Genomic DNA, 89,826 nt, shown 5'->3' on the forward strand with positions numbered 1-89,826 from the left:
CCCCCCGCCGCATTCCTGTCAGCATTGCGCTGTACGCGCCCGCGCTAAGCTATACACCTATTTCACACTCCACCCACGCTTTCAGCCCGCACCTCAAGGAGAACCATGAGCGCCCCCATCTTCTACATCAGCACGGAAGAATACGACGCACTCACCCCCGGCGCCACCTGTGCGCTCGGCGGCTCCGAAGGCAAGCACGCCCTCGTCAAGCGCCTTGAGCTCGGCGAACGCATCGACCTGGGCGACGGCACCGGCCGCCGCGCACTCGGTACGGTCGCCTCCATCAATGCGGACGGCGTGAGCGTGCAGGTGCAGGAGCTGCGCGAGGAACGTAGCGTGCCCTCCATCTACCTGGTGCAGGCGCTCGCGAAGGACGGCCGCGACCTGCTCGCCATCGAAACCGCGACCGAGCTGGGCGTGTACGGTGTGCTTCCGTGGAGCGCGGACCGCTCCATCGTGCGCTGGAAGGGGGAGCGCGCCTCCAAGGCACACACCAAGTGGCAGAACACCGTCACCGCCGCGGCGAAGCAGTCGCGCCGCGCGCTCATTCCCGAAGTGTACGACCTGTACAGCACCGCCGACCTGGTGGAACTCATTGAAGAAGTTGCCGGTGAAGGCTCCGAGCAGTCCGCCGCCGTGTTCATCCTGCATGAGCAGGCGACCGAACGCCTCAGCGCCCTGGCACGCAAGCTGGTAGAGGCAGAGAACCTGCCCGAAGAGATCTACCTGCTCGTCGGCCCCGAAGGCGGCATCAGCGACCGCGAAGTGCAGCTCTTCACCGACGCCGGCGCGCAGCTGGCACTACTCGGCGACGAGGTGCTGCGTTCCTCCACCGCCGGTTCTGCCGCCATGTGCACCCTGAACGTGGTGCTGGGCCGCTGGTAGAGCGCCCGCTACTGGATTCCCTCCGGTGCGTGGTGCATCACGCGCATCTATACTTGTAAATACATCACTAGCCAAGGAGCCCATATGACTACCTCCCGACCTCTCTCGACCGCGCGCACCGTATCCTTCAAGAGCGCCGCAGAAATGATCGCCGTGCTCGGCCCGCAGGACGCGCACCTGGCGATTATCGAGGACTACTTCGAGCAGATTAGCCTGCGTCCCAAGGACCTGGACGTGCTCATCACCGGCCCCTCCGAGGCCGTGAACACCGCCGCAAAGCTGCTGAACGAGCTGCGCGTGCTCTCCAGCCACGACACGCAGATTACCGTGCAGGTCATTCACCGCCTCATGGGCATGCTCGGTGACGAGCTGAGCAACCCGGCGCACTCGCTGTCCGCCAGCATCCTCTCCACCCGCGGCACCACGATTCGCCCCAAGACTATTAACCAGAAGAAGTACGTGGACGCTATCGACGCGAACACCGTCATCTTCGGTATCGGCCCGGCGGGTACCGGTAAGACCTACCTCGCCATGGCGAAGGCTGTGCAGGCGCTGCAGAGCCACGAAGTGAACCGCATTATCCTCACCCGCCCCGCCGTGGAGGCTGGCGAGCGTCTGGGCTTCCTGCCCGGCACCCTCAACGAGAAGATCGACCCGTACCTGCGCCCGCTCTACGACGCACTGCACGACATGCTCGAACCCGAAACCATCCCCAAGCTCATGGAGGCGGGCACCATCGAGGTCGCACCGCTGGCGTACATGCGCGGCCGCACCCTCAATGACGCGTTCATCATCCTTGACGAGGCGCAGAACACCACCGCCGAGCAGATGAAGATGTTCCTGACCCGCCTGGGCTTCGGCTCGAAGATGGTCATTACCGGTGACATCACCCAGATTGACCTGCCTGGTGGCGCGGCCTCCGGTCTGAAGCAGGTGCGCAACATTCTGCAGGGCGTGGAGGATATTCACTTCAGCATCCTGGAATCCTCTGACGTGGTTCGCCACACCCTGGTGTCGAACATTGTGTCCGCCTACGACCAGTGGGGCGAAGACCAGAAGGCGATGGAACGCAAGCGCAACCGCAAGGTCAAGCGCGCTACCATCGAGGCCGCAGCCGAGAAGCTGCTGGACCGCGCCGGCATCAACGGCGGCTCCGAAAAGAACGCCGAGCAGAACCCCGACAACGCACAGACCACCCCGGAAGGACGCTAAACGGTGGCAGAGATCGAATTCGACTGTGAAGAACCCGCAACCGGTGCCGACCCGGCAACCGACGCCTTCATCCGCGAATCTTTCGAAGCGGTAGACACCGAGGTGCTCACCCGCCTCGTCGAGCACGCCTTCAAGCGCATGCACCTTGCCGATGACACCTACCTGTCCATCGCTATCGTGAACGAAGACGAAATGGAACGCGTGCACATCGAGTGGATGGACCTGCCCGGTGCAACCGACGTGATGAGCTTCCCCATGGACGAGCTGGAACCGGGAACCCCCGAAAACCCCTCCAGCGGCATGCTCGGCGACATCATCCTCTGCCCACCCGTCGCCGCACGTCAGGGCGCAGACGCGGGCCACAGCACCCTCGATGAGCTGTGCCTGCTCACCACCCACGGCATTCTGCACTGCCTCGGCTACGACCACGGCACCGCCGAAGAGGAAGCTGAAATGTTCGGCATTCAGCGCTCCATCCTCGAAGAGTTCCTGGGCCGCCCGGCACCGGTCGAAACCCGACACTAGGGGAGCGGCGTGGACATTCTACTCACAGCCCTCCTCGCCGTTCTCGCGCTCTGCCTGACCGTGGTCGCGGCAATCGCCGAAACCGCATTCACCTACCTGCCGCACAACGAGGCCGAGGAGGCAGTGGAGGCACACCCGGACACCCTCGGCGCCCGCGTCCTGCAACGCACCCTCGACGGTGACTCCGAGGCGTACACGCACCCGCTGCGCCTGACCCGCCTCATTGCGGCAGCCGCCGCAGTGCTCGCCACCATGACCTGCCTGCTGAACCTGGTCGAGGTGCACGCGCTCGCCGTCGTGCTGACCCTCGTGATTGTTGCGCTGGTGGGCTACCCGATTCTGCATGTGCTGGCGCGTGCTCTGGGCCGTAACCGCCCGGTCGCGTCTATTCGTATGCTGGCTCGCCCGGTGCACTACCTGTCGGTTCTGTTGAGCCCGGCGACCGGTCTGCTCGATAAGCTCAGCGTGCGCCTGGCGCCGGAACGTTCGGCTGAGGCCCCGGTGGGCGTGTTCGATGAGGAGGAGCTGCGCGAGTTCCTGGACCGCGCCTCCGACGCTGAAACCATTGAGGACGACGAGGCGCAGATGGTGCAGTCCGTCTTTGAGATGGACGATACCCGCATCCGTTCGCTCATGGTTCCGCGTACCGACATGCTCACCGCCAGCCGTGACACCCCTCTGCGTGAGGCGCTGAGCCTGTTCCTGCGTTCGGGTTATTCGCGCATGCCGGTGATTGGTGATTCGAGCGATGAGATTCTGGGCGTGCTCTACCTGAAGGACGCGATGCGCGCCTTCATCCTGCATTCGGAGTCTCCGGAGGGTACCGCCCTGCCGACCGTGGTTGAGCTGATGCGCCCGGCTCGTTTTGAGCCCGAGTCGAAGCGCGCCATGGACCTGCTGCGTGAGATGCAGCGCGAGTCCACGCACGTGGCGATCATTGTTGATGAGTACGGCGGCACCGCCGGTCTGATTACCCTTGAGGACCTGATTGAGGAGCTGGTCGGTGACATTTCTGATGAGTACGACCGTGAGCGCCCCGAGTACACGCTGAATGACGACGGCACGTTCCGTCTCTCTGCCCGTCTGGGTATTGATGAGCTGGGCGAAATTTTCGGTCGTGAACTCGACGATGAAGATGTTGATACGGTGGGCGGTCTGCTCGCTAAGCATCTGGGTATGGTGCCGATTGTCGGTTCTGAGATTGAGATTGACGGCATTCATATTCGTGCGATTGGTTCGTCGGGCCGCCGCCACCAGGTCGATATGTTGCAGGCGTGGTATGAGCCGCCTCGTGATGAGCAGCAGAACGCTGAAGGTTCCACGGCGTCTAATTCCCCGGCCTCTAATTCCCCGAAGTCTGAGGTTGCTGACATCCTCACCGTGGATACCGACCCGCCCGCTGTAGCTGAGCCGCATGCGCATCCGGATCTTCCGGGAGATATTGCAGAGGCTGAACCGGCAATCGATCAGCACGGCAACCGCTAGATATCGAATATAGACACCGCATTTTCCCTAACACACTTTGAGTCGGCCGCCCCGCCCCGGAAGGCGCAGGCAGATGAGGCTGGCATCCCATACCCCGCACGGGGTTTGACCCCGGGATTTAACAAGGAGAAACACATGGACCAGGAGTACACCCCGCTCGATTTGAGCACTCTGGACTTGAGCACCCCGCTACCGACCTACCCGGAGAATTTCCGTTCGGGCTTCGCGTCGCTGGTGGGCCGCCCGAATGCGGGTAAGTCTACTCTGACGAACGCTATGGTCGGTCAGAAGGTGGCTATCACCTCGAACCGTCCGCAGACGACCCGCCACACGATCCGCGGTATTGTGCACAAGGACGAGTACCAGCTGATTCTGGTGGACACCCCGGGTATTCACCGCCCCCGCACTCTGCTGGGTGAGCGTCTGAACGACCTGGTGGCGAGCACTCTTTCGCAGGTGGATGTGCTGGGCTTCTGCATTCCGGCGAATGAGAAGATCGGTCCGGGTGACCGTTACATTGCGTCGCAGCTGGTGGCGTCGAGCAATAAGCCGGTGGTTGCTATTGTGACCAAGGCCGATACCGTGAACTCCGACGAGCTGCGTGAGCAGCTGCTGGCTGTTGAGGCGCTCGGCGAGGAAGTCATGAGCGCTGAGCGTGCGGCTCGTGCTAAGCGCGCCGCGCATCGTGCGAAGCAGAAAGGTAAGGGCCCCAAGGGTAAGGGCGGCAAGAATGATGCTGTGCCTTTCGCGAAGGGTTCGGGCCCTGCGGCTAAGCGCCGTGCCGGTGAGGTCGCTGAGCCGATGCCGGTTGACGGTAAGGGCGGCTGGGCTGCGATTATCCCGGTGTCTGCTGTGAAGCATTTCCAGGTGGATGCGGTTGCTGACCTGCTGGCGCAGTACACTCCGCTGTCGCCGCCGCTGTACCCGGATGGTGAGCTGACCGATGAGCCGGAGGCAACCCTCATCGCGGAGCTGGTGCGTGAGGCGGCCCTGGAGGGTGCGCGTGAGGAGCTGCCCCACTCGATTGCTGTGACGGTTGAGGAGATGGAGTTCCGTGAGGGCCGCCCGGAGGATAACCCGCTGCTGGATGTGCACGTGAACCTGTATGTGGAGCGCGAGTCGCAGAAGTACATCATTATCGGTAAGGGCGGCTCGAACCTGCGCAAGATTGGTACGAAGGCTCGTGAGCAGATTGAGGCGCTGCTCGGTACCCGCGTTTATTTGAATATTCATGTGAAGGTTGCGAAGGAATGGCAGTCTGACGCGCGTGCGTTGAACCGTTTGGGATTCTAGTAGCTTTCCTGAGCGCATCGCCCAGAGAATTTGCGCTGAGAGGTCACCCCTGCGAGGTCACCCCGAAAGGTGGCCCTGAGAGGTTGTCTTCGGGGCGGTCGCGCATCCATAGTTTTCACCCGGTGGCTTGCAGAAATATGTGCATGCCTCCGGGTGAAACTTTTCACTCTCATTCGGCGCTCATAGGGAAGAGTGTTACTCTGAGAAAGCACTTGCTCACCGGCAGAAAGAGAAAAGGTATGCCCCAGGCACCTCGTTTACGAAGCACCGGTCGTCATATGCGCACGACGGTGATGACTTCAAACCGCAATAAGTGGATTGCTCTGCTTACTGCTTGCATGCTCGTCATTGTTGTTGGCTTTGGTGGCGTGTTGGCTCTGCGTATGCGCAATAATCTGCATACTCAGGAGCTGAACATCAGCAATTACAAGAACGGCCTGGAGAACGGCGCCTTGGACATTCTCGTGATTGGCTCCGACACCCGTAAGGGCAATAACGGCGCGTACGGCGATGAGGATGACCGCAATTCTGAGGCTCGCGCGGACGTGATGATGCTGCTGCAGATCAGCAAGGACCGTAAGAACGTGAGCGTGCTGTCGTTCCCGCGTGACCTGATGGTTGATGTGCCGCAGTGTACTGATCCTGAGAGCGGCACCGTGTACCCGGCTGAGGAGAACGTTCAGATTAACGAGTCTCTGTCTCGCGGTGGCCCCGGTTGTACTGTGGCAACCATTAGCAAGCTGACCGGTGTGAATATTGACCACTTCATGTTGGTGGACTTTAACGCTGTGAAGGAGCTGTCGAAGGTTGTTGGCGGCGTTCAGGTGTGTGTGGACGCTCCGATTGATGACGAGTACAGTGGCCTGAAGCTTCCTGCGGGTACTTCTACTGTTGAGGGTGAGCAGGCTCTTGCGTTCTTGCGTAGCCGCCACGGCTTCTCGGATGGTTCCGATATTGGTCGTATTCAGGCTCAGCAGGGCTTCTTGTCTTCGCTGCTGCGTAAGGTGAAGAGCGAGGGTACTCTGTCGAATCCGGGCCGTCTGATTAATATTGCTGAGGCGATTACTCAGAACGTGACGGTGGATAAGAACCTGGGTAATATCAGCACTCTGGTGGGTGTTGGTGCGGCTCTTGGTGGCGTGGACCTGTCGAATGTTGTGTTTGCGACGGTGCCGACTGAGCCGTGGAGCCAGGATGAGAACCGCCTGCAGGTTTCTGCGGATGCTGCGAACGTGTTCCAGCGTCTGCGTGACGATAAGTCGCTGAAGGAGGAGAAGGCTCCGGAGGCGCCGGCTACTTCTGCCGCTCCGGTTCAGCTGGATCGTACGGTTCCGGTGAACGTGTACAACGCGACCGGTCTGGATGGTCGCTCGGCTACGATCGCTTCGGTGATTGAGGGCCTAGGCTACACGAATGTTACTCCCGGTACTTCGGCTAACCCGACGAACTTCACCACGGTGTTCTACTCGACCGGTTACGAGGCGGAGGCGAAGGAAATCGCCGCGAAGCTGAACGTGACCCGCGTGGTGGCTACTGAAGAGGTTCTGGGCGTGTCGGTGACGATTGGTACTGACTTCCCGTCCGGTGAGGCGATGGAGAAGCAGGAGGCTGCGATTGCGGGTAACGCGACCGGTCAGACTGCTGATCAGCACAAGTGCCAGACTGCTTTCGCCTACTAGGTTGTAGCTAGTAGAACATAGCGCAGATACGTGAATATTGAGTGAAGGGGCGTAGCGCCAGAAATGGTGGCTGCGCCCCTTTGTCGTTGATTCTTTCCAGATGATGGACGGCTTCCCGGGTGCCCTGCCGCCGCCTCCGACCCCTGTGATAGCGTGGAGGCATGACTATTGACGGTGAGAGCATGCGCGGGGTTACTCGCCAGGCAGTGAACCTGCTGCTTATTCGCCGGAACGGGGCACACTAGAATCTGCCGCGACCGTTCCGGCTTTTTGACGCGGCATCTCACCTTTGCATCCTTTCTGATGCACCGCCTTGACCACGGCTGCCGGGGACCGATACCCGGCACGGTACGAGCCCCACAATTGGGGTAGAGCGAGACGGACCAACCAACAGGAAATTCATCATGAAAAACCACCAGAAGCCCAGCCCCATGCCGGTACACAAGTACCGCCCTTTCCACGAGCAGATTGTTGTTGACCTGCCGGACCGCACCTGGCCGGATAAGGTCATTGAGAAGGCTCCGCGCTGGTGCGCAGTGGATCTGCGTGACGGCAACCAGGCGCTGATTGACCCCATGGACACCGACCGTAAGCTTGCCATGTTCAAGTTGCTGGTGAAGATGGGTTACAAGGAAATTGAGGTTGGTTTCCCTTCGGCGTCGCAGACTGACTTTGATTTTGTGCGTACTCTCGTTGAGGACGGTCATATTCCTTCGGATGTGACCATTCAGGTTCTGGTGCAGGCGCGTGAGCACCTGATTGCCCGCACTTTTGAGGCGATTGAGGGCGCACCGCAGGCGATTGTGCACTTCTACAACTCGACCTCCGTTCTGCAGCGTCGCGTGGTGTTCAACCAGGATCAGGAGGGCGTGCTGGATATCGCCCTGCAGGGTGCGCGCCTGTGCCGCAAGTACGAAGAGCAGATGATCTCTGACACTAAGGTCATCTACGAGTACTCGCCCGAGTCTTTCACCGGCACTGAGCTGGAGTACGCGGCTCGCGTGGTGAACGCTGTGGCTGAGGAGCTGGAGGTCGGTCAGAACGGCCGCGAGCTGATTGTGAACCTGCCCGCTACCGTTGAGATGGCTACCCCGAACGTGTACGCCGACTCTGTCGAGTGGATGCACCGCAACCTGAACCACCGCGAGCACATTGTGCTGTCGCTGCACCCGCATAATGACCGCGGTACCGGCGTGGCTGCTGCTGAGCTGGGTTACCTGGCGGGCGCTGACCGTATTGAGGGTTGCCTTTTCGGTAATGGCGAGCGCACCGGTAACGTTGACCTGGTGACTTTGGGTCTGAACATGTACACCCAGGGTATTGATCCGCAGATTGATTTCTCTGATATTGACGGTATCCGTAAGACTGTTGAGTACTGCAACCAGTTGAAGGTGCACGAGCGTTCGCCGTATGGTGGCGATCTGGTGTTCACTGCGTTCTCTGGTTCTCACCAGGACGCTATTAAGAAGGGCTTTGAGGCTCTGGAGCGTACCGCTGCTGAGGCGGGTAAGACCGTGGACGAGGTGTACTGGGAGGTTCCGTACCTGCCGATTGATCCTCGCGATCTGGGTCGTACCTATGAGGCGATTATTCGTGTGAACTCGCAGTCCGGTAAGGGCGGTATGGCGTACCTGCTGAAGCAGGATCACGGCCTGGATCTGCCGCGTCGTGCTCAGGTTGAGTTCTCGAAGATTGTTCAGGCTCGTACTGACGCTGAGGGCGGCGAGATGACCAGCCAGAAGCTGTGGAACATCTTCGCGGATGAGTACCTGCCGGCTCCGGATCCGCAGAACCGTTGGGGTAAGTACCGTATTGAGTCGATTAATATTGATTCGGCTGATACCGGTGCGACTACTCTGCGTGTTGGTCTGAACATTGATGGTCACACGTACACTCGTACTGCTTCGGGTACCGGTCCGGTGGATGCTCTGCAGAACATCCTTTCGGGCGAGGGCGTGGATATTCGCGTGATGGATTATTCGGAGCACACCATGTCGTCTTCGTCGACTGCTAACGCTGCCTGCTACGTTGAGGCTGCTGTTGGTTCTCGCGTGCTGTGGGGTATTGGCGTGGACAGCTCGACGACTCGTGCGGCTTTGAAGGCGATGATTTCGGCTGTGAACCGTGCGCTGCGTGATGAGCGTCAGGCGTAGGCGATAGCCGTACATGCTTTGTGCAAGGTTTTCGGGTGACCGTTAGCCGCGCATGAAGCGGGGGCGGGACGCATACTGGGAGTATGTATCCCGCCCCTTAGGCGTTTAATGTGCGCAGGTGGTGTGCGCATTGGCGGGCTGTGGGGCGAATAATCTGCGGAGAGGAACTCTCATGAAAAGCTACGCGATGGTGTTTAGCCCCGTTGATGCGGCGGGCACCGATTCTTCTGCTCGTGCCTGGAATTATGAGCTGCGCGGTGGTGATGATACTGCTCTGCCTGCCGGTTACCCCGAGGTGTGGGAAGCTGGCTGGGTGGGCTCGACTGGTCCCGGTATTGAGCAGGATCAGTGGCCGCGCAGTACGTTTACTGGTTTGCCGATGCAGCATATTTTTACGGTGAGGTTGCCGGGGGAGTACCTGCCGGATGCGCAGAAGTATCCGGGCGTTGTGGCGTTCTCTTTCTTTGCCGGTGATGGCCAGTTCGCTGAGGATGAGGCGACTGAGGGTGTTGCTAATGCTGCTAGTGATGACCCGTTTGAGGTGCAGTATGCGCAGGCGCGGGTGCATCCGTATCAGTTGTTGTTGCGCGATATTTTGGATGCTGAGTTTGCGGTGCTGTACCTGAGTGAGGAGGAGTTCTCGTCCCGTACGGAGCCGCCGCAGGATGTGCGCCGGCCCGGTGAGCATCGCGGTGAGGAGGAGAGCTTCAGCGCCTGGGCTTTGGCGGATCGTCAGCAGCCGCTGGCTCGTAAGCCTGCTCTTGTGGGGTGGGTTCCGACGGATGATCCGAATGCCGGTAAGGTTCCCAGTGATGTGTTTGAGAATGTTGACCCGCAGACTGGTTATCTGAGTCCTTTCGATTGGGATGCTGAGGATTCGGCGTGGTTTGAGTGGGCGAAGCCGCTAATTGCGGTGGGTACTCACCTGGGTGGCACTCATTTTTATGCGCAGGCTCTGCCGGATAATCTGACGGCTCGTTATATTGAGTTCGATGAGTTTGATGTGCTGAATTTTGGGTGCGGTAGCGCTGTTTTTGATTTTGAGACTGGTGTTTTTGACTGGTCGTGCGGCTAGTACGCTTGCCCGTTGACGCACCTTCGACTCGCCGGAGAGCGCGCATTTGAGGTGTTTGCGCGGTCTCCTTGAACCGTGGATAAGCCCCGGTTGCACCGTGGTGTACCGCCGGAACCGGCACCCTGAGCGTTTCACAGTGTGGACGGGGCGGTTTGCGGAAGTTCCACATCACCTTCGGCGAACCGCCCCGGGCGGGTGCGCCTCCTGTATCCTTGAATGCGTGGAATGGATTCAAGCAATTATTTTGGGCTTCGTTCAGGGCCTTACCGAATTTCTGCCGATTTCATCATCGGCGCATCTGAACATTGTTGGTCAGATCCTGCCGGAGAGGGCTGACCCGGGCGCCGCGTTTACCGCAATCACCCAGCTGGGTACTGAGACTGCGGTTCTGATTTTCTTCTGGCGCGATATTGTGCGCATTGTGAAGGCGTGGTTTGGCGCTCTTACCGGTCGTGTACCGCGCAATGACCCGGATGCCCGCATGGGTTGGCTGATTATTATTGGCTCCCTGCCCATCGGCGTTCTGGGCCTGCTGCTGGAAGACTACATTGACACGCAGTTCCGTAGCCTGTGGATTGTGGCGACCATGCTGATTGTGTTTGCTGTGTTCCTGGGCCTTGCGGACCGTTTTGGTCGTGAGCAGCGTGAGCTGAAGGACCTGACTTTCCGTCACGGCCTGCTGTACGGTTGCGCACAGGCGCTGGCACTGATCCCGGGTGTTTCCCGTTCGGGCGGTACGATTACTGCGGGTCTGTTCATGGGGTACACCCGTGAGGCTGCGGCACGTTACTCGTTCCTGCTGGCCATGCCTGCCGTGTTCATGTCTGGCCTGTACAAGACCTTCAAGGTGGTCACCGGCGAGGAGGCGACCGGCTACTACGGTATTCCCTCGACTATCGTGGCTACTCTGGTTGCGTTTGTGGTGGGTTACCTGATGATTGGCTGGTTCTTGAAGTACGTGTCTTCGAAGTCCTACGGCATTTTCATCTGGTACCGCATTGCGCTCGGTATCCTGATTTTCGTTGGTCTGGGCACTGGCGTTCTGAACGCTACTTCTTCGGCGTTCTAAGGCTTTAGCCCTCAGCGTGATATGACATACCCGTCCGTGAGTTTCTCACGGGCGGGTATTCTTATTGGAGTAGATTTTTTGGCACCCGCATGCCTTGAGGTTGGGCGGCGGGTGTGGCGCGTCCACCGGTTGTGGGCGTTTTTACGGAAAGGAAACCCATGCGAGCTTGGGATGCCCCCGCCTCTGTAACTCTGCCCGGTCAGGCTGCTCTGCCCCGTATTTTTGATACTGCGGCTGGTGAGATTGTTCAGGTTCAGGAGGATAAGGCGGCGAGCCTGTACGTTTGCGGTATCACCCCGTACGACGCGACGCATATGGGTCACGCCTCCACCTATGTTGCTTTTGACCTGCTGCACCGCGCCTGGCTGGATGCGGGCGTGCCGGTCACCTATGTGCAGAACGTGACCGATGTGGACGACCCGCTGCTGGAGCGTGCGACCGCCACGAACGTTGATTGGCGTGAGCTGGCTGAGGATCAGACGGAGCTGTTCCGCACCGACATGAAGGCGCTGAACGTGATTCCGCCGGCGCACTATGTGGGTGTGGTGGAGTCCATTGAGTGGCTGTTCCCGCTGATTGAGGATTTGCTGCGCCGCGGCCTGGCGTACCGCGTGCCCGGTTTCACCGACGAGCAGGGTGTGGTGCATCCTGACGGTGACGTGTACCTGGATCTGAAGGCTGTGCGTGAGCTGCCCGCGAACGCTGAGGGCTACTCGTGGGCGCCGGGCGAGGTCTGCCACTTGACCCGTGATGAGATGCTGGAGATTTTCGCTGAGCGCGGCGGCGACCCGAACCGTGCCGGTAAGCGTGACGCACTGGATCCGCTGCTGTGGCGTGTGAAGCGTGAGGGCGAGCCGAGCTGGGACGCCGGCGAGCTGGGCGCGGGCCGCCCCGGCTGGCACATCGAGTGCACGATGATTGCCCGCCAGTTCGTGGATGGTTCGCTGACCGTTCAGGCTGGTGGTAACGACCTGACCTTCCCGCACCACGACCTGGGTGCTGGCCATTCGTGGGCTGTGTCTGCACGCCCGCACGCGAAGCATTACGCGCACACCGGCATGGTCGGTTTGGACGGCCACAAGATGAGCAAGTCCCGCGGCAACCTGGTGCTGGTTTCGCGTCTGCGCGCAGCCGGTGAGGATGCGAACGCAGTGCGCCTGGCGATTATGGGTCAGCATTACCGTTCGGATTGGTTCTGGACTGACGAGCTCCTGGAGCACGCGAAGGCTCGCCTGGACACTTACCGTCATGCGGTGTCGATGGCTGAGGGCCGTGAGGGTTCCGAAGGCGTTACCGATGAGGCGGCTGTTGAGCTGCTGGGCGATGTGCGTGAGGCGCTCGGCGAGGACCTGAACGCACCGGCGGCACTGGCGGCTGTGGATGCGTGGGCTGTGAAGGCTCTGGCGGACACCACCGTCGGCGGTGGCGCGCTGGTGCGTGACATCCTGGCGGCACGCCTGGGCGTGGTCCTCTAAGGAACAACACCCCACAAAACGTTGAAGCGCAGGAGCGGCGCTACGGTGTGAAAGCCGTGGCTGCCGCCCTGCGCTTTTTTGTGCCTCCATGTAATGCGCCAGCTTTCTACCGCGGTGTAATAAAACCGGGCGGGGGAGCCGCCGCCTCATTATCACGCTTGCGGGGTAACACGCCACAGCCGATTTGCAGTCTCCGCTAAAATAGAAAAGGACTTTTTCCGTCCACAGTTCGCCGCAAAGCGCGAACAGCACAGACTGACCCAAACCCGAGGAGAATCACCCCGTGAGCAGCGGCACCCCCACCCCCACCGGCGCAATCAACCGCCGCGGCCCCTTCCGCCCCGGCGAGCGCGTCCAGATCACTGACGAACGCGGCCGCATCACCACCATTACCCTCGCCGAAGGCGGCGAATACCACTCCCACAAGGGCTTCCTCAAGCACGATGACCTCATCGGCGCACCCGAAGGCACCGTCATCGCCAACACTCACGGCATCCTCTACCAGGCGCTGCGCCCCCTCTACAAGGACTTCGTGCTCTCCATGCCGCGCGGCGCAGCCGTCGTCTACCCCAAGGACGCCGCCCAGATTATCGTCAAGGCTGACATCTTCCCCGGCGCGCGCGTCGTCGAGGCAGGCGTCGGTTCCGGTGCGCTGTCCATCGCCCTGCTACGTGCGGTCGGCGACTACGGTTGCGTGCACTCCTTCGAACGTCGCGAAGAGTTCGCAGACGTCGCCCGCGGCAACATTGAGACTATGTTCGGTGGCCCGCACCCGGCGTGGAAGCTGAGCATCGGCGACCTGCAGGACACCCTGCCGCAGGTTGAAGAGCCCGGCAGCGTCGACCGCGTCGTCCTCGACATGCTCGCACCCTGGGAGTGCCTGGACGCTGTGGCGGAGGCGCTCGCACCCGGCGGCGTGCTCATCTGCTACGTTGCGACCGTGACCCAGATGTCCCGCCTGGTTGAGGGCATGCGCCTGGACGGCCGCTTCACCGAACCCGAATGTGACGAGACCATTGTTCGCGGCTGGCACGTGGAGGGTCTGGCGGTCCGCCCCGACCACCGCATGGTTGCGCACACCGCGTTCCTGGTGGTTGCCCGTCGCCTGGCTGACGGTGCGGTGCGCCTGGCACCGAAGCGTCGCGCGTCCAAGACTGACTTCTCTGAAGAAGATATGAACGCGTGGATTCCCATGAATGTGGGCGAGCGTGAGGTGACCGATAAGAAGATCCGCCGCGCAGCCCGCGATGCGAAGAACCTTGCCGCTCACGCCGCACGCGCGAACGAGATTGCGCTGGAACAGAACGGTACCGCGCAAAACGACGCAGCTGCTGAAACTGACTCTGCGGCGACTGAGTCCGCCGAATAATTTGAACCACTGACCTGCGGGGGCACGGGCGTTGCCTGGAGCCCCCGCAGTGCATCCACCAGGCTACTCGCCTTACCCGACCACCCGCATCGAGTAGCCGCCGATCAGGACGAACAGCTAAAGGAGCTACCGTGTCCACCCACGAATCTGCAGATCAGGCAGGAACCCCCCAGTACGGCACCGCCCACAGTGCAGCCAGCGCGGCACCGCACTACTCGGCTGCTTTCGGGTCGACCTCCCTGCCCGGCAGTCAGCCCGTCAGCGCGCAGGAGTATGACGCCGTGCTGCGTCGACTCTCCGCGGCGGAGGCAACCCGCGACAATATGAGCCGACAGATTCGTGGTGCGGGGGAGAAGAACCGCAAGCTCGTTGAGGCAATCACCAGCATGCGCTACCAGGTGGAGCGTCTGCGCGCGTCCCTGTCGCAGAATGTTATGCCGCCGCTGAATTCGGCGATTGTGCTGGCGGTGCATGAGGGTCAGACCATGACCTACGAGCAGGTCGCTGATGATAAGACCCCCGCCGAGATTGATACGTACCTGGATGTTCAGGTGAGCGGCCGCATGATGCGTATTCCCGTGTCCCCGCTCATTGACCTGTCGACGCTGACCCCCGGCATGACGGTGCTCCTCAACGACAAGTCCGAGGCCGTGGTCGCCCTGGACACCGAGCCCTTTGGCGACGTGGTGACCGTGCGCGAGGTGCTCGACGGCGAGCGCGTGCTGGTCGATACCTCCTCGGGTGCTCAGCAGGTGGCGCGCGTGGCCGGTTCCCTGGATGTTGAGCAGTTGCGCACCGGCGACGCGGTGACCCTCGATACGCGCACCCGCATGATTACCTCGCAGGTGCCCGCCTCCCGCTCGCAGGAGCTGGTCCTGGAAGAGATTCCGGACGTCACCTACGAGCAGATTGGTGGCCTGGGCGCGCAGATTGAGCAGATTCGCGACGCGGTGGAGCTGCCCTACCTGCACCCCGAGATTTTCGAGCGCTACCACCTGGCACCGCCCAAGGGTATTCTGCTCTACGGTCCTCCCGGTAACGGTAAGACCATGATTGCTAAGGCCGTGGCGAACTCCCTGGCCGCCCGTGCCGCAGCGCTGAACCCGGGTTCGAATACCCGCGGCTACTTCTTGAACATTAAGGGCCCCGAGCTGCTGGATAAGTTCGTCGGTGAGACCGAGCGTCAGATTCGCGATATTTTCGTTGCCGCCCGTGAAAAGGCGGAGGCTGGCCACCCGGTCGTCGTGTTCTTTGACGAGATGGAGTCGCTGTTCCGTATGCGCGGTTCGGGTCGTTCCTCCGATATTGAGACGACCATCGTGCCGCAGCTGCTTGCCGAAATTGACGGTGTGGAGTCGCTGCAGAACGTCATCGTCATTGGTGCGACCAACCGTGAAGACCTCATCGATGCCGCCGTGATGCGCCCGGGCCGACTCGACCTGAAGATCCGCATTAACCGCCCGGACGCCGCCGGTGCGGCAGAGATTTTCGGCCTGTACCTGACCGAGGACCTGCCCCTGGACGCTGCGGAGGTGGCAGCCGCCGGCTCGACCCGCGCCGCCCTGACCGCGATGATTGCGGCGGCGGCAGGTCAGCTGTACGCGCGCACCCCCTCCACGGCGTACGCTGTGGCGACCGTGGATTCTTCCATGGTCGTTGGTTCTGGTGCGAGCGCGAACCTGTCCACTCACACGCTGTACCGCGGCGATTTCGCGTCGGGCGCGGTGATTCGCAATATTGTGGACCGCGCGAAGAAGGCCGCGATTAAGGAGCAGCTGCAGGCGCTGACCGCCGGTGCGGACGCCTCGAGCGTTGGTATTGGTACCCGCCACCTGCTGGAGGCGGTACGCGCCGAGTTTGAGGATCAGGTGGACTTGCCGCCGCTGCCCGATATTGAGGATGCGCTCACCGTTGCCGGTGTGCGTGGCCGCTTGGTGTCGGTGGAGCCGCCGCGCTAAACCCGCGCCCACTCAACCGTGCGCTCAGCCCACACCCCGCGCTTATCCCGCATCAACCCAGCATTACCGCAGGTCCAAAGCCTTTGGATGGTATAGATTTTTCAGGAGAACCCCATGAACTCCACCCCCAGCTACGGCGTGCACCGCATTATGGGTGCCGAAACCGAGTACGGCGTCATCGCCCCCTCCGCGCCGGGCACCAACCCGACCGTGCTGTCCGCACTGGTGGTCAACACCTACGCCAAGCTCGCCTTCCGCCGCGGCGCCGCCTTCCGCGAGGAGCTACAGCGCCGCGCCCTGGCGGATGAGCTGACCGCCGAGCAGGCACGCCAGGCAGAGAACTACTCGACCGCCACCCCCGAGGGTCAGTGGCTGGGCGAGTCCGAGTCGCCGCTGCGTGATGCGTTCGGTCAGGTTCAGGACGCATCCACCGCCCACTCGAGCCAGATGACGCACACCCGCACCGAGCTGACCAGCGAAGACATCGCCCTGGAGATTATGCGTGAGGCGGGCGTTCAGGCACCGGGTGAGCCCGCCGAGCCGCGGAGCGCCCTGGATGCGCTCGCCGGTGTGCACGGCCGCGGTGGTTTCCCGGAGCGTCTGGATTGGGACCGCGTGACCATGAACGCGATTCTGCCTAATGGTGCACGCCTGTATGTGGATCACGCGCATCCGGAGTATTCCTCGCCGGAGGTTCTGACCCCCGCCGACGCGGTGCTCTATGACGCTGCCGGTGACGCGCTGGCGTATGAGTCGCTGGTTGAGCTGGGCAACCACGCGCAGGATTTGCCGCAGGTGAAGCTGTACAAGAACAACACCGACTCGAAGGGCCAGTCGTACGGCGCCCACGAAAACTACCTGATCAGCCGTGATGTTCCGTTTGAGCAGGTTGCGGATGCGCTCCTGCCGTTCTTTGCGACCCGCGCTATTTTTACGGGTGCGGGCCGTGTGGGTATTGGTACGCACGGTGAGGTTCCGGGTTTTCAGATTAGTTCACGTGCTGATTTCTTTGAGCGCACGATTGGTCTGGAGACCACGATTCGCCGCCCGATTGTGAATACGCGCGATGAGCCGCATGCGGATGAGTCGAAGTACCGCCGCCTGCACGTGATTCCGGCGGATGCGAACCTGTCGCACTATTCGAACCTGTTGAAGTTTGGTACGGCGGCGCTGGTGATGAACCTGATTGAGTCGCACAGCGAGCAGGCTCCGGTGTTGCCGGGTGTGCGCCTGTCTGATCCGGTGGCGGCGATGCACGCGGTCAGCCACGATTTGTCGCTGTCGATTCAGCTGCCGTTAGCGCCGTCTTCGGCGACCCTGCCGAACCCGGTGTCCACGAGCGGTTCGGCGAGCGCCCTGCAGATTCAACGCGCCTACTATGAGGCATCCCGTGCGCACGAGGAGTCGAACCCGGCGGGTGTGGATGCTGCGACCGCGCAGATTCTCAACCTGTGGGGCGAGGTTCTGGATGCTCTGGAAACCAACCCGCTCTCGCTGGCGGATCGTCTGGATTGGGTGGCGAAGTATGCGCTGGTGCGCGGTTATGTCGCTCAGGGCGTAGATTATGCGAATCCGAAGTTGAAGGCGTTGGATTTGCAGTACGCTGATATTGACCCGTCGAAGAGCCTGTATCACCGTCTGGTGGCGCGTGGCCGTATGCGCACGCTGTTCTCTGCCGAGCAGATTGAGCGTGCGACAACTGAGCCGCCGCGTGAGACCCGCGCGTTTTTGCGTGGCACGTTGATGGCGCGTTGGCCGGAGGAGATTCTCGGTATTAACTGGGATACAGTGTCCTGCCGCGGCAGGTATTCGAAGAATCTGACTCGTTTTACGATGATGGAGCCGACCCGGTACGGTGCCGCCCAGGTGGAGCCGCTGCTGGATGAGGTGAACCATTCGGATGAGTTGCTGAACCGCCTGCGCTAGTAGCACCCCCCTAAACCCACATAAACTCACATTCTTCCCTGGGGCGAATACCCCCATTCGGAAGAGTAAAAACCACATAACCCACAGGTAGGGTGCAGGAAGGTCCGGGTACCAAACCCTTACACCCCGCACCCGACCCCACTAAAAACTTATTTGTCCACAACCGAAAACCCCTTGAGGAGAGAACCATGAGCCGCGAACGCATCAGCGCACAGCAGACCGAAACCACCGCAGCCGAGCAGGAGCAGGAACTGACCCTCGCCGCCTCCCACGTTGTCTCTGACGTGAGCGAGGTCGACGACCTGCTCGACGAAATTGACGGCCTGCTCGCTGAGAACGCTGAAGACTTCGTCACCGGCTTCGTCCAGAAGGGCGGCGAGTAACCGGCGCACCTGCGTGCCGGGTCAGCATCATGGAACACCGTATTTTCGGCATTGAAAGCGAATTCGGGCTCAGCTACGTCCCGCACGGGCTCGGTCGGCTGAGCATCGAAGAGTCCGCCGCCGCCCTTTTCAAGCCCGTCCTGGATCAGTGGCGTTCAACGAACGTCTTCCTGCCTAACGGCGGTAGGCTCTACCTTGATGTGGGTTCGCACCCCGAGTACGCCTCCGCCGAATGCGGCAGCATTGACGAACTACTCGCGCAGGAACGCGCCGGTGAGCTGCTGTTCGCTGATCTGGCGCGTACCGCCCGCAAGCGCCTGCTCGCAGGTTCGGAGGGCCGCCCCCTCGACGGTGAACTGTACCTGTTCAAGAACAACGTGGATTCGGCGGGCAACTCCTACGGCAGCCACGAGAACTACCTGATCAGCCGCAAACTGCAGTTCAACGACCTGATTGCCCAGCTCGTGCCGTTCCTGGTGACCCGCCAGATTCTGGTTGGTGCCGGTAAGACCCACCCGAATGGCGGCCCGGTGCCCGGTTCGACCGATCCGGCGTCCAGCACGGGTGTGCCTTCGTATTCGTTCTCGCAGCGTGCCGACCATATTTGGGAGGCGGCATCCACCTCAACCTCGCGCGCTCGCCCGCTCATTAACACGCGCGACGAGCCGCACGCGGACGCTTCGAAGTTCCGCCGCATGCACGTCATTAATGGCGACTCGAATATGGCGGAGCCGACGACCCTGCTGAAGATTGCCAGCACCGACCTGGTGTTGCGCATGCTGGAGGACCGCTTCCCGGTCACGAGCCTGGATATTGTGTCTGTTCCGGCGGCTCTGCGCGCTATCAGCCACGATCTGACCGGCACCGCGACCTTCGAGACCACGGACGGTAAGCACTACACGGCGTTGAGCGTTCAGCGCCACTACCTGGATGCGGCACGCCAGTACGTGCAGCAGTACGGCGCGCACCACCATCACGTGGAATACGCCCTGGACCTGTGGCAACGCACCCTGGACGCTATCGAGTCCGGCGACTACAGCAGCATTGATACTGAGATTGACTGGGCGATTAAGAAGAAGCTTCTGGATGCGTATATTGCCCGCGCCCGCGCGGCTGGTCAGCCTGCCGATTATGCGAGCGCCCGCATCCGTCAGCTGGATTTGGCGTACCACGACATCGACCCGGAGCGTAGCGTCTTCCACGCGCTGGTTCGTCGCGGTGCGGTCAAGCGCATCCTGCCCGAGGGTGCTGCGGAGGCGGCGAAGACTCAGCCGCCGAACACTCGCGCTCTGCAGCGTTCGCGTTTCATTAACGCGGCGGTTGCGGCGGGGGAGCAGTTCACCGTGGATTGGGTGCACTTGAAGCTCAACGCCTACCCGCAGCACACGCTGGTGTGTAAGGACCCGTTTGCTACTGGCAGCGAGGAGCTGGAGGAGGTGCTAAGCCTGTTGGCGTCTAAGGCGCGTCAGCATCAGGAGGCGGCATTCCCGCCGCCCTGCTAAAACCCCAGCTCACCCCGCGCCGCGACACAGCCTGAACACAGCTACGTGCCGTAGCATAAAACAGCTAAACCTATACCTGTAAACTGTTCTGTGGCACACGGGCACTCACACGCCCCACTCTCACAGAAAACCCCAGAGGATAACACTATGACCAAACGCTCTAAGCTCACTATTTTCGGTGCCAGCGCGGCAGCTCTCGCGCTTGCACTGTCCGCATGTGGCGCGCAGTCCAGCGGCGACCTGTCTAAGGTGCAGTACACCCTGAAGAACGCGACCGCTGAGCCTGAGGCGTCCTTCGCGACTCCCTTCGCCGCTTCTAGCCCCTCCGCGTACGTGATTGAGGAAGGCAACGGCGACTCCATCAATGATGGTGACTACGTGCTCGTTGAGGCTGCCGTGTTCAACGGCACCGACGGCAAGCTTAACGGTTCCACTTACTCCAGCGAGCCGATTCTGCTGCCGATTAACGATCAGCTGAAGCAGGCTGCACCGCAGGTGTACGAAACCCTGAAGAAGATTAAGGTTGGCGGTTCTTTCTCGTACACCACCAACGTTCTGCAGCAGCGCAGCACTGCGGGCGTGACCACTACGACCGCTTCGCCCGGTGCCGCAACTAACGTTGAGGTGTACACCGTGAAGACGAAGCTGCCCAAGTACGCAACCGGTAAGGCTGTTGAGGCTGACCCGTCGCTGCCGTCCTTCACTCTGGATGAGTCCACCGGCAAGGCTGATATTAAGCTGCCCGACACCAAGCAGGAATACACTGAGCTCGTCTCGAAGAACCTCATTGAGGGCGAGGGCGCCGAGGTCAAGGAAACCGATACCGTGTACGTGCGTTACATTGGCGTGCAGTACTCCGACGGTAAGGTCTTCGACGGCAACTATGACGCTTCCACCCCGATGGGCCTCTCCCTGCAGGGCGTTATCAAGGGCTGGACTCAGGGTCTGAAGGGCAAGAAGGTCGGCTCCCGCGTTGAGCTAGTCATCCCGGCGGATTTGGCGTACGGTAACGACACCGGCGGTTCCAAGCCTTCGGGCACTCTGGTGTTCGTTGTTGATATTCTGGGCGCGGAGGAGAACCCGCAGACCCTGCAGCGTGCTCAGGCGGCTTCTAGCGCGGCCGCTGCGGAGGCGAGCGCCTCGGCAACCGCTTCTGCGACCGCAACCCCGGCGGCTACCGCCTCGGCTACCGCACAGTAGCCCGGCAACCACATTTTTATATAGTGTTTTATACAGCGCTCGCCGCTTATATGACGTAGGCGGCGGGCGCACCCACTATTTCGATTCATTTCGAACCAATCAAAGGAGACACCCATGTCTTTCGGTCAGCGTAACCTCGACCGCGAAAAGCCCGAAATCGATTTCCCCGAGGGCGACGCCCCCACCGAGCTGGTCATCACCGACCTGATCGAGGGTGCAGGCGCTGAAGTTGTTCCCGGCTCCCGCGTGCTCACCCACTACGTTGGTGTGGCATTCTCCACCGGTGAAGAGTTTGACGCGTCCTGGAACCGTGGCGAGCCGCTGCCGTTCCAGGTGGGCGTTGGCCAGGTTATCCGCGGTTGGGATGAGGGTCTGCTCGGCATGAAGGTCGGCGGCCGTCGTCGCCTGGAGATTCCCGCCGACATGGCGTACGGTGACCGCGGCGCTGGTTCGGTCATTAAGCCCGGCGAGTCCCTGATTTTCGTGGTGGACCTGCTGGACGTCCGCTAAGGATTAGCAAGGTTCTCGCGTTTTTCGCGCTTCTCACGTAAGACGCGCAGAGACGCGCAGCCCGGTGCTTTCTCCCGATTGTGGGAGGGGCGCCGGGCTTTTGTGTATCAAGTTTTTGTACTGGGCTTTTTTGTACTGGGCTATCGGCGCGTCCGCGAAATTTTATACCCGCGCATTCTTCTCGCAGCCACCCCACACGCAAGTAAGTGCCGCGGAACACACACGGTATGATGGAATCATGTCCACCGCAGCCCAGCTTTACATGACTCTTCACCGCCTCTCCACCGCCGCCGAGGCACCCGATGCCGCAACCCGAACCCAGGGCATCAGCCGCAACGAGCTACTGACCCTGCTCGGTATTAGCACGCGCGCTAACGGCTCCCTCAGCGAGGCCCAGGAACGCGCCTTTGAACGAGCCAAGCAGACCCTGCGTGATGCCGGCGCGCGCATCACCCACGTGACCACTGACCTGGGGGAGCGCTACCGCCTCGAACCCAGCGACGCAGCTAAGCTACCCGCATGGAACCCCACCGCCGAGGATTTCCGCCTCATCAACACCATCCTGCGCGGCTGGGAAGGCACCGAACTGCAGGATGACGCCTACCGCATCCTGCGTAAGATTGCGCTGACCAGCGAGAACCTCACCGATGAGGCGCTCGCCGCCGCGAAGATCCTGGAGCCGAAGACCGGCAAGCGTCAGCGCGCGAAGAACCTGTACACCTACCGCGAGCCCCTTCAGCGCATTTACTTTAGCGATAACCCGCACCTGAATGAGCTGTTTACCGCCTATGCGGAGCGTAAGACGGTCACGTTCACCTATCAGACGGCTGCCGGTGCGACCCGCACGCAGGAGAAGGTCAGTGTTGCCGGTATTGGGTACCGTTACGGCACCTGGTATTTTGTCGGCTACTACACTGAGAGCTCGGAGCGTAAGGAGTACACGTTCCGTGCCAGCCGTATTCAGAAGCTCACGATGCTCTCACGTATCGATTCGACCCCCATCAACGCGACGTTCAACGCCAAGAACTGGCTTGAAGACATTAAGGGCTACGAAGAGAGCCTGATTGTTGCCGAGGTCAACGCCGATTCGACGTTGTCGGAGCCCTTCACCGTGCCCTCGTACGGCACGATTGATAGCGCTGTGGCGGCGACCAGCTACAGCTGCGTGATCGAGCCGCCCGAGGAATCGGAGGATGCCTCTACCCGCCAGCGTGACAGTTACGCCGCCCAGCAGCAGCTGTTGCGCACCCTCACCGACCTGCACAGTGGCACGGTCGAAGATCCCGGCACCTGGGCAGATATCAACCAGCGCAACCGTAACAACTCCCTCGACGACCTTGTGGACCTGCTCCTGGGTCTGCACCGTGCCGACCGCTGGGCGAGCGCCCACGATGAGGCGCCCATGCCGTTGAACCAGCTCAACGCCCTCTACAGCGTGGACACCGAGAAGAACCGTGCCCTCGGCAAAACCATTGCCGAGATTTTCGCGCAGGTAGACACCGTACCCTTCGAGTCTGATCCCAAGGACCCGGACGCCCTCAAGCCCACCTACATTAACCTGCTGCCGGACTTTGGCGGCGCCACCCCGAACACGCTGCTGAACTACGCGCGCCTTACTGACACTGAGCTCGCCATTCTCGTCTTCACCCTCTCTGCCGCAGATATTCTGCACCCGGCGGATGCGCGCCTGGGCAGTATCCGTGCGGCGCTCGCCGCCGCGTACCCGAACGCGCCTATCTATACGCAGCATCTGTGCTTCGCCCCGGAGGAGCCCCTACTGCAGGAGGCGACTGCCGCCCTGAGCAGCGGCAACGCCGTGACCATTGGTTACGGTGAGCGTGCCGCGGACCGCCTGGTGGACCCGTATGCGTTGGTGCTGCACCGCGACCACATGTATCTGCATGCGTGGTGCCGTACCGCTGAGGAACGCTACTATGCCGCGCGCGGTGAAGAGGTGCCCGAGTATGTGCCCGAGGCTTTTGCTCACCCCACCACCGGCGAGGCAGAGAACAGCGAAGTTGCAGACAGCGAGGCGGCGGACAATGAGGCAGGGGAGAAGACCCCCACTTTCTGGCGTAACTTCCGCCTCACCCGCATCAATCACATTCACGAGGCGGGCGCGGGTCGCGCCCACCCGGTCACCGGTGACACCGTCCCGCATTGGCACGCGCAGCAGCACAGCACTCAGACCAACCCGTTCGCTGAGTTGCGGATTCACCCGACCGAGCATATTCCCAGCGGTGAGCCGCTCGATACGCTCACCGCAACGTACATGCGCCGCAGCACCCACCACGTGAAGAAAGCTTCACGCACCCAGTACGTGCGCATCCACTACTACAACAACGCCCACGGTGCTGGCGATAAGAACATCCTCGACACCGTCATCGCGCACCGAGGTGCCCTCGAACTGGTCGGTCCCGCGCACCTGCGCGCGGCGTTGCTTGACCAGTTGCAAACCCTCAAAGCGAGCAGCCGCAGGTGTGCGCCCGCAGGTGCGCCCGCAGAAAAATAGAACTTCACCCACAAGCAAAAACACCCTAAAAACCCATCTAAGGCGCCAAAACATTAACCTAAAACTTGTATAATGGTGCTCATGTCTTGGTGGTTCTGGATTTTGCTATGGGGCGCGCTCATCATCTGCTCGCTCCTCTATTTGGCATGGTTCACCTACAAAGCACTCACTCGCGGTTTCACACTCCTTGACGAAACCGTAACCTGGGTCGAGTCAATCGAGGGACAATTCGACGCAGCGCAAGCGAACGCAAGCCGAAAACTCCCGCGAGACACCACCCTCGGGGTATTCACACCCATCACCGAGGCATACAATAACTACGAACAAGGTAAGCAGACACGCAGGTCTGAGCGGATCAAGCGACGGGTCTCCCGACGAGATCGACTCGGCCAACCTCAAAACATCGGAGACCTGCTCTAACAGAAAGGCACACCACCATGGGCCAGATTTTCAGCCACCCCGCGACCATCATCGTCGTTATCCTCCTCATCGTCCTGCTCTTCGGCGCACCCAAGCTGCCCGGCATGGCACGCAGCCTCGGCCAGTCCATGCGCATCTTCAAGACCGAAGTTGAGGGTCTGAAGAACGACTCCAAGAAGGACCCCCGCGAGAAGGACGGCGAAGAGGTCGTCACCGCTGAGGTCGTAGACAACGGCAAGGACGGCAAGACCGAAACCAAGTAACGGTCCCGCCACCGATGCACCAAACCCGTGCCAGCCCACCGGCCGGCACGGGTTTTGCGGCACCACCCCATAAACACCCCACCAGACCCCCTCAGCCGAATCACACACGGCACCGACACCCAGAGGACACCACGTGGCAACACCCGACCAGGACGTGCGCAACCGCAAAATCAATCCTGAAGCACGCATGGAACTCAAGGAACACCTGCGCGAATTCCGCGACCGCCTCATCAAAGCGGCTATCGCAACCGTCATCGCAGCCATCATCGGTACGGTCTTCCTCTACCAGCCTTTCATCGAAATGATCTCTGTGCCCCTGCAGCAGATCAACGCAGAAACCGGCCGCAACGCAAACCTGAACTACGGTAGCGTCGCATCTCCTTTCGACCAGCTGCTTAAGGTCGGTATGTACATCGGCTTGGTGATCGCCTCTCCCGTCTGGCTCTACCAGGCGCTGCGATTCCTGCTGCCGGCACTGCACACCAAGGAGAAGAGGTATCTCTTCGGCTTCCTCACCGCATCTATTTTCGCGTTTGCCTGCGGTGTCGCCATTTCGTACTTCACCCTCCCCGGCGTGGTCTACGCACTGCTGAAGTTCACCCCCCTCAACGACAGTAACTACATTGACGCGGGCGTGTACATCTCCTTCATCCTGAAGTTCGTTGTGACGTTCTCCTGCGCCTTCATCATCCCTGTGATTCTGGTCGGCATTAACATGCTGGGCCTGATTCGCGGTAAGACCATCCTGAAGTCTTGGCGCTGGGTTGTTGTGCTCGTTGCGGTTATCGCAGCGCTGACTGCACCCGGTAGCGACATCATGATGATGTTCGTGCTCATGGCGCCGCTGCTGATTTTCTTTTTCGCAGCAATCCTCATCTGCATGATTAACGACAAGCGCCGCGACCGCAAGCTTGCCAAGCTGGCGCAGGGTTCGGATGAAGCAAGCCTGAACACCGCAACCAGCAGTGAAGACCTGGCGAAGATGGGTTACTTCGAGGACGAGAAGACTTCCTAAATTGAATAGCTCGCTTTGAGCAACCTAACCGAAAGGGGCGGGGTACAGAGAACCTGTACCCTGCCCCTTTCGCATGTTCCGCAACAGCGTCCCGAGGCGCACAGACGAAGAGGCGCACAGACGAATTTTTACAGCGCCCGCCGGTACATCTCCACGAAAAACCGCGCCCCTTTCGCACGCCGCCGATGCGCTCGCTGTTCGCCCATACCGGATTAGTGCCCGTGCAGGGTGCTTTCTGAAGGCTCGCGGCGGGTGAACCGTTACACTGGACATACTATGAGCAAGCACCACGCACAGCACACATCCGACGCACACACTTCTAACTCTTCTAACGCACAGACCCCCGCGGAGCGCACCGACTACGCTGCCGCCTACGCCGCATCCCGAGAACGCGCCGCATACGCGAAGACCGCCCTCGGGGCTTTTGAGGCGTCCCTTGATTTTCCGCTGGATGATTTTCAGCGTCAGGCGTGTGCCGCTGTGGAGGCGGACCGCTCCGTCCTCGTTGCAGCGCCTACCGGTGCCGGTAAGACCATTGTGGGTGAGTTCGGTATCTACCTGGCGTTGCGCCGCGGCATGAAGGCGTTCTACACAACCCCTATTAAGGCGCTGAGCAACCAGAAGTACCACGACTTTGTGCGCGCGTACGGTGAGGATTACGTGGGTCTGCTCACCGGCGATACGAGCATTAACACGGAAGCACCCGTGGTCGTCATGACCACCGAGGTGCTGCGCAACATGCTCTACGCTAACTCGACCACGCTGACCGGCCTGGGCTATGTGGTCATGGATGAGGTGCACTACCTGGCGGACCGTTTCCGTGGCGCGGTGTGGGAAGAGGCGATTATTCACCTTCCCGAGCACGTGAACGTCATTTCTCTGTCGGCGACGGTGTCGAACGTTGAGGAGTTCGGCGCGTGGCTGGATACAGTGCGCGGCGGCACGGACATTATTGTTTCCGAGCACCGCCCGGTGCCCCTGTGGCAGCACATGATGGTTGGTCACCGCGTGGTGGACCTGTTCGTACCCGAAGACAACTCCGCGCAGGGTAAGAACCAGGAGCCGGAGGAGAAGCTCTCCCGCAAGCAGGCGAAGAAGGCACAGAAAGCTAAGCAGCGCGGCGCAACCGTAGAGGCGGGCGCCAACCCACTGCTTGCCGGTCTGCGTCTGAACCCGCAGCTGAAGGCGCTACGCCCCGGCTTCCGTTCCGCACCGGGCCGTGGACGCTACGGCGGCAAGCGTGAGCGTTTCCGTCACCGCCGTGAAGGCTGGCTCAATGAGACGTTCAGCAGCGGCGAGCGCGGCCGCTCGGACCGTCGTGACCGTTTCAGCAACGACCGGGACTTTGATGCGCGCGGTGAGCAGAAGCCTCTGCGCCCGCAGCGTATCACCCGCCCGGAGATGGTGCGCGCCCTCGATAAGCAGGGCCTGCTACCCGCAATCTGCTTTATCTTCTCCCGTGCCGGTTGCGACGGCGCGGTCAGCCACTGCGTATCCGCAGATATTACGCTGACCACCCCCGAACAGCAGCAGACCATCCGCGCCTACATTGCGGAAGCAACCGCTCACCTGGACACCCGCGACCTGAACACCCTCGGCTACTACGAGTGGCGTGACGGCCTCATTCGCGGTATCGCCGCGCACCACGCCGGCCTGCTACCCCTGTTCAAGGAGGTCGTCGAAACCCTCTTCGCACAGGGCCTGATTAAGCTGGTCTTCGCCACCGAAACCCTCGCCCTGGGTATCAACATGCCCGCACGCACCGTCATCCTGGAAAAGCTCACCAAATACAACGGCGAATCCCACGTGGACATCACCCCCGGCGAGTACACCCAGCTGACCGGACGCGCAGGCCGCCGCGGCATCGACATCGAAGGCCACGCCGTCGTCATGTGGCGCCCCGGCATGTCCCCGGAGCACGTGGCGACCCTCGCCTCAACCCGCACCTACCCGCTGAACTCCTCATTCCGCCCCACCTACAACATGGCGGCAAACCTCATCGCCTCCTACGGCGCCGAACGCACCCGCAAAATCCTGGAATCCTCCTTCGCACAGTTCCAAGCAGACAAGTCGGTCGTGGGCGTCGCCTCCCGCGTACGCAAAAACGAAAGCGCCCTCGAAGGCTACCGCGAAGCCATGGCATGCCACCTGGGCGACTTCACCGAATACGTGCAGCTCAGCCGCCAAATCGCCGAACTGGAAAAGAAGGCGTCCAAGAGCAACGAGCGTCACGCCCGCGCGCAAGCACACCACAGCATCCAGCAGCTGTTGCCCGGCGACATCATCTACATTCCGCACGGCCGCTCCCGCGGCTACGCGGTCGTGGTCACCCGCTCCGATTCGCACGCCGACCCGCGCATCGGCATCCTTACCGAGGACGCACACCAGCGCACCGCCTCAACCCGCGACTTCGAAGGCGCCGTCGAACCGGTCTCACGCATCAAAATCCCCAAGCGACTGAGCCTCAAAACCCCCAAGGAACGCCGCGACACCGCAAGCCGCATGCGTCAGGCGCTCTACGACGGCCGCGCCCCGCGTGCGCTCGCACAGCAGAACATCCCTGCACGCCAAAACAGCATCGACGCGCAGCTGGAGGCTCTGCAGGCTCAGCTGCGTAACCACCCGTGCCACGGCTGCTCCGACCGTGCAAACCACATGCGTTGGGCTGAACGCTGGCAGAAGCTCAACTCTGAAACCGAAGGGTTGCGCCGTCAGATTGCCCGCCGCACCAACACGATCGCTCAGGTCTTCAACCGCATTGCGCGTCTGCTGGAGAGCTACGGCTACGTCGAACGCACCGAGGATAACGAACTATCGCTAACCACCGGCGGACAGGCTCTACGCCGCATCTACGGCGAGCGTGACCTACTGACCGCCCTGTGCCTGGACGCGCACTTCCTCGACGGACTGGAACCCGCCGCCATCGCGGCAACCGTTGCCGCGCTGACCTACCAGGGCAAGCGCGACGCGGTGGAATACCTGGCTCACTACCCGCACCCGTCCCTGCGCGCACCCATCGCGACGATTACGCAGCGCCTCGCCGACCTGAACGCAGCCGAGGAACAGTTCAAGGTCAACCCGACCCCCGCATGCGACTTCGGCCTGGTTGAACCCATGTACGCCTGGGCGAACGGCGCGCACCTCGCAAAGGCAATCGAGGACACCGGCCTTGCCGCCGGCGACTTCGTACGTTGGGCAAAGCAGGTACTGGACGCCCTGGACCAAATCGCGCACATCCGCTCACTGGACCCGGTCATTCGAGCCCGCTGTGAAGAAGCGATTGAGGCGGTACGCCGCGGCGTAGTCGCCCTGGACGTCTAGCCCGCGCCTTAGCTACACCGTACATAGTGCTACACCGCGCCCGACCAGTTCGGGCCACCACCCCCGCTACTGTGCATTGTTCTACATCATCTAAGTTCCGCCTCATCTAAGGACGAACGAACTATCGCAGGCAGCGGGGGTGCTTCTATACTCAAATGAGACGCTCAGCTAAGCTACGCGAGCACAATTGAAGTGCCCGCCCTCGTGTGCGCCTCGGCGCGCCTCAAAGGTGAAAGGAATCTAATGTCTACCCGTATTTTCGTAGATGGTAGCGTGTACAGCCCCGTCGACCCGTACGCAACCGCAATGCTCGTCGAAGACGGCTTCGTCCGCTGGGTTGGTTCCGACTCCGGGGCGCGTTCAATTGCCGACGAATCAGCCACCATCACCGAACTTGACGGCGCCCTACTAACCCCCGCCTTCGCGCGCGCACTGGCACCGGTAGCAGGCAAAGAAGCACCCGAAATCCTCGACTACCTGCAGGCATACCGCGCAGCCGGCTACCACACGCACACCCTACTCGCCGGCATGGAAGACGTCCCCGACCTCGTCTCCACACTCAGCTACTACAGCGCCGAACACGGCACACCCGACATCCGTCTCATCCTCAACGCCACCGGCATTGAGACCGACGAACTGATCAGCGCCATCAAAGCACTACGCCCCCTCACCGAAGGCGAACGCGCCATCAAGGGCCTGCAACTGGTCGGCATCTCTGTCACACCCGAAGAGGCACCCGCAGCAGCACAAGTAGCCGAAGACGCCGCACTCCTGCTCTCCATCGACGCATCCACCGGCTTCACCACCGCAGCCGATGCCGCGCTCGCCGCACGCGAAAACCGCCCCTGGTTGCCCATCCGCCTCGACGCAGCAATCAGCACCCCGCAAGACCCCATCACCGACGAATACCTCACCAAACTGGCAGAAGCACGCATCAACCTCGGCCTGAGCGTCTGCGAACCCGAAGAAGACGAAGCAACCAACGACACCGTCCAGGCACTCCTCGCACACGCCGGGGCAGAAGCACGCGAGTCGGTAGCCTCCGTAGCACGCCGCGCAAACGCAGCCGGCACCTCCATCGCCCTCGGCTCCGACACCCAACTCTACGCACCCGGCGCCTGGTCCCTCATCCGCGAACTCGTCAACGACGAACACGGCATCTCCGCACGCAGCGCCTTCGCCGCCCTCACCCGCGGCGTCTACCGCCTAGCACACGAAGAAAACCCCTTCACCGGCCAGCTCACCCCCGACACCCCCGCATACGTAGCACAATGGCGCGTCGAAGCCCTCATGGTTCAAGCACCCGACTCCCGCGTTGCATCGTGGAGCACCGACCCCCGCGCTCGCATTCCGCTACTTCCGGTGCTGGATGAGGATTCGCCTCTGCCCATCCTGGAATCTGTTTACACTGAAAGTAACTAATTTTTTAGCTTGTCAACACCTTTTTAGGCAGTTTAGGAGCAGTGGAGGCCGCCAATGGTTCAGTTGCTCAAATATTTACCCGGTATACTGGATACCTACACTGCCTGTTTTATATGCACCTGTGAGGGAGTAATATGCGCGTTCTAACTGTCATCCCGACGTATAACGAGAAGGAGAACCTGCCCATCGTGGTAGAGCGTCTTCGCAAGGCAGCTCCCGAGGTGGATATTCTCGTGGTGGATGATAACAGCCCCGACGGTACCGGTCAGATTGCTGATGAGCTGTCGGCTAAGGATTCCCAGATTCACGTTCTGCACCGCACCGTTAAGGACGGTCTGGGTGGCGCATACCTCGCTGGCTTCGATTGGGGCCTTGAGGCAGGCTACGACGTTCTGATTGAGATGGACGCTGACTGCTCGCACCAGCCTGAGCAGCTTCCTTCTCTGGTTCGTGCTGTGGAGGCGGGCGCTGACCTGGCTATTGGTTCGCGTTACGTTCCCGGCGGCAAGACCAAGAACTGGCCGGCTCACCGCCAGATTCTCTCTCGCGGTGCTAACCTGTACACCCGCCTGATTCTGGGCACCTCCATTAAGGACATTACCGCTGGTTTCCGTGCGTACCGTCGTGACGCTCTGCAGCGCCTGAACCTTGAGGGCATCGACTCGAAGGGCTACGTGTTCCAGGTTGATCTGGCGTGGCGTTCTGAGCAGGCTGGCCTGAAGATTGTTGAGGTTCCGATTACCTTCGTTGAGCGTGAGATTGGCGCTTCGAAGATGGACGGCAACATTATCTTTGACTCCATGTCTAAGGTGACTCGCTGGGGTATGGCTAACCGCATTCAGAAGCTGAAGAAGGCTCTGGGCAAGTAAGCCCGGTAGCTTTTTGCGCAGACGCTTCTCGCGCCTGAGCTTTAAACGAAAGACCGGGGCGGATACATAACGTATCCGCCCCGGTCTTTTTATGCTGTCTGTAGCGCTCTTTCCTGGCTCATGTACCGACGGAACCAGCGCCAAAACAAGAAGCCCGCTAAGAGCACGAGTGGTGCTTAGCGGGCCCTTCTTACAGCGCGGGCTTCTACAGCGTTTCTACGGCGCCTCTACGGCGCTTTTAGAGCGCGTAGTGCTTGCGGTAGTATTCTAGGCGGTCTTCCAGAGTCTTTTCCAGCTCTTCGATGCTGCGGCGTTCCATGAGCATATCCCAGTGGGTACGTGCGGGCTTCTCTTCTTCGGCGTCTGCGGTGGAGTCGCCGTTGACGAGGTATGCTTCCTTGCCGGACTTTGCGGTCCATACCGAGGGGATTTCTGCTTCTGCCGCGAAGGTCACGAAAACGCGGTCACCGTCTGCGGTACGGTATTCGACGCGCTGGCGGGGCGCGGGCTGTACGTTCGATTCGGTTTCCATCGACTGGGAACCCAGGCGCATACCGCGCAGGCTACGATCGCTCATTTTTCCTCCAGTGTCGTCGGGTGCGCTCTTTGGCGCTTTAGGCATAACGTTGGGCGGGGGAGAACTATTCCCTCGAACGTTTACAAAACATCCATTATATCGGTAATAGTCTCCACCCGCCCAGCGTGGTGGTGTTTATTCGGCGTGATTTTTGGTGATTCACGCCTTTTTATGCGTTAGATTTCGCGTTTAGCCGTTGATGCCGTAGCTTCCGGGTGCCTGCGGTGCGCTCTTGGGTGCCTGTGCTGCGGGCTTCTTCGGTGCGTCTGCCAGGTCGGATGCGGGCAGGGTGCCGAATGCGTTGCCCAGGCCGCGCAGTGCATCGCCGAGTTCGGTCGGGATGAACCAGAGCTTGTTGGCGTCGCCTTCGGCGAGCTTGGGCAGGGTCTGCAGGTACTGGTAGGTGAGCAGCTGCTGGCTGGGGTTGGATTCGTGGATTGCTGCGAAGACCTTCTGCACGGCTTCTGCTTCACCGTTTGCGCGCAGGATTGCGGACTGTGCGTCACCTTCTGCACGAAGGATCTGTGCCTGCTTTTCACCCTCTGCACGCAGGATGGCTGCGCGGGATTCACCTTCTGCGGTCAGAATGTCGGACTGCTTCTGGCCTTCTGCGGTGAGGATTGCGGCGCGGCGGTCACGCTCTGCACGCATCTGCTTCTCCATGGAGTCCTGGATGGATACCGGGGGCTGGATTTCCTTGATGTCCACGCGGGAGACGCGCAGGCCCCAGCGGCCAGTGGTGGAGTCGAGTACGCCTCGCAGCTCCGCGTTGATCTGGTCGCGGGAGGTGAGGGTCTGCTCCAGGTTCAGGCCACCGACGACGTTACGCAGGGTTGCGCTGGTCAGCTCGTCTACGGCGCGAATGTAGTTGGTGATTTCGTAGGTTGCAGCCTGGGGGTCGGTGACCTGGAAGTACACGACGGTGTCGATACCGACCACGAGGTTATCTTCGGTAATCACGGACTGCGAGGGGAAGGAAACGACCTGTTCACGCAGGTCGATGAGGGGCAGCACGCGGTCAATCACGGGGATGACGATGTGCAGGCCGGGCTTGAGAACGGCGTGGAACTTACCCAGTCGTTCGACGATGCCGGCTCGTCCCTGCGGGATGACGCGCACGGTCTTTGCGAGCATCGTCAGCACGAAGAGGATGAGTAGGACCGTCAGAATAAGGCTGATAGGCATTGTTTCTCCTTATCGGTGAGTTATATGGTGTGTTTTTGGAGTATCTGAGTTGGCTTTTGGAGCCGGTATTCAGATGGGTCTTAGTTTGTTGGTCTTAGTCATGGGGGAGAGGCTCTACGATTGCGGTAGCACCCTCAATGGCTCGTACCCTCGCGTGTGATCCTACTACGAGCGTTCCGGAGGCGGTGCGCGCCGTCCAGGTGTCGCCAGCTAGTACAACCAAACCGGTTTCACTAGTCACATCTTGAGTGACGCGCACCTCAGCACCAACGAGTGCTTCAGCATTAGTGACAGCTCCGGTGGCTGATTTATTGAGCTTTTTCAGCAGCGGCGGGCGCAGGCCAAGAACCAAAATCAGGCAGATCACCACGAAAATAACGGTTCGAATCAGCATGTTATCCACGAAGGGCGATATTGCTGCGGTGATGCCTGCGCTAATCGCCAGCATGAGAAAGAACAGGTCGAGGCTGAGCATTTCTATGACGGCGAAAACGAGGGCGAGTGCAACCCAGAGTGTCCAGGGTGTCTCAAAGAGCCAATCCACGAGTTTTCTCCTTTGGTGTACATCAACCGGCGTGGTTGACGTTGAATCTGCACACGAGGCGACAGCACCTTCGTGATGCGGGGTATATCCATTATTTCAGGCGGATTGAGTACTGGCGACAGTTCTGGTGACCGAGTGAGGTTAATACATGAACTGTTAAGACTTTATTTAGATACGGGGAATCTTTGGTTCATTCTAGACCTCCCTAAAAAGCCGATAATATACATTATGTAAAGTAGACCTATTTTCACTACCCCACCGGATGCTCACCGGTGCTTTCTACGCTCAGGCTGGCACACTCTGAATGATGCGGGTCGAGCCGGTGCTCCTCGTGGCGCAACTACGCTGTTCTCGTCCGCCACTCTGAACTCCGCGCGCCTCAGCTTCCTCAACCCGCAACTACGCGCTCAAATGCTCCGAACCTTTGGGCTCCTCAGTATGTCCCTCAGCGCCTCTCGTTAAACGACAAACACCCGAGACTCCACACCTTTCGGTGTGCTCTGTTCGTCTCGGGTGCCTGCTATCGATTTCCTAGAGCTTTACGCTTCTGCGTGCTTTTCGCTGAACTCTACCCAGGCGTTGAGCACACGCTCCGCTGCACCGGATGCAATGGATTCGCGTGCATCGGCCAAAGCCTGAGTGAAACGGGTCTCAAAGCTCTCCCCGTTGACCGGGCGGTACGCGACCAGGCCAGCCGCAGCGTTGATGAGCACAGCGTCGTGAATGGCGCGTAGCGGGCTCTTCGGGGACTCGCCCTCCCCCGCCAAAATTGCACGGAAAATGCCCGCGTTGTACTCGGCGTCGCCGCCTCGCAGCTGCTCCAGCGGTGCATTCTGCAGACCATACTCGGTCGGGTCAAAACGGTATTCGGTCAGTTCGCCGTCGACAGCCTCCCACAGGCGGCTCGTGGTGGCGATGGTCAGCTCGTCCAGGCCGTCATCACCGCGGAAAATCAGGGCGTGGTCGCCGCGCTCCGCAAAGACGTGAGCCATCTTCTCAGCCATGACCGGGTTAGCAACGCCGATAGCCGAGGACTTCACGCGAGCCGGGTTCGTCATGGGACCCAGGTAGTTGAACGCGGTCGGAATGCCCAGCAGGCGGCGGGTCGGGCCCACGTGGCGCATTGCCGGGTGGAAAGTCATCGCAAACAGGAACGTGATGCCAGTCTCGCGAGCGCATTCGGCGACTGCGGGAATGGGCATGTCGAGGCGGATTCCGAGGGCTTCGAGGACGTCTGCGGAGCCGGATTTGGAGGTGGAGGCGCGGTTGCCGTGTTTGACGACGGTGGCGCCGGTTCCTGCGATGACGAGGGCTGCCATGGTGGAGATGTTGACGGTGTTTTGCTGGTCGCCGCCGGTGCCGACGATGTCTACGGCGTGGGGGTCGATGTCGACGGTTTCGGCTTTGGCGATCATGCCGGCTGCGAGGGCGCCGAGTTCTTCGGGGGTTTCACCTTTGGAGTGGAGGGCGGTGAGGAAGGATGCGAGAATCGGCTGTTCGGTTTGGCCGGTCATGATGTGGTCCATTGCCCAGGCGACTTCGGTGTCGGTGAGGTTTTGGTGTTTGACGAGCTGGTTGAGGATGTATTTCCAGGTGATTTCGTGCGTAGTCATGTGTTAAGTGTAAAACCCCCGCCGCGTATCTGCATGGTTGGGTGCAGTATGCGAGACGGGGGTTTGTTAGGCGTGTTACACCGTGGGGTGCTTAGCGCTGGGGTGTCTTCGGTTTAGTGGAAGGAGTCACCGCATGCGCAGGAGCCTGCTGCGTTGGGGTTGTCGATGGAGAAGCCCTGCTTTTCGATGGTGTCTTCGAAGTCGATGGTGGAGCCGTCGAGGTAGGGTGCGCTCATCTTGTCGACGATGACTTCTACGCCGTCGAAGTCGCGGACTGCGTCGCCGTCGAGGACGCGCTCGTCGAAGTAGAGCTGGTAGATGAGGCCGGAGCAGCCGCCGGGCTGGACGGCGATGCGCAGGCGCAGGTCGGTGCGGCCTTCCTGTTCGAGGAGGGTGCGGACCTTGGTCTGTGCTACTTCGGTGAGGTTGACGCCGTGGGTCGGCAGTTCGGTGGTGGTTTCACTCATTGGTGTTGTCCTTTTGTTTTGTTGGTTGCCCGTGTGCGCCGCGTGTGGGTGCGTGTGGGCGTTTTAGCCTTCACGATACGCGCCCGGGTGTCTGATGTACAACCTAGGGTGTGCATAGTTCGCCGGGGGCGTGAGTGTTGGTGTGGGGGCTTGACATGTAATTCTGCTTCTAGGATACCGAAAAAGTGGGGGTTGGGGTTTGTGACCCTTCTCCCCCACTTTTTGTGGATGTTCCTAGCGAGCGCGTTTAGCGGGCACCGAGTGCGCTCAGAAGCAGCGCCTCCGCGAGGATTGCGTTCTTGAAGTCCGGGATGTAGAGGGACTCGTTGGCGCTGTGTGCGCGGGTGTCGGGGTCTTCTACGCCGGTGACGAGGATCTGTGCTTGCGGGAAGAGGTCCTTGAGGTCGGAGATGAACGGGATGGAGCCGCCCATGCCGGTCTGTACGGGTTCGACGTCCCATGCGGCGCGCATTGCGTCGAGGGCGGTCTGTGCGCCGTCTGCGTCGACTTCGGTGGCGAAGGGCATGCCGGAGTCAACGGCGGTGTAGTTCGCCTGTGCGCCGTGGGGTGCGTGTGCCTTGATGTGTTCGGCGAGTGCGCGGTGTGCGTTTTCGGGGTTGTCGCCGGGTGCTAGGCGGGTGCTGATGCGTGCGCGGGATACGACGGCGAGGGTGTTGGAGGAGGTTGCGATGGAGGGGATGTCCATGCCGATGACGGAGATTGCCGGCTGGGTCCACAGGCGGGAGGCAACGCTACCGGTGCCTGCCAGGGGTACGGTGTCGAGGATACCGGAGTCGTTGCGGAAGTCTGCTTCGGCGTATTCGAGTTCGGGTTCGGGTGCGCGGTGCAGGCCTTCGACGGCTACGGCGCCGGTGGCGTCGTGCAGGGTGGCAATGAGCTGTGCCATGAGGGTGTGGGCGTCGAGCATGGGGCCGCCGAACATGCCGGAGTGAATGGCGTGGCTGCCGACGCGCACTTCGATGTCGCCGGATGCGACGCCACGCAGGCTGGTGGTCAGTGCGGGTACGCCAGCGCGCCAGTTGGCGGAGTCTGCGACGACAATGTAGTCGGCGGACAGTTCCTCACGGTAGGTGTTGAGGAAGGAGACGAAGGAGGGCGAGCCTGCCTCTTCTTCACCCTCGATGAAGAGCTTCACACCGAGCTTGAAGTCCTCGCCGAGAGTTTCGTTGAGGGCTGCGAGCGCGGCGAGGTGCACGAGGATGCCTGCCTTGTCGTCTGCTGCGCCGCGGCCGTAGAGGCGGTCGCCCTTGCGGGTTGCGACGAAGGGGTCGGTGTCCCACAGGTCGAGGTTGCCGGCGGGCTGCACGTCGTGGTGGGCGTAGAGCAGGATGGTCGGGTAGCCTTCTGCGGCGGGGCGGGAGGCGATGACGGCGGGCATGCCCTGCTTTTCGGTGCCGTCTGCGGTAGTGTAGGTGGCGCGTTCGATGCGTACGTTGTCGAAACCTGCCTTGGTTGCGAGCGCGGCGACTGCCTCGGCGCTGCGGTCTACCTGGGTGAGGTCGTGCGATTCCCAGGCGATGGAGGGAATGGCGACGAGCTCGGTGAGGGTCTGCAGGGTTGCTTCGAAGTTTTTGGTGACGGCGTCGCTCAGGGCGCTGTGGTGGGTGAATTCAGTAGTCATGTTTCTACCTTACCCCCACCTTGACCCCGTCTTAGCCTCAACCGCCGGGTGGTTGGGTTCGTTTCAGTTGCTGGTGTGGGCTTGTGGGGGCGGGTTTGGTGTGTGCCGTTCGGGTATGATGGGAGGGTGTTTGGTCGTAAGAAAGAGAAGGCTGAAGCGGAAGCTGTTCAGCCGCAGGTTGTAGAGGAGCCTCAGGCTCCGGTTAATCCGAAGTTCACCCCGAAGAAGGGCCGTCCTACTCCTTCGCGTAAGGAGCAGCAGGCGGCTCGTCGTCAGCCTCTGGTTGTTAATGACCGTAAGGAGGCGAAGGCTCGTGAACGTGAGGCGATGGCGAAGGCTCGTGAGCGTCAGAATGATGCGTTGATGGGTGGCGATCAGCGTTACCTGCCCGCCGTGGATCGTGGTTCGCAGCGCCGTTATATCCGTGATTATGTGGATGCGCGCCGTAACCTTGGCGATTTTATGTTGGCTGTGCTGCTGGTTCTGCTTATTGGTGGCTGGATTGCTCAGGGTGTGTCGGGTACGTCTACTGCGGCGGCACCGATTTATTACGGTTCCGTGTACGCAATGTATGCGCTGATGATTCTGTGGGTTGTTGACTACTTTATTTTGTGGCGTAGCCTGAAGAAGAAGCTGATTGCGAAGTTCGGCGAGGTTCAGCGTGGTTCTGGCATGTATGCGTTTAACCGTGTGATGATGATTCGTCGTATGCGCCGCCCGGTTCCGATGGTGAAGTACGGCGAGTACCCGCACTAAGTCGTTAGTGCCTTATAGGTGCTTGGGGAGAGGTCCTGAAGGTTCAGGCCTCTCCCCTATTTTTATGCCCGCTGGTCTTTACACTCTTACGCGTGGACATATATGTCGCGGCTAGACGCCGGTACGGTTAGGCTTCGATTCGGGAGTAGAGAATCTGCCACCTGCCGTCGCGGTGTTCGAGGGCGAAGGTGTAGATTTCTTCTTCCTTGTCGCTGCTCCAGGTTTCTTGGCGGCCGTCGGGTTCTACCTCGGTGTGTTTGTCCCATTCGTGGTTGGTTTCCAGGTAGTAGGTTTGATGGTCGTCGGTCCTGGGTATGCCGGCGGGTTCGAAGTGTTCGATGCCGTCGATGACCCAGCCGCCGCGCTGATAGAGCGCTTCTATTTCGCGATAGATTTTGAGTTCTCCGTCGTTTGAGGTGGAGAGGAATTCGCGTGCTTTGCTGTAGTCGCCGGTTTGGACGCCGTAGTTGATCCACTGGTTCCAGGCATCCATGGTTTTGAGGAGGCCGTCGGGGGTCTTGTCGCGGTATCCGTTTTCGGGGGCATTGGGTTTGGGGACGTTTTGGGCGGGGCCTTTGGCGTCTGCTTTGCGGTATTCACCGTTGCCGGCGTTGTTGCCGGCGCTGTTGCTTGAGCCGCTGTTGGTGGCAGGCTTGCCGGAGGCGGTGGATCCGTCTCCTGCAGTTGTGATGTCGTGCGGCACGCAGGCGGCGAGTAGGGTGCTGAGGCTGATGAGTGTGCCTCCGGTCAGCATTGAGCGGCGGTTCAGCATGTTGGGGTTCATGGTTGGTCCTCCACATCATTGTAGTGCACATCGCTGTAGTGCATGGTCTCCCGCTTATCTCCATTATGCGCGAGCGCGCACTGGGAGCCTAACATTGATTTCTCAAGTTTTAAGTTACTTCTTCTTAGACATCAAGACACTAAAAATAAGTATTATTTTCTACCATATATCGGATATAAATATATGGCGTACCCCGAATCTTCAACAGTTTCGAGGTACGCCATATATTGTAGCAATTCTATCTTGCCAAAATTGCATCAATCTGCTTAGCAAAATCCGGACTCTTATTTATTTCATTTCGCTCGACTCCGGCATTATGAATGGTTTCAATTGCCTCATCAATAACATCTTTTGATTCACAAAAAACTTCTTCAAGGTCCGTGAATCCATTTTCAAACTCTTTAAGATACACCTCGAGAAGATTTTTCATCTTCCGCAGGTTACCATGATTAGTAACATCATCCAGAATAGAAATATTTTTCTTCGAATACAAATCCCGTTGGATTATTCTAGATACCGCATACATAAGATGCCATCGATTGCGCTTATACTCAGTGAGAATCTTTTGATTCCTCAGCCAATCATCCAAATCAACATAAATTCGTGCAGCGAGATAGTAAGACTCACAGTTATGGATCTCGGAAAATATACCCGGATTGTCGCGCGTTGCTAGCTTGCTGAGCTTCCCATAGTATCGAGCACTATCATGGGGACGGTTGAGATAGATGCTTGCAAACGATTTCATTAACTCAACGACACCGATTTTATGCTTAAAAGATCCAATTGAATTGAGATATTGATTCTTCCTTCTTTCGTAGACCAAAACCCCTTGGTTTTTGTTTTTAAAATAATATTCCAGCTCTTTATTAAATGAAGAGCGCGAGGAAAGAACCAAGTCATTGACGGGATTTTGAGTGTTAGTAGATGAAATAATCATATCAATAACATCATCATTTTGCGTGTGAATTATTCTAATTGGAATGCAAATAGAAGACTCCACATCTTTAATAAATGCTTGATGCTCTTTAAGGTTTTCAATATTTGAAGTAAGATTCTCTATCCAATCTTCACCGAGATTTTCTCCCGACTTCATAGCCTTATAGATACTCTTCATAATACCTGTCTCATCCTTGTCAAGATATTCTATAGGAACTTTTTTTTGCAAATCTTTTAACTTATTTTTTAATTCCGTGTAATATTCATGAAGTATGTGACTCGTCTGACACCCATTGACAATCTGATAGCCCCTAATACGCATGAGGGTGGCCGAGCCCTTGGGCTCCTCGAGATTTTTAGCAATAATCGTAATTCCGTTATTCATTGCGAAGAAAAGATCTCGACCAATCCTTCGATCTTCCTCCGTTTTCGTATTGCCTTGATTCCTTCCATTACGAAGAGAGTCTTTAATTGATTTATTAATATTTGCAGTATCTAGATACCCTCGAACATTTTCACTGAAAATCCCACCTTTAAGATTCCCAGATTCGTCATGAATTATATTCAGGTATTCCCCAAGAGATAGGTATCCTGTATATATTTTATTAATACCGTGCCTTGATATATTATTACTTTCCTCAAAGGACTTCAGCGTACCCTTGTAAAACTCTGCCGTAGATCCAATAAAAATATCCTCATAAATACTGCGAATTGTTTCACTACCAGCAAATAGGGTATCATGCACAGAATATTCTCCCACTTTTTCAAGGTTTCTAATATTCTGCGCAATCTGCTCCTTTGCCCCCTCTAGGCTATCATTTTTATTTTTTTCACTTGCAGCAACTGCATAGCAGGTATATACATTAATGTTCTTTCCAAAGGGTAATTTTTTCACCTTTCCATCTATATTTATCTTTCCACTTTCTATAACGTTCTTAATTTCAGCAAAATTACGAAGTGAAGGGGTTACTCCCTCCGGAAGTTTTTCAGATTCCAGAATTGAACATACCCCAGAAATAAACTTGCTGTGATTCCCCAAGATATCCGAATATTTATCAGAGTATTTTGACTGTGTAAAAACGTATGACACTTCCATCATATTGCCAAAATCTTTATATTTTTCTTCAAGATACTCAACGTTAGGAACAACGATCCCATCAATAATTACAGCCGCTGAATCAATTGACCTTTCACTCCCTGGGGTGCCTTTACTTTGACCAGAGCAAATATCTTGTATATCAAAATTATAATCTGAGGCATATTTACAAGTCATCAAATAGGCAATAAGTTTTTCAAAAACCTTCTCGCCTTCTTCACCGGGTTCTATATCTTTATCAAAAAGAATTCTAAATTGATTTATAATGTCATCAATGAGCATTTTTGACATTTCAATCTCCTTTGAATGTGTAGTGTGGTGGTGCAATCGTCGGTGCTGCACCACTCTGATAGTACTATCGCTCCAGGTCAGGGTGCAATCCACAACACACCAAACGTCAACAGAATCTCAAGTAAAGCTTCAGGTCTCCTCCCCTCAGATCTCAGCACAACCATCCCTTACACGTTGAGTAGGCATGCAAAAGAGAGCACCACATCCACCCCAACGGGTAGAGAACGGTGCCCCCCTTTCAGTGCGCCGAGTCAGCACGTCGGGGAGCTTGAAGCCCCGCCTGTACACCTTTTAGCAGCGATCGACGAAGCCGAAGCGCTTGCCCTGATAGAAGCCTGCTGGCTGCACGCCGCAAACAGAGCGGATGCACCAAAGAAAGTAACGCCACTCAACACTGCACGGCGACTCAACGCATCAGAATCCTGCAGGAACTTTTTTATAATTACTTATCCACACTTTCGTAGCCCATAATTTCCCATTTCTGACCATCATGCTTCAGCTCAAATTTGAAGGTATCGTCAGTTTTGTCGTCATTGGTCCAGCTAACCCAGCTCCCATCAGGCTCAACAAAAATCTCACGATCCCATTCGCGATAGGCTTTCCAGAAGTAGGTTTCACCGTCTTCGGACCAAGGGTTTCCATCGGCTAGAAAATGGTCGATTCCACCAATAATCCATCCACCGCTTTGATAAAGCTCTTCTGCATTTTTATACTCTTCCAATTCACGTTTGAAATTTGGCGAGATGAACTTGCGAGCCATCGAGTAATCGCCAGTTTGAGTGCCGTAATTTGCCCACAAAATCCAGGCATCCATTGTCTTGCGCATGCCCTCCAAAGACTTTTCGTTGTAGCCGTCCTCCGGAACGTTAGGCTTCGGTACATTCTGTGCCGGACCGTACTTATCAGCAGGGCGGTATTCCCCATCCGGCGCCTTGGAACCGCCAGAGTAGCCTCGGACAGTAGAGGGGGTTGCTGAAGCTGATGCAGATTCAGATGCCGCAGCAGAAGTAGATGCCGATTCGCTTGGTGCGGCAGTTGCGGTGGCTGCTGCCTCGTTAGAAGCCTGCTGGCCACACGCCGCAAGCAGGGCGCCAAGGCCCACAAGTGCGCCGCTACCCAGCAGGGTACGGCGAGGAATTTGGCTACGGTAAAGGAAGGTACGAGGCTCCATGACGGTGCGCTCCTATCGTCGGTGATGGCGTGTATGCACTTGTCAGGCTGGTAAAAATGGTCATTACTGACCGCCGGAAGAACCCAGCCGCACAGCGTACCCGGCAGACGCAACAATGCATCACGGGACGCTACATATAAAACCCTACCGCATATTTACAGTCGTTTGCTTTGCAATGAGTGTAATAGCAACAAATCATCACCATTCGAACAATTCAATGCTTTATGCATCAAATAACTATGCGTGCTCAGAAGCCACATGTGTTTCGAAAAGCTACTTCTTTGGTGGCTTTTCGAAACACATGTGGCTTTTCGGCGGAATAGAGGGCACGCAAAAGGGGCACCGCCTCCACCTCCTACGGGTAGAGAACGGTGCCCCCTTTCAGCACGCAGAGTCAGCACGCCAAGTCAGCACGCCAAGTCAGCGCGCCGGGAAGCATAACGCTCCCGCCTGCAAACCTTCTAGCGGCGAGCGCGGCGCAACTTCACCAGGCCACGGTTAATGTGTGCCGCCCAGAGCGGGCCCTCATACAGGAACGCAGTGTAGCCCTGCACCAGGTCAGCGCCAGCGTCCAGGCGCTCCTGCACATCCTTAGCGGTGGTCACGCCGCCAACGGAGATAATCGCGAGGTCGTCACCGATTTCGCGCTTGAGCAGGCGTAGCACCTCCAGGGAGCGGGGCTTCAGCGGTGCACCGGAGAGGCCGCCGGCACCAATTTCCTTAACCTTGGTCATGTCGCTGGTCAGACCCAGACCCTCGCGGGCGATGGTGGTGTTGGTGGCGATAATGCCGTCCAGCTTCAGCTCCTTAGCGAGGGCTGCCACCTCGATAACGTCCTCATCGACCAGGTCCGGTGCGATCTTCACGGTCAGCGGTACGTGGCGGTTGGGGCATACGCGGTCTGCCTCCTCACGCACGGCGGCAAGCAGCGGGCGCAGCGACTCGATAGCCTGCAGGGTGCGCAGACCCGGAGTGTTCGGGGAAGAAACGTTGACGACCAGGTAGTCTGCCTGCGGTGCCAAGGTGCGGGTGGAAATCAGGTAGTCCTCGATAGCGTTCTCAAGCTCGACGACCTTGGTCTTGCCAATGTTCACGCCGATGACCGGGCGTACAGCGCCGCGGTATTCGGTTTCGAGGTCTGCGCGGGCGGCAGCAACACGCGGGCCAGCCGCTGCGGCACCGTCATTGTTGAAGCCCATGCGGTTGATAACCGCCTTATCTTCCACGAGGCGGAAGAGGCGCGGCTGCGGGTTACCGGGCTGCGCCTGACCGGTGATGGTGCCGATCTCGACGTGGCCGAAGCCGATACCAGCCAGCGCGGCAATGCCCTTACCGCCCTTGTCGAAGCCTGCAGCCAGGCCGAACGGCGAGGGGAAAGTAATGCCCATGACGGTGGTTGCCAGTTCGGGGGCGGGCTGGAAGTACTTGCGCAGCGCGCGGGTGATGCCGACGTTGCGCAGGGTCTGAACGCCCCAGAAGCCGACGTGGTGTGCCTTCTCGGGGTCCATGCCCTTGAAGAAGATGTTGAAGAAGGTCGGGTAGATGCGCATTTGTTCTCCCTAAGGTTGGAGGGTGTGGGTGGTTTATGGGGCTATGAGCCGGGACTGTATGCCGGGCCGCTACTTGTCGTTGGCAACGGCGTCAACAGCGCCACCGTAGCGGCGGTCGCGGCGCGCATACTCTTCGACAGCTTCCCAGAGGGTGCGGCGGTCAACGTCGGGCCAGAGCACGTTCATGAAAATCATCTCAGCGTAGGCGCTCTGCCACAGCAGGAAGTTCGAGATGCGCTGCTCACCGGAGGAACGCAGGAACAGGTCAACGTCGGGCAGGTCGGGCTCGTCCAGGTACTTCTGGATGGTCTTTTCGGTAATGTTGCCGGGCTTAATCTTGCCCGCCACAGCGTCCGCTGCGATAGCAGCCGCCGCGTCGGCGATTTCTGCGCGGCCGCCGTAGTTCACGCACATGGTGAGGGTGCAGACAGTGTTATCGATGGTTTCGCGCTCGCAGTGTTCGAGCTCTTCGATGACGTTCTTCCACAGCTTGGGTCGGCGGCCAGCCCAGCGGATGCGCACACCCCAGGTCTTGAGGGTTGCCAGCTGACGCTGCAGCACCTCGGTGGAGAAACGCATGATGAACGCGACTTCGCTGGGTGAGCGCTTCCAGTTTTCGGTGGAGAACGCGTAGGCGGTCACGTACGGGATGCCCATTTCGATAGCGCCCGCGACAACGTCCAGCAGTGCCGCCTCGCCGGCACGGTGGCCCTCGGTGCGGGGCAGGCCGCGTTCGTTCGCCCAGCGTCCGTTACCGTCCATGACGACGGCGACGTGCTGCGGAATGAACTTCTTCGGGATCGGCGGCGGGGTTACCCCGGTGGGGTGCGCGGGCGGAGGTACGGGCTGGGTGCGTGCCATGTGTGCCTTTCTTCCCTGGCGGGGTTCTCCCCCGGGGTCGTTTGCCTAGATATGCGCCAGAAATAAACGCTGGCGTGCTGTTAGCTATTTTACCGTGACACAGCGCGCAGGGGCGGGTGCTTCGGGGGTTATTTTGCGTCCTGGTTGGCCCATGTTTGACGCATCCGCGTGCATCTAAACTATGCGGGCGGTTCTTTACTGCGTCGGTTTTACGGTGCAGGGATCTCCGCTTCGAGGGCGCTCGCCGTTTTCAGGGGGTGTTCGAGCAGGTTCTGGGTGGTTTTCAGGTAGAGTCCCAGAATTTTGGAGGCGACCGGCACGGGTGCTGCGTCGATAGTTGCCCAGGCGCGCGGATCCGCCGATGCGGTGGCGAGCGCATAGCCGAGCTCTTCGGCACGCAGGCCGGTCAGAGGCGTGTCGGTGGCGGGTGCGCATTGGGGGCAGAGGATGGTGTGGTGCCCGTAGGTGTGGGCGGTGTGGAAGGCAATGTATCTGCCGCTTCCGCCTGTAGCGCCGGGGGTGCTACTGTCTGCTCGGTTATCGCTCTGACTATCAGCGCTGACAAGCGGGTTGCCGCATCGGGTGCAGTTTTCACCGATGAGCGGCCAGCCGGCGGCGTTCATGCTGCGCGCCAGGTAGCGGGTCAGAATCCTCTGCGGCACATGTTGGCCGTGCGCGAGCGCGGCAAGCGCCCCGTGGGTCAGGGTGTAGATATCGGCGGTGCTGTCGGTGTCTTTGGTGAGTGCTTCCGCCAGTTCGGCGATGGTGGAGGCGCACGTGTACGCATCGTAGTTCGCCATAATCGGTGCGGTGTAGGCGTGCAGGGTTGCCGCCTGGGTGATGGTGTGCAGGTTGGTTCTGCCGCGACTGAAGGACAGGTCGGTGTGCATGAACGGTTCGAGTCGTCCACCGAATTTGGAGGTGGGTTTGCGTACGGCTTTGGCGACGGCGTGGGTGATTCCGCCGTCGCGGGTGAGCATGATGATGATGCGGTCGGTTTCGCCGAGTTTTTGGGTGCGGAGGATGAGGGCGGCGTCGCGCCAGGTGCGGGGTTCGCTCACGGGTGTCTCCGTTCTCGGTACATGCTCTGTGGGTGCGTGGTGGATGCTCAGTAGATGCTGAGGGCAGGTGTTGCGGGTACGGTTCGACCCCTGCCTCGTTACCCCGCATAGGGGGTACCGGTCAGGGGTCGGTCCGTAACGTATAGTCGAGGCGCTAGTTAGTCCTCGTACTCGATATCGTCGTCGATGTCGTCTTCATCGTCGAGGATTTCTTCAAGGTCGTCCTCGTCTTCATCGCCGTAGACGCTCAAGGGGGTGACCTCGTTGTGAGCCTCGAAGAGGGCATCTTCGTAGGCTTCGAAGGCGTTGGCGATTTCTACGTACGCCTCATCGACGGCGGGGTCGTGCTCGCCGGTTCGGTTTACGACGGCGGTCAGGTGCGCCTCCAGCGCGTCAAGGAGGCGGGTGAGTTCGGTGCGAGGATCAATGCTCATGCCATTTATTCTACTACCTACAGGCCGATGGTGTGCGCCGGGCGGTCATGCGGCGGTTTAAACGCGGAACTATGAACGGGTGCGGCAGGTAAATCAGCGGGTAAATTCGGTGGCGTGAAGAGAACACCAAAGCCAGAGCGGTAAGCCCAGGTTGGTCGAGTCAGGCTCGGCAAGCCAGATTGGTCAAGCCAAGCAGCACGCGGCGCATCAAACCCCGCATAAAAACCTTACAGACACAGCGAACCCGCCGTCCCCAGGTCCCCTACCCCTCAAGAGGCGGGTGCCGGGTGCGGCGGGTTCTTCTGTCGGTTAGCTCAGCTTGACGCTGCACCTACTGAATGTTTGCTTCTTACGGGTTGAGCCCGAGAGAATGAGAAGCCGGGGTTTTAGAAGCCCAGGGATGCTGCGGATGCGCGGATTGCCTCAGCGGATGCCTTCAGCTGTGCCAGCTCAGCCTCGTTCATGGGAACCTCGAGCACGCGCTGGATGCCCTCACGGTTGACGATGGTGGGCAGGGACAGTGCAACGTCCTTGAAGCCGTACAGCTCGCCTGCAATGGTGGTGGAGACGGGCAGCACTGCGTTCTGGCCGCCGAGGAATGCCTCAGCGATACGTGCGCCGGAGATACCGATTGCGTAGTTGGTGGAACCCTTGCCCTCGATGACCTTGTATGCTGCGCGCATAGCTTCGGTTGCGAGCTCTGCACGGACCTCTTCGGTGAAGACAGGCTTGCCGTCCTGCTCCCACTCGGTCAGGGGAACCATGCCGATGTTTGCTGCGGACCAGACGGGGAACTCGGAGTCGCCGTGCTCACCAACAACGTTTGCGTGAACGCTCTTGATGGAGACGCCAGCCTTGTTAGCAATCAGCCAACGCAGGCGGGAGGAGTCCAGAACGGTACCGGAGGACAGCACGCGGTTTGCGGGCAGGCCGGTAATCTTCTGGGCCACAACGGTGAGAACGTCACAGGGGTTGGTGACGAGCATGATAATCGCGTTGGGTGCTACGGACAGAATGTTCGGCAGCAGCTTCTCGAGGATTGCGACGTTTGCGCCTGCCAGTTCGAGACGGGGCTGGCCGGGCTTCTGGCGAGCACCAGCGGTGATGATGACCATGTCGCAGTCGCGCAGCAGTTCGATGTCGTCGCCACCGGTTACGGTTGCTTCGTGTGCGAACATTGCGCCGTGTGCGATGTCCAGTGCTTCAGCGTGTGCGCGCTTGCCGTCGATGTCGTACAGGACAATTTCGTCTGCGGAGCCGCGGACCATAGCTGCGTATGCGGTTGCGCTACCGACGCCGCCTGCACCGATGACGCCGAGCTTGGTGGGGTTGTTGACACCGTTCATTGCTGTATGCCCTCTTTTCGTGAGAGTTATCCGTGTGGTGCGAGAGGATTCTCGCGGGGTTTATTAGGAAGCGGGTGTGTGCCTCGGGGTTGAATTTCCTTGGATGGGCGTCCTTCCCCGGTGAGCTTGCTTCGTTACTTTCTATTATGCCGCAGATTCTGCGTTTTGTGTTGGGTTATTTTGCTTTTTTCGATGGGTGCTGGTGACTTTATGGGCTATTAGGGGTGTTTTTCACTCATAAAACCAAATAATGACCTTCTGACCTTTTGAGCAAGCTCACATGTCGCTCTCACATATCACTAAAGTAGCCCTCAACATCCACGGCACCGCCGGAAGCCTCAAAATCAGCACGAACCGCCTGCGCCAACTTGTCGTCAATCAGGAAATCCAAAGCCACAGAAGCCAAACCGAACGACGCATCCAAAGCAGCATCCGCCGCCGCCGGAGTGTCCGCACAGTGCGCGAACTCCACCGTGTGCATACCGGTACCTTCGGGCGCAATCTGAATCAGCGGGTGAATACCGGGCACGCGCAGGCTCACATTACCGAAATCAGTAGAAGCCGCCAGGGTGTCGCTGACCGTGCCGGGCGGGTACGGGTGGCGACCCACCGATCGCTGAGCCGAAACCCAACGCTTGAGCAACGGGCGGTTCGTGCGCACTGGCATGGTCATCGGCGAAGAATCCCACGTCACCTCCGCACTCACGCCAGCCATGAGCGCCGCACCGCGCAACACCTCCTCAACTCGTCGCGACAGAGCACGCAGAGTCGGCGCGTGCTTAGAACGGATATTAATGTGCAGGCTCGCGGTAGCAGGAATCAGGTTCGGGGCGTCCCCGCCGTGATCAATAATCGCGTGAATACGATCAGAGCCGGGAATCTGCTGACGCAACAAACCCAAACCCTGATACGCCAGATTCGCCGCATCCAGGGCGTTACGACCCATAAACGGGTGCGAGGACGCGTGCGCACTCACGCCCCTATAAGTCACGCGGCATTCGCGGCGGCCCAACCACGCCTGATCAGCCACATCCATAAAGTAGGGGTGCACCATAATGGCGGCATCCACCCGCTCGAACGCACCGGCGCGCGCCATCAGCTCCTTACCGGCATCGGACTCTTCAGCGGGCGTTCCGTAGTAGAGGACCCTGCCGCTGAACGCCTCGGGGTCGGTGGCGAGCGCATCCGCCAGGGCAAGGAAAGCGCCCAGTCCGGATACCGCAATGACGTTGTGGCCGCAGCCGTGACCGATGCCCGGCAGTGCGTCATATTCGGAGAGAATCGCGATGGTGCGGTGCTTGGCGGGGTCGTAGTCGGCGCTGGCGAGCTCCACCTTAAAGGCAGTATCCAGCCCGAAGGCGGGGTACTCGACGCTAAGGTTCGGGTGGGCTTCGCGGACGGCGTCAACGAGCGTGCGGGAGGCAAAATACTCCTCGTAGGCAGTCTCGGGATGCGCGTGAATCGCCTTGAGAATTGCGGTCAGAGAATCCGCGCGAGTGGCGACTGATTCGGCGAGGTCGCGGCGAATATGCGCCAGTCCGCTGTCATCGTCGAGGCGGTGCCCGTGATGCTTGCCGTGACTACGTTCCTGCTCGGGATGCGCATGGTCGGGGTGCTTGTGTCCGCGCTTGCGGCGGTGCTCAGCGGCACGCTTACGCTGCTCAGTTTCAAGGGCAAGGATCTCGGAATACTCGCTACCGCGCACGCAATCGGCATCGGGTGCGTCGTAGTGGCGGGTTGTTGCGGCGGGTCGGTTCGGTACCGTTCGACCGGAGTTGTCGGAAGTGGGCTGGGTGTGGGCGGCGGTGCCCTGTGCGTTCGCGTCAGTCATGCTTCTACGCTACCGTCTGCGCTCGCCGGGCGCTAGAGGGTCGGGCGTGATGGAGTCGAAAACACCCAAAAAGAAATTTGTGTCACATAAAAGAAATTTTGTATATATCCTAGGAATCTTTGATTCATTGGAGTAGCGTTAAGCACAAGGGAGCGACAATCCAGCCGCACCCGTCACCATCCGGCGCTAGCGATGCGAATGCCGGCAGGACAGTTCACAACCGGTCCAAACCATGTCGTTTGGGCCTCTGTCAATACCGTGACAGACCCATGGATGCGAACCGTACCGGCAAGCACACACCGCAGTGAGCGCCATAACCACGCTAAGGAGCTCCATCCCATGAAGGCAGCACGCTTCTACGACCGTAACGACATCCGCATTGAAGACATCCCCGCACCCGAAGCCGCTGCGGGCGAGGTTCTGGTCAAGGTCGCCTGGTGCGGCATTTGCGGTACCGACCTGCACGAATACCTCGACGGCCCCATCTTCTGCCCCCAGCACGGTCACCCCCACCCCATTTCTGGTGAGGACTCCCCCGTCACCCTCGGTCACGAATTCTCCGGTGTTGTTGAGGCACTGGGCGAAGGCGTAGACGACCTTGAGGTTGGCGACCACGTTGTTGTCGAGCCCTACATCATTCGCGATGACGTTTACACCGGCCCCGACTCCAAGGACTACCACCTTTCCAAGGACATGAACTTCATCGGCCTGGCAGGTCGCGGTGGCGGTCTGTCCGAGAAGGTTGCTGTCAAGCGCCGCTGGGTTCACAAGATCCCCAACACCATTCCCCTGGACGAGGCTGCACTGATTGAGCCCCTGAGCGTTGGCTACCACGCTGTTGAGCGTGCAGGCGAGTTCGAAGAGGGCGCATTCGCACTGGTTACCGGTGCTGGCCCCATCGGTCTGCTGACCTCCGCAGTTCTGAAGGCTAAGGGCGCTAAGGTCATCATCTCTGAGCTGTCCCCGCTGCGCCGCCAGAAGGCTCTGGACTCCGGCGTTGCTGACTACGCTTTCTCCCCCGCTGAGGTTGACGTTCTGGCTGAGATTCACAAGCTGACCGACGGCCGTGGCGCTGACATCGCGTTCGAGTGCACCTCCGTTCAGCCCGCACTGGACCTGATTCTGGATGCCCTCAAGCCCACCGGTAAGGTCGTCATCGTCTCCATTTGGGGTAAGCCCGCATCCCTGGATGTTCAGAAGGTTGTGCTCAAGGAGCTCGATATCCGCGGCACCATCGCATACGTGAACTCCCACCCCGAGACCATTAAGCTCGTTGAGTCCGGCAAGATTGACCTGAAGCCCTTCATCACCGGCAAGATCGCTGTGGAAGACCTGATTGACAAGGGCTTCGACACCCTGATTCACCACAACGAGACCGCTGTGAAGATTCTGGTCACCACCGACCCGGAGCGTCTGGCTGAGTAATCTCTTCGAGTGAGACTGCATGATACTGATTCGTTCAGTTTCAGCTGATGCAGCTGTTCTTCTAGCTTCCTTAGCGTAGCTAGTGTGGGGTGAGGCTCCTATCAAGGAGCCTCACCCCACTACTTTTTTGTGTACTTTTTACCGGGCATACTCTACCGGGCATACAAAAATCCCCGGTTCCAAAGAACCGGGGATTATCTGTGCGCGAGGGGGGACTTGAACCCCCACCCTCTAATACGAGGACTAGCACCTCAAGCTAGCGCGTCTGCCTATTCCGCCACCCGCGCAGGTGACTTTCGAACGTTTTCCTTTCGGTGCCGTTCGAAGCAACACGTAATACTATACGGGCTTTCTGGATACTCCGCAAATCGAAAGAGTATGTTCTGCATCACACATTATAGGTTGGTTGGTTCCCCACACCCCCGGCGATCTTCTCGCACCGTAAGTAATATGACCGGCACGCCCACTCAACTGCCATATTTTCGGTCATAACGACTAGAATAAAGAGCATGAATAATGAGAACCTCTCCCGCGAAGAAGCCGCAGAACGTTCGGCTCTCATCAGTGTCGACACCTACGACGTGCATGTCGACCTGACTAACGCCAAGGACCCCGAATTCGAGTCCTACCCCACCGTCACCACCGTCCGATTCTCCTGCAACACCCCCGGTGCAGAAACCTTCATCGACTACATCCACCACAGCGTCGACTCCGTTAAGCTCAACGGCACCGAACTGACCCTGGCTGATGTCGTCAACGGCGCACGCATCACCCTGCCCAACCTGCAGGCAGAAAACGTGCTCACCATTCACGGTCGCTCCTACTACTCCCGCTCCGGCGAAGGTATGCACCGCTACTTCGACCCCTCCGACGGTCGCGTCTACCTGTACACCCAGTACGAGCCCTCCGACTGCCGCCGAGTCTTCCCGAACTTCGAGCAGCCCGACCTGAAGGCAGTCTTCAACTTCCGCATCACCGCGCCCAAGGACTGGGTCGTCAGCTCCAACGGCGTACTCGAAAGCCAGGTCGTAGACCCCACCGACGACTCCATCACCAAGCGAGTCTTCTCCCCCACCGCAAAGATCTCCACCTACATCACCGCAATCGTTGCCGGCGAATACTTCACCGCAACCACCACCTACAAGCCCAAGAGCAAAGTCAACAGCGGTGACATTCCCCTGGTCGTCTACTGCCGCCAGTCCCTCAAGCCGCACTTCGACTACGACCACATCTTCAAGGTCACCGAAAACGGCCTGGACTTCTTCCAGGACCTCTTCGACTACCCCTACCCGTACCCCAAGTACGAGCAGGCATTCGTGCCCGAATACAACATCGGCGCAATGGAGAACCCCGGCCTGGTCACCTTCACCGAAGACTACATCTTCGTCTCCGGCGCAACCGAGGACGACCTCGAAGGCCGTACCAACACCATCTGCCACGAAATGGCACACATGTGGTTCGGCGACCTCGTCACCATGAAGTGGTGGGACGACCTGTGGCTCAAGGAATCCTTCGCAGACTTCATGGGCACCCTCGGCGCTAAGGAAGCCAACAACTTTAACGACGCATGGGTCACCTTCGCAAACAACCGCAAGGCATGGGCATACATGCAGGACCAGCTGCCCACCACCCACCCCATCGTCGCTGACATCCCCCACCTGGAAGCAGCATCGCAGAACTTCGACGGCATCACCTACGCAAAGGGCGCATCCGTGCTCAAGCAGCTGGTCGCCTACGTCGGCTTCGACACCTTCATCGAGGCAGCACGCGTGTACTTCAAGCGCTTCGAGTGGGGCAACACCTCCCTGAACGACTTCCTGCAGGTACTCAACGAGGTGTCCGGCCGCGACATGCAGGCATGGGCTAACGCATGGCTGCAGACCTCCGGCGTGTCCGCACTGGGCACCAAGCGCGTCTACGGCGAAGACGGCCAGCTCACCGACCTGATCCTCACTCAGGAACTGCCCGCACAGCAGCCCGCAGGTCTGGGCCGCCCCCACGTTGCAAAGCTGGAAACCTTCGCGCTGACCGACGGCAAGCTCACCTCCACCGGCCTGCTCTCCCTCGAGTACCCGGCAGAGCCCGTCTCCGAGCACCGCGTGGAGCTCACCGACGAGCAGAAGAAGCTCGTTGGCGAAGCTGACCTGCTCATGCTTAACGCAGAAGACCACACCTACGCCAAGGTTGCTCTGACCGACGAAGACGGCCTGCAGGCAGCTATCGAAGGTGTCTCCACCCTCGAATCCGCGCTCTCCCGCGGCCTCATCTGGGGCTCCCTCTGGGAGAACGTGCGCGATGCACGCCTGCCCGTCACCACCTACGTCGACGCAGTCGTCCGCAACGTCTCCAAGGAACCGAGCGCATCCCTGCTGGGCACCATGGTCAACAACGCACAGGTCGCTATCGCAACCTTCTCCGCACCCACCGGCCGCGAGCGCCTCTATGACGCTCTCTATGACGCATTCGCAGCCGCACTGGCACAGGCTAAGCCCGGCTCCGACGAGCAGCTGATTCTGCTGCGCGCCCTGATTTCGGTCTCCACCAACGCGACCAAGGGTGAAGAGCTCTGCCGCGATATTGCCCGCGGTGCTTTCGAAGACACCACCGGCGATATTGCTGACGCAACCGGCATTCCTTACGACCAGAACCTGGGTTGGAGTGCACTGGGTGCGCTCGCAAGCCGTGACCTGGTGACCGTTGAGGATCTGGACCGTGCGGCGAAGTACAGCCCCTCCTCGATTTCTTCGAATGGTTACGCGTACGCGGTTGCTGCTCTGCCCTCTGCTGAGCGTAAGGCTGCCGCATACAAGACCATCATGGAAGACGAGTCGCTGTCGAACGACGCTCTGGCTTCGACCATTAACGGTTTTGCTCGCGGTCCGGTTGAGCTGCGTGAGTCCTACTACGACTCCTATTTTGAGGCTCTGCTGCCCATTTGGGCGTCCCGTTCGATTGGTATGGCGACCCGCATTGTGCGTGGCCTGTACCCGAAGGCTCCGTACAACACCGGCTCCACCGAGGGTCTGGGTGTTGAGGGTAACCCCTCCGTTGCGTTGGCTCAGCGTTGGCTGGAGGCGAACCCCGAGGCTCCTTCGGCTCTGCGTCGTCTGGTTCTGGAGGCTCAGGATCACGGCCACCGTTCGATTGTGGCTCAGAAGTTCAACGCCTCCCTGCAGGACTAAGCTGCATGGTTTGAGGGCTTGTGGCGGGGTGTGAGCCGGTATCTAGACTAGGTTCCGCTCTCCCCCGCTAGGTTCTCTAGCCTCTTTGAGAGACTGCCGTTCGGCACGCTCCCGGTAACGTACCGGGACGCGCCGGGCGGTGGTCTTTTTCTGGCTCATCTATAGAATTCATAGCGGCGGTATGCCGTCTCAATATTTCCCTCATACAGTAGTTCACATACTGACAAGGGCACCTATTACCGGGGCAGTTTCATCAGGGCACAAAACTATATGCACCCGGTGCTAAAAGACAGATAAATGTCACCCGTTTTTGTGAGCTGTCCACCCTGAAAGCATGAGAGAATAGACTAGGTATCCGCTCGCTTAGACACATCAGAAGGAGTTTTCAGTGGTCGATTACGCACTCGGTGACCGCGGTAGCGTTGACATTGTCACCGATGATTACTACGAAGCAGAAACCCTCCAAATCTTTGAGGAACTGCACATCGACCGTGAACGTATCTGGTACGGTGAAGCGCGCCTCGTTCCCGAACCGGATAACCCCTACGAGCCCAATAGCATCGCCGTCTACATTGACGAATTCAAGGTAGGCCGCATGAGCGCGGCAGACTCCGCCGCGTACTGGGATTCTATTACCCGCGTGGTCGCCTCCGGCTACGAACCCATCGCGCACCTGCAGCTTTCCGCCGTTGCCGTGCGTGCTGAAGGCGGCGGCATGCACGTGAAGAGCACCGGTGTGCTCTCCCTGTCCGCACCCGGTTCCCTCTTCCCCCTCAACGACGCACCGACCCGCGCGACCCTGCTGCCCCAGGGCCCGTCGATGAAGGTGCTCGACGAGAAGGAACACTCCGAATACCTGCACAGCATCCTGCCGCCCAGCGGTGAAGGCCGCGTGATCCTGACCCTGGAAGCGAACCAGCTCAAGACCTCCGACGGCCGTTTCGTTGACAGTGTTGAGGTGCGCCACGACCGCAAGCTCGTGGGCCGCCTGAGCACCCAGATGTCTGAGCAGCTGACGCCCGTCATCCGTTACGCTTTTGAGAACGACCGCCTCACCAGCGCGTGGGGCACTATCCGCGGTAACACCCTCGAGCTGTCCCTGACCGTTCAGGCTGCACGACCCGCCGATATTCCGCAGGAATGGTACGAGACCCTGCCCAACAACGTTCCGGCTCTGCTGCCCGTTGGTGAAGACTACGAGGTGCCCCCGGCATTCGTGCCCACCGAAGGCGAACGCCACTACCTGGAGTCCTCTGCACAGCAGGCGCCGAAGAAGCGTCGCGGTTTCATGAGCTCCCTGACCGGTGGTTCCTCCGCCCCCGAGCCGACCCATCATGAGCCCGCCGCAGAGAAGCCTGCCATCGAATACAGCCTGGAAGAAGAGGAGTACTACGAGCCGAACGAGCGTGACCGCCTGCTGAACCTGATCAAGGGTGCAGGCCTCGCCGTTCTGGTCGCCGGCCTGATCTCGATACTGTGGACCCCGATGCTCGGCATCCTCATCGCTATCCTGGGTGGCGCTGTCGCGGCTGTAGCATTCTACTTTGGTCGTCAGCCCTACTACGATGACTACGAAGCCTACGACGAATACGAGGACGAAGAGGCTACCGAGGAAGAGGAAGAGCCCGAATCGAAGGCATAAGCCTCTCCCCTCAGAACATACGCACAAAGGGCGGCTACCCACCATTACGGTGAGGTAGCCGCCCTTTCACGTACCCTGTTTTCCCAGGAACGGTTAACTAGGAACGGTTAAACACAGCGGGGGTGAAAGCGCATACAAGCGTTCACCCCCGCAAGGAGTTAGATCTTAGTCCTGACCGTAAGTAGCCATGAACTGATCCATCGTGTCATTCTGCAGTGCGCTTGCCAGGTGGGCATTTGCAGCCTGGTTAACCAGAATGATTGACTGACCATCATAGGACCAACCCGGACCTGCGTTCGGAAGAGTGGTCATGCGCATCGTGGTGTCACCACTAGTCAGCACCGGAGCCGCAATCTGAGCAATCTGCGCTGCGTTTAGACCCTGGTCCACGCGCATATAGTCAGTCAGAGACTCGATAGAAGACTGGAAAGATGCCACGTTGCTCAACGCGCCCTTCGCCTTCATCGTGTTGTACAGACCGCGCAGGAACGCACGCTGGTTACGGACACGCTGGTAGTCGCCATCAGCGAAAGAGTAACGTTCACGAACAAAGCTCAGAGCGCCACTACCGTTGAGGTGCATCAGACCCGGAGTAAAAGTCCAGACATTACTGGTGAATGCGAAGGGAACCTGAACGTCCACGCCGCCAATAGCGTTCACGAGAGACTTGAAGCCTTCAAACTCAATCTCAGCCACGTGGTCGATCTTGACGCCCACCAAGTTCTCGATGGTAGCAACCTGCAGGGAAACACCGCCATAGTTCAGTGCTGCGTTCACCTTAGCCGTACCATATCCGGGAATATCAACCCAGGTATCTCGCATAATCGAGATGATGTACACGCCCTTGCCGTCAGCCGGGATGTGCATGAGCATAATGGTGTCTGCACGGGAACCGCTCACCAGAGCTGCATCAGCGCCGGTACGAGTATCGCTACCGAGCAGCAGGATATTCTTGCCGGGGCCCTTGATAACGCCGTAATTATAGCCGTTATCCAGGATACCGTCGCCGTCCTTATCGTGCTCGCTAGCGTTCGCTGCAAGAGCCGCGGCAGCATCGGAGCCGTTAGCGTTAGTGCCGTTCTTGCCAGTATCCGAGTTAGTCACGGTCGGAGCCTTCAGCTCCGTCACATTGAGCTTCTTAGCCTCGCCAAGCTGCTCCTTAATTTTACTGAGGTCTTCATCCACCTTAGTGATGGAGTCGAACTTCTCGGTCTTGCTATCCCAGGTGTGGCCAGCACGCCAGATAAAGAAACCAATACCGAGGGTAATAACCAGCAGAAGAATCAGCAGAATCAGCAGAATACGCTTGACCCATTTCTTCTTCTGCGACGGTTCAGAGTGAGCGTCGCCCATTAAGTTGTCCTTTGTTTGAGGTGGTGATACGCGAGGTGCGCGGCGCATCCAGCGAAGTCTCTAGAGTGCAGAGAGCCGGAAAATAACCCGCCGATATAGGGCGGTGCTGAAGGGCACAGAAAATGCACAGCTCGCAAAATACTTTCCCATTGTAACGCCGTCAGCGAGTCTACGCACCAGTGAACGAAAGGTTTTACATTACAACTTTCCTCACGTTCGCGCGAGCTATTCTGCGATGATTTGCAGAACGCACAATGCCCCGCCTCCCTGAAAACCAAGGAGAACGGGGCATTGATTTCGCTAAAAAGCAAAACCTGGAAAGAAGATTTACTTCTTACCGAAGTTGCCGAAGCGTGCGTTGAAGCGCTCGACGCGACCTGCGGAGTCCATGATGCGCTGCTTACCGGTGTAGAACGGGTGCGACTCGGACGAGATTTCAACCTCGACGATCGGGTACTCGTTGCCGTCTTCCCACTTCTCGGTCTTGTCCGAGGTCATGGTGGAACGGGTCAGGAAGACCTTGCCGGATGCGAGGTCGCGGAACAGAACCAGGTTGTAGTCCGGGTGGATTTCTGCCTTCATTGATTACCTTCTTCTGCTACTGGATTTTGCCAGTAGCCCTTATATAGATGGAGTAGGTTTTTCGATGTGCAGCTATCGAGAAAATCTCAGAGCGCATCACCATTGTGCACGCATAGGGCGCGCACAACCCATTAAGGGTACCACCTTCACGGATTAAATCCCAGTACGTTCCCTCACAGGCACCAACCTAGCTGCCGCAAGGGTACCCGAAGGAGGCGCTCACGCGGACTAAGAATCAGATGAGAACTCAGGTTATGAACGCGGGCGAGTCTCCCAGAACGCCACGGCGCTCGCCGCCGCAACGTTCAAAGAATCCACGCCGTGCGACATCGGAATCATGACCGTATCGTCACACGCTGCCAGGGTGCGCGGCGACAGTCCGTGCCCCTCCGTGCCCAGAATCAGTGCAAGCTTCTCATCCCGGCGAGCAGACAGCTCCTCCAGGGTCAGCGAGTCCTCCTCCAGCGCGAGCGCTGCGCTCTTAAAGCCCAGCTCGTGCAGGGTCTGCAGGTCGGCAGGCCACGACTCCAGACGAGCCCACGGCACCTGAAAAACGGTACCCATCGACACACGAATCGAGCGGCGGTACAGCGGATCAGCGCACCGCGGAGTCACCAGCACAGCATCCACGTTCAACGCGGCAGCCGAACGGAAAATCGCGCCCACATTCGTGTGGTCCACAATATCTTCCAAAATCGCCACGCGAGACGCACCCTGCAACAACTGCTCTAGAGGCTGCGGCGCAGGACGAGCCATCGCTGCCAACGCGCCACGGTGCAGGTGAAAACCGGTTACCTGCTCCAGCTGCTCCTCACTACCCACATACGCGGGAGTGTCAGGATGAGCGCGCAACACATCCGCCAAATCATCAGCCCACTTCTCGCTCATCAGGAAAGAAACGGGCTGATGGCCGGCAGCGAGCGCGCGACGAATCACCTTCGAGGACTCCGCAATGTAGATACCCCACTGCGGTTCCATGGCGCTACGGAGCTTCACATCGGTCAGCTGCGTGTAGTAGCGCAGAGCCTGCTCGGGTGCCTGCGCCAGAGCCGTGACCGACTCGATGGCGTAGACACGCTCGGCACGCTCAGCGATCTGTTCGGCGCTCAGCTGCTTCGGGGCACGACTCATGCGCGCTTGAACGCGGAGTAACGACCCGCGGGGGTCACGGTCAGAGCCAGGTCCATGTCGTAGGTTGCTGCGAGGTTCGCCTCGGTAATGGTGGACAGGATCGGGCCTGCAGCGACCACGCCGCCGTCACGGACCAGCAGGGCGTGGGTGAAGCCAGCCGGGATTTCCTCGAGGTGGTGGGTGATGAGCACGGTAGCCGGTGCGTAGGGGTCAGCGGCAAGCGCGGTCAGACGCTCGACCAGGTCCTCACGACCGGAAATGTCCATGCCTGCGCCGGGCTCGTCCAGCAGCAGCAGTTCGGGGTCGGTCATCAGTGCGCGAGCAATCAGCGCACGCTTGCGCTCGCCGTCGGAGAGGGAGCCGAAGGTGCGGTCAGCGAGGGTGTCGACGCCCCACTCAGCCAGCAGTTCGGTGGCACGCTCGTCGTCCATGACGTCGTATTCTTCCTTCCAACGACCGGACACAGCGTACGCTGCGGTCACGACAACGTCGGAAACCTTCTCGTTGGCGGGAATCTGGGTTGCCGAAGCACCGGAGGACAGACCAATGCGCGGGCGCAGGTCGAACACGTCAACAGCGCCGAGGGTCTCGTCAAGGATTTCAACCTCGCCGCTGGTCGGGTGCAGGCGAGCTGCCGCAATCGAAAGCAGAGTGGACTTACCGGCGCCGTTGGGGCCCAGAACAACCCAGCGTTCACCTTCGTTCACAGTCCAGGAAACGTCGTTGAGAATCTTGCGGCCGCCGCGAATCACGGAGACATTCTGAAGGTTGAGTACGGTGCTCATGGTTCTTCTTCCAGTGAGTTAGATGGATGGGATGCGCCCCCCCCTACCTCGCAACCTAGCCTGGTTGCCGGTGCAGTGAGCGCATAGTGCGCGGGTACCCCACATTGGGTTCCTCGCGCAAAGAATAAGGGGCTACAGGTGCCGCCACGGAAGGCGTGAGCGCATCCGTAACGGCACCTAAAGCAACAGAGTATTAGTCGATGAAGCCGCGTGCGCCACCGACCAGCTCAACGTGGCCGGTCTCAACGTCTGCGGTGACCATCTTCGCGATTTCCTGCGCGAACTCGTTGACGGTGTAAAGCTTGCCGGCGGTCTCGCGGCGCTGCTCAATAGCGCCGGGGTGCAGGCGGTTCAGCAGGGTTGCGGTGACGGTGCCTTCAATCATGTCAGCGGACACCACGACCAGGGAGATGCCCTTCTCGGAGAGTGCGGGAATCTCAGCAATTAGTGCGTCTTCGCCAGCGCGCTTGGACTCTGCAACGGGCTTGTACTCGTCCATGGTCTCAACTTCGCGGATGAAGTGTGCCTGGTGGCTGGTCACGAACACGATGCGTGCGCCCTCGGGCATCTTCTCTGCAGCCAGGCGTGCCAGGTTCAGCTGTGCGTCACGGTTCAGGCGCATTGCGTAGTCCTCACCCATGCCGGTCTCCATGCCGCCCGAAGCGTTCAGGATCAGGTAGTCCAGGGAGCCGAAGGTCTCCACTGCGGTGTTGACGAGGTTCTGCAGGTCCTCAGCCTTGGTCACGTCAGCCTGCACTGCAACTGCCTTGCCGCCAGCCTCTTCAATAGCCTTGACGATCTTGTTTGCGCGCGGTGCCTTGGAGCGGTAGTTCACCACAATGTTCGCGCCCTCAGCGGCGAGAATCTGTGCGGTGTCTGCGCCAACGCCGCGGGAGGAGCCGGTGATGATAATGGTCTTGCCGGTCAGCTGTGCCATAGTGTTATGTCCTTAGGTTTAGAAAGGGTGCGCCCATGCTCGGGCGCTTCATGCAGTCCGTACGGGGTGGGCTTAGTGGCCCATGCCCAGGCCGCCATCAACGGGGATGACAGCGCCAGAAATGTAGCTAGCTTCATCGGATGCGAGCCAGCGAATCACGCGAGCGACCTCTTCAGCCTCCGCGAAACGGCCAGCCGGGATGGATGCGAGGTAGTTCTTCTTGGTTTCCTCGGGCAGAACCTCGGTCATAGCGGTGTTAATGAAGCCCGGTGCCACCACGTTAGCGGTGATGTTACGGCCGCCCAGCTCGCGGGTGATGGAGCGTGCCATACCGACCAGTGCAGCCTTAGATGCGGAGTAGTTGACCTGGCCGGGGGAACCGTACAGACCCACCACGGAGGAAACCAGGATGATGCGGCCGCGCTTGAGCTTCAGCATGCCCTTGATAGCACGCTGAACCACGCGGAACGAACCGGTCAGGTTGGTGTCGATGACGTCGGTGAAGTCGGATTCCTTCATGCGCATCAGCAGCATGTCGCGGGTGATACCTGCATTGGCGACCAGTACCTCCACGGGGCCGAATTCTGCTTCAATTTCCTTGAAAGCTTCGTTAATGCTGTCGGCATCGCGTACATCTGCCTTGACGGCGAAAAATTCTTCGGGGGCTTCACCGCTACGGTAGGTGATGCAGACGTTGTGTCCTGCTGCCTGGAATTCCTTGGCAATTTCGTAGCCGATGCCTCGGTTGCCGCCGGTGACCAGCACGGTCTTGGGAGTGTTCTCGCTCATGAGCTTCCTTGATGAGTCGACCCCTCACGATCAGAGCCGATGCAGCGGCTACGCGGTTGGGGTGTGGACGGATGGACAGACAAACCCTATTTTACCGCGTTTTAGCGCAAAGGTGCCGCAGGCTACACTCCACTCTTGAACACTGAACACCTGCTCCTCTTCTTTTACATGCCTCATCGGACGCGTACACTATCTGAAGCGGAACAGCCCGCACCCCTTTTCTGCCCGGTCGCGCGGGCACGGAATAACACCGCACGTCGAGGCGCAATAGTAAGGATAAGAAGACATGGATCTGCTCGGTTCACTTTCTCAGGATGCACAGCCCGAGTACGCCAAGTGCTCCCGCAAGGGCTGCCAGCAGGCGGCAGAATTTCAGTTGCTCTGGAACAACCCGAAGGTGCACGCCCCCGAGCGCCGCAAGATCTGGTTGGCGTGCTCCGAGCACGTGGGCTGGCTGGAGAATTACCTGCGCGAGCGTGAGTTCTGGAAGCAGACTCTGCCCTTTAAGGGGTAGTGCCACTTGAGAGGTGATGCCGCTTGAGGTGGCTCCGCTTGAGTAATAACCCAGCCTATCGAAAGTAATTTCGATATATGCTATATTTGTTCTAATTAGTTCGAGTGAACATCCCGGCACCCAGGCAACCACACTCGCAGGGCAATCACACTCGCTGAGCAATCGCATTCAAGGAGGCACCTCCCCATGATGGGCTATTCGCACACCGTCAGCGCCGCAGCTGGCTGGCTAGTGCTCGTCGAGACGGGAGTGGTGCAGGTTCCCGATACCCCCACCCTCATCGTGACCGCCCTGGCGTGCGCCGGTGCGGGCATGCTACCGGATATTGACCACCACAACGGCAGTATCGCCAACTCCATCCCGCCTATTTCACGCTGGGTAGCACGCATTGTTGGGGCAGTCAGCGGCGGACACCGCAAGGGAACGCACTCCATTTTGGGTCTGGTAGCTTTCTGGGCAATTGCCTATTTCAGCGCCAACCTGAGCTACAACGGAATCCCCTGGGCTTCACTACTTCTTGCCGCATTCTCGGGCGGTCTGGCATTGCGCGTGCTCGGCGCACCGGGTGGATGGATCGGTGCCGTCGCCCTCGGGTACGCCGCCTACACGACTGATTCGCTGGCACTGCTCCCCTGGGCTATTTCGGTCGGCGCCACCATTCACCTGATTGGCGATCTACTGACAACCCGCGGACTGCTGCCCCTCTACCCCATTGTTATCAAACCCCTGGTGGCGTCCCCCCTATGGAAAAAGAGCGGCTACATGGCACTGCCTATTCTGGGCGATGCTGGCAGCGTACGCGAGAAGGCACTCGTTCTAACACTGACCGGGTACATCGCCTGGTACGCGGCAGCCATGATGGGCTTTACCGAATACCCTCTGCAAATGTTCGGACTGGGTATTCACGCCGCATAACTAAATTCTCACCGAGGACAGCAAAGCGCCCCGTCACTTCCCTACGGAAGCGGCGGGGCGCTTTTCTAATCCTTATCCCGACCTATCGGGGTGAGAGATTAAGCGTCCTGGATGGGCCAGAAGACGTCAACCTCAACGTTCTCTTCACCAGAGGTGGGGTACTTCTCGAACTCAGTGTTGTGCATTGGCAGTTCTCCTTCGTGAGCGGGCGGGAATCTCTTCTCCCCCGCGTTAGCTCACCATCGGTAGTGAGCCCTAATGTTTCGCATTTGCGTCCTCGCAATGGCGGGAACAGTTATAAGTCTACGCCCCACGCTTGTTGTGTTTCTACCATTTTTCCCACAATGTATGTAGAGACACATGAAAAATTCAAAAAGCCCACACAGACCCCCTGAAATATCGCCTGAGAGCTTTTCTTTCCCTCAGAAAAACCCACAAGGCAACATTATTTCCCGTCAAATACGCCGCAAGTTTCGTGTGTCAGAACCCACAGTTCCCATGCACAGGAACGCAATAACAGCACACACGCTCAGAAAACAATACAACCCCACGGGTCAGGTCACATTTTTCCGCACTATTCACGAAAAAAATACCGACAACATCTCCGCAACACATTTTCAGAACATAAAAAATACGCCCTGGACAATACGCCGCAAACAATACGCCCCGGACAATAAATCAACGCGCAATACACGCAAAGAGGCCCCGGCACCACACGGTACCGGAGCCTCCCCCGTACTTTTATGTCGGCTTTTATGTCAGCGGATAATGCTTTACGCCAGCGAAATCAAATCCTGGTAATCCTTCGACCACAAATCCTCCACCGCATCCGGCAGAAGCAGCACACGCTCAGGATCCAGCGCCTCCACGGCACCCTCATCGTGAGAAACCATCACGATAGCACCCTGGTACGCCTTCAACGCGTTCAGAATCTCCTCACGCGAGGCGGGGTCCAGGTTGTTGGTCGGCTCATCGAGCAGCAGCACGTTCGCGCTCGATGCCACCAGGGTCGCCAGGGACAGGCGGGTCTTCTCACCGCCGGAAAGCACACCGGCAGGCTTATCCACATCATCACCGGAGAACAGGAACGAACCCAAAATTGTACGCACGCGGGTGTCATCCAGATCCGGCGCGGCAGACTTCATGTTCTCAAAGACAGTGCGGTCACCATCAAGAATTTCGTGTTCCTGCGCAAAATAGCCCAGCTTCGCGCCGTGACCGTACACGACCTCACCCGTATCAGGCTCGGTGGAACCAGCCAGCATGCGCAGCAGAGTGGTCTTACCGGCACCATTCAAGCCCAGCACCACCACGCGCGAACCGCGGTCAATCGCCAAATCAACGTCCGTGAAAATCTCCAGAGAGCCATAGGACTTCGACAGGCCCTGGGCAGAGAGCGGAGTCTTACCGCACGGCGCCGGATCCGGGAAGCGAATCGCCGCAACCTTATCGCTCTGACGCTCCTCCTCCAGGCCGCGCAGAAGCTTCTCAGCACGCTTAATCATCTGCTGAGCAGCAACAGCCTTCGTCGCCTTCGCGCGCATCTTATTCGCCTGCTCCATCAGAGCATTCGCCTTCTTCTGCGCATTCGCACGCTCACGCTTGCGGCGGTGCTCATCCTGCTCACGCTGAGTCAGGTAGTTCTTCCAGCCCATGTTGTACTGGTCAATCACGCAGCGGTTCGCGTCCAGGTAGAAGACGCGGTTGACGACCAGCTCCATCAGGTCAACATCGTGGCTAATGACCATCAGGCCGCCCGAGAAGTTCTTCAAGAAGTCACGCAGCCACATAATGGAGTCAGCATCCAGGTGGTTGGTCGGCTCATCCAGCAGCATGGTGTCCGCATTGGAGAAGAGAATACGCGCCAGCTCCACACGGCGACGCTGACCACCCGACAGAGTAGACAGCGGCTGGGCGAGCACACGCTCCGGCAAGTCCAGGTTGGAGGTGATGACCGCCGCCTCCGACTCAGCCGCGTAGCCGCCACCGGCAATAAACTCAGCCTCAAGACGGTCGTAGCGGCGCATACCCTTAGCGCGCACCGCCGGGTCCTCACTCGCCATATCGTCCTGCGCCTGACGCATCTTGCGCGCCACACCATCCAGGCCACGCGCCGAAAGGATGCGGTCACGCGCCAGCTGGCTCATGTCATCCACCTTCGGGTCCTGCGGAAGGTAGCCGATAGTGCCACTGCGGGTCACCGTGCCGTCAGCGGGCAGGGTCAGACCGGCAAGCACCTTAGTCATAGTGGTCTTACCAGCACCGTTGCGGCCCACCAGACCAATCTTGTCGCCCTTATCGATGCGGAAGGTGACCTCTTCCATGAGCAGGCGCGCGCCTGCACGCAATTCGAGGTTCTGTACAGCAATCATGGGTGCCTTTCCGGATGGCGGTCTGGTGTGTGGGTTGATAGTGCTCGGTAGGCGGGATTCGCTGGGTTAGAAGCGGCGAGCGCGCAGAGCACCTCATCAATTTTAGTGCAGGTGTGCCGAGTGCGCATGTGGGGCACCTTTTGTTTTTGTGGTGTGCGGTGTACTATACATACCGGACACCATTCATAGAACATTGTTCAAAACTGGGTTGTGACAAGCAGTCAACCACCGCCACCCTCAACTCTGTAGAAAAATCTGCAGAGCAATACGTATCAAAGGAGTACCACCCCAATGACCGATTCCGTGCGCGAATCAGCCCAGGAACCCCAGGCAACTCAGGCACCGCGCCGTAACGTAGCGGCAAAGACCTCCCTCGCCACCGATCTCTCCCTCATCGCAGTGTTCGCGGGCTTCATCGCCGCGCTCGCCATCATGCCCGCCGTCAGCTTGGGCGGCGTTGCGGTTCCCTTCACCTTCCAGACCCTCGGCATTTACATCACCGCACAGGTGCTCGGCGGCAAGCGTGCCACCGCCTCCGTGGCGCTGTACCTGCTGGTTGGTTTCGCTGGCCTGCCCATCTTCGCTAAGGGCGGCGCCGGTTTGGGTACGCTCGCCTCCCCGAGTGCCGGCTACCTGCTCGGCTTCCTGCCCTTCGCCGCTATTGCCGGTACCCTCGCATACCTGCTCACCCGCAACACCCGTTCGGTTGGCGCGACCTTCCTTATGGCTCTGGTCGCGAACTTCTGCGGTTTTGTGGTTCTGACCGCCTGCGGTATCGCCGGTATGATGGTGAACGCCCACATGACTTTTGACGCCGCGTTCAGCGCGGCAATGGTATTCGTTCCCTGGGATCTGGTGAAGTCCACAATCGCGGTTCTGGTTGGTTTGTCGGTACGCCGCGCCTTCCCGTCCCTGGCTTCTGCCCAGCGTTAAAAGCACACAATGTGCCACACGAGAGGATAGCTATGTTTTTTCGCCGCTCCACGCGCCAGCCTGCACCGCAGCAGGTGCAAGGCGAGCAGGCGGTGAGCGCCTCTACCAGCATGCCCGCCCTTGAGCTTGAATCGGTGAGTGTTTTCACCGAGCTGCCCGAAGGCGGGCATCGCCGTATCCTCAAGGATGTGAGCCTGCAGTTCACGGCGAAGCGCACCGCAGTGCTGGGTCTGAACGGTAGCGGCAAGTCCACCCTACTGGGGCTTTTCAATGGGCTCACCCACCCGGATGAAGGTATTGTGCGCGTGAACGGTGTCGACACTCTGGAGACACCGAGCCGCGGCTCGATGGGCGCTCGCGGTCATTCGCAGGGCGCTTTTGAGGGCGTGGGCATGCTCTTCGCCCAGCCGGAGGCGCAGCTGATTATGCCCACCGTTGCCGAAGATATTGACCTGAGTCTGCGCCGTGCCGCCACCGTTGAAGGTAGTGCCCTCAGCGGTGAGCAGCGCCTCGAACGAATTCGTGAACTGCTCCGCGAGCGCGGCCTCGAACATCTTGAAAACCAGAGCGTTTTCACCCTCTCAGGAGGCGAAAAGCAGCTGGTCGCTCTCACCAGCGTGCTGGCGGCGCGCCCGCAGATTCTTCTGCTCGATGAGCCGACCACCCTGCTGGATTTGCGCAATCGCGCGCGGCTACTGAAGCATTTGGAGTCGCTGGATCAGATGCTGGTGCTCAGCACGCATGACCTGGATTTGGCGGCGTCCTGCGATGAAGCCGTGATTATTCATGACGGGCATATGCTTGCTCAGGGGGATGCTGCGCAGCTGGTGCAGCAGTACCGCACGTGGTGTGCCGAGGGGTTCCCCAACGAGGGTGCTACCGAAGGTCTGGATTCGGCAGGAGGCGCGCATGGGCGCTAACACGCCGCGCGTGAATCCTCGCCCCGCCTCTCAGGGCTCGGATTTCATCCCCGGTACTCTGCTGGTGGGTTTCTACCAGCCGTTGAACACGCCGGTGCATCGGGTGCCGCTATGGCTCAAGGGCACGCTCTTCTTTGGGCTGTTTCTGCTGTTGGCGGTGACCGGCTGGCAGGTGGCGCTGGTGGCTTTGGTTGCCTCCACGCTGTGCGCTCTATGGGCTGGCGTACCCGCCTCCCAGCTGTGGTTGGTGGTTCGCGCGCTGTCTCTGCTGCTACTGATCATGGTCGCTTATTACGTCTTCACAGGGCAGTACGCCTCCGGCGTGGATGCTATCGCGACTATGCTGACGGCTTTCTACGCGTCCCGCGCTCTGCTGGTGAGCACTCCCCTGCCGGTTCTGATTGATGGCTTTGTGAGGCTGTGTTCGCCGTTGCGTTTCGTGGGTCTTTCCCCAGAGCGTCTGGGTCTGCTGATTGCGTTGATGGTCCGGTCGATTCCGGCGCTCATGGACCGTTGGGGTGCGTTGCGCAGGGCGGCAGTGGCGCGTAACCTGCCCAAGCGCATGTATTGGCGGCTGCTGATTCCGTGGGTGGTGCAGGCGGTTGATTACGCGACGGCGACCGCTCGTGCTTTGCGGGCGCGGCACGTGGACGAGCTGAACTAGCGCAGATACGCGAGAGGGGCGGGGTGAACCGTGTAGGTTCATCCCGCCCCTTCGCTTTAACTCGCCTAGCTAGGCTGGTTTAGGGCGTTTCAATGAGGAGCACCGCCGGGAGCTGCTCCCACCACAGGTACCAGTCGTGCTGACCGTAGAGCGCCTCCACGAGCTTGTCGAAGCCGCGGTAGACACGCACCGGCATCGCCGAGGAAACCATCGTGTGCTCGACCGCCAGGATTTCGGCGTCGCGGCGGGTTGTGACCGGCACCGGCGTGTAGAACTCGATAAAGTCTGAGGCGATAACAGCCGGGTAGGCGTCGTCGCGTTCAAACCAGTAGCGGGCAATGGACAGCATCGCCTCGGGGCTGGGGCTGGAATCCCACCCGCCGAAGGGCAGGTAGGCGAATACCCCGGAGGCATCCCGCAGCGGCAGGTCCATAATCAGCAGTTCCGCGGCGCTGTCAATGTCGGTGGTTTTGACCTTCTCATTGATGATGCCGGCGGTCAGCTCAAAGGGGTACTCCGCTTTCAGGGGCGTGCCAATATCGTCTTCGCCGAGTTCGCCGTTTTCCATGAGGCGGCGGTAGGTCTGCAGGTAGGTGCTCTCGTTCAGGTGCCGGAACGCCTCGTGCGCGGCGACTTCTACACCGACTTGATCCAGGTAACGATGCTGGTCGGTGATGAGGTCGTGTGCGTACCGCTTGACGGTGTCGGCGGTGATGTCCTGCACTGGGGTTGAGGTACGCAGGGAGACGTTATTCTCAATGGTCCCGAGCAGGGTCGGGTCGAGGGCAACCACGATGGGGGTTGTTCCCCGGTTCTTGCCCTCGTAGAGGTGTTCGAGGTATCGCCGGTTAAGTTCGGCTCGTGGGGCGCCGTGGCGGATTCGCTCGTGTGGGTAGGGATACAAAGCGACGAAGCGCTCGTAGAGCTCTGCCATGGTGTTCTCCGATGTTTGGTTGCCCCCAGTTTATCGCGTATTTTCGCACAAAAATACGGGTTTTTGGAGGTTTTAGCAGGGCACGGAGGGCGTGTAATTTTTTCGTTTGATGAGTGTGTATCGGTGTGTGCTAAACACGCTTAAACTGCCTTTGTGTTGGGCGGTTTGCGTGCCTGTTTTCGCCAGAAAAAGTTAGAAATTTTTCGCCACCATGTGAGATTTTGGGCGAGTTACACCGGGCGGTGCCAAAGGGTGCGGCAGACACTTTCGCGGAGGTGCGGGGCGCCTCCTGCGGGTCGGTATCCGCTGCAGAACTCGGGTAGAACAGGCACCAAGTTCATGATTTACAGCCATAAAGCACCCTATTTTCTTCTTCTGCGCGTCATATTTGACGTATTAAGGGTGTTTCGGGCGAGTTCCGCCACAGCCACCCCACAGCTGGCGTAGAGTGTTGGTACCAGCTACCACCCGTGCCGCGTTGGTGCGGAAAACGTCGCTGGGACCATCAACTCGCAGGAGTTCAAACCAACGGAGGTTCTCATGTCGAATAACTACTACAAAGAGATGGTTCGCCTGGCAGACAGCATCGCTGATAAGGCGCATGAGGGGCAGACTGACCGTAACGGCTGGCCCTATATCTCCCACCCTCGCCGTGTGGCTCTTGGGGTACGTAAGCTTGCGTGTGAGTTGGCTGCCGCCACTGACCCCGATGTGTCTTTGGAGGAGCTGAAGGCTGAAGCGCAGATCGTGGCGCTGCTGCATGACACGGTGGAGGATACCGGCGTTTCTCTCGCTTTCTTGGCGCGTCACTTCTCGGCGCGTATTGTGGATGCGATTGATGCCTTGACCCGCCGCCCGGGTGAGTCGCGTGAGTCGTATCTGAGCCGGGTGCGTGTGAATGATTTGGCTCGTCTGGTGAAGCTTGCCGATATTGCGGATAATACTGACCCGCAGCGTTTGACGCTTCTGGAGGAGCCGACTCGTACCTGCCTCATGATCAAGTATGAGCACTCGCTGAAGCTGCTGCACCTGAACGACTAGGTTCAAAGCTGACAATATAGAAGCCGCCCGGTATGGAATGTGTTCCATGCCGGGCGGCTTCTATGAATCATCTATTGAATTAGCTCAGGTGAGAGACTGCGTAATCAGCTTCTTCCTCGGTGAAACCTTCAACGGAAGAAGTCAGCTGAGAACGGATTGCTTCAGGAGACATGTTCATCGTCTTCTGGTAGCTCTTTGCGCTCTCCAGGGCATTTGCGTTCCAGTCAGCCTTCATATTGTCCACAGCATACTGAGCAGCTTCAGGAGTGAACTTTTCGAATTCACTGGTGAGCTGGTCGTAGATACGCTGCTTGGACATGTGCATGGTGCGAGAATAAGACTCCGCCTTCTTCAAAGCAGACTTATATTCAGTGGGAACGCTGTTATCATTCTGCTTTGCGTTGGATTCCGCCCCAGCTACGGGAGAGGATTCAGTACCAGTTTTCTGAGAAGCCTCAGTAGTAGCAGCAGAAGAATCAACAGCTGCAGAAGATGAAGAAGCGCTCGCACTCGTAGACTTGCTGGAGCCGCCGCCCATCATCGAAGCGCAACCGCCAAGAAGAACAAGAATAACGAGAGTGATAAACCACCAACGGAGGTAGAAAGGCTTCTTCTTAACGTAGACAGAACCGTCCGCGGCAATAATCTTTTGTGCCATGATTTCCTTTCGGCATCCTCAAGCAACCATTGCATAAGGAGCCTAAATATGATGTGAGTGTATGATTCACAAGGAAATATACTTGACCCCCCCCATTGTCAAAGTGGCAAAAATTGGCGTTGCTCAGAACAAGCATTCACTGCTCGCATATCTGATATCGCATAAAAATGCCCGCCCGGTGCCGAAGGCATACACCTTCCGCACCGGGCGGGTACCTTATCTGCGGTCAGGAGCTTAGATGTTGAAGCCCAGCGCGCGCATCATATCGCGGCCGTCCTCAGTAATACGCTCCGGACCCCACGGCGGCATCCAAACCCAGTTCACACGCCAAGAATCAACCAGGTTATCCAGGTTGCTCTGAACTTGCTCCTCAATAACCTCCTGCAGCGGGCAGGCTGCGGTGGTCAGAGTCAGGTCCAGAATGAGGGTTCCATCCTCATCCCAGCGCAGACCGTAGAGCAGACCGAGGTCAACAATATTGACGCCGAGCTCCGGGTCAATGACCTCCTTGAGGGCTTCCTCAATCTCTTCCTGAGGAACACGACCCTGCACAGTCTCAGTCATAGTCCTATCTTTCTGTCAGAATCCGGTAGGAGAAGAAGCTTACTTCTTACCCACGTAAGAAACGTAGCCCTCTTCTTCCAGGCGGTCAGCCAGCTCGGGGCCGCCCTGGTCAACCATCTTGCCGTCCACGAACACGTGCACGAACTGCGGCTTGATGTAGCGCAGGATGCGGGTGTAGTGGGTAATCAGCATGACGCCCATGTCGTTAGCCTCGTGCGCACGGTTCACGCCCTCAGACACAATCTTCAGTGCGTCAACGTCCAGACCGGAGTCGGTCTCATCCAGGATGCCGAACTTGGGCTTGAGCAGCTCCAGCTGAAGAATCTCGTGGCGCTTCTTCTCACCACCGGAGAAGCCCTCGTTCACGTTACGTGCGATGAAGTCGGGGTCAATCTCCAGGTTCTTCATGGCTTCCTTAACGTCCTTGGTCCAGGTACGCAGGGAGGGAGCCTTGCCGTCCACAGCGGTCTTAGCGGAACGCAGGAAGTTGGACATGGTCACACCGGGGATCTCAACCGGGTACTGCATAGCCAGGAACAGGCCTGCGCGGGCACGCTCGTCCACGCTCATCTCGGTGATGTCCTCACCGTCGAGCAGGATCTGACCGGAGTCAACCTGGTACTTGGGGTGGCCAGCAATGGTGGAAGCCAGAGTGGACTTACCGGAACCGTTCGGGCCCATGATTGCGTGAATCTCGCCCGAGTTGATGGTCAGGTTAACGCCCTTCAGGATGGGCTTGGTGGTTTCGTCGTCGAGGATAACCGAGACGTGAAGGTCCTTGATTTCAAGGGTAGACATTGATTTCTCCTGGTAAAGCTTAGTTGTTGCTGAGGGCGAGCTCTGCCTCAAGGGCCTCGGTGAGCTGCTCTTCAAGTTCGGGAACACGAATCTGCTGAATGATCTCGTTCAGGAAGCCGCGCACGACCAGACGGCGTGCCTCAGCCTCCGGAATACCGCGAGCCTGCAGGTACCACAGGTGCTGCTCATCGAGCTGGCCGGTGGTGGATGCGTGGCCGGCGCCCTCAATCAGGCCGGTCTCAATCTCCAGGTTCGGCACGGAGTCGGCGCGGGGGCCAACTTCCAGCAGCAGGTTACGGTTCAGCTCGTAGGTGTCGGTGCCTTCTGCATCCTTACCAATCAGAACGTCACCAACCCATACGGAGTGCGCACCCTTACCCTGCAGCGCGCCCTTGTAGGTCACGCGGGACTTGCAGTTGGGTACGGAGTGGTCCACGAACAGGCGGGACTCAATGTGCTGACCTGCGTCTACGAAGTACAGGCCGTACATTTCAGTCTCAGCGCCGGGAGCGGTGAACTTGGTGGAGGGGGTCACGCGCACCAGGTCGCCGCCGAGGGACACCACAACGTGCTTGAAGCGTGCGTTGCGGCCCAGCTTAGCGTAGTGTGCGGAAGCGTGGATTGCGTCGTCAGCCCACTGCTGCACGGAAACAACGTTCAGCTCAGCCTCGTCGTTCACCACGAACTCAACGTTCTGTGCCAGGATGGTGGAGCCGGTGTGGCGCAGAACCACGACAGCCTTCGAGAAGGGCTTAGCCTCAATCACGATGTGCTGTGCGGCAGCCTCGTTGCCGGTGCCGGTGATGTCGATTTCCACGTGCTCAGCCAGTTCAGCTTCGGCGGGGATGGTCACCACGGTTGCTTCGGTGAAGCTGGACCACGCGTTCGCTGCCACACGGTCCTCGGGGATACCCGCGGAGCCGATGCGTGCGTCCTCGCGGGAGACGGTCTCAACCTGAACCTGCTCGGGTGCAGTAATCTGCGGTGCCGGTGCGGTGCCGGTCAGCTTCTCCAGGTGCAGGCCACCCAGACGCTTCAGCGGGGTGAAGCGCCAGTCCTCTTCACGACCGGTCAGGGGCGCGAAGTCCTCCACGTTGTAGGAGGTCTTACGCTCTGCACGGGATGCTTCGAGTACCTTCTGGACGTTGTTCGGGTTGGAGCCCTGGTGGTGTGCCTCGGTGGCGCGCAGCAGGGTGTCATCGTGGGCGAACTCGGTGGCGAGCTTCTCGCCCTCCTGGTCCATGCCGGGGATGATCGGGGAGTGGTAACCCAGGGTTTCTTCGTTGGTCGGCATTAGCCCACAGATCCTTCCATCTGAAGTTCGATCAGGCGGTTCAGTTCGAGTGCGTACTCCATCGGCAGCTCGCGGGCGATAGGCTCAACGAAGCCGCGGACGATCATCGCCATTGCTTCTTCTTCGCTCAGGCCGCGCTGCATCAGGTAGAACAGCTGGTCCTCGGAGACGCGGGAAACGGTCGCCTCGTGACCCATGGTCACATCGTCCTCGCGGACATCCACGTAGGGGTAGGTGTCGGAGCGGGAGATGGTGTCCACCAGCAGTGCGTCACAGACCACGGAGGACTTGGAGTGCTTAGCGCCCTCACGAACCTGAACCAGGCCACGGTATGCGCTACGGCCGCCGTTACGTGCCACGGACTTGGACACAATGGTCGAGGAGGTGTTCGGCGCAATGTGAACCATCTTCGAACCGGTGTCCTGGTGCTGACCCTCACCCGCGAATGCGATGGACAGGGTCTCACCCTTAGCGTGCTCACCGACCATGTAAACAGCCGGGTACTTCTGGGTGACCTTCGAACCGATGTTGCCGTCCACCCATTCCATGGTGGCGCCCTCGTGCGCAACCGCACGCTTGGTCACCAGGTTGTAGACGTTGTTCGACCAGTTCTGGATGGTGGTGTAGCGAACGCGTGCGTTCTTCTTCAGCACAATCTCAACCACTGCGGAGTGCAGAGAGTCGGACTTGTAGATGGGGGCGGTGCAGCCCTCAATGTAGTGAACGTAGGAGCCCTCGTCAGCGATGATCAGGGTGCGCTCGAACTGACCCATGTTCTCGGTGTTAATACGGAAGTACGCCTGCAGCGGGATCTCCACGTGAACTCCCGGGGGAACGTACACGAAGGAGCCACCGGACCACACGGCGGTGTTCAGTGCGGAGAACTTGTTGTCACCAATCGGGATGATGGAGCCGAAGTATTCCTTGAACAGTTCGGGGTATTCGCGCAGACCGGTGTCGGTGTCGACGAAGATCACGCCCTGCTTCTCCAGGTCCTCACGGATCTGGTGGTACACGACCTCGGACTCGTACTGTGCAGCCACACCCGCAACGAGCGAGTTACGCTCAGCCTCGGGAATACCCAGGCGCTCGTAGGTGGTGCGGATGTCCTCGGGCAGTTCATCCCAAGAAGCCGCCTGACCCTCGGTCGAACGCACGAAGTACTTGATGTTGTCGAAGTCGATTTCGGAAAGATCCGCGCCCCAGGTGGGCATAGGCTTACGCTCGAAGAACTTCAGCGCCTTCAGACGCATGTCCAGCATCCACTGGGGTTCGTTCTTCTTTGCAGAGATGTCGCGCACGACGTCCTCGTCCAGGCCGCGCTTTGCTACCTGGCCTGCTTCGTCGGAGTCTGCCCAACCGTACTCGTAGTTGCCAATGCCCTCGAGTTCGGGGTTCATCTCCAGGATCTCTGAAATGACGGTGTCGTTGGCGTTCTGCCCAACTTTCTCAGTCATTACGGCCTTTCTTCGATGGTTATTACATTTCTCTCCGTCACCTGCCGGTTGCAGGCGCGGTAGTTTAGGGGGCTGATGCCGCGCTCAAACACGACGCGTAGCGGTGCGTGGTGTAGGCGGGTTTCAGCGTGCGGGTCGCAACCCTTTGGGGTTCATCGGGGTGCGCCGCTGGGTACTGCGGTAAGCCTTACGCGGAAGGTTTCTCTGCGGAGTCCTCAGCGTTCTTCTCGCTCTCGGCGGTGACGCGGTTCAGGGGCACGTGCGTGGTACACACGTGAGCGCCCGAAGCCATGGTCGAGAGCCTACGCACATCAACGCCGAGCAGGTCGGAAATAATCCCGGTTTCCTGTTCGCAGAACACCTGGAAGTCGCCGGCGAGGTCGCGTACCGGGCAGTGGCCCTGGCACAGCTGAATGCTCGCGAGGAAATGTTCGGGAACAGTTCGTCCTGCAGGAGGCGCGGTGACCTGAGCGGTCGCCACGAAACCGTCCTTGCTCATGGCTTCTGCGAGCGCCTGTGCTCGGGCTGCCACGTCGTCTCCGGCGGCTTCTACGACGGGTCGGTAGCGGGCTTCCATTTCTGCGGCTCGGGCGGATGCGAAAGCTTCGAGGGCTTCCTGGCCGACCGTGTCGCGGAGCATTTGCAGGGCGTCGCGGGCGATGATGAGGTAGTCGTTGCCGAGGCGTTCGTGGCCCTGGGGGGCGATCACGTAGCGGCGGGCAGGTCGTCCGGCTCCGGCGCCGTGCTTCTTGATGGGCGCGACCTCAATCATGTTGTTGGATTCGAGGGCGTCGAGGTGGCGGCGTACTGCTGCGGGGGTGAGGCTGAGGAGCTCACCGAGGGTTGCTGCGGATACGGGGCCGTTGTTGAGAACTTCGCGGAGAACGCGGTCCCTGGTGCGTTCTTCCGCCTCGGCTTTGCGCTTGGATGTGCGTGCCGCGGAGGACTTGGTGCTGGGAGCACCAGTAGAGCCCGAGGCGGCGGTTCGGTTGCCGTTTCGGGTCTGCGCCTCGTTCGTTGAGGCGCGCTGAGAGGTCTTATTCACGGAATACACAAATAAAGTATGTCCTAATTAGCTTTTCTTTGGCTAGTTAGGTACCCCTACTTGATAACTTTTCAACCTGAAGGTGAACATTTGAGTCGTAACGGGTGTGCCTTAAACGTGAGTTAGGGCATAAGATGAAAGGTGCACACACGCTCATTCATCGAAAAACTCGAAAGTGACTGTCTATGGAGACCACCACCGCGGGCCAGCAGGACCACCCGGGGCGTGCATCCGCCGCACCAACGGCGCGCACTGAGCACCACACGGAGCCCAGCGCCTCCCCCACCGCACGACGACGCATCATCGCAGAAGAACCAGCGCTTAGCATTAAAGACCTCATCAAAGAGTTCAAGCCCTCACGCGCCTTCCGCACCAAATACCCCGAACGGCTCACCGCCAGCGGGCTCTACCGCGCCGTCAACAAGGTCAACCTGCGCGTCTTCCCCGGTGAAGTAGTCGTCCTGCTCGGTGCTAATGGCGCCGGCAAAACCACGACCCTCGCCTGCGCCCAGGGCCTGCTCAAGCCCACCCGCGGTACCGTGCGCCTCCTCGGCGAAAACCCGCTGCAGGCGGACCCGGAGCTACGCGCCAAGGTCGGCATTATGCTCCAGGATGGCGGCCTACCCAACGCTATGCATCCCATTCCGCTGCTCGAGCACATCTCGACCATGTACACCGACCCGTACCCGGTCGAAGAGCTCGCAGAACGCCTCGGCATTGACGCTTTTAACGGCACCACGATTCGCCGTCTCTCGGGTGGTCAGAAGCAGCGAGTCTCCCTTGCCGCCGCCCTCATCGGCCGCCCGGACGTGCTCTTCCTTGACGAGCCCTCCGCGGGCCTCGACCCTCAATCCCGCAACGTTGTCTTCGACATTATTCGTGAACAGCGTGAACTCGGAACCGCCATCGTGCTCACCACGCACCTGATTGATGACGCGCAGAAACTCGCCGATTACGTCTACATCATTGAAAACGGCACCACGGTTCAGGAAGGCACCGTCTCCGAGCTCATCGCCAGCGACGGCACGAACCGCCTGCAGTACACCCTGGATGCTCCCACCCCCACCCGTGAGCAGCTGTTGCCCGCGCATCTACGCGCCGGTGTGGAGCTCATCGAGAAGGTGCCCTACACCCCGGCTCGCGACGGCGCGCCCTCTGTGCCCGGCGAGTACGAACTGGTCGGCACGCTGCGCCCCGAGCACCTGGCGGCGTTCACCTCCGCGCTCGCCGAGCGTTACCTCATGCCTATTTCTCTGACCATGGAACCGAAGACTCTTGAGGATGTCTTCCTCGACATTTCAGGACGTGATATCCGATGAGCAACACCGCACGCAGCAACAACGAGCGAGCAGAACTTCAGGCAGAAGAACGCGAAATGGAAGAACGCGGCGTAAACACCCGCCCCAAGGTCTCTTCCATTGACGAGGATGAGGAGTACATTCCCCCGCGCGCAAACTACCCGCTCGTGCGCGTCATCGAGCAGGGCCGCTACGAGACCATGGCGATGCTCCGCAACGGCGAGCAGCTGATGCTGAACATTATTTTTCCCGTCATGGCGCTCATTGCGTTGAGGTTCACGGGCCTGATTGATGAGTACGCGAACTCGGTGGGGGTCTCCCGCATGGACGCGGCGGTCCCCGGCGTTCTGGCGCTCTGTGTGATTTCTACGGCGCTGTCAGGTCAGGGCATTGCCACCGGTTTTGATCGCCGCTACGGTGTGCTGCGGTTCCTTGCGACCACTCCCCTGGGCCGTAACGGCCTGATCATGGGCAAGTGCATTGCGGTGCTGGTGGTCGTGGCAATTCAGTTCACACTGGTGGCGGCGCTCGGGTACGGTCTGGGCTGGCGCCCGGACGCTATCGCCGTCTCCCGCTCCATCATCACGATGCTCATGGGCGCCGGCGCGTTTACGGCGCTGGGCCTACTCATTGCCGGTACGGTACGTGCGGAGGCGACCCTCGCCATCGTGAATATTGCCTGGGTGATTCTTGCCGGTGCCGGCGGCGTGGTGTTCCCGTTGAAGTCCTTCCCCGACTGGTACGCCGGGGTTATGGCATGGTCGCCCTCGGCGGCTCTGGGTGACGCGCTGCGCGGCAACTTCATTCAGCATCAGTGGCTTGCCGACCCGCACTGGGTCCTCATTGTGTGGACCGTGGTCATTGGGTTTATTGCCTCGCGCAAGTTCAAGTGGTCTGACTAGTAGCAACCTGGCAGGCAGCGCTTTTCGCGCATACAGCTAAAGCAACTGCAGGTTAAAAAGGCGGGCGCCGGATATGTTTCCGACCATATCCGGCGCCCATTCATATAACACAAACCTTTAGCCTCAACCTTACACAAAGTGTACGGTCAGAGACTAAAAGAAAGCACCCTCCTCCAGAACCTTTTATCTCACCACCACAGTAAGATAATCAACGGTTCTTACGCGGAGGAGGGGCTTCAATCACCGAGATGTAGACCGACCCAACCACTGTTTCGGTCTACAACCTTCCTGCTCAACCTTAACATGAGCTTCACCACTTACACAAAAATTGTTACGTTACTGAACAATATTCAGCGCATAGCTCAGAAACACAGCTCAAACGCGCACCGCGAAATCCGCGGAGCCCGCGTTGTAGCGTCGCTTTTTCTCCATCTCAGCCCCGTATCACCCTGTGAATGTCTGCATTCACACACCGGATACTTCCGCCCAGTGAACTATCCTGTTAAAACGAAAGGGTCGAAACATCCTCCGGGCACCCAGCCACACACGGCACGGGAATAACAGCCTGATGAGAACCGTTACACCCGACGGACAGCGCGCTAGCACAAGCCTGCTGGCGCATCCACTCACGTTGTGAAAGGACACCCACGTGGCAGAGAACTTCCAGTGGACAGAAACCGACCAGCGCGCCGTAGATACCGCACGTATCCTCGCCGCAGACGCCGTAGAAAAGGTCGGATCCGGCCACCCCGGCACCGCAATGAGCCTGGCGCCGGTCGCCTACCTGCTCTTCCAGAAGGTCATGAACCAGGATCCCTCCGACGACCGCTGGGAAGGTCGTGACCGCTTCATCCTCTCCCCCGGCCACACCTCCCTCACCCTGTACACTCAGCTGTTCCTCGGCGGCTACGGCCTGGAAATGAAGGACCTAGAAGCCCTGCGCACCTGGGGTGCCCTCACCCCCGGCCACCCCGAATACAAGCACACCAAGGGCGTAGAAATCACCACCGGCCCGCTCGGCCAGGGCCTGGCATCCGCCGTTGGCTTCGCCTACGCACAGCGCCGTATGCGCGGTATGTTCGACCCCGAAGCAGCGCCGGGCACCTCCCCCTTCGACCACCACGTCTACGTCATCGCCTCCGAAGGTGACGTGCAGGAAGGCGTCACCGCCGAGGCGTGCGCGCTCGCAGGTCACCAGGAGCTCGGCAACCTGATTGTCGTGTGGGACCGCAACCACATCTCCATTGAAGAAGACACCGACGTTGCCTTCACCGAAGACGTGGCAAAGCGCTACGAGTCCTACGGCTGGGACGTTCAGCGCGTGGACTGGACCCGCACCGGTGACTACGTTGAGGACGTCGCAGAACTCTACGCCGCTATTGAGCGTGCGAAGGCTGTCACCGACAAGCCTTCCTTCATTGAGCTGCGCACCATCATCGGCTACCCCGCCCCCACCAAGCAGAACACCGGCGCAGTGCACGGCTCCAAGCTCGGTGCCGAAGAGGTCGCCGCAACCAAGGAACTGCTCGGCTTCGACCCCGCCAAGAGCTTCTTCATCGAGGAGAACGTGCTAGCACACACCCGCCAGCTCGTCGAGCGCGGCGCTGCGGCACACAAGGCATGGGACGAGAAGTTCGAGGCATGGGCTAAGGCTAACCCCGAGCGCGCCGAACTGTACAAGCGCCTCGTTGCAGGCGAACTGCCCGCGGACTACAAGGCTGCTTTCCCCGTGTTCGAGGCTGGCACCTCCGTGGCAACCCGCGCGGCATCCGGCACCGTCATCAACGCTATTGCTGACACCTTCCCCGAACTGTGGGGCGGCTCCGCTGACCTCGCCGGCTCGAACCTGACCACCATCAAGGGGGCAGAGTCCTTCAACCCGGCATCGCGAACCACCGAAGACTGGACCGGTAACCCCTACGGCCGCGTGCTGCACTTCGGTATTCGTGAGCATGCTGCCGCAGCAATCGTTAACGGTATTGTGCTCTCCTCCCCGACCCGCGCATTCTCGGGCACCTTCTTCGTGTTCTCCGACTACCAGCGCCCGGCCGTTCGCCTCTCCGCACTGATGGGCGTTCCCTCAGTGTACGTGTGGACCCACGACTCCATCGGCGTGGGCGAAGACGGCCCCACCCACCAGCCGATCGAGCACCTCTCCGCCCTGCGCGCCATCCCCGGCTTCGACGTGGTTCGCCCCGCGGACGCTAACGAAACCGCCGTCGCATGGCGCACCATCCTGGAGAAGTCCGACCGCCCCGCAGGTATCGTGCTCTCCCGCCAGAACCTGCCCGTCTGGGCTCGTGAAGACGTGCACGCAGACGCTGAGGGCGAGAAGTTCGCTTCCGCTGAGGGCACCGCACGCGGCGGCTACATCATGGCTGACACCGAGGGCACCCCGGACGTCATCCTGATCGCTACCGGTTCCGAGGTTGAGCTCGCTGTTCAGGCTCGCGCAACCCTCGCAGAGCAGGGCATCGCGGCTCGCGTGGTTTCCATGCCTTCACGTGAGTGGTTCGCTGAGCAGGACGCAGAGTACCGCGAGTCGGTTCTGCCCTCCTCGGTTGCCGCCCGCGTCTCCGTCGAGGCTGGCCTGGCGATGAGCTGGTACGACCTGCTCGGCACCGCTGGCCGCGCCGTGTCCATCGAGCACTTCGGTGCATCCGCCGATGCGAAGACCCTGTACCGCGAATTCGGTATCACCGCGGAGGCTGTCGTGGCTGCCGCTAAGGAATCCATCGAGGCCGCTAAGTAGGCAGTAACAACGCCGCGGTAACTGCCGCGCACACTGCGCTCCCCCTGTACGGGTGGGGTGCGGACGCAACGGGTAGGCTCCGGCTGACCGCTCAGCCGGAGCCTCCCGCCGCCCAGAAGATTTCACTGATATCTCAAATTTCAATTTCGACAAAGAATCGAAGGTTTTCACATGTCTGAGTCCACTCAGAAGCTTTCCGACGCCGGTGTCTCCATCTGGCTTGACGACCTCTCCCGTGAGCGTCTGACCAGCGGCAACCTCGCCGAACTCATCAAGACCCACAACGTCGTCGGTGTGACCACCAACCCCACCATCTTCGCTGGTGCTCTCTCCAAGGGTGCCGCATACGCCGAGCAGATGCGTGAACTTGCCGCCGCCGGCGCAAGCGTTGAAGAGGCAGTCTTCGCCGCAACCTGCGACGACGTGCGCGCAGCCTGCGACGTGTTTGCACCCGTCTACAAGGCATCCAACGGTTTTGACGGCCGCGTCTCCATCGAGGTTGACCCCCGCCTGGCACGCGACGCCGAAGGCACCGCCAAGATGGCACGTGAACTCTACGAGCGCGTGGGCCGCGAAAACGTCATGATTAAGATCCCCGCAACCCAGGAAGGCCTGCGCCCCATCGCGGAAACCCTGGCTGCTGGCATCAGCGTGAACGTGACTCTGATCTTCTCCCTGACCCGCTACCGCGAGGTCATCAACGCCTACATGCTCGGCCTGGAGCAGGCGCTGGAGAACGGTAAGGACCTGTCCACCATCCACTCGGTCGCATCCTTCTTCGTCTCCCGCGTAGACACCGAAATCGATGCACGCCTCGAAGCTGCCGGCGGCGACGCTGTGCAGCTCAAGGGCAAGGCAGGCCTGGCAAACGCACGCCTCGCCTACGAGGTGTTCGAGGAAATGTTCTCCTCCGAGCGTTGGGCACGTCTGCAGGCGCACGGCGCGAACGTACAGCGCCCGCTGTGGGCATCCACCGGCGTGAAGGACCCGTCCCTGCCGGACACCCTGTACGTCACCGGCCTGGTTGCACCCAACACCGTGAACACCATGCCCGAGGCAACCCTGAACGCTGTTGCCGATCACGGCGAGGTTACCGGCAACACCATCGTGCCGAACTACTCCGAGTCCAACAACGTTCTGGACGCTATCTCCGTTCACGTCTCCTACCCGGAGGTCGTGGAAAAGCTCGAGGTTGAGGGCCTGTCCAAGTTCGACGTCTCCTGGGAAGAGCTGCTGCAGACCGTCCGCGAAGCACTCGAGCAGGCTAAGTAGCCGCGCCCCAGTAGCCGCCGAAAATATAGCGCGGCACTAAACACTGTCGGTGTGCACCGCCCGATGCGCACCGCGGCACCGCATCCTAATCCGCCGGGGTTCCCGCCAGAGCTTCACCGTTCGGGGAATCTCGGCGAATTAGGGTGCCACTGAGACAATCCCGTCAAAACCGGTACAATACAGGGTACACACCTTCCAGAATGCGGCATCGCCTCCGCGCGACAAGGTACGAACCGCGCGCCGCACGAACCAACCAAGGCAATCAAAGGAATATATTGTGACTATCGGTCATGAAGCGAACCCCCTCAGGGACACTCGCGACCGCCGCATTACCCGCATTGCGGGGCCGTCCGCGCTCGTCTTCTTTGGCGTAACCGGTGACCTGGCCCGCAAGAAGCTGCTTCCGGCAGTGTATGACCTCATGAACCGCGGTTTGCTCCCGCCGAGCTTCGGCCTTGTCGGCTTCGGCCGCCGCCCCTGGAGCGATGACGACTTCCGCTCCTACGTGCGTGAATCTGTTGAGGCAAACGCCCGCACCCCCTTCCGCGAAGACGTATGGAATCAGTTCCAGCAGGGCATGCGATTCGTTGAAGGTGCCTTTGACGACGACGCAGCTTATGAACAGCTCAAGAGCACCCTCGCCGAACTCGACGAGCGTGGCGCTCACGGCAACCACGCCTTCTACCTGTCGATTCCCCCGAAGGCATTCGAGCAGGTCCTCACCAAGCTCGCTGAACACGACCTCGCATCCCGTGATAACGACACCGTCAACCCCGTTGACGGCTGGCGCCGCGTGGTTATTGAAAAGCCCTTCGGCCACAACCTTGAGAGCGCCCGCGAGCTGAATTCCATCGTGGAGGCGGTCTTCCCGCCCGACGCCGTGTTCCGCATCGATCACTACCTGGGCAAGGAAACCGTTCAGAATATCCTGGCGATGCGTTTCTCCAACCAGATGTTCGAACCGCTCTGGAACTCCAACTACGTTGACCACGTCCAGATCACCATGGCAGAAGACATCGGCATCGGCTCCCGCGCAGGCTACTACGACGGCGTGGGTGCGGCCCGCGACGTCATCCAGAACCACCTGCTGCAGCTGCTCGCCCTCACCGCCATGGAAGAGCCCCTCAGCCTCGACGCCAAGCACCTGCGCGCCGAGAAGGCGAAGGTCCTCGAAGCAGTCCGCATCGACGACCTGCCGAACTCCTTCGCCCTCGGCCAGTACGCCGCAGGCTACCAGGGCGGCGAGCACGTCAACGGCTTCTTCGACGAGAACGACATCCCCGCAGACTCCCGCACCGAAACCTTCGCAGCGCTGAAGGTGTCCATCGCAAACCGCCGCTGGGAAGGCACCCCCTTCTACCTGCGCGCCGGCAAGCGCCTGGGCCGCCGCGTCACCGAAATCGCCGTGGTCTTCAAGAAATCCTCCGACCGTCTCTTCGGCGAACGTGAAAACCCGCAGGTCGGCCAGAACGCCATCGTCATCCGCGTGCAGCCCGACGAAGGCATGACCATCCGATTCTCCGCGAAGGTGCCCGGCACCCAGATGGAAATCCGCGACGTCAACATGGACTTCGGCTACGGTCACTCCTTCACCGAAGAGTCCCCCGAAGCCTATGAACGCCTCATCCTGGACGTTCTGCTCGGCGAGCCGCCGCTGTTCCCCCGCCACGAAGAAGTTGAGCTCTCCTGGAAAATCCTCGACCCCTTCGAAGAGTACTGGGAAGAAAACCGCATTAAGCCTGAACCCTACGAGTCCGGTTCGTGGGGTCCGCGTTCAGCACACGAGATGCTTGAGCGTGACAACCGCGCTTGGAGGCGCCCGTGATCTCGCACCTGCATAACACCACCGTTTCAGCCATCAACAAGGAACTGAGCCACCTGACTGCCGCCAACGGTAGCCTCAGTAGCGGACGAGTTCTCACCCTTGTTGTTCTCGCGGAAAAGGGCCACTCCCGCGAAGCAATGCGCGCCGCAATTCGTGCCTCCCACGAACACCCGAGCCGCATTATTGTGCACATCTCCCACGACCCGCTCGACCCCGACCAGCTGGATGCAGAAATCCACCTCGGCGGCGACACCGGTGCATCCGAGATGATTGTTCTGCGCGGCTGGGGTAGCGCATCCCGCCCGACCGAAGCACTGATCTCCGGTCTGCTGCTGCCTGATTCCCCCATTGTGGTCTGGTGGCCGCACTCGGTTCCGGAGAACCCAGCACAGCACTCCATCGGTCGTATCGCTCAGCGTCGCATTACCGATTCTGCACGCGCTGAGGACCCGAAGGAGGCCCTCAAGCACCTCGCCGAGGTGTACCGCGCCGGCGACACCGACCTGGCGTGGACCCGCCTCACCCTGTGGCGCACCCAGCTCGCAGCGCTCATGGAGCAGATGCCTTCCTCCCCCGTACGCCGCGTGGTTGTGTGGGGTTCGAGCAAGTCCCCGTCCGTGGTGCTGCTCGGTACGTGGCTCGGCTGGAAGCTTGAAGCACCCGTGCACCTCGCCACCATTGGCGCGGCAAACCGCGGCCTGTACCGCGTCAGCATTGAGCGTGAAGACGGTTCGGTGACGATGTTCCGCCCCGGCATTTCCGTGGCGACCATCTCCACCCCGTACGCGCCCGATCAGCAGATTGCGCTGCCGGTGCGTACCCTCGCCGAGTGCATCTCTGAGGAGCTGCGCCGCCTCGACCCGGACGACACCTACGGTGACGTGCTGAAGCAGGCGCTGCGCACCGTCACCCTCGTCGATGACACCTGCCAGCCTGAAGACATGCTGGACCTCGAAGAATACCCGGAGGTTTTCGATGCCTAAGATTCAGAACATGGGCGCATCCACCCCCACCCTGGTGGCGCACCCGACCCGCGACGCTCTCGCAGCGGACGCGGTGACCCGCATCCTCGACATCATTGAGCACGTGCTCTCTGAGCGTACGATCGCCCACATTTCGCTGACCGGCGGCACCATGGGTATCGCCACCTTGAAGGCATGGGCTGAGAACGAGCGCGTGAAGGATATCGACTGGTCCCGCGTGCACTTCTGGTTCTCCGATGAGCGTTACGTGCCCGAGCGTAGCCCCGAACGTAATGACGGTCAGGCTATTGAGGTGCTGCTCGCTCCCCTGCTGTCGCACGGCCTGGTCGTGGGCAATGTGCACCGCATGGGTCCGTCCGATATTTTCACCGGCCTGGAAGCTGCAGCTGAGCACTACGCCTTTGAGATGCGCGACTACGCCGGTTCTGCACCGGCTGTGAGCGTGCAGATGCCCGAGGGCGCAACCGAACTGCCGCTGGCTGGCGGTCACGGTGGCGGCGCAGGTCACGAGCACGGCGGCTCCGGCGGCTGTGGTTGTGGTGGCGGCGGTTGCGGTTCTTCCGCACCCGAGCAGTCCATCGAAGAGACCACCCTGGACGAATTTGATGCTGAGGCTGCTGAGGCTTCCGAATCCGCCGGTGGTTGCGGATGCGGCGGCGGAGGCTGCGGTGGTGGCGGTGGCGGCCAGTGGCCTGCACCGGTCTTTGATATCACCCTGCTGGGCATGGGCCCGGATGGTCATATTGCTTCCCTGTTCCCGGGCCGTAAGCAGGTTCTGCTGGGTACCGGTCTGCCGGAGGATCCGGTTGAGGGCGGTAAGGCTGTGACCGTGATGGTTTCTGATTCGCCGAAGCCGCCGGCTGAGCGTGTGTCGGTGACCCTGCCGATTATCAATAATTCGCGTCACGTGTTCTTCCTCATCACCGGTGAGGATAAGCAGGATGCGACCAGCCGCCTTCTGGCTGGCGCGAAGCTGGACGCTGAGGACCTGAACGCGGAGCTACTGCTGGAGACCCCGGCGGTGGGTGCGCGCGGTAAGAAGCAGACCCTGATTTTTGCAACCGAGGAGTCGCTGGCTCCTGAGAACCGCCCGTAAGTTTCGGTTCTGAACTGCATCAACAAAAGAGTGGAGCCCCGGATAGTTTCGACTATCCGGGGCTTTTCTCTATGGTTTTAAACCACCCCGAAATGGTACTAGAAGTGGTACTATGAAGTATGCCGAGTATTGAAGATTTAGTTGCGAAGATGGCCGCCAGCCCTCAAAACGTTACTTTCACTCAACTTCAAAAGGTATGCACCCATTTCTTTGGAGCGCCGCGTATCCGCGGATCTCACCACTACTACAGCACCCCCTGGCATGGTGACCCTATTGTCAACATTCAACAGGGAAACTCCGGTAAAGCAAAGAAATACCAAGTCAAGCAGGTTCTAACTGCCATTCGAAAACTGGAGAATAACGATGACTAACGCTCTCCCCCGCCAAGAGCTCTACACCTACCGCGTCGAGTGGTCTGAAGACGACCAGGAATTCGTCGGAACCGTAGCCGAATTCCCCAGCCTCTCATACCTGGCCCCAACCTCTACCGAGGCATTCGAAGGTATCCGAGAAGTCGTCGCCGACACCCTCGAAATTCTTGAAGAAGATGGCCGCGAGGCACCCGAACCGTTCTCTCTGCGTTCCTTCTCAGGACGATTCAACTTGCGTGTTTCACCGCAATTGCATCGTCGTCTGGTTCAGCAGGCAGCGCTTTCTCACCAGAGCCTGAACCAGTACGTGAGCCAACAGCTCGAAGCGGTCGCCTAAGTAAGCCAGCATGTCTTCATCATCCAACGAAGATTCCAAAATGTTATGACATGACAAAAGAGTGGAGCCCCGGATAGTTTCGACTATCCGGGGCTCCACTCTTGCTACGCCCGCCTACTGTTCAGTAGCGGCAGGATTCTGCGGCTCTTGTTCCTCCGAAGATTCATCCGCCTCAAAGCCCACGTACAGTGCCGCCAGCGACGGAACCGTCGCCTCCAGCACTTGCTGCGCCTCCTCGGGGCTCGGGGTGAGCTTCGCGCCGGTCAGCTGCAGGTACTCGCGCACCGTCATGGGCTGCGCCCAGTCAAAGTGCTCACGCACGGCGGTGATGTTCGCGCCAGACTGCAACACGTTAATGCCGTGGGCAAGACCAATATCCGTCACCTTCACGATGGCGTCGGTCTCCTCCGGGATGTCGTACGGGTCGCGGTTCTGCAGGTCCACGATGAACGGCAGCACACCGCGGCTCTCAGCGCGCAAGGTGAACTTGGTGTGCACCTGGCTCACCTCATGCACCTCACCCACACCTACGGCGGGCACCACCATGAAGCCCGCCTGCAGGTCGTTCACCGCGGCCAGGGTGTGTGCCTCCCCGAAGCCGGAATACAGCTGCACCACCGGCACGAGGTAGCACACCTCCGCCTTGAGCGCCTTGCGAGCCTCAATGTCGATGTACTCCCAGGCGCCTCCGGTACCGTCCGTAATGTCGCCCGAGTGATGCGCGTAAATGGCGCCCTGGCTGTTCTTCACGGTCTGCGACCAGTAGCTGATCTTGTCCATGTAGTTGCCTTCGGCGTCGAACATCATCAGCGACAGGTCAATGTCCACGCCCTCATCCCAGAAGCAGAAGAGGCGAATCACGCCGGTGGGCGGCAGGTGCACCGTCGAGGTGTTGTAGCGGCCCATACCGTCCAGGGAGGGGCGGGCACTGCGTGTGTTCAGCGGCATAATCGTATCACCCACCTGCTCGGGCAGGTAGATGCTGGTCTCGGCAAGACGGCCGGACAGGCCAATCTCGACCAGGCGCTCCAGCAGGTCCAGCACGACCGGGCTGTACTCGCGCGCCGGAATCATGGTGGCGATACCGGTCTTGGACAGGTTCATGCGCTGCGGGGCGGCAGGCTGAGTCTTCTGAGCGGACGCCGCGCGGCGCTCCTCGCGCTGGCTCGCGGCAGGTTCGGAACCGACCGGGATAGAAGGCAGCGGGTTCTCCGGGCCGGAATTATCCCCAAAGAACGAGCCCAGCGGGTTCGGGATGCCCGCGTTCTGCATGATGTTCTGAACCCTCGCGACGCCCTCCGGGTTGCGGCGCGCGTAGTCGGCGAGCTCCCGGTCCTCCTGCACCGCCACCGGGTTGGCGGGGCGCTCCTTCGGCGGGTTCGCAAGCGCGTTACGCTGCAGGGTCACCAGGTTGCGGATCTGCACCAGGATGGGCGCGGAAACGCGCGGCGCCACGGCGGCAAACGCGTCAAAGATGACCTGCTGGCCGGGGCTCGGTGCGGTATCGATGCCGTAGCGAGGCGCTTCGAAAGCATCCAGGGCGCGCACCAGCTGGCGTGCAAACACGCCGGGACGGGTCGAGAGCAGACGTGCCACGTTCTGCGCATCCCGGGTGGCGTAGGCGCGGTCCACCAGCGATTCGAAGCTGTACACCTCGCCGCGGTACAGGTCATCAGCCCAGCGGCTCAGCGCGGTCAGCGAGGGGTAGTCGCCGGGGTGAATCGCCTTGACGAGGCGCTTGTACATCTCTGCATTGGGCGCGCTGTCGTAGCGGGCGCCGACCGGGTCAGCCTCCAGTACCCGGTTGAGCAGGTGCGCGATGCGGGTGCGTTCGCTACGACGCAGCTTCAGGCGCGGTGCGATGCTCAGGCTCAGGTCACCCACCGTGCCGTTGAAACGCAGGCGCGAGTATGCGGCGGCGAGAGCGAGCGCCTCCTTCATAGTGTGCAGACGCTCAGCGTCTTCGGGGTGCAGGCAGGCGGCGATGAACACGCGGTTCTCGCGGCTGGTGTTCTCTGGTCGGGCAGCCGGCAGCGCGTCATGCTGGGCAAGGAAACGGCGCAACGCCACAAGGTCGCGCTGGTCGGTCTGGTTGTACGCCTGCTGCTGACCGAGCAGCTGCTGGTAGAGGGCACCCGCCATGATCAGGGCGTTCTGCACGCCGCTGACCATCTGCAGGGGTCGGCGGTTGCGTTCCATGGACGCGAAGTTGGAGCGGCTCATCGGCTGCTGCCACTCGTAGGGCACGTAGTTCTCGGGCAGGCCGCCAAGAATGCGCTCGGTGCCGTCCGGGTTGTAGTACGGGTTGGAGAGGTAGTGCATGATCTGCTCGGTGTAGCGTTGCTCGTCGGTGAGCGTCAGGGCGCGCAGATCAAAGTCGCGGCGGAACACGCGGCCGGGGCGGTACCCGTATTCGTAGGACCAGATGGTTGCGAACAGGGCGAATTCGTTGGCGCTGGCGTTCAGCGCCTGGGCGAGGGACTCAGGGCTGAGGGTCAGACCGCAATTGCTCAGGACGGATACTCGCCCCAGGTCGGTGTCGAATGCGCCGGAGTGGTGCAGGTCGTTAATGCTCGAGTAGTTCGAGCGGTAGTAGGGGCCGTACAGGTCGGTGAAGACGTACACGCCGTAGCGGCGCATCAGGATGAGGCGCACGAGGGGGCTGAGGCCCTCGGGCGCTTCGCCGTGAAGGTATGCGGATTCGTCGAAGTAGGGTGATTCCTGCAGGTAGGGGGATGCGTCGTAGGGAGTGGTCACGGGTCGTCCTTTCCGTTGGTCTCACCCGGCTGTCACCGTCGGTGGTGTGTCTATGTTCTTATCGTAGCGGCGTGGGTGCTGGTTGTCGCGGGGTTTGGTCATCGGTGACCTGCGGGGGTATATATTCGCGGGGCAACAGGCGGTTACGTATCGCGGAGCCTGGGCGGCACTTATCCGTTGCTTGTTGATCGGTCGCTTGCTGATCTGTTGGCCGCTTATCTGTCAGCCGCGTGGGAACTGGGTTAAAAGAAAAATGGCGGGAAGCGAAGAATCCGATAAATATAAGAAAAGATATTTCAGAAAGTAGGACTCTTCATAATCCGCCATTACTTATAGAGTACTCCCGCCCCGCGACGGTGGTCAAGCCGTTTCGTCACCGAAGCATGCTCGGGGGTTTCTACCCGCCGGTGAGGCGCTAGCTAAGGGGGCAAGTAGCCTCACCGGCAGGTAGGTTTTTCGGGTTAGGACTCACCCAATAGGGCGAGCGCGGCTTCGCGGGCGGCAAGCGCCTCCTCAGTCACGCGCGGGGTCACCGCAGCCAGGGCGCGCAAGCTCTTCGCCAGCACCGTGGAGCCCTTCATCTTCGGCTCCAGCTCGACGGGAATCTCAACCGGCGTGCCGTACAGTTCGGC

72 protein-coding genes and 1 tRNA gene are annotated in these 89,826 nt (G+C 59.8%); 42 read left to right on the plus strand and 31 right to left on the minus strand.

The annotated features are described in order from the left end of the window. Positions 1-105 precede the first annotated feature (105 nt). The 23 genes from HMPREF2919_RS04925 to HMPREF2919_RS05040 all read left to right on the plus strand — a co-directional run bounded on the left by HMPREF2919_RS04925 (position 106) and on the right by HMPREF2919_RS05040 (position 31,521). The gene (locus tag HMPREF2919_RS04925; protein WP_070666560.1) at positions 106-885 is read left to right on the plus strand and encodes a 16S rRNA (uracil(1498)-N(3))-methyltransferase; all 780 of its coding nucleotides are present in this window, start codon (positions 106-108) and stop codon (positions 883-885) included. Between the two features lie 84 nt (positions 886-969). Then, positions 970-2,097 carry a PhoH family protein gene (locus tag HMPREF2919_RS04930; RefSeq protein ID WP_012903516.1) on the plus strand — a complete coding sequence of 376 codons (1,128 nt, stop codon included), beginning with the start codon at positions 970-972 and terminating at the stop codon, positions 2,095-2,097. Positions 2,098-2,100: 3 nt separating this feature from the next. Then, positions 2,101-2,622 (plus strand): rRNA maturation RNase YbeY, encoded by a 522-nt coding sequence (ybeY, locus tag HMPREF2919_RS04935; protein WP_005505992.1) that lies wholly within the window; start codon positions 2,101-2,103, stop codon positions 2,620-2,622. Positions 2,623-2,631: 9 nt separating this feature from the next. Beyond that, complete coding sequence (locus HMPREF2919_RS04940; RefSeq protein ID WP_070666563.1) at positions 2,632-4,107, plus strand: hemolysin family protein; 1,476 nt, start codon at positions 2,632-2,634, stop codon at positions 4,105-4,107. A 135-nt stretch (positions 4,108-4,242) separates the two neighbouring features. Further along, a complete protein-coding gene (locus tag HMPREF2919_RS04945; protein WP_171840184.1) occupies positions 4,243-5,400 on the plus strand; it encodes a GTPase Era in 1,158 nt (385 codons plus the stop codon). A gap of 239 nt (positions 5,401-5,639) precedes the next feature. Continuing rightward, a complete protein-coding gene (locus tag HMPREF2919_RS04950; protein ID WP_049356922.1) occupies positions 5,640-7,079 on the plus strand; it encodes an LCP family protein in 1,440 nt (479 codons plus the stop codon). 404 nt (positions 7,080-7,483) lie between these two features. Then, positions 7,484-9,232 (plus strand): 2-isopropylmalate synthase, encoded by a 1,749-nt coding sequence (leuA, locus tag HMPREF2919_RS04955; protein WP_070635203.1) that lies wholly within the window; start codon positions 7,484-7,486, stop codon positions 9,230-9,232. 172 nt (positions 9,233-9,404) lie between these two features. After that, positions 9,405-10,307, plus strand: a complete 903-nt coding sequence (locus HMPREF2919_RS04960; RefSeq protein ID WP_070666566.1) for a hypothetical protein — start codon at positions 9,405-9,407, stop codon at positions 10,305-10,307. A gap of 220 nt (positions 10,308-10,527) precedes the next feature. Further along, on the plus strand, positions 10,528-11,376 hold the full coding sequence (locus tag HMPREF2919_RS04965; protein ID WP_070666569.1) for an undecaprenyl-diphosphate phosphatase: 849 nt from the start codon (positions 10,528-10,530) through the stop codon (positions 11,374-11,376). 158 nt (positions 11,377-11,534) lie between these two features. Next, positions 11,535-12,851 carry a cysteine--1-D-myo-inosityl 2-amino-2-deoxy-alpha-D-glucopyranoside ligase gene (mshC, locus tag HMPREF2919_RS04970; RefSeq protein WP_070666575.1) on the plus strand — a complete coding sequence of 439 codons (1,317 nt, stop codon included), beginning with the start codon at positions 11,535-11,537 and terminating at the stop codon, positions 12,849-12,851. A 283-nt stretch (positions 12,852-13,134) separates the two neighbouring features. After that, complete coding sequence (locus tag HMPREF2919_RS04975; RefSeq protein WP_049353078.1) at positions 13,135-14,220, plus strand: tRNA (adenine-N1)-methyltransferase; 1,086 nt, start codon at positions 13,135-13,137, stop codon at positions 14,218-14,220. 131 nt (positions 14,221-14,351) lie between these two features. Further along, positions 14,352-16,178, plus strand: a complete 1,827-nt coding sequence (gene arc, locus HMPREF2919_RS04980; RefSeq protein WP_070666579.1) for a proteasome ATPase — start codon at positions 14,352-14,354, stop codon at positions 16,176-16,178. 114 nt (positions 16,179-16,292) lie between these two features. Continuing rightward, the gene (dop, locus tag HMPREF2919_RS04985; RefSeq protein ID WP_070666582.1) at positions 16,293-18,104 is read left to right on the plus strand and encodes a depupylase/deamidase Dop; all 1,812 of its coding nucleotides are present in this window, start codon (positions 16,293-16,295) and stop codon (positions 18,102-18,104) included. A gap of 188 nt (positions 18,105-18,292) precedes the next feature. After that, the gene (locus HMPREF2919_RS04990) at positions 18,293-18,487 is read left to right on the plus strand and encodes a ubiquitin-like protein Pup (protein WP_005506016.1); all 195 of its coding nucleotides are present in this window, start codon (positions 18,293-18,295) and stop codon (positions 18,485-18,487) included. 29 nt (positions 18,488-18,516) lie between these two features. Next, complete coding sequence (gene pafA / locus HMPREF2919_RS04995) at positions 18,517-19,989, plus strand: Pup--protein ligase (protein ID WP_070543511.1); 1,473 nt, start codon at positions 18,517-18,519, stop codon at positions 19,987-19,989. A gap of 147 nt (positions 19,990-20,136) precedes the next feature. Continuing rightward, entirely contained in the window at positions 20,137-21,189 is a 1,053-nt protein-coding gene (locus HMPREF2919_RS05000) for an FKBP-type peptidyl-prolyl cis-trans isomerase (protein WP_070666585.1), read from the plus strand. A gap of 114 nt (positions 21,190-21,303) precedes the next feature. After that, a complete protein-coding gene (locus HMPREF2919_RS05005) occupies positions 21,304-21,699 on the plus strand; it encodes an FKBP-type peptidyl-prolyl cis-trans isomerase (protein WP_005508667.1) in 396 nt (131 codons plus the stop codon). A gap of 238 nt (positions 21,700-21,937) precedes the next feature. After that, positions 21,938-24,211, plus strand: coding sequence for a WYL domain-containing transcriptional regulator (locus tag HMPREF2919_RS05010; RefSeq protein WP_070666587.1), 2,274 nt, complete (start codon positions 21,938-21,940; stop codon positions 24,209-24,211). Between the two features lie 437 nt (positions 24,212-24,648). Then, positions 24,649-24,894 (plus strand): Sec-independent protein translocase subunit TatA, encoded by a 246-nt coding sequence (gene tatA / locus HMPREF2919_RS05020; protein ID WP_005506024.1) that lies wholly within the window; start codon positions 24,649-24,651, stop codon positions 24,892-24,894. Positions 24,895-25,027: 133 nt separating this feature from the next. Then, positions 25,028-25,909, plus strand: a complete 882-nt coding sequence (gene tatC / locus HMPREF2919_RS05025) for a twin-arginine translocase subunit TatC (RefSeq protein ID WP_070666591.1) — start codon at positions 25,028-25,030, stop codon at positions 25,907-25,909. A 276-nt stretch (positions 25,910-26,185) separates the two neighbouring features. Then, positions 26,186-29,230 (plus strand): DEAD/DEAH box helicase, encoded by a 3,045-nt coding sequence (locus HMPREF2919_RS05030; protein WP_070666594.1) that lies wholly within the window; start codon positions 26,186-26,188, stop codon positions 29,228-29,230. 243 nt (positions 29,231-29,473) lie between these two features. Beyond that, positions 29,474-30,652 carry an amidohydrolase gene (locus tag HMPREF2919_RS05035; protein ID WP_070666597.1) on the plus strand — a complete coding sequence of 393 codons (1,179 nt, stop codon included), beginning with the start codon at positions 29,474-29,476 and terminating at the stop codon, positions 30,650-30,652. Between the two features lie 134 nt (positions 30,653-30,786). After that, positions 30,787-31,521 carry a polyprenol monophosphomannose synthase gene (locus HMPREF2919_RS05040; protein ID WP_049341224.1) on the plus strand — a complete coding sequence of 245 codons (735 nt, stop codon included), beginning with the start codon at positions 30,787-30,789 and terminating at the stop codon, positions 31,519-31,521. Positions 31,522-31,759: 238 nt separating this feature from the next. Here the strand turns inward: HMPREF2919_RS05040 and HMPREF2919_RS05045 are convergent, their stop codons facing one another. The 6 genes from HMPREF2919_RS05045 to HMPREF2919_RS05070 form a co-directional block, all read right to left on the minus strand. Beyond that, positions 31,760-32,098, minus strand: a complete 339-nt coding sequence (locus HMPREF2919_RS05045) for an RNA polymerase-binding protein RbpA (RefSeq protein ID WP_005506034.1) — start codon at positions 32,096-32,098, stop codon at positions 31,760-31,762. 189 nt (positions 32,099-32,287) lie between these two features. Beyond that, complete coding sequence (locus tag HMPREF2919_RS05050) at positions 32,288-33,283, minus strand: SPFH domain-containing protein (protein ID WP_049341226.1); 996 nt, start codon at positions 33,281-33,283, stop codon at positions 32,288-32,290. Between the two features lie 94 nt (positions 33,284-33,377). Beyond that, positions 33,378-33,827, minus strand: coding sequence for an NfeD family protein (locus HMPREF2919_RS05055; RefSeq protein ID WP_070666600.1), 450 nt, complete (start codon positions 33,825-33,827; stop codon positions 33,378-33,380). Between the two features lie 539 nt (positions 33,828-34,366). Further along, a complete protein-coding gene (gene trpD / locus HMPREF2919_RS05060) occupies positions 34,367-35,440 on the minus strand; it encodes an anthranilate phosphoribosyltransferase (RefSeq protein ID WP_070666603.1) in 1,074 nt (357 codons plus the stop codon). Between the two features lie 113 nt (positions 35,441-35,553). After that, positions 35,554-35,907 carry a HesB/IscA family protein gene (locus HMPREF2919_RS05065; protein WP_049347628.1) on the minus strand — a complete coding sequence of 118 codons (354 nt, stop codon included), beginning with the start codon at positions 35,905-35,907 and terminating at the stop codon, positions 35,554-35,556. A gap of 247 nt (positions 35,908-36,154) precedes the next feature. Beyond that, entirely contained in the window at positions 36,155-37,549 is a 1,395-nt protein-coding gene (locus tag HMPREF2919_RS05070) for a M20/M25/M40 family metallo-hydrolase (protein ID WP_070666606.1), read from the minus strand. A 126-nt stretch (positions 37,550-37,675) separates the two neighbouring features. Here HMPREF2919_RS05070 and HMPREF2919_RS05075 point away from each other — a divergent pair, with 126 nt between their 5' ends. Further along, positions 37,676-38,305, plus strand: coding sequence for a DUF3043 domain-containing protein (locus tag HMPREF2919_RS05075; RefSeq protein ID WP_049341235.1), 630 nt, complete (start codon positions 37,676-37,678; stop codon positions 38,303-38,305). Positions 38,306-38,432: 127 nt separating this feature from the next. Here the strand turns inward: HMPREF2919_RS05075 and HMPREF2919_RS05080 are convergent, their stop codons facing one another. From HMPREF2919_RS05080 to HMPREF2919_RS05120, 9 genes are all read right to left on the minus strand, one after another. Continuing rightward, complete coding sequence (locus HMPREF2919_RS05080; RefSeq protein WP_070666609.1) at positions 38,433-39,089, minus strand: DUF6318 family protein; 657 nt, start codon at positions 39,087-39,089, stop codon at positions 38,433-38,435. Between the two features lie 238 nt (positions 39,090-39,327). Further along, the gene (locus HMPREF2919_RS05085) at positions 39,328-41,412 is read right to left on the minus strand and encodes an AIPR family protein (protein ID WP_049353089.1); all 2,085 of its coding nucleotides are present in this window, start codon (positions 41,410-41,412) and stop codon (positions 39,328-39,330) included. A gap of 442 nt (positions 41,413-41,854) precedes the next feature. Next, on the minus strand, positions 41,855-42,583 hold the full coding sequence (locus HMPREF2919_RS05090) for a DUF6318 family protein (protein WP_049353090.1): 729 nt from the start codon (positions 42,581-42,583) through the stop codon (positions 41,855-41,857). Positions 42,584-43,044: 461 nt separating this feature from the next. Continuing rightward, positions 43,045-44,133 (minus strand): quinone-dependent dihydroorotate dehydrogenase, encoded by a 1,089-nt coding sequence (locus HMPREF2919_RS05095; protein WP_049353091.1) that lies wholly within the window; start codon positions 44,131-44,133, stop codon positions 43,045-43,047. A gap of 69 nt (positions 44,134-44,202) precedes the next feature. Beyond that, complete coding sequence (locus tag HMPREF2919_RS05100) at positions 44,203-44,994, minus strand: isoprenyl transferase (RefSeq protein WP_070666612.1); 792 nt, start codon at positions 44,992-44,994, stop codon at positions 44,203-44,205. A 209-nt stretch (positions 44,995-45,203) separates the two neighbouring features. Continuing rightward, positions 45,204-46,055: a DNA repair protein RecO gene (recO, locus tag HMPREF2919_RS05105; protein ID WP_044150452.1), complete on the minus strand. Its 852-nt coding sequence runs from the start codon at positions 46,053-46,055 to the stop codon at positions 45,204-45,206. A 158-nt stretch (positions 46,056-46,213) separates the two neighbouring features. Then, the gene (locus HMPREF2919_RS05110; RefSeq protein WP_049353093.1) at positions 46,214-46,489 is read right to left on the minus strand and encodes a hypothetical protein; all 276 of its coding nucleotides are present in this window, start codon (positions 46,487-46,489) and stop codon (positions 46,214-46,216) included. Between the two features lie 386 nt (positions 46,490-46,875). Beyond that, on the minus strand, positions 46,876-47,835 hold the full coding sequence (locus HMPREF2919_RS05115; RefSeq protein WP_012903553.1) for an L-lactate dehydrogenase: 960 nt from the start codon (positions 47,833-47,835) through the stop codon (positions 46,876-46,878). A 289-nt stretch (positions 47,836-48,124) separates the two neighbouring features. After that, complete coding sequence (locus tag HMPREF2919_RS05120; RefSeq protein WP_070666615.1) at positions 48,125-49,666, minus strand: amidohydrolase; 1,542 nt, start codon at positions 49,664-49,666, stop codon at positions 48,125-48,127. Between the two features lie 339 nt (positions 49,667-50,005). On the opposite strand from HMPREF2919_RS05120, the gene HMPREF2919_RS05125 reads away from it, so the two are divergent. Then, positions 50,006-51,091 carry a 2,3-butanediol dehydrogenase gene (locus HMPREF2919_RS05125; RefSeq protein WP_049341248.1) on the plus strand — a complete coding sequence of 362 codons (1,086 nt, stop codon included), beginning with the start codon at positions 50,006-50,008 and terminating at the stop codon, positions 51,089-51,091. 201 nt (positions 51,092-51,292) lie between these two features. Here the strand turns inward: HMPREF2919_RS05125 and HMPREF2919_RS05130 are convergent. Then, positions 51,293-51,378: transfer RNA gene (locus HMPREF2919_RS05130), tRNA-Leu, on the minus strand. Between the two features lie 222 nt (positions 51,379-51,600). On the opposite strand from HMPREF2919_RS05130, the gene pepN reads away from it, so the two are divergent. Beyond that, on the plus strand, positions 51,601-54,273 hold the full coding sequence (pepN, locus tag HMPREF2919_RS05135; protein ID WP_070666618.1) for an aminopeptidase N: 2,673 nt from the start codon (positions 51,601-51,603) through the stop codon (positions 54,271-54,273). Between the two features lie 388 nt (positions 54,274-54,661). Then, positions 54,662-55,915, plus strand: a complete 1,254-nt coding sequence (locus tag HMPREF2919_RS05140; RefSeq protein WP_070666622.1) for an HIRAN domain-containing protein — start codon at positions 54,662-54,664, stop codon at positions 55,913-55,915. 165 nt (positions 55,916-56,080) lie between these two features. Here HMPREF2919_RS05140 and HMPREF2919_RS05145 read toward each other — a convergent pair whose 3' ends face one another. The 6 genes from HMPREF2919_RS05145 to HMPREF2919_RS05170 form a co-directional block, all read right to left on the minus strand. Beyond that, on the minus strand, positions 56,081-57,268 hold the full coding sequence (locus HMPREF2919_RS05145; RefSeq protein WP_070666625.1) for an LCP family protein: 1,188 nt from the start codon (positions 57,266-57,268) through the stop codon (positions 56,081-56,083). Positions 57,269-57,595: 327 nt separating this feature from the next. Further along, on the minus strand, positions 57,596-57,850 hold the full coding sequence (locus HMPREF2919_RS05150) for a type B 50S ribosomal protein L31 (protein ID WP_005506069.1): 255 nt from the start codon (positions 57,848-57,850) through the stop codon (positions 57,596-57,598). A 252-nt stretch (positions 57,851-58,102) separates the two neighbouring features. Continuing rightward, on the minus strand, positions 58,103-58,981 hold the full coding sequence (locus tag HMPREF2919_RS05155) for a TrmH family RNA methyltransferase (protein WP_070666627.1): 879 nt from the start codon (positions 58,979-58,981) through the stop codon (positions 58,103-58,105). Continuing rightward, positions 58,978-59,766, minus strand: a complete 789-nt coding sequence (locus HMPREF2919_RS05160; protein ID WP_070666630.1) for an ABC transporter ATP-binding protein — start codon at positions 59,764-59,766, stop codon at positions 58,978-58,980. Before HMPREF2919_RS05160 ends, HMPREF2919_RS05155 begins: the two co-directional genes overlap by 4 nt. Before the next feature lie 193 nt (positions 59,767-59,959). Continuing rightward, positions 59,960-60,703 carry an SDR family oxidoreductase gene (locus HMPREF2919_RS05165; RefSeq protein ID WP_049353098.1) on the minus strand — a complete coding sequence of 248 codons (744 nt, stop codon included), beginning with the start codon at positions 60,701-60,703 and terminating at the stop codon, positions 59,960-59,962. Positions 60,704-60,775: 72 nt separating this feature from the next. After that, positions 60,776-61,492 carry a beta-ketoacyl-ACP reductase gene (locus tag HMPREF2919_RS05170; protein WP_049353099.1) on the minus strand — a complete coding sequence of 239 codons (717 nt, stop codon included), beginning with the start codon at positions 61,490-61,492 and terminating at the stop codon, positions 60,776-60,778. 286 nt (positions 61,493-61,778) lie between these two features. On the opposite strand from HMPREF2919_RS05170, the gene HMPREF2919_RS05175 reads away from it, so the two are divergent. Both HMPREF2919_RS05175 and HMPREF2919_RS05180 read left to right on the plus strand, forming a co-directional pair. Continuing rightward, complete coding sequence (locus HMPREF2919_RS05175) at positions 61,779-62,006, plus strand: hypothetical protein (protein ID WP_049341258.1); 228 nt, start codon at positions 61,779-61,781, stop codon at positions 62,004-62,006. Between the two features lie 186 nt (positions 62,007-62,192). Next, on the plus strand, positions 62,193-62,921 hold the full coding sequence (locus tag HMPREF2919_RS05180) for a metal-dependent hydrolase (RefSeq protein ID WP_049353100.1): 729 nt from the start codon (positions 62,193-62,195) through the stop codon (positions 62,919-62,921). A 773-nt stretch (positions 62,922-63,694) separates the two neighbouring features. Here the strand turns inward: HMPREF2919_RS05180 and abc-f are convergent. Then, positions 63,695-65,293 (minus strand): ribosomal protection-like ABC-F family protein, encoded by a 1,599-nt coding sequence (gene abc-f / locus HMPREF2919_RS05185; protein ID WP_070666633.1) that lies wholly within the window; start codon positions 65,291-65,293, stop codon positions 63,695-63,697. A 291-nt stretch (positions 65,294-65,584) separates the two neighbouring features. Here abc-f and HMPREF2919_RS05190 point away from each other — a divergent pair, with 291 nt between their 5' ends. Genes HMPREF2919_RS05190 through HMPREF2919_RS05200 form a run of 3 tightly spaced genes read left to right on the plus strand, consistent with a single transcriptional unit; the run spans position 65,585 to position 67,810 of the window. Continuing rightward, complete coding sequence (locus HMPREF2919_RS05190; RefSeq protein WP_049347599.1) at positions 65,585-66,226, plus strand: biotin transporter BioY; 642 nt, start codon at positions 65,585-65,587, stop codon at positions 66,224-66,226. Between the two features lie 32 nt (positions 66,227-66,258). After that, positions 66,259-67,146: an energy-coupling factor ABC transporter ATP-binding protein gene (locus HMPREF2919_RS05195; protein ID WP_070543477.1), complete on the plus strand. Its 888-nt coding sequence runs from the start codon at positions 66,259-66,261 to the stop codon at positions 67,144-67,146. Further along, positions 67,136-67,810 (plus strand): energy-coupling factor transporter transmembrane component T family protein, encoded by a 675-nt coding sequence (locus tag HMPREF2919_RS05200; protein WP_070666636.1) that lies wholly within the window; start codon positions 67,136-67,138, stop codon positions 67,808-67,810. Before HMPREF2919_RS05195 ends, HMPREF2919_RS05200 begins: the two co-directional genes overlap by 11 nt. A gap of 79 nt (positions 67,811-67,889) precedes the next feature. Here HMPREF2919_RS05200 and HMPREF2919_RS05205 read toward each other — a convergent pair whose 3' ends face one another. Continuing rightward, positions 67,890-68,744 carry a DUF4253 domain-containing protein gene (locus HMPREF2919_RS05205; protein WP_070666639.1) on the minus strand — a complete coding sequence of 285 codons (855 nt, stop codon included), beginning with the start codon at positions 68,742-68,744 and terminating at the stop codon, positions 67,890-67,892. 540 nt (positions 68,745-69,284) lie between these two features. Here HMPREF2919_RS05205 and HMPREF2919_RS05210 point away from each other — a divergent pair. Continuing rightward, entirely contained in the window at positions 69,285-69,785 is a 501-nt protein-coding gene (locus HMPREF2919_RS05210; protein WP_070666642.1) for an HD domain-containing protein, read from the plus strand. 79 nt (positions 69,786-69,864) lie between these two features. Here HMPREF2919_RS05210 and HMPREF2919_RS05215 read toward each other — a convergent pair whose 3' ends face one another. From HMPREF2919_RS05215 to HMPREF2919_RS05240, 6 genes are all read right to left on the minus strand, one after another. Next, on the minus strand, positions 69,865-70,443 hold the full coding sequence (locus HMPREF2919_RS05215; RefSeq protein ID WP_070666645.1) for an Ltp family lipoprotein: 579 nt from the start codon (positions 70,441-70,443) through the stop codon (positions 69,865-69,867). Between the two features lie 234 nt (positions 70,444-70,677). After that, entirely contained in the window at positions 70,678-71,007 is a 330-nt protein-coding gene (locus tag HMPREF2919_RS05220) for a metal-sulfur cluster assembly factor (RefSeq protein WP_005506103.1), read from the minus strand. Between the two features lie 39 nt (positions 71,008-71,046). Next, on the minus strand, positions 71,047-71,805 hold the full coding sequence (sufC, locus tag HMPREF2919_RS05225; protein WP_005509109.1) for a Fe-S cluster assembly ATPase SufC: 759 nt from the start codon (positions 71,803-71,805) through the stop codon (positions 71,047-71,049). Positions 71,806-71,824: 19 nt separating this feature from the next. Then, a complete protein-coding gene (gene sufD, locus HMPREF2919_RS05230) occupies positions 71,825-73,099 on the minus strand; it encodes a Fe-S cluster assembly protein SufD (protein WP_070643260.1) in 1,275 nt (424 codons plus the stop codon). Further along, the gene (sufB, locus tag HMPREF2919_RS05235) at positions 73,099-74,556 is read right to left on the minus strand and encodes a Fe-S cluster assembly protein SufB (RefSeq protein WP_049327160.1); all 1,458 of its coding nucleotides are present in this window, start codon (positions 74,554-74,556) and stop codon (positions 73,099-73,101) included. The genes sufD and sufB overlap by 1 nt, the downstream gene beginning before the upstream one ends. 187 nt (positions 74,557-74,743) lie before the next feature. Further along, the gene (locus HMPREF2919_RS05240) at positions 74,744-75,610 is read right to left on the minus strand and encodes a helix-turn-helix transcriptional regulator (RefSeq protein ID WP_070666648.1); all 867 of its coding nucleotides are present in this window, start codon (positions 75,608-75,610) and stop codon (positions 74,744-74,746) included. 176 nt (positions 75,611-75,786) lie between these two features. On the opposite strand from HMPREF2919_RS05240, the gene HMPREF2919_RS05245 reads away from it, so the two are divergent. The 9 genes from HMPREF2919_RS05245 (at position 75,787) to HMPREF2919_RS05285 (ending at position 86,437) form a co-directional block, all read left to right on the plus strand. Beyond that, positions 75,787-76,920: an ABC transporter ATP-binding protein gene (locus HMPREF2919_RS05245; protein ID WP_070643253.1), complete on the plus strand. Its 1,134-nt coding sequence runs from the start codon at positions 75,787-75,789 to the stop codon at positions 76,918-76,920. Next, the gene (locus HMPREF2919_RS05250) at positions 76,917-77,801 is read left to right on the plus strand and encodes an ABC transporter permease (protein ID WP_070666651.1); all 885 of its coding nucleotides are present in this window, start codon (positions 76,917-76,919) and stop codon (positions 77,799-77,801) included. Before HMPREF2919_RS05245 ends, HMPREF2919_RS05250 begins: the two co-directional genes overlap by 4 nt. A gap of 649 nt (positions 77,802-78,450) precedes the next feature. Further along, positions 78,451-80,553 carry a transketolase gene (tkt, locus tag HMPREF2919_RS05255; RefSeq protein WP_070666654.1) on the plus strand — a complete coding sequence of 701 codons (2,103 nt, stop codon included), beginning with the start codon at positions 78,451-78,453 and terminating at the stop codon, positions 80,551-80,553. A gap of 171 nt (positions 80,554-80,724) precedes the next feature. After that, a complete protein-coding gene (tal, locus tag HMPREF2919_RS05260) occupies positions 80,725-81,825 on the plus strand; it encodes a transaldolase (RefSeq protein WP_070506337.1) in 1,101 nt (366 codons plus the stop codon). Between the two features lie 277 nt (positions 81,826-82,102). After that, positions 82,103-83,650, plus strand: coding sequence for a glucose-6-phosphate dehydrogenase (zwf, locus tag HMPREF2919_RS05265; RefSeq protein WP_070666657.1), 1,548 nt, complete (start codon positions 82,103-82,105; stop codon positions 83,648-83,650). Further along, positions 83,647-84,633: a glucose-6-phosphate dehydrogenase assembly protein OpcA gene (locus HMPREF2919_RS05270; protein WP_049349677.1), complete on the plus strand. Its 987-nt coding sequence runs from the start codon at positions 83,647-83,649 to the stop codon at positions 84,631-84,633. The genes zwf and HMPREF2919_RS05270 overlap by 4 nt, the downstream gene beginning before the upstream one ends. Then, entirely contained in the window at positions 84,626-85,729 is a 1,104-nt protein-coding gene (locus HMPREF2919_RS05275) for a 6-phosphogluconolactonase (protein WP_049349679.1), read from the plus strand. The genes HMPREF2919_RS05270 and HMPREF2919_RS05275 overlap by 8 nt, the downstream gene beginning before the upstream one ends. Positions 85,730-85,848: 119 nt before the next feature. Beyond that, on the plus strand, positions 85,849-86,100 hold the full coding sequence (locus tag HMPREF2919_RS05280; RefSeq protein WP_070593262.1) for a toxin HicA: 252 nt from the start codon (positions 85,849-85,851) through the stop codon (positions 86,098-86,100). Continuing rightward, complete coding sequence (locus HMPREF2919_RS05285; protein WP_049342824.1) at positions 86,093-86,437, plus strand: type II toxin-antitoxin system HicB family antitoxin; 345 nt, start codon at positions 86,093-86,095, stop codon at positions 86,435-86,437. The genes HMPREF2919_RS05280 and HMPREF2919_RS05285 overlap by 8 nt, the downstream gene beginning before the upstream one ends. Positions 86,438-86,551: 114 nt before the next feature. Here HMPREF2919_RS05285 and HMPREF2919_RS05290 read toward each other — a convergent pair whose 3' ends face one another. Continuing rightward, positions 86,552-89,194 carry a TerD family protein gene (locus HMPREF2919_RS05290; RefSeq protein ID WP_070666660.1) on the minus strand — a complete coding sequence of 881 codons (2,643 nt, stop codon included), beginning with the start codon at positions 89,192-89,194 and terminating at the stop codon, positions 86,552-86,554. Positions 89,195-89,826: the final 632 nt, after the last annotated feature.

The sequence above is a fragment of the Rothia sp. HMSC068E02 genome (assembly GCF_001813565.1).
GTDB lineage: Bacteria > Actinomycetota > Actinomycetes > Actinomycetales > Micrococcaceae > Rothia.

Coding starts and splice junctions, on each gene's coding strand:
- HMPREF2919_RS04925 (WP_070666560.1), top strand. CDS start 106: ATGAGCGCCCCCATCTTCTACATCAGCACGGAAGAATACGACGCACTC.
- HMPREF2919_RS04930 (WP_012903516.1), top strand. CDS start 970: ATGACTACCTCCCGACCTCTCTCGACCGCGCGCACCGTATCCTTCAAG.
- HMPREF2919_RS04945 (WP_171840184.1), top strand. CDS start 4,243: ATGGACCAGGAGTACACCCCGCTCGATTTGAGCACTCTGGACTTGAGC.
- HMPREF2919_RS04950 (WP_049356922.1), top strand. CDS start 5,640: ATGCCCCAGGCACCTCGTTTACGAAGCACCGGTCGTCATATGCGCACG.
- leuA (WP_070635203.1), top strand. CDS start 7,484: ATGAAAAACCACCAGAAGCCCAGCCCCATGCCGGTACACAAGTACCGC.
- HMPREF2919_RS04960 (WP_070666566.1), top strand. CDS start 9,405: ATGAAAAGCTACGCGATGGTGTTTAGCCCCGTTGATGCGGCGGGCACC.
- mshC (WP_070666575.1), top strand. CDS start 11,535: ATGCGAGCTTGGGATGCCCCCGCCTCTGTAACTCTGCCCGGTCAGGCT.
- dop (WP_070666582.1), top strand. CDS start 16,293: ATGAACTCCACCCCCAGCTACGGCGTGCACCGCATTATGGGTGCCGAA.
- HMPREF2919_RS04990 (WP_005506016.1), top strand. CDS start 18,293: ATGAGCCGCGAACGCATCAGCGCACAGCAGACCGAAACCACCGCAGCC.
- pafA (WP_070543511.1), top strand. CDS start 18,517: ATGGAACACCGTATTTTCGGCATTGAAAGCGAATTCGGGCTCAGCTAC.
- HMPREF2919_RS05000 (WP_070666585.1), top strand. CDS start 20,137: ATGACCAAACGCTCTAAGCTCACTATTTTCGGTGCCAGCGCGGCAGCT.
- HMPREF2919_RS05005 (WP_005508667.1), top strand. CDS start 21,304: ATGTCTTTCGGTCAGCGTAACCTCGACCGCGAAAAGCCCGAAATCGAT.
- HMPREF2919_RS05010 (WP_070666587.1), top strand. CDS start 21,938: ATGTCCACCGCAGCCCAGCTTTACATGACTCTTCACCGCCTCTCCACC.
- tatA (WP_005506024.1), top strand. CDS start 24,649: ATGGGCCAGATTTTCAGCCACCCCGCGACCATCATCGTCGTTATCCTC.
- HMPREF2919_RS05030 (WP_070666594.1), top strand. CDS start 26,186: ATGAGCAAGCACCACGCACAGCACACATCCGACGCACACACTTCTAAC.
- HMPREF2919_RS05035 (WP_070666597.1), top strand. CDS start 29,474: ATGTCTACCCGTATTTTCGTAGATGGTAGCGTGTACAGCCCCGTCGAC.
- HMPREF2919_RS05040 (WP_049341224.1), top strand. CDS start 30,787: ATGCGCGTTCTAACTGTCATCCCGACGTATAACGAGAAGGAGAACCTG.
- HMPREF2919_RS05045 (WP_005506034.1), bottom strand. CDS start 32,098: ATGAGCGATCGTAGCCTGCGCGGTATGCGCCTGGGTTCCCAGTCGATG.
- HMPREF2919_RS05050 (WP_049341226.1), bottom strand. CDS start 33,283: ATGCCTATCAGCCTTATTCTGACGGTCCTACTCATCCTCTTCGTGCTG.
- trpD (WP_070666603.1), bottom strand. CDS start 35,440: ATGACTACGCACGAAATCACCTGGAAATACATCCTCAACCAGCTCGTC.
- HMPREF2919_RS05065 (WP_049347628.1), bottom strand. CDS start 35,907: ATGAGTGAAACCACCACCGAACTGCCGACCCACGGCGTCAACCTCACC.
- HMPREF2919_RS05070 (WP_070666606.1), bottom strand. CDS start 37,549: ATGACTACTGAATTCACCCACCACAGCGCCCTGAGCGACGCCGTCACC.
- HMPREF2919_RS05080 (WP_070666609.1), bottom strand. CDS start 39,089: ATGAACCCCAACATGCTGAACCGCCGCTCAATGCTGACCGGAGGCACA.
- HMPREF2919_RS05085 (WP_049353089.1), bottom strand. CDS start 41,412: ATGTCAAAAATGCTCATTGATGACATTATAAATCAATTTAGAATTCTT.
- HMPREF2919_RS05090 (WP_049353090.1), bottom strand. CDS start 42,583: ATGGAGCCTCGTACCTTCCTTTACCGTAGCCAAATTCCTCGCCGTACC.
- HMPREF2919_RS05095 (WP_049353091.1), bottom strand. CDS start 44,133: ATGCGCATCTACCCGACCTTCTTCAACATCTTCTTCAAGGGCATGGAC.
- HMPREF2919_RS05100 (WP_070666612.1), bottom strand. CDS start 44,994: ATGGCACGCACCCAGCCCGTACCTCCGCCCGCGCACCCCACCGGGGTA.
- HMPREF2919_RS05110 (WP_049353093.1), bottom strand. CDS start 46,489: ATGAGCATTGATCCTCGCACCGAACTCACCCGCCTCCTTGACGCGCTG.
- HMPREF2919_RS05115 (WP_012903553.1), bottom strand. CDS start 47,835: ATGAACGGTGTCAACAACCCCACCAAGCTCGGCGTCATCGGTGCAGGC.
- HMPREF2919_RS05120 (WP_070666615.1), bottom strand. CDS start 49,666: ATGACTGACGCGAACGCACAGGGCACCGCCGCCCACACCCAGCCCACT.
- HMPREF2919_RS05125 (WP_049341248.1), top strand. CDS start 50,006: ATGAAGGCAGCACGCTTCTACGACCGTAACGACATCCGCATTGAAGAC.
- pepN (WP_070666618.1), top strand. CDS start 51,601: ATGAATAATGAGAACCTCTCCCGCGAAGAAGCCGCAGAACGTTCGGCT.
- HMPREF2919_RS05145 (WP_070666625.1), bottom strand. CDS start 57,268: ATGGGCGACGCTCACTCTGAACCGTCGCAGAAGAAGAAATGGGTCAAG.
- HMPREF2919_RS05150 (WP_005506069.1), bottom strand. CDS start 57,850: ATGAAGGCAGAAATCCACCCGGACTACAACCTGGTTCTGTTCCGCGAC.
- HMPREF2919_RS05155 (WP_070666627.1), bottom strand. CDS start 58,981: ATGAGTCGTGCCCCGAAGCAGCTGAGCGCCGAACAGATCGCTGAGCGT.
- HMPREF2919_RS05160 (WP_070666630.1), bottom strand. CDS start 59,766: ATGAGCACCGTACTCAACCTTCAGAATGTCTCCGTGATTCGCGGCGGC.
- HMPREF2919_RS05165 (WP_049353098.1), bottom strand. CDS start 60,703: ATGGCACAGCTGACCGGCAAGACCATTATCATCACCGGCTCCTCCCGC.
- HMPREF2919_RS05170 (WP_049353099.1), bottom strand. CDS start 61,492: ATGAGCGAGAACACTCCCAAGACCGTGCTGGTCACCGGCGGCAACCGA.
- HMPREF2919_RS05175 (WP_049341258.1), top strand. CDS start 61,779: ATGGATCTGCTCGGTTCACTTTCTCAGGATGCACAGCCCGAGTACGCC.
- HMPREF2919_RS05180 (WP_049353100.1), top strand. CDS start 62,193: ATGATGGGCTATTCGCACACCGTCAGCGCCGCAGCTGGCTGGCTAGTG.
- abc-f (WP_070666633.1), bottom strand. CDS start 65,293: ATGATTGCTGTACAGAACCTCGAATTGCGTGCAGGCGCGCGCCTGCTC.
- HMPREF2919_RS05190 (WP_049347599.1), top strand. CDS start 65,585: ATGACCGATTCCGTGCGCGAATCAGCCCAGGAACCCCAGGCAACTCAG.
- HMPREF2919_RS05195 (WP_070543477.1), top strand. CDS start 66,259: ATGTTTTTTCGCCGCTCCACGCGCCAGCCTGCACCGCAGCAGGTGCAA.
- HMPREF2919_RS05200 (WP_070666636.1), top strand. CDS start 67,136: ATGGGCGCTAACACGCCGCGCGTGAATCCTCGCCCCGCCTCTCAGGGC.
- HMPREF2919_RS05205 (WP_070666639.1), bottom strand. CDS start 68,744: ATGGCAGAGCTCTACGAGCGCTTCGTCGCTTTGTATCCCTACCCACAC.
- HMPREF2919_RS05210 (WP_070666642.1), top strand. CDS start 69,285: ATGTCGAATAACTACTACAAAGAGATGGTTCGCCTGGCAGACAGCATC.
- HMPREF2919_RS05215 (WP_070666645.1), bottom strand. CDS start 70,443: ATGGCACAAAAGATTATTGCCGCGGACGGTTCTGTCTACGTTAAGAAG.
- HMPREF2919_RS05220 (WP_005506103.1), bottom strand. CDS start 71,007: ATGACTGAGACTGTGCAGGGTCGTGTTCCTCAGGAAGAGATTGAGGAA.
- sufC (WP_005509109.1), bottom strand. CDS start 71,805: ATGTCTACCCTTGAAATCAAGGACCTTCACGTCTCGGTTATCCTCGAC.
- sufD (WP_070643260.1), bottom strand. CDS start 73,099: ATGCCGACCAACGAAGAAACCCTGGGTTACCACTCCCCGATCATCCCC.
- sufB (WP_049327160.1), bottom strand. CDS start 74,556: ATGACTGAGAAAGTTGGGCAGAACGCCAACGACACCGTCATTTCAGAG.
- HMPREF2919_RS05245 (WP_070643253.1), top strand. CDS start 75,787: ATGGAGACCACCACCGCGGGCCAGCAGGACCACCCGGGGCGTGCATCC.
- HMPREF2919_RS05250 (WP_070666651.1), top strand. CDS start 76,917: ATGAGCAACACCGCACGCAGCAACAACGAGCGAGCAGAACTTCAGGCA.
- tal (WP_070506337.1), top strand. CDS start 80,725: ATGTCTGAGTCCACTCAGAAGCTTTCCGACGCCGGTGTCTCCATCTGG.
- HMPREF2919_RS05275 (WP_049349679.1), top strand. CDS start 84,626: ATGCCTAAGATTCAGAACATGGGCGCATCCACCCCCACCCTGGTGGCG.
- HMPREF2919_RS05280 (WP_070593262.1), top strand. CDS start 85,849: ATGCCGAGTATTGAAGATTTAGTTGCGAAGATGGCCGCCAGCCCTCAA.
- HMPREF2919_RS05285 (WP_049342824.1), top strand. CDS start 86,093: ATGACTAACGCTCTCCCCCGCCAAGAGCTCTACACCTACCGCGTCGAG.